Source organism: Pseudomonas sp. RC10 (genome assembly GCF_038397775.1).
In the GTDB taxonomy this organism is placed as follows: domain Bacteria; phylum Pseudomonadota; class Gammaproteobacteria; order Pseudomonadales; family Pseudomonadaceae; genus Aquipseudomonas; species Aquipseudomonas bambusae.
Window position 1 is genome coordinate 970754 of record NZ_CP151650.1, and the last position, 115343, is coordinate 1086096.

Below are 115343 nucleotides of genomic sequence, written 5' to 3' on the forward strand. Positions count from 1 at the left end.
TCGCTTCTCTTCTATTTATATAGGCCGTGAATCGCTGCCTATCGGCCCGCCCCGTTTCGTCAGCCCAGCCGTCGCGTTAGAGGCGATGCGATGGATGGCCTGTGCGCGTCTTTTAGATGCCTGAATGCGCTGACACCGAAAGCACGCTCATGGCGGCTTAGGAGTGTGGCAGTGCAATCAGGCGGGAAGGGTAAGGCTAAATTCCGGGCATTAAAAAACCCGCCTTTTAAGGGGCAGGTTTTTTGATCAGCGTGCGAGGGGCCGAAGCCCATCGCAGTTATCGGTTACGAGGCAATTAAGCGACGTAGCTGATAACACCGTTGTTAACGGCCAAGTGCTCAGCGGTAACACCGGTCAGGGTGATTACGGTGTTGTCAGCAGTTGGTGCGATAACGTGGGTAGTAGCGTCTTCGGTAGCGGAGCCGCTGCCGAAAGCCTTGCTTTCGATAACAACTTGTACGCCGGAGTTGCTGTTTACCAAGAACACTTCCAGTTTGTTGTTGTCGCCAGTGGTCAGCGCGCCTTTGTTGAAGGTGTAACCAGAGCCCAGAACGATGCTGTCGCCAGCGCCGAAGTAGGTAGCAGCGGTGCCGTCGGTGCCGATTTTGAAGTCAGTACCAGCTTTAACGGCTGCGTCAGTAGCGAAGTAGAAAGTTTCTTTCAAGGTCGCGCTTGCATCAACGTTTGCAACAACTTTAGCCTGGGAAACAGTGTTGCCAGTGTTGAAATTGCCGATGGCATCGCTCGCCTTCTGAGTAGCATCTTCAAAGACTTTGTTAGCGTCAGTGATGACTTTGACAGCAGCGACATCAGCATCTGCAGCTTTAGCGTCGGCCAGAGCTTTGTCAGCATTTACTTTAGTTTGCAGCAGAGCAGAGAACTCTTTAGTTGGGTCTACGCCAGCGTCGTTGCCATCTTCTGCGTCGATTTTCGCTTTAGTAGTTGTAACCAGCTTGTCGGCAGTGTTGTTAACAACGTCAACAGTAGCGGTAGTTTTGAAGGTGGTAGCGAAGCCCAGAGCCTTCAGAGCATCGTCTACTTTCGTGCGCAGTGCTGGAGTAGTGTCTGCGTCAGTGTAGAAGCTGTACAGAGTTTCAGCCGATGCTGCTTTAGTGGTGGCGTCAGTGGCGTCCAGCGTGCTCAAAGCGGGGGCAATTGCTTTCAGTGCGGTCACTACGTCAGCTGTGAAGCCAGCGTCAGCTGCAAGACCTGCTTTGGCAGCAGCAACGTCTGCAGGCTTGGCAGCATCAACTTTAGCAGCAGCAGTCAGAGCAGCTTCATATGCAGATGCGTCGGCGCGGATTGCGTCGCTTGCAAGAGCTGCACGAGCGGAAGTAACAGCGTCACCAGCGATTTCTGCTTGAGTTGCCAGCAGTTTGGTGTCAGTAGGCGACAGGTCATCGGCAGCTTTGGCGTCTTTGCCAATAGCGACGATTTTATCAGCATACGAGGCGTCCGAAGCCAATGCTTTGGAATTAACACCATTAGCAGCAACAAACTTAGCTACCAGCGCGTCAACTGCAGTAGTATTGCCCACTTTGGCGGCAGCTTCTGCAGCTTGTGCAGTAGTCAGAGCGTTGATCAGGCCCAGAGCTGGTACTTGACCGGCCAGAGAACCGGAGTTGATGTTGTCGATTGCAGTGCTAACAGAAGCCGAAGTACCGTCAACATCAGCAATGGCAGCAGCAGCGCCAGCTTTGTCGAAGTTGGTGTCGCCAACAGTCGACGTGTAGGTGTTAGCTACGAAAACCTTGTTGTCGATCACTTTCTGGTCGTTGGCCGAAGCGAATTCCAGGAAAGCAGCAACCAGTTGGTCAGCAGGACGGGTGTCAGTCTGTGCCCAGTACTTGACTTCGTCAGCCGATGGAGTGCGTTCGAACAGGTTTTGGTAGATCGAGGTCACCAGGTCAGCGCGGGTAGCAGCTGCGCCGTAGGTAGTGGTGTACTCGGTGCTGGTTACGAACGAAGCGCGGATGTCTTCGATGGTTTTGCCACCGGTGGTGACTTGGTCAACCCACCAGTTCAGACCACCTTGGTCAGCAGCACGACCCAACAGGCCTACATACAGTTGTTGTACTTGAGTTGCGATGGTAGTAGCCATTACTCGTAAATCTCCAGTATTAAGTCGAATCGACATCCAGGCTTCCGTTTGCGGATGCAGAGCCCGTCGGCCCAGCCTGTTGCCACACCCCTAAGGGCCGTGGCCCCCGTTATGGGAAGTCAGCGAACCCGCCAACTGCGTTTAGAAGGTCATCACCGCTTTTTGAGGCGATTGGATAGATAACCTGCATTGCCCGGCGATCATACATGTCAAAATAGCGGCGTAACAATAGCTGGCGTGGGGCTTTTCCACGATTTCTGTAGGAATCTTTTCTTTTTCGTGTAGGCGGAATTATTTCCAATTTGTAGGATAAAGAATTGGAAAAGGCTGCCGACAGATTCCCGCAAACGCCCGACAGATCAGGCTATTAGCGTCAAAGCCCCGGTTTTACTGGGTCGGCATGTGTCGAGAAAAAAATGGAACCATCGGTGGGTTTTTGACTCGCGGCCATTTGCCATTGATAGGCCACCCTATGCCAGTTGCTGGAAATGAAATAATCGAATTTCGATAGACGATTTCAATCTGGTTAAACCGGACGACCGGTCATTTCGGCCTAGTTCCATGTGTTTCACGAACGGACACATTTCGCTTTGCAGACATTCGGCTGAGCGTCGATTTGGCTAAATCATCGCCAACAGTCAGGGGCAACTCGGCTCAGTGAGCGACGTTATAGAAGCCCTATGTAAAGGAAGCTCGGCGCCTGAACGCGAGGGGTTTCACACCAACCGCGTCTCTTCATCATCAATCAAATTGCTCAACCCGCCCAACGCTACCCTGGCGCGGTTTCGGTCGAGGAGTTTGGCTTGTGCGGCGGGGGGCAGGTCGGTAATGCACAGCACGCCCTTGTTGGTCAGCACCTGAATCAAGTCGTCGAGTACCCGAATCATTTCGATATCGCTGAGTTTCAGGGCATTGAGGCTGTTTTCCACGGATTCATTGGCGAACCAGGCCTGTATCTCATGGTCATCAGCGGGCAGTGTCGCTGTGGCTTCGGCAAAGCCTGAAGCTTCGACGCGCACCAACTCTCCCTGGGAATTGCGTTGAACGTAAAACATGGTTCGTCCTCGGTAATCCGAAAGCTGGCGACCGCCGAAGCGGTCGCCAGGGGTGCTATCAGTGGTGGTCGACCTTGATGGTTGCCGCGTCGCCGCCTGCGATCAACGAGTTGATTGTAGTCGACGGTGTGAAGTGAACGCCCTCCAGCTTGATGGTCACGTCCGCATTGGCCAGGCCGCCCGCTGCGTTCAGCTGACCTGTCGAGCTGACAGCCAGTTGAGCGGAACCGTCTGCGGCGGTCGTCAACTTCAGGAAGTTGTCGATGGTCGCGTCGGATTCGTTTTGCAGCAGGTCCTTGAGATCGATACGGTCACCTTCTTCTGGCTTGAAATCCTTGATGACATCAATACCGCCGTTGGTGTTGGTGTCACCGGACTTCCAGACGAAAGTGTCGGCGCCGCTGCCCCCGGTAAGGATGTCATTCCCTTTGCCGCCCATGAGAATGTCATTCCCCGCGCCACCGAGCAGGGTGTCGTTGCCGGTGCCGCCCAGGAGGATGTCATTGCCGTTGCCACCGTCGAGGGGGTCATCGCCCGCCTGGCCGAACAGGATGTCGTTGCCGTCGCCACCGAACAGCTTATCGGCGCCGCCCGTGGTGCCTGTAGTGCCAGCGGCGTCGAATTCCGAGTAATGCTCGGTGATGTACTTGTGCACGTCCTGCAGGCTGAGGCTGGCGGCCGCTGTACCGGTGTGGCTGGACACGTAGGCTTTGATGCCTGCGTAGCCCTCGACACCGCCGAAGCTGATGGTGTCGCCAAACAGGATGTCGTTGCCGCTGTTGCCGTAGAGCGTGTCGTTGCCGGCGGCGACGGTTTCGCTGGACTTGAGGATGGTATCGGCCAGGTTCGACGGCGTGGTTTTCACCGCCGCGCCATTGGTGTCGTAGTTGTTCAGGTTGGCCAGGCTGCTGCTGTCGGTGTTCAGGCCAATGGCTTCGACGTGCGAAACCCCGTTGAGCAGCAGGTAGCCCTGGGTGGCGCCATCAGCGGTGTTGGTTGGCGAGCTGCCGTTGCCTGCGCGAGTGGACACCTCGAACGTACCGTCGCCCTGAGCATGGATTTGGCCGATGACGGTGTCGGTGAAACCGTTGCTGGTCTGGGTGAAAACGTGCACCTGGCCGCTGCTGTCGATGACGTTGCCGGTCAGGCTGCCCACGGTCACGCTCAGCGTCTGTCCCATCTGGTAGTTGTTGGCCGTGAGCAGGGCGTCGAGGGTCACGTCGGTGCCGGACGTGTAGTCGATCACCACCGGGTTGGTTTTTTCGTTGGCCTGATAGAACGTCGGGTCGCCGTCGGTGATGAAGTAGGTCAGGTTGGTTGCGCCAACGTTGCTGGTCGCCAGGCTGCCTTGGAAGAAGTTCGCTGTGGTCTTGAACGCATCTTCGTAGTTGGTGCCGCTGCCGGTAGTGCCATCGCTGTTTTTCACGCCCGCTTCTGAGACGACCGAGTCCAACCAGGTTTTCAGCGTGGCGTCGGTCAGGTCGCTCAGTTTGATGCTCAGGGTCTTGTTGACCTGAGTGTCGAAGTCCAGGGCGAACAGGTTGATGGTGCCGCCGTAGGATTTGAGCGAGTTGAACAGCGAGGTCAACTGCGACTTGACGGTGTCGATGGAGCTGCTCGTCATGCTGCCCGAGCTGTCGACGATGAACGCCAGGTTGTAGTTCTGACCTTTGACGATGGCCACGGTGCCGGTGTCCCCGACGATGATGTCGTTGCCCGCGGTACCGTTCAGCGTTTCACCGCCGCCATGGCCGATAACCGTGCTGTAGGTGCCAGGGTGAACGGTCACGTTTATCGACTGTGTCGTGTCAGCCGACTGAGGTTTGCCGTCAGCCTTGAGCACCGGCGAGCCGTTGGCCATTTCGGTTGAGGTCGCGACCACTTGAATCGTGAAATTGGTGGACACATCCGCAGGCGGTGTGACGCTCAGCTTCGACAGGTTCCAGCCAGTGACGTCGATGTCGCCCGAGGCGCCGACAGTGGCGGTGTGGTTCTGATCGTCGCTGAAGAATGCGCCGGCCGGCGCCTTGATGTGCACGGCGGTCAGGGATTCTGAACCGTCCTTGTCCACCAGTTCCGTTTTGATCGAGACCAGCGCGATTGGGGTGTTTTCCGTGCCTTCGTTCAGCGCGTAACCGGTGTAATAGCCTTCGCCTTTGCTGGCGTTGGTACCTTGCAGCGCGCTCAGGTCGATGCCGGCCTTGAGCAGGTCAGTCGCCGAGGCGTAGGTCGGAATGCCGCTGATGCTCAGGCTCTTGGCGGTGCCACCAGCGACCGAGACGAGCAGGTTGTAGTTACCTGGGCCCGCTTGGTTGTAGTGGTAGATCTCCAGCGTGTAGTAGCCGCTGACAGGGGGCACGAAGTTGTTGTTGCCCACCGAGCCTGCTGCGCCCACTGCACCGCTGCTCTTGCCCCAACTGGCGGAGGTGACGTTGGTGCCGCCGATGTTGACCAGCAGGCTGTCGTCCGCTGTGCCGCTGAATTTGTAGCTCACGCCTGCAGTCAGGTAGATCAGGCCGGTCGTCAAAGAGGCGACGCCATCGGTCACGGAGGACGATTGCGCGTTACCGATCAGCTCAGTGGTGTGGGCCACGGTGCTGGTTGGCAGGTTCAGCTTGTCGATCTCGGTTTTTAGCGTGGTGCTGTCCGCGCCATTGCCACTGGTGCCCAACGTCGCCTTAACAGCACTTTGGTTGGCGAGATTCCAGGTGGTTTTGGTCAAACCGGTGGAGCCGAGGCTCGGCACATCGGTGACGATGCCGCCCGCTGGCGTGGTCGAGCCGAGGGTGATTGTCGGCGCGTCGGCAACGGGGGTGATGTCGACTTTGAGGGTCGCATTGTTGCCCGTGACCGTGCCGAACTGAGGCCGGAAGATCAGTTGCGCGTAGTCCGCGTTGAGGTTGCCAATGCCATTGCTGGACGGGCTCCCGTCGGCGTTCAGGTGCGCGTATCCATCAAAGCCTGCGCCATAGGCGGCTGGCTTGAACACCAAGTGGCCCTTGTCGATTTCCGACTTGCTAAGGATCTGGTCATTGCTGATGGCAACGCCGTTGTACAGGAATTGTCCGCCGCCAGGGACCGACGTCACCTTGATGCCGGTGGCTGCATCGCCCGCCGTGCTGATGCCCAGATCCGCCCAGTGCACCACCAGATCCTTGCCTTCGGGACCTGTGATCGCGCCGCCCGCAGCGCCTTGAACGTTGACGGTGGTGTACGCGTCTGGCGAGTCCGCCAGGCCATCGTTGACCACCACACTGATGGTGCGAGTCGTCGCCACATCCGAAGACGAGGTGCTGAAGGTGATCTTGCGAATGGCGTCCTGATAGTCCTGCAGTGTGTTGCTCGCCGTGCCCGTCAGGGTGATGACGCCTGTGCTGCTGTTCTGGGTCGCGATAATGCCTTTGCCCAGCGACGCGACGTCGCCGAAGTTCAGGGTGTCGCCCGTGACGCTGCTGGTGAACTTGATGGTTGCTGACTTCAGCGTGGTGCTGTCGTCTTTGATGTTGATGGCGTCTGCGGCAATCGACACTCTCTGGCTACCACTGAAATAGTTGGTGGTGTAGCCAGTGGTCGGGGTCGACAGGCCGTCCAGGTCCACGACCGGTGGGGCGTTGGCCGTCACGGTCACGGTGGTGATGGCCGAGCCGAGGTTGTGCTGCGAGCTGCCATCATCGGCAGTGACCGTGATCATGCGGGTGTCGTTAGGCGCCGTGGCCGGTGCCGTGGTACTGAAGGTGATTTGTTTGATCGCGTCGCGGAAGTCGCCCAGGGTGCTGGACGAGGTGCCGGTCAACGTGACAGTGCCGTTGCTGGCAGTGGTCGCCGTGATGCCATTGCCCAACTTGGCCACCCCGGCGGTGTCCAGCAAGTCGCCGGCTTGGGCCTTGTCGATGCTGATCGTGATCGACGACACGTGGTTCTTGTCATCAGTCAGGGTCATGGTGCTGGCAGCAATCGCCACACCCGCATGACCCTGGATCACGGCGGCGCTGTAGTTCAGGCCGTTTGGCGTGCCGGAGGTGTCCGGGCCATTGAGGTCGACCACCGGCGCCGTGTTGGCCGCAGGCACGGTCAGGTTGTGCACGACCGCCGCTGAGCTCTTCACGTCAACGCCGCCAATGCCGGTGTCGGTCACCTGAAGGCTCACGGTACGCGTGGCATCGGTAGTGGCCGTGGCCGATGGGCTGAACTTGATCGAATTGATCAGCGCCTGGTAATCGCCGCGACTGTGGTCACCGCTCAGAGTGATGGTCGTATCGGTCCCGTTCGTCGTCAGTGTGTAGCTGATGCCCAGCGAGGTGGTGCCCGAAGCGCCAACGTTGCCGGTGACATAACTGGAGGTAAACGTGTCGCCCGCCTGGCTGTTACCGACGACGATCGTGGCGCTCTTGAGGTTGCTGTTGTCCGCGTCGTCGAGCACCAGGTCCTTGACGATTGCCACTGGGCTGCCGCCCGTGGTGTAAGCGGCGTCGGAGAACGACACCGTTGGAGCATCGTTGGCCAATACCTTCACGGTCAGCGCCACTGGATCGGAATCCACTGAGGCAGCGGTACCGTCTTTGGCCGTGGCAACCACTTGCAGGTTATAGACCTTGTCAGGCCCGCCGTTGGTGGGCGGCGGCGTGAAGGTGATCGTGTCCCACGCCCAGTCTTTGACGCTGACGGTCGCGGTGCCGCTGGCATCGACGTTGCCGGCGGTTACGGTGAACGAGTGCCCGGTGTGACCGTCGCTGATCGTCGAGCCGACAGGCAGCCCTTTGATCTTCAGGTCAGTGATGGTCTCCGATTTATCAGTGTCGATGGTGCGCGGGGTGATGGTCGACAGCAGGATCGGGCTGTTTTCGATGCCGGTGTTCAACGACTCGGTGACTTTGATGTTGTCCATCACGCCGCCGAACGAGTTGTTGTCAGTGGCCTGGAACTCCAGCTTCGCCGGGCCGGTCGTGGTGACCGGCACCTGGAAGGTGTAGTGCTGCATGCCCAAAATCTGGCTGTCGAGCGTGCCGACCTTGACCCCGCCCCAGTACACGTCGATGACCGAGTCAGTCAGGTGCTTGTCACGTGGCGAGTAATCCAGCTCGATGGTGTACGTCGCCCCTGCACGGGTAGAAACGGTGGTGTACAGGTTGGACTTGTCACCGTCATTGCGCTCCAGCTCGATGACGTTGCTGTCACCCTTGGTGGTCACGCCATAGACCGAGCTGTGGTTGATCTCAACGCCGCCGCCCGGATTGCCCGTCAACCAGCCGTCGGTCAGGCCGTGCTCGAAGTCGATCACAGGCTTGACGATCACGTTATCGCCCAGCGAAACCGTTGGTTTGTCGGTGACCGGTGCAACCACGATGGTAGCTGCCGTATCGGCACTGGACCCGTTCGAGTTATCGATGGCGGTGAAGTTGAAGTCGGTGCTGCCGCTCCAGTCCGGGGTCGGCACGAAGTACAGGGTCGCGGTGCCGTCAGGGCCTGCCGCCACCGAGGTGCTGGCCAAGGTGATCGGGTTGTGTAACGCCTCATCGCTGTACAGCACGCCGTGGGTCGGCAGGCTGGTGACAGTGAACGACTTGATGCTGCCGTCGCTGTCGCTGGCGCTCAGGTGAACGGCGATCTTGGTCGCGTCTTCCAGTGCAGGTGCAGCGGTGGCAACGACGTGATCAGGCAACGCATTCGGCGTGATGCTGATGGTGGTGTTTGCAGGCTCCGAGGACTTGTCGCCGTCGTTGACCACCACAGTGATGGTGCGCGATGGGGCGGAGGTGTCCGTGGTGCTGAAAGTGATCGCTTTAATCGCTGCTTCATAAACAGCTTTAGTCGCGTCGCCCGAGAGGGTGACATTGCCATTGCCATCGTTATTAACGGTCAAACCGATGACTTTGCTGGTGTCCAGCGTATCGCCCGTTGTGAAGCCTTTAACAGTGATGGTGGCTTGCTGCAGGTTGTCGTTGTCGACATCGCCAACGGTCATGGTGCCGGCGGCGATGGAAACACCCGCATGGCCCTGGATCACGCTGGCGGTGTAGTCCACGCCGTTCGGGGTGCTGGTGGTGTCTGGGCCATTCAAGTCAACGGTTGGCTTGTCGTTGAACGGGTTGACGGTGATGTAGCTGTGCGAGGTCGATGCGCTGGTCGGCGCGTTACCGTCGTTCACGGTGACGGTGATGTCACGCACGACAGTGGTGTTCGGCTTGTCGCTGGTGGTGCTGAAGGTGATCGCCTTGATCGCGTCCTGGTAGTTCGCAAGCGTGGCGTCCCCGCTCAAGGTGATCTGACCGGCAACGCTGGTGTCCACCTTGATACCGGAGGTCAGCGTGCCGATGGTCAGGACGTCGCCATCCTGCGGGTTGGTCAGCTTGATGACCGCACCTTGCAGGTGGTCGTTGTCACCGTCAGTGACCGTGGCCGTTGACGCTGCGATAGCGGCGGCAGTGCCTTTTTCGGTGTAGGACGTGGTGAAGTCATTGCCGTTTGGTGTACCACCCGCTGCGTCTGGACCATTGAGGTCAACCACTGGCGCATCGTTGCCGGTGACATGGATGGTGCTGGTCGCAGGCTCCGAGGACTTGTCACCGTCGCTGACCACCACAGTAATAATGCGGTCCGCTTTGCTGGTGGTGTCCGTGGTGCTGAAAGTGATCGCTTTAATCGCTGCTTCATAAACAGCTTTAGTCGCGTCGCCCGAGAGGGTGACGTTGCCATTGCCATCGTTATTAACGGTCAAACCGATGACTTTGCTGGTGTCCAGCGTATCGCCCGTTGTGAAGCCTTTAACAGTGATGGTGGCTTGCTGCAGGTTGTCGTTGTCGACATCGCCCACGGTCATGGTGCCGGCGGCGATGGAAACACCCGCATGGCCCTGGATCACGCTAGCGGTGTAGTCCACGCCATTCGGGGTGCCAGGGGTGGCATCTGGACCATTCAAGTCAACGGTTGGCTTGTCGTTGAACGGGATCACCTTGATGGTGGTGGTCGCCGTCGAGCTAGAGGTGCTGGTGCCTGTCCCGTCGTCAACGGTCACGGTGATGGTGCGTGGGGTTGTATCGGGGGTGTGGCTGGTATTAATGAAGGTGATGGCCTGGATGGCCGTCTGGTAATCAGCCAACGACGCGGCACCAGTCAACTTGACCGCACCGTTTTCATAGGTGATGTCGATGTTGCCGACTTTGGCAGGGCCTTGGAGCTGATCGCCGTCATGGATCGTGGAGAGCTTGATCGTCGCGCCTGTCAGTTGATTGCCGTCGTGGTCGCTGATGCTGACCGGACCTGCAATCGATACGCCTTTGGTGTCGCCTTCATTGAAGGTGGTGCTGTAGTCATGACCCACCGTGGTGGTGTCCAAGTCCAGAACTGGCGCGGTGTTGGCCTGCGCATGCACGGTGACGTCGAAGGTCGAGCTCACTGATTTGCTCTGGTCGCTTGGCTGCGCCGCCGTGGCTTTTTCGGTCGACGTGGCGGTGACGGTGAGCTTGAAGTGGCTGGCAGTGTTCGAGGTGATGGTCAGCGCCGACAGATTCCAGCCGGACACGTCCACTTTGCCTTCAGCGTCTGGGGTGCCGTGATTGCCTTTGTCATCTTTCAGCTCCGCGCCCGCAGGCACGCCGCTGATCTCTACGGTGAGCGTTTCAGAACCGTCGGTATCGGTCAGTGCCGCGTTGATTGCCGCCAGCTTGATCGGCTGGCCAACGTTGCCTTCGTTGAGATCGTAACCGGTGTAATAGCCTTCGATGCTGGAGCCCAAGCCGGTGTGCAGGGCGCTCAGATCAATACCGGCGGCCAGCAGATCGGCAACCGAGCTGTACGTCGGAACGCCACTGCTGCTCAGGGGTTTTGCGGCGCCATTGTCGACCGACAGCAGCACCTCGTAATTGCCTGGACCGTTCTGGTTGTAGTGGTAGATCTCAAGGGTGTAATAGCCCGATGTCGTTGGCTGGAACGCCGAACCGATCGTGCTGATAGTGCCTTGGTTGTCTCCCCATGTGGCTTGGGCCACATCTGTGCCACCCAGATTGATCAGCAGGCTGTCATCGCCGTGACCGCTGAAGGTGTAGAACTTGCCGGCTTCCAGATACACCAGGCCGGTGGTCAACGAGCCGGTGAACTGCGCAACGTCGGAGTTCGCGGCGTCGTTGACGGCCGTGGTGGTGTGCGGCTGATTACTGGCGGCTGCGTTGTCGAGCACCTGTTTCAGGGTCGTGCTGTCCGCGCCCAGCCCGTTGGTGCCCAGGGTGTCTTTCTGTGCGCTCAAGTTCCATGTCGTAAGAGACAGCCCATTGGACGGCACGCTCGGTGTAGGGGTGGCTGCGGCGCCAGTAAGGTGCGGATTGTCCACCACCAGTGTCGGGGCGTTGGCAATTGGAGTTACGTCGATATGCAGGATCGTTTCGCCACCTGGGACGGCATCGGCACCAGTGCCGAAAACCGGTTTGAAGGTCAGCTGCGCGTAATCCGGGCTCACGCCTGAGGCGAATTCCGCGCCTTTGAACGTCAGCGCACCACTCGTGATGTCGCCCTTGCTGATGGTTAGGCCGTTACTGCCCAGATCTGCCGCCGTCAGCGCGTGGGCGTTCAAAAACAGCGTTCCCTCAGTCGGAAGGGCAGTGACAGTTATTGCAGAGCCCGCCGCGCCGGTTGAGCTGATGTGCAAGCTGTCCCACGTCACTGTGAATTCGTGATCTTCAGAACCGGTAATCGTGCCGCCGCCTGCGCCCTGCACATAAATAGTCGTGGTCGCGGGCGAGGAACTGACGATGCCATCGGTCGCCGTCACGGTGACGGTGCGAATGTCAGTGCTGGTCGACGAGCTGCTGAAGGCGATGGCTTGGATCGCCGCGGCATAAATTGCTTGCGGCGCGTCGCCGGTCAGCACGATATGAGTGGCGGTGCTGCTTGGGTCCAGCGTGATACCCGCTGGCAATGTGCCGACGATCGAAAGTAGATCGCCGTCCTGGGCATCGTTCAGCTTGATGCCGGCACCCTTGAGGTTAGGGCTGTCGATATCGGTCACTGTTCCAGCAGACGCGATGAAGACCGCAGCCCCTTTGTCGGTGTAGGTGGTGCTGTTGTTGATGACGCCATCGTCGGCAATGCCGTTGAGATCGACCACCGGCGCCTGGTTGTCCTTGATGCTGATGTGGGTCGTTGCCGAGCCAGTGTTGTGCAACGCCGTTCCGTCATCGGCGGTCACGGTAATGTCCCGTGTCCCCACGCCAGCGGATGTGCTGAACGTGACGGCTTTGATCGCAGCCTGGAAGTCGATCAGGGTGTTTTCTGGCGCACCTTTGAACACGATGTGCGTATCGTCGCTCAGGGCGTTATCGATATAGATGCCGGTAGGCAGCTTGCTTAGGTCGACGTTCAGCTTGTCGCCTGCCTGACTGGCGTTGACCACGATAGAAACGCTGGCGAGGGTGGTGCCATCGTCCTTCAGGGTCATGCTCTGGTCGGCAATGGCCACACCCTCGTGACCTTGAATGATGCTGGTGTTGTAGTCATGGCCCGTTGATAACAAACCGTCGAGATCGACTGTTGGCGCAACATTCGCATCAACCGTGATTGCGTTCGAATGGCTCGCTGGCAGGTTTTGCGAAGCGTCGGTGTTGCTATCGGTGACCTGAATCGTCACGCCACGCGAAGCCGGGGTCGCAGCAGGGCCGTTTTCGGCGAAGGTGATCGAGTTGATCAGCGTCTCGTAATTGCCAATCGTGGTATCACCGGTCAGCACGATGGTCGTGGTGTACGACCCATCCGCCTGCTGCACGCTGGTCAGGGTGTAATTGATGCCCAGGGTGGTGTGGCCATCGGCACTGGCAAACGGGGAGTCGATGATGTCATCGGCGCGCATGTTGGTCAGGGTGATGACCGCGCCACTGAGGCTGTGGTTACCGCCAGCGTCAACGGGGCCATCGGCGTCAGTGATCGACAGGTTGGTGACGATGTGAACCGCGCCGCCGTTTTCGTGGTACGCGCTGCCATCGAAGGTGATGGTTGGGGCAGCGTTACCCAGAGTGACGGTCAGTTCCTGGCTTGCGTGGTTGCTCTGGTTCTGCGCGCTGTTCGGGCTTACGTCGGTCACCGAGATATCGATGCCGCGTGCAGGCGCTGTCGCGTCATTGCCGGTTTCGGAGAAGGTGATCGACTTGATCGCAGTCTCGTAATTGGCAATCGACGCATCACCGGTAATGGTGATGATGATGGTGCCCTTAGTGCTGGTATCGACGGTGTAAGCGATACCCAAAGCTTTGATGGTTGCCTCATCAAGGGTCGAGCCGATGACGTCGCCAGCCTGCATATTGGTGAGCGTGACGGTTGCACCGCTCAGGTGTTTGGCGCCAGTGCCATCGGCGATGCCGTCCGGATCTGCGATGCTCAGGTTTTTGATCAGGCTGGTGGCTGCGCCGCCTTCCTTGAATTCGCCACCGGTGAAGCTGATGGTCGGTGCGGTGTTGCTGTCCGGTGTGCCTGGCGCGGTCGACGGAGTGACGGTCAGTTCCTGGCTTGCGTGGTTGCTCTGGTTCTGAGCGCTGTTCGGGCTTACGTCGGTCACCGAGATATCAATGCCGCGTGCAGGCGCTGTCGTGTCATTACCGGTTTCGGAGAAGGTGATCGACTTGATCGCAGTCTCGTAATTGGCAATCGACGCATCACCGGTAATAGTGATGATGATGGTGCCCTTAGTGCTGGTATCGACGGTGTAAGCGATACCCAGAGCTTTGATGGTTGCCTCGTCAAGGGTCGAGCCGATGACGTCGCCAGCCTGCATATTGGTGAGCGTGACAGTTGCACCGCTCAGGTGTTTGGCGCCAGTGCCATCGGCGATGCCGTCCGGATCTGCGATGCTCAGGTTTTTGATCAGGCTGGTGGCTGCGCCGCCTTCCTTGAATTCGCCACCGTTGAAGCTGATGGTCGGTGCGGTGTTGCTGTCCGGTGTGCCTGGCGCGGTCGACGGAGTGACGGTCAGTTCCTGGCTTGCGTGGTTGCTCTGGTTCTGCGCGCTGTTCGGGCTTACGTCGGTCACCGAGATATCGATGCCGCGTGCAGGCGCTGTCGCGTCATTGCCGGTTTCGGAGAAGGTGATCGACTTGATTGCAGTCTCGTAATTGGCAATCGACGCATCACCGGTAATGGTGATGATGATGGTGCCCTTAGTGCTGGTATCGACGGTGTAAGCGATACCCAGAGCTTTGATGGTTGCCTCGTCAAGGGTCGAGCCGATGACGTCGCCAGCCTGCATATTGGTGAGCGTGACAGTTGCACCGCTCAGGTGTTTGGCGCCAGTGCCATCGGCGATGCCGTCCGGATCTGCAATGCTCAGGTCTTTGATCAGGCTGGTGGCTGCGCCGCCTTCCTTGAATTCGCCACCGTTGAAGCTGATGGTCGGTGCGGTGTTGCTGTCCGGTGTGCCTGGCGCGGTCGACGGAGTGACGGTCAGTTCCTGGCTTGCGTGGTTGCTCTGGTTCTGCGCGCTGTTCGGGCTTACGTCGGTCACCGAGATATCGATGCCGCGTGCAGGCGCTGTCGCGTCATTGCCGGTTTCGGAGAAGGTGATCGACTTGATTGCAGTCTCGTAATTGGCAATCGACGCATCACCGGTAATGGTGATGATGATGGTGCCCTTAGTGCTGGTATCGACGGTGTAAGCGATACCCAAAGCTTTGATGGTTGCCTCGTCAAGAGTCGAGCCGATGACGTCGCCAGCCTGCATATTGGTGAGCGTGACGGTTGCACCGCTCAGGTGTTTGGCGCCAGCGCCGTCGGCGATGCCGTCCGGATCTGCAATGCTCAGGTTTTTGATCAGGCTGGTGGCTGCGCCGCCTTCCTTGAATTCGCCACCGTTGAAGCTGATGGTCGGCGCTTCGTTGGTCGGTGTCGTAGGTGTCCCACCCGAGCCGCCATTGACCGTCACGTGGGTAACGGCCGTATTGGAGGTGATGTCTGTGTCATCGGTGACCACGACGCTGATGTTGCGCGTGCCGCCGGTAGCGTCCGTGGTCTGGAAGGTGATGCTGTCGATGGCAGTCTGGTAATCGGCCTTTGACGCCGAACCCGTCAGGACTATATGCGTATCGTCGGACAGCGCTGTGTCAACGCTGACACCGGGCGGCAGCGAGCCGTACACCAATTTGTCCCCGGCCTGGGCTCCGGCGCTGATCGAAATTTCTACACGGCTAAGGTTCGCGCTGTCGGCATCTGTAACCGCTGCCCCATGGGCGATGGCAATGGCCGGCGCGCCGCCGGAGTAGCTGACACTGTAGTCATTGCCACCGGTTGCCGAATCCAGATCGATGGCCGGTGCGCCGGGTGGTGTCACCACCGGTGGCGGCGCATCATTATCCAGAATCGACGTAGTGACGCTGCCAGCGCTGCCGCTGACTGCCAGGTTTTCAAAGTTGCCACCGGTGGCCGAGACGATCTTCACGATCACGTCGCGAGCGCCGTCCTGGAAACTGTTATCAAGCGCGGTCAGTGTGAAATTGGCGCTGCTGGCGTTCGCCGGAATGGTCACGGTTTTGACAGCGGTGAAATCAGTGCCGTCTTTGGCGGTGCCGGTGTAGCTGAGCGTCACGTTGACGGTCGCGTGCGCCGGGTTGTCCAGCGAGAGGGTGTAAACCGCGGTGCCACCTTCAGTGACCGCCGAAGGGCCGGAAATGCTGATCAGCGTGGTGTCGCGCACGTCGGTGACGGCGGTGCTGACCGGGGTATTGCTGAAGGCGAGGTTTTCGTAGTTACCGCCGCTGACGCCGGTGATCACGGCAGTGACCGCTGGATGGCCGACATACACGTCATTGGTGGCGACGGCGGTGGTGCTGCCGCTGCTCTGGCCGACGCCGATGGTGATGGTTTTGCCGTTGTCCAGCGTGACGCTCACGGGGGAGCCGGTCACTGGGTTGGAGACGCTGGCGGTGTACGTGATGGTGCCGTTTTCAGCCACAGTGCTGGAAGCGGTCAGGGTCACGCGGGTGGTGTCGATGGAGTCGGCGATGGTGGTCGATGCGGCTTTGCCGTCGATTGCCAGCTGTTCGAAATTGCCGCCCGACGCGCCGGTGATGGTCGCGTTGACCGTGGCGGTGGTCTTGTAGACGTCGTTGGCCGGGGCATCGACTTTGATGGTGCCCACGGACTGGCCAGCAGCGATGTTGATGATCGCGCCGTTGGACAGGGTCACGGTGACGGCGGTCTGCGCGGCATTGGTCAGCGTCGCGGTGTAGGTGATCTGACCGCCTTCAGTGGCAGCGGCGTCCGCAGAGAGGCTGACGGTGGTGGTGTCGATCGTGTCCGTGACCTGGGTGTTGGCCGGTTGCGGATCAAGGGTGATTGCAATGCCGTCGCCGCCCGTGGTGCCGGTGACCGTGGTGCTGATCTGGCTCGGGTTGAGGTAGACATCGTTGACGCTGTTCATCGGCACGTTGACGCTGCCGCTCAACTGGCCTGCGTCGATATTGATGATCGCGCCGTTGGACAGGGTGACGGTGATGGCCGACTGCGCCGCGACGGTCAGGGTCGCGGTGTAAACGAGTACGCCACCGGCTTCGGTAATGGTCGGCGTGCCAGTCAGGGAAAGCGTGGACGGCGTCCGGGTGTTGGACGGGTCATCGAGCGCGGTACGTTGTGTGTCGGTGGCGGCACCTGAGCCGATAGGGCCGGTGGGGTAACCGATGGTTGGATCTACGACGCCTGCCGTTTCAGTCAGCATGACGACGCTGTGCCCGCCGCCCGCGTTGCCGCCGTCGGTGCTGCCGGTGGTCTGGCCTGCGGCGGTGGCTTCAAGGTCTTGCGTCGGGTCAGCGCCCGCAGCGATGGCTTGTTGCAATTCGGCGACCGACGGTGCGGCCTGCGCGGTGGCTTCTGCCAGGTCAGTTGTAGAGCTGGACGCCGGAGTGTCTGCACTCCATTGCGTGTCACGGCCCAGGTCGAGGTGGCGGCCGTCGGCCAGTTCGAGCGTGACCGCGCCTCCCGGGCCTGTCAGGACCTGTTCACCGGCCAGCAGCCGGTCACCCTCGATGAGTACACGACGAATCCCTTCAGCGGAGACTGCGACTACTTGGCCAACAATGCTTTTGACGATGGCAACAACACTGCTCATGGGGTGACTCTCCGGATCTACGTCTGTGGACTCCTTCATCGGCCATCTGGCGCTGGAATGAAGGGTCCGAATGTTTGATTTTTTTTACTTAAACACTAACTACTTGATTTTCTTGATGCTGGTTATTTGACGCCAATTTCAAAACTGCTACTTATCCGGTTTTGAATTAACTTTACGCCAAACTATTGACCTATTTCGCGCCATCCTAAACAATCGCACCCGTAATGTCACATTGATATTTTAAGAGATCGACAAATTCTGCTGTGCGGCCTCAAGCGTGCTCAGAACACTCCGATAACCCACACATCAATGGTCATTTTCTACGACGCGGCAATGTCCCTTTTGCCCGTTTGAACCCAGTCCGTTTTCGGGAAGTCACGAGCATGCGCCTGCCTTTTTACACCGCTGTACCTTTCGCTCTTTCAATCGGTTTCGTACAGGCACAAACCTTGCCAGAAGCCATGCAGAAGGCCATGGACGTGCATCCCGAGGTACAGGCAGGCGTCAACGCCCGTATCGCGCAGGACTACAACGTTCGGGCTGCGAAGGGTGGCTACCTGCCACGTGTCGACGTTCTGGCGGGGTATGGCCGCGAAGGCTCCGACAACCCGACCACGCGTGCCTCTGGCCGTAATAACGACTGGCAAACTTCGAACCGCGGCGAGTCCAGTGTTCGTTTGCGCCAAATGCTGTTTGATGGTTTTCAAACAACTAACGAAGTTGGGCGTCAACAAGCCACCGCCAATTCTCGGGCGTATTCGTTGTTGAATACTTCGGAGCGAACTGCGCTGACAGTTGCGCAGGTATATATCGATGTAATGACGCAACGCGAAATGGTCCGTCTGGCCGAGGAAAACCTCAAAAGCCACGAACGTATTTATGACCAGATCAAACTGCGCACCAGCCGGGGTGTGGGTCGCATGGCCGACATGGACCAGGCCGATGCCCGTCTGGCTCAGGCGCGCAACAACCTGATCACTGAACAGACCAACCTGGCCGATGCCCAGACCAACTTCCTCAGCGCCGTCGGCGACATGCCCGATCAGCTGGAAAGACCTGCTCCGTTCGCGCTGATGCCGGCCACGCTGGACGAAGCTCGCCGCCAGATGCTGGACAACAGCCCGGTGCTGCGTTCGGCCGAGTCGGACATCGCCGCTGCCGAGAAGCAGTACGAGACCGCCAAGTCCACGTTCTACCCGCGCTTCGATGCCGAGCTGGGCCGCAACGCCGACAACAACGTCGGTGGCGACCAAGGCCACAACAATGGCTGGGAAGCGATGGTGCGCATGCAGTTCAACCTGTATGCCGGTGGCAGCAACAAGGCTGACCTGAGCTCCAAGTCCTATCAGACCTCGCAGGCACTGGACATCCGCAACAACGCCCTGCGTCAACTGAATGAAGAGCTGGGTCTGGCCTGGAACGCCTACAACAACGCCACCGCTCAGGTGCCTATTGCGCAGCAATACGTTGATCGGGCCACCAGTGTCCGTACGTCGTATCAGCAGCAATTCAGTCTGGGAGAGCGTACCCTGCTCGACCTTCTCGACAGCGAGAACGAGTTGTTCACCGCGCAACAGCGTCTGGTGCAGCTGCAGAGCCTGAAAACCTACACCCAATACCGGATTCAGTCCGACATGGGCACCCTGCTGAAAAGTCAGGGCGTCGTGGCGCCGCTGGCATCAGTTGTGCAAAACGATATAAAGCCGTCGGTCAAACTGCCGGGTATGAACTGATTCTTGACGGAGCAAGCTTCCGTTAGGGCCCAGCTTCTTTTAACTGCTTAACGAAAGAGAGTGTCAGCGTGGATTTGGAATTACCTTCGGCTCAATTAGGTCATGATCCCCGCAGCCAGCATGATGACCCGTTGCTGGACGGCCTGCTGACACTCTGCGCCCTGCATCACAAACCGGCGAGCCGGGCGATGCTGACCACCGGCTTGCCGTTGCCGGACCAGCGCCTGACCCCGGATTTGCTGCCCCGCGCGGCAGCCCGGGCCGGTTTGCAGGGGCGTCTGCTGGTGCGCAGGCTCGACCAGATTCCGACCATCGCGCTGCCTGCGATGGTGCTGCTCAAGGAAGGCCGCAGCGCGGTGTTGCTCGGTTGGGAAGGCGACCTTGCGCGTCTGTTGATCAGCGAAAGCGACGGCGGCGAAGTCCGTGTCAAGCGCGACGTGCTGGCAAAGGATTACGGCGGCAAGGTGTTCTTCGCACAGCCGCAACATAAATTTGACGTAACCAAAGGCTCGCTCATCCCACGGGCGCGCTCCTGGTTCAAAGACACCCTCAAGCTGTCGCGCTGGCTGTATGCCGATGCGATTGCCGCCAGTTTCGTGATCAACCTGATCGCACTGGCCGCTCCACTGTTCGTGATGAACGTCTACGACCGCGTCGTGCCGAACCAGGCCACCGCGACCCTCTGGGTGCTGGCGACCGGTATTTGTGGCGCGTACCTGTTCGACCTGTTGCTCAAGGGCCTGCGCAGTCTGTGTCTGGACCTGGCCGGCAAAAAAACCGACCTGATCATCTCCGCCACGCTGTTCGAACGCATCGTCGGCATGGCGATGAAGTTTCGTCCGGCGCGGGTCGGCAGTTTCGCCCAGAACATTCATGAGTTTCAGGGCATGCGCGACTTTTTGACGTCGCTGACCCTGACCAGCCTGATCGATCTGCCATTCACCCTCATCATTCTGTTGGTGATCGCGCTGTTGGGTGGGCATCTGGTGTGGATTCCCGTCGTGGCGTTCCCGCTGGCACTGGGCATCGGTCACTTCCTGCAAAAGCCGCTGACCGCGACCCTCGAACGCACCATGGCGCTGGGTGCCGAGCGTCAGTCGAGCCTGATCGAAACCCTCTCCGGGCTGGACGCGGTGAAGGTGAACAACGCCGAGAGCGAGCGTCAGTACCACTGGGAACACACCATCGGCACCCTCAGCCGCCTCGAATTGCGGGTCAAGATTCTGTCCGGCCTGGCCATGAACATCACGCTGCTGATCCAGCAACTGGCGGGCGTGGCGATGATCTGCTTTGGCGTGTACATGATCATCGACGGCAACCTCAGCATGGGCGGCCTGGTGGCGTGCTACATGCTCAGTGGCCGAGCGCTGGGTCCATTGGCCGCGCTGTCCGGTTTGCTGACCCGCTATCAACAGGCCAAGGTCACCATGGTCTCCGTGGATCAAATGATGGAGCTGCCGCAGGAGCGCAACTTCGAAGAGCGCCCGCTCAGTCGTCAGGTCCTGCAAGGCGCCATGGAATTCCGCAACCTGGAATTCACGTACCCGAATCAACAGAACCTCGCGCTGAAGAACATCAACCTGGTTGTCCGCCCCGGCGAGAAGATCGGCATCATTGGCCGCAGCGGCTCGGGTAAAAGCTCGCTGGCCAAGTTGCTGGTGGGGTTGTATCAGCCAGATGAAGGCTCGTTGCTGGTGGACGGCGTGGACATTCGCCAGATCGACGTGAGCGAGTTGCGCCACAACATCGGTTACGTCGCGCAAGACATTCAACTGTTGGCGGGCACGCTCCGTGACAACCTGGTGTCCGGCGCGCGGTACGTCGATGACGAAATGGTCCTTCAAGCCGCCGAGCTGGCAGGCGTGCACGAGTTTGCTCGTCTCCATCCTCAGGGCTACGAGCTGCAAGTGGGCGAGCGCGGGCAGAATTTGTCGGGCGGCCAGCGTCAGAACGTGGCACTGGCCCGGGCTTTGTTGCTCGATCCGCCGATTCTGCTGCTCGATGAACCGACCAGCGCCATGGACAACACCGGCGAAGAGCGCTTGAAGCAGCGCCTGCAAGCCGTTATCGAGAAAAAGACCGTGATTCTTGTGACACACCGGGCCTCGCTGCTCTCTCTGGTCGACCGCCTGCTGGTGATCGACCGTGGCCAGATTCTTGCCGACGGCCCGAAAGCCGCCGTGATGGAAGCGTTGAAGAAGGGGCAGATCAGTGTTGCTTAAATCGGGTCCAAATTCCGGCGGTGGGTTGTTTGGCTATTTCAAAGGTTCGCCTTCCCTGGAAGGGCAGCCGATGCCCGAGGTGGAAAAGGCGCTGGTCGATGACGCGCCGCGCATCGTTCGGCTGACCATCTGGGCCGTCATCCTCTTCTTCACCTTTCTCGTGCTGTGGGCCAACTTCGCGGTCATCGACGAAGTAACCAAGGGCGAGGGCAAGGCGATCCCTTCGACCAAAATCCAGAAAATCCAGAACCTGGAAGGCGGCATCGTCGCGCAGATCTACGCCCGCGATGGGCAGATCGTGGACGCCGGTGCGCCGCTGATTCGTCTGGACGACACCCGCTTTGCCTCCAACGTCGGGGAAACCGAGGCGGATCGCGTGGCGATGGAACTGCGCGTTGAGCGTCTGAGCGCAGAGGTCGATGACCGCCCGCTGAACATCAGCCCTGAAGCACGCAAGTCGGCTGCCAATCAGGCCGCCAACGAAGAGTCTCTTTATAAGAGTCGTCGTCAGCAATTGGCAGATGAAATTGGCGGGTTGCAACAGCAGTTGATTCAGCGTCAGCAAGAGCTGCGTGAGTTCGGTTCCAAGCAGGAGCAGTACCGCAACAGCTTGAACCTGCTGCGTCAGGAGATCGGCATGTCCGAGCCGTTGGTGGCGCAGGGCGCCGTTTCGCCAGTGGACATCCTGCGCTTGAAACGCTCCGAAGTTGAAACACGCGGTCAACTGGACGGCACCAGCCTGGCGATTCCTCGCGCTCAGGCCTCCATTGCCGAAGTGCAACGCAAGATTGACGAGACCCGCGGCAAATTCCGCAGCGATGCGCTGACCCAATTGAACGAGGCGCGGACCAATCTCTCAAAGGCGCAGTCCACCGCCAAAGGCCTGGAAGACCGGGTCAACCGCACCATGGTCACCTCGCCGGTGCGCGGCGTCGTCAAGCAGATGCTGGTGAACACCGTGGGTGGCGTGATCCAGCCGGGCAGCGACATCGCTGAAATCGTCCCGCTGGATGACACGCTGTTGGTGGAAGCGCGGATTCGTCCGCAAGACATCGCGTTCTTGCATCCGGGGCAGGAAGCCATGATCAAATTCACGGCCTATGACTACACCATTTACGGTGGCCTCAAGGGCAAGCTGGAACAGATCGGCGCCGACACCATTCAGGACGAAGAGAAGAAGAACACCTTCTACGTGATCAAGCTGCGCACCGACCGCAGCCACCTGGGCACCGATGAGCACCCGCTGCTGATCATCCCCGGCATGGTTGCCTCCGTGGACATCATCACCGGCAAGAAGAGCATTCTCAGCTACCTGCTCAAGCCCGTGCTCAAGGCTCGCGCCGAGGCGTTGCACGAGCGTTGATTGATGCTAAATGCCTCGGTGGGAGCGAATTCATTCGCGAAGCGGTGTTTCGGGCGGTGAGGGTCTGTCGCCTGTAAGGTTTCTCGCGAATGAATTCGCTCCCACTGGGAAGCGCCCTCTAAGACGTTAATCTCACGTTTATCCCTTCGAGATACATCAATCAAATCGATACAGCCGGTCCCGCCATCATCCCCCATCAATCATGATGGCCTTGTAACATATTGCGCCCGTAATTTATCTTACATCTCCCCTAAAGATATGCGCGAAGTCAGCGATACGGTTATCTGAATCCTCCATTTAGATGACCGCTGCTCAGCAATGGCTTGCCGTCTTTCTATCAATGAAAATGATACTTCCGCCTACAAGGACGCCGACGTGACGTTGAACCTACGCCGTAAGGTCATTCTGCTTGCCATCATTCCGAGCCTTTTATTGGCTGCGGTCATTAGCTGCATCACGTGGGTGGTCCTGCAAAAGTTGGCCACGCAGGAAGTCGAACAGACCCGCGCGCTGCTGCTTGAAGAGCGCAAACTGTCGCTGAAGAACTACCAGCAGATCGGCGAAGCGGCAATCAAGCCGATCTACGACGCTTCTGCACCGGGCGACATGGACGCTCGCGACCGCGCCCTCAAAGTGCTGAAGAGCCTGCAATACGACAAGGCCAGTTACTTCTTCGGCTACAACTCGCAATACGTGCGCGTGTTCTGGGCCGACAAGGACCTGGATATCGGCAAGAATTTCTCCGACGCCAAAGACGCCAACGGTGTTTTCGTGATCCGCGGTCTGGTGGATCGGGCCAAAGACGGCACTCATTTCTTCCGCTACGACTGGCCAACGCCGGGCAGCGACAAGCCGATTCCGAAGCTGGGATACACCAACTACCTCGCGAAGTGGGACCTTGCATTCGGCACCCAAGCCAACCTCGACGACATCGACACGCAAGTCGCGGCTATCGAGGCATCGACACAGGGTCGCATCGGTTCTTCAGCGGCGTTGATCGTCGCCGTCGTTGCAGTCCTGTTGATCATCGTCGCGCTGATTGGGGTGTTCTTCGGCAATGGACTGGTCAAGCCGGTGCTGGTGATCAAACAGAACCTGGACGACATCGCAGCCGGCGACGGCGACCTCACCCGTCGTCTCCCGGAAACCAGCAATGACGAACTGGGCGCCCTGGCGAAATCTTTCAACTTGTTCGTCGAGAAGATTCACGGCCTGGTGCGGCAGATCGCCGAAATGACCAGTCAGCTGAACGGCCTGGTCAGTGATATGTCGGCTCAGGCCCAGCGCTCGGAACAGGCCATGGGGCGTCAGCGTCAGGAAACCGATCAGGTCGCGACAGCGATTCATGAAATGTCGTCGGCGGCGCATCAGGTGTCCATCAGCGCTCAAGGCGCTTCCCAAGCCGCTCGCAAGACGAGTGATGTCGGGCTGGACGCAAAAAACGTGGTGAACAGGAGCATCGACAGCATTCATGCGCTGATTGGCGAGATTGGCGACAGCAGCTCGTCCCTCGATCACCTGCGCAAGGACGTGCAATCCATTGCGACCGTGGTGGACGTGATTCGCTCGGTGGCAGAACAGACCAACCTGTTGGCCTTGAACGCCGCGATCGAAGCGGCCCGTGCCGGGGATGCCGGTCGGGGTTTCGCGGTCGTCGCCGACGAGGTTCGCGCCCTGGCCAGCCGCACGCAACAGAGCACCCAGGAAATTCACGACATGATCAACTCGCTGCAACGCGGTGCCGAAGAGGCAGTCGTGGCGATGAGTCGTTCCAGCGACACCGGCAAAACCACCGGTGAACTGGCGAATGAGGCGGGCACGTCACTGGACGCCATCGGACAGTTGATCGAGACCATCAACGACATGAACGCGCAGATCGCCAGCGCCTCGGAAGAACAGACCGCCGTGGCCGAAGAAATCAGCCGCAGCATGACCCAGATCGCCCAGGCCGTGGACACCGTGGCGGATGACGCACAAAGCGGCGCCTACACCGCACGCAGCCTGACGGAGTTGGGGGATCGGTTGGGTGGGTTGGTGAAGCAGTTCAGGATTTGAGGGCAGTGGTTGCACTGGGTTGGCGCTCAGGCAAGGTATTAGATTTAAGGCCGCTGGGCACTCTCACGAAAGATAGATGCAACCCCCGAACGCCAGATAGAGCCCTCGGGTTATCCGGGGGAGGACGTTTGGCTGGGCTCCTGCTCGGCAAGATCCGATACGTATGCGCGCTAGATACAACGCCCGAAAGTAACAATTTCAGTTATGGGACTATGGATTTTCAATGTAAAGTCGGCCTCCGTTTCGCCGCTTGATAACCCCTGTTCCGACTGGGGCGAGGCGAGTGATGTCATGGCTGCCATTGTTCCCATTGGCTGCTCTACCACGGATAGAGCAAAGCCTTGATGCTCTGTCAGACCTTCAAGGTAAAGAAGTTAGTGAAGATTTTAGTTACAGGCGGTGCTGGCTTCATTGGTTCAGCTGTTATACGTCATATCATTTCCAACACCCGCGACGCGGTCGTCAACGTAGACAAACTCAGCTATGCGGGCAACCTGGAGTCTCTCCAGTCGGTGGATCAAAATCCGCGTTACGTCTTCGAACACGCCGATATCTGCAATCGCGAAGATGTTGATCGTGTGTTTCGCGAGCACCAGCCTGATGCAGTGATGCATCTGGCTGCCGAATCCCACGTTGATCGCTCCATTACCGGCCCGTCCGAGTTTATCCAGACCAACATCATTGGCACCTACATTCTGCTGGAAGCGGCGCGCAGCTATTGGGCGGCACTCGACGAAGTGCGCAAATCCGCGTTTCGCTTTCATCACATTTCGACTGACGAAGTGTATGGCGATCTGGAAGGGCCGGACGACCTGTTCACCGAAACCACGGCCTACCAGCCAAGCTCACCTTACTCGGCCAGTAAAGCCAGTTCCGATCATCTGGTACGCGCCTGGGCTCGCACTTACGGGCTGCCCACGCTTGTCACCAACTGCTCGAACAACTACGGCCCGTTTCACTTCCCCGAGAAGCTGATTCCGCTGGTCATCCTCAATGCGATAGAGGGTAAGGCTCTACCGATTTACGGCAAAGGCGATCAGGTACGTGACTGGCTCTATGTAGAAGATCACGCTCGCGCGCTGTACAAGGTCGTGACGGAGGGTACAGTCGGGGAGACTTACAACATCGGCGGTCACAACGAGAAGCAGAACATCGAAGTGGTTCGGACCGTCTGCACGTTGCTCGACGAGCTGCTTCCGGACTCCGCGTTCAAGCCCCACATCCAATTGCTGACCTACGTGCAGGACCGTCCTGGGCATGATCTGCGTTACGCGATCGATGCCGGTAAAATTCAGCGCGAGCTGGGTTGGGTCCCGGCGGACACCTTCGAGTCGGGCCTTCGAAAAACCGTGCAGTGGTATCTGGAAAACCCTGAATGGGTGAGCCATGTGAAAAGTGGTAGCTATCAACAGTGGATCGACAAGCACTATGCCAAGCGTGCCAACAAAGCATGAGAATTCTGCTTTTGGGTAAAAACGGTCAGGTTGGGTGGGAGCTGCAACGGGCGCTGAACGTGCTGGGCGAGGTCATCGCCCTGGACCGGCAGCCGATTTCTACCTCCTATGGCACCCTGGTGGGTGATCTGTCGGATCTCATCGGGCTTCGCGAAACGATTCGCTGCGTTGCGCCCGCTGTCATTGTCAACGCAGCGGGGTACACGGCTGTCGACAAGGCAGAGACCGAGCGTGACCTTGCTCGGGCGGTCAACGCCCTGGCATCTGAGGTGATGGCTGAAGAGGCGAAACGTCTCGATGCGATTCTGGTGCATTACTCGACCGACTATGTATTTGATGGCAGCGGCACGCAGGCCTGGAAAGAAACCGACGCCGTCGCTCCGGTGAATCACTACGGCGCCACCAAGCTGGAGGGGGAGCAACTGATCGTCGCGTCGGGCTGCAAATACCTGATCTTCCGCACCAGTTGGGTCTATGCTGCAAGAGGTAACAATTTCGCCAAAACGATGCTACGGCTCGCCAAGGATCGCACTGCATTCAATGTAGTCGCCGATCAAGTCGGAGTGCCGACTGGCGCAGATCTTTTGGCCGATGTCGCAGTGGCTGCATTGCAACGTGCGATTCACAACCCTGAGTTGTGTGGTCTATACCATTTGGCGCCTTCGGGCGAGACGTCGTGGCATGCTTACGCCAAGTACGTTATTGAATTCGCTCAGGCCAACGGTGAACTGCTGGCGGTGGAAACAATCAATGCTATCTCGACCACGGAATACCCTACACCCGCTGGCCGTCCGTTGAACTCACGCCTTGCTACGGAAAAGCTTCGCGACTCCTTCTCTTTACACTTGCCCGATTGGCAATGTGGTGTAACCCGAATGCTCATGGAAGCTTTGAATAAATGAACACGACCCATCGTAAAGGAATCATTCTGGCTGGCGGTTCTGGCACGCGTCTGCATCCGCTCACTCTGGGCGTTTCGAAGCAGATGTTGCCAATCTATGACAAACCGATGATTTTTTATCCGCTGTCCGTGCTGATGCTGGCGGGCATGCAGGAAATTCTGATCATCTCTACGCCAGAAGACCTTCCGTGCTTCCAGAAACTGCTGGGTGATGGCGGCCAATATGGCATCAAGCTCACTTATGCAGAACAGCCAAGTCCGGATGGACTGGCTCAGGCGTTCATCATCGGTGAAGCATTCATCGGCAACGACCCCTGCTGCCTGATCCTTGGCGACAACATTTTTTACGGGCAACACTTCTCCGATAACCTTCGCGCTGCCAATCAGCAGACCGAAGGGGCGACAGTGTTCGGGTATCACGTCAACGACCCGGAACGCTTCGGCGTGGTCGAGTTTGATGACAGCGGTTGTGCCGTCAGCATTGAAGAAAAGCCAGCGAATCCAAAGTCTAGCTATGCCGTGACCGGGCTTTATTTTTATGACAACCAAGTTGTAGAAATTGCAAAAAGCATCAAGCCATCGGCGCGGGGCGAGCTTGAGATCACGGACGTTAACCGAGCCTACCTGGCGCAAAAGACCCTGACCGTTCAAAAACTGGGTCGCGGCTTTGCCTGGCTCGATACAGGCACTCATGAGTCTTTGTTGGAAGCCAGCCAGTTCGTGCACACCATCGAGCAGCGGCAGGGTTGGAAGGTTGCGTGCCTTGAAGAGATTGGTTACGCCAATGGTTGGATTACTGCGGATCAAGTCTCGTCGCAGGCAGAGAAATTAAAGAAAACGGGCTATGGGCAATATCTTCAGAAGCTATTGGAATTGGAGAGTTTGTAGGCTCGGCGCAGGGTAGCCAATTGATATATCAGTCTATGGATCAGCGAATGCCGCTTAAGCAGCCTAAGATTGCCATCCTGCTAGCTGCGCATGATGGTATGGCTTGGATTGAGGAGCAGCTTAATTCAATCCAGGCTCAGATCGACGTTGATGTGTGCATATACATCAGCGTCGATCCGTCAACAGACGGTACTGAGGCGTGGTGCGCCAATTATGCCGACGAGCACGCCAACGTAGTGCTTATGCCAAATGCGGGCCGGTTTGGAGGGGCTGCACGCAACTTCTTTCGCCTGCTCCGAGACGTTGATGTTTCGGCATTCGACTATGTCGCGTTTTCAGATCAGGACGACATCTGGCACCGCGATAAGTTGACTCGTGCCGTCAGCGTTTTGAGCACCGGCACCTACGCAGGCTACTCCAGCAATGTCACTGCATTCTGGGAGGACGGCCGTCGAATGCTCATCGACAAAGCCCAGCCGCAGGTCAAATGGGATTATCTCTTCGAGGCTGCAGGACCAGGTTGCACATATGTACTTACTCCAGCGTTGGCGGTTGGACTCAGGGCCTACATATCAAAAGAGTGGGACAACGTACAGGCGGTCGCGCTTCACGACTGGTTCTGTTATGCCTTTGCCCGCAGCAAGGGATTTAGTTGGTTTATTGACCCTTTATCCGGTTTGGACTATCGGCAACATAGCAGTAATCAAATTGGTGTCAATAGTGGATTGGCGTCAGCAATGACGAGGTTAAAAAGTGTGAGAAATGGGTGGTGGTTCACTCAGATCCGGCTTATTGCGTCGTTGCTCGATACCACTCGACCATCCATCGTCAGGGACTCCGAAGAGGGCGGTATTCTGAGCGTACTGAAGTTTTTGTTCGTCATCTCAAAGTGCAGGCGTCGTACACGTGACAGACTGGCGTTACTCCTTATTTGCCTCTTTCGGGGCGCACCGGGCCGCTAGCTACTCTCTGAACTACTAGTTGGGAGAATTCGATCAGGTTAAACTGGTCCAAATAGCTAGTGAGCGGGTGTGCGACCGACCTTTTGCCGGCACGCTTTTCTAACGTGATTGAATGAAATTCGTTTTGAGGTAATGTAATGAAGTCCACTCGTTTGGAAATTCCAGAGGTTATCGTCTTTGACCCCGTGGTCTTTGGCGATGAGAGGGGAAGTTTTTTTGAAAGTTTCAATCATCGTAACTTTGAGCGTGAGGTAGGTGCAAGCGTAAATTTTACACAAGATAACCATTCGGTTTCTCTAAAAAATGTGCTCAGAGGCCTGCACTATCAAGTTGAGCAGTGTCAAGGAAAACTGGTTCGTGTAGTAAAAGGGGAGGTGTTCGACGTTGCTGTGGATATTCGTGAAAGTTCACCGACCTTCAAGCAGTGGGTTGGCGTTACTTTAAGCGCAGAAAATAAAAAGCAGTTGTGGATTCCAGAAGGCTTTGCCCATGGTTTTTTGGTTTTGTCTGATACTGCCGAGTTTTTATATAAAACCACTGACTACTATGCGCCTAAGGCCGAGCGTTGCATTATTTGGAATGACGCCGATTTGAATATAGCCTGGCCGCTAGTAGAGGCACCGATTATTTCGGAAAAAGACGCGGCTGGTGTGGCACTAAAAGATGCTGATGTCTTCAGTTGAGTGAAGGGGGGGTAAAGAAGTGCAGAGGCGGAACCGAACCGTGAGATAGCGGTTCGGTTGTTCTATGTCGTGATATGAAATGCTAGATTTTTGTCGCGGGTCCCAGCTTGTTCGTAGTCCCGTGGTAAAGTCCCTTAATCATCATGCGGCCAGATTGGAGTCTGTCACGGTCAATCACGATGTTTGCGACGAAACGAATCAATAAGCCTAGAAACAGCCTTCTTTTCCATGCGGTGGGTGTATAGGATTTTTTTAGAATCGCGACGGTGTTTCGAAAGTAAAAATAGCGACGCAATGGTGTATATCGATAGAATGTTAGCTTGCCCCATTTTATCGGTGGCGAATCTGAAAGCGCGTGGCCCATTTTTATATGCGTGCATCCGTACGTAGTATAGCCCTTATCTCTAGCCCGGAAACACCACTCGGTATCCGTGAAATCCACAAACAACGATTCGTCGTACGTTAGCCCCATTTTCCAGCCTGAGGATTTAATGTACATACCCGAGGTGATCAGAAGGTCTGTTTCTACTAGCCCAGAACTATCGTCTGATTTAAAGGTCGGCGTTATCGTGTTTGCCACAGTCCGATAAAAAGGAGACATATTGATCTCACCTTCTCGTCGGTCATGAAAGGCCGGCCCCACCGCAATGCATTTTGGGTCTTTCGTGCGAGCATGGCACATTGCATTTTCCAGTTCTCTAATCAACGTCGGAGATGCACAGCTGTCCTGATCGAATGTGGCGACATACTCGCAGTTTTTGGAGATGGCCTTCGCAAACCCGGCGTTTAACGCGGCCCCCACACCGGCATTTCCACCCATGTCTATGTAGGCTACTTGATCGCTGATACCCATCGCTGACAACGCGGCGAGTGCGCCTCCATTGTCCACGACTATTAATGTGTCTACCTGTTCGAGTAATGATGCAGTCAGCTTTTGCAACACGTCCACATCAGGCCTGAATCCGACTATTATTGCTGCATTTTTTTTCATTTTCTTCTCGGATCAGATCGAACGCTATGCGGTTGTTGAGACACAGTTTTTTGACTAGCTCTGATAGAGCACTGTCACGTTGCGGCTATAGGGCAACCTCTGTCCCGCGCCAGAGGGGCAGCGCGGGATCAATCGATTCAGTCTTTGACGACCTTAATAAGGTGTTTAGAGTTTTGCCACGCAATTGTTTTTCCTACACCTTCTGCCAATGTGGTGTTGGTTTTAAAATTCAGCAATGTTTGGGCTTTTGTGATGTCAAGCACGTTGTACTTGATGTCAAATTGACGAGCCGGCAGAAATGCAATTTCGCTCACCGGAGATAGGATGAGCGAAATTTCTCCTATGATTTCCGACAACGACGACCCCGTCCCGGAGCCAATATTGAAAATCCTGTCAGGGCCCTGATGGTTCATCACCGCCAGAATGCCCTGTACGGCATCTTCAATGTATATATAGTCTCGCACATTGGAGCCATCTCCCCATATCTGGATGGGAAGCTGGTTTCTGATCCGTTCTATAAAGACTGAGATCGCGCCTTGAGCTTTGTTGACATCCTGGCCAGGGCCGTAAGGGTTAGCAAGCCTGATTATTTTATACGGCAGACCATGAAGGCGCTCGAACAGTGCCAGGTACTTTTCGATTGCCAGCTTCGTCACACCATACGAGCACGTAGGTTCAAGAGGGTGAGTTTCGGGAATTGGAGAGCACTGAGCTTCACCGTAGATCGTCCCTCCCGAGGAAATAAAGATCATATTCTTTATCCCAGCCTGCACAGCCTCTTCCATCACATGCAGGGAGTTACAAACATTCGTACTCACATCCCACGACGGATCTTTGTTTGAGTTGCTCGGAAGGGACGAAGAGATCAGATGAAAACAGACCTCATTACCCCTCAACAGTTTTTTGATGTCCTCCCTGTTTTGATAGTCACCTATCTGCCAGTTTGTATTGCGCAGGGCAAGCTCGGACAGAATGGTGTTCTGAGGAGGGGCGTGGCGGGTCAGCGACGTCACCTCATGCCCAAGGTCATTCAGGGCATTGACAAGGTGGCTTCCGATGAAGCCTGTACCGCCTAGTACGACGCACTTCACGAGCAGACTCCTTACCTGAGATCCATTTGAAGAAGAAGCTTGGAAGCGAATCTGTCTTCAGAAAAGTGACGGTCGAAAATATCTTTGCCTGCTATACCCACTTTAGTCCAGTCAAGCGAAGACTGAATCAATTCGGCCAATGTAGCGCTCATTTTATCGATGTCATGACTCGTAAACACATACCCTGACTGGTGATGATCAATATACGCGGATGTGCCAGTTGTCGAGGTACAGGCAAGGGGTACGCCAGCACTCAGGGCATGAAGTGATACCAGCGGCAGCGTATCGTCTCGTGAAGGTACTGTGACAAGATCACTGGACAGCACGAGTTTCGAATACGTTGCGTAGTCAACGTCCCCAAACAGCGTGATGTGAGGAATGTTATTTGAAATCTCTCTAATCCGTTGATGAAACACAGCGTCTAACGTGCGGCCGTAGAACTCGAATTGGCATCGACCTGCCAGTGCATCGGGTAGCCGAGCGATGGCGTGAATGAGCAGATCCTGGCCTTTTCGAGGCTCATAAGATCCGAATGTCCTGACGACTAGCTTATCCGTCGTTTTTATCGGCAGCGATTCGCCTTCGCACAGCGTTAATGCAGGAAAGCCGTATTCGAATACAAGTGTTTCCGAGTTATAGGACTTGACAGGGCCCGCGGCGAGCTTACTGCCTGCCCAGATTTGCTTGGGCATCTTTAGCGCATTTAAAAAATTGCCATCGGACCTCGCCATGTCAGTGAACAGACTGGTTTCGTGGATATACCAATAAGTATCCACCGTTGATGACATCTGCAGGACGACAGGGTAGGTGACGACGGTATTGCAGATGATGGCATCGAAATTACGGGCGAAGTCGAACACGGAGGGGTGCTGACTGAGCAGCAACTCATCCACGATTACGGTGACGCCGAGTTCGTTCAATGCTTCTCGGATGGGCCCATCTGATGGGGAGGCAACCACTACGAAGTGCCCGGATGCTCTGAGTATTTTTGCCAACTCAAACACCACCCTGGGAGCACCACTTTCGGTCAGGTCATGGGATACCAGCAGTATATCTTTTCCACCTTCGACACTTTTCATGTTCCCCGCATAGATATGGTAATGCTGGGGGGAATCGTGAAATAACTGTTCGCGCATAGGCTTGGTGTAGAACGGGTCCTCCGCGAGAAGACTGGCCCAGCGACGTAGAATGAAGATGTCAGCTTTATCTTTTTTCTTAGGTGCGCTTATTTTTTCTTTGGCATCCACTTTTGCCAGTGACATGTGGCCTATATGGGTGAGTGTCGAGTGCGGCGTATAGACGCATGAGTAGCCTTGCTCCCTGACTTTGAAGCATAAGTCCACGTCAGAATGGTTGATTGGCGTGTTGACGCTGTCGAACCCACCTATTTGCTCGAAGACGTCTTTGCGAATACCGAGGCAGGCGCCACAGATCAAAGACACCTCACGTACCGATTGTGCGAGGTTGTAGTGAGCGTTAGTGTTCTCAGGGAGGCAATGAAAAGCAGTACCTAACAAACGTCGAACGCCTGTCACCATGCCCGCATGTTGAATGGTGTTGTTCTCATAGACAAGCTTTGGTCCCACAATGCCCACCCCTGGCAGTTGCAGATACTCAACGACACTCTCCACCCAATCGCCGGTTTGTACGCGAACGTCATCGTTGAAAAAGATGACATACTCACCATGGGACTCTTTTGCGCCATGATTGCATTTATCAGAAAAGCTATAAGGCAAGTCATAGCGAAAAAATTTTATTTGCCCGTTTGGATAGTCGCGCTCAAGAGAATCCACAATGTTCGAGTTGGTGACTACAACAATTTCGTAGTGCTGCCATGTCGTTTTGTCTCGAACAGACGCAATGCTGTCGATAATATTTTGCGCGTTGTCCGATGGGATGACAATCGACACTAATGACTGTGTTTCACTGAGGTCGAACTTGAAACGATTAGCAGCAGGTAGTGCTACTGCGCTGCCTTTCCAGCCACGTCGGTCGCCGGCAGCCTGCAGCGCTCGGATATTTGATTCGCGCGCGTAGGGTTTGCCTCCAGCCGCGCCAGACGACTCAATCGCACGCCAGCCGTATAGAACTCGGTCGACATGATGAATACGTTGGGTTTTTTCAGCGACGCGCAAAGCAAGGTCATAATCTTGGGAGAAGTCGTATTCTGATCTCAGCCCACCCAACTCATCAATCAATGATTTACGATAAGCAGTCAAGTGGCCGGTATACATGCAGTTAAGGAGCAGGCTTGGGCTCCACTCCGGCTTGCTGAAGATTTCAAGAACTTTACCACTCTCGTCAATCTTGCACTCATCGGTGTACACCCAGTCCAAAGATGGGTCTTGCTCGACCGCCTCGGCAATCCAATAGAGGGCGTCATTGGTCAACACGTCGTCGTTGTCCAACAGGGCAATATATTCCCCTGTTGCCAGCGACAGGGCACGATTGGTGGCCGCAGCGATACCGGCGTTTTCTTCCAACGTATCGAATTTGATTCGGTGGTCTTGCGCAGCGTAACGGTTCAAGAGCGCTGTGATCTCTTCAGATTTAGAGCAATCGTCCGCTATACACAGTTCCCAGTTCGTATAAGATTGCTTTTGCACGGATTCAATTGCCAGCCTGAGTAGCGGCAGAGGCACTTTGTAGACGGGCATTATTAGCGAAATGCAGATACCTGCATCGTGAGTGTTGTCCGATACATCCTTAAGCCGTTGCTCAATCTCTACAAAGTTTGCCGCCTCTCGCGTTTTCAAGATGTCCTGAGGCGCTACGTAGGCAGGGCCTGGGTTGCTTCGCAGTTGGGTCAAGGCGGCCGCTTTCAGCGATTGGATTCCGCCAGTCTTGAGGGTGCTCGCCGCGCGGTTGTACAGCTGCATCCAGCCTCCGGCTCTGTCTTTCGCAATCAGGAGCCTGCGAGCAACAGTCTGTGCTTTTTTAGCCCTTCCAATTTGACGATGGCCCACCGCCGCTACGCGCCAAGTCTTTGAATTCATGATGCTGTGTATTTCATGATTTCGAATGGCCAGATCGTGACTAAGCTGGGCTGTGCGCTCGGCAACCTGATCATCAAACTCCTGTTTCAGTTGAGCGAGTTGCAGTTGCAGATCGATAATGGCTTGGTCTTTTGTAGCGCTAGCCGCTTCAGTCTGAGTTCTGTAGGCTTCGAATTGACTTTGTTCTACTGTCAACAGGTGTTTCGACTGTTCCACAGCAGCATTTTGTACCTCGAGCGCCTCGACTAATCGACGCTCGTGAATGAATACTGCTCCCAGCTTGGAGTAGAACTCCTTGACTCGAAATGACTGCTCGCTGTCCATTTCGAAGAGGAATTTCAGTCCCTCAGGCGTGTTCTTACCGATTGCGGCGATACCCAAGCCATGTGAGTGATCAAAGCGGAAGGTAGGGTACTGTTCAGCAATTTCGTCGAAAAGCTTCCACACGCCAAAATTTCGTTCAAGCACGTTGGTGTCGTGAAATATGACAACCGCTTGATCGCTAAGAAGTGGGAGCCATGTTTCAAAGTCGTGTTTGACTGCCTCGTAGGTATGCAGTCCGTCGATGTGCAGCAGATCTACAGATCTTGGAGAGAAATAGCTCGCAGCCTCATCAAACGTTTGGCGGAGTAGTCGAGAAAATCCTGAGTAATCAGCATCATGCTGGGATCTCACGAGGTTCAGAACGTCCTCGCCATAGAACCCGGCGTGCTCATCCCCCTCCCAGGTATCAACAGCATACGCCCTGCAATTTAATTCCGACTTACGTATGGCTTGGCAAAATGCGAGATACGAATCTCCATAATGAGTGCCCAACTCCACGAAAACTGAAGGTTTCAGCTTTTCTATCAGCATAAATGCCAACGGGATAAGTTCAGCCCACGCGCTTTTTCCTGAAAGGTAAATAGGGCGCTCAAAACACAGGTTGCCGGTATCAATTACTCGCATGCTTCTCTCAATGATGATCAAGTTCAGGGGTGGGTGCCAATGCCATACTGATTTCTTGCATTGGGATGCCAATCAACCCGGTGCTTGCACTGGTCGATTCTGATTTAAAAAATAGTGCGTCATGGATCCAGTGCATCTGGACGTGCTCGTCCTGAGTGCCTTCGGCGAGTGCCACACATATAGAGTAGTCACCTTTCGGGAGGATTGGCATGTAGAAGGTGAAATCGCAGCGCAATGCACATTCCTCCCCCACCTTGATTGGGGCATCCATATAAGAAAGGTAGGAGTTATCACCAAAAAGTGTCTGCCCTAGACGATCTTTTATATAAAAACCGACAATCGGGGATGCAAGCACTTGGTGAGAGATCGCCAAGACAGAAATCGTCACCAATTCACCGCCCACCAGCCATAGAAGTTTCTCCCCGTCCGCTGCGGTGAAAGAGACGTCGACTATCTGCGCTGTACCTAGACCAAACGAGCTGGATTCATGGTTGAACTCGAATATCTGCAAGTCGTTGCGATGCTGAGTGGTGTTGATGAAGTCGAGACGCTGGTCCTTCGTGGCAGCTTTTCGTTCGATCCGTAGCTTGGGCTTCATTTTTGTGGTCGTGCCCTTGCCCTGTTGCGCTTCGTAGAAGGCTTCCAGGTAGAATTCACTCACAACTTTTGGTAGCCCCTCCTGAATCACATTGCCCTTTTCAAGCCAGATTGCGTAAGAGCAGAGGTTTTTGACGGACCCTGTGTCATGGCTGACAAACAGGACAGTACCGGTTTTCATAAAATCTCTCAGAAAACGCATACATTTCTGCGTAAAAAATGCGTCGCCAACGGCCAAGGCTTCATCCACGACCAGCACGTCGGCGTCGACATGTGCAATGACTGCAAATGCAAGGCGTACCATCATCCCGCTGGAGTAGGTTTTAGTGGGTTGCTCGATAAAGTCTCCGATATCGGCAAATCCAACTATTTTTTCGAAGCGTTCATCAATTTGCTTGACGGTTAGACCGTAAAGTTGCCCGTTGAGATAAACATTTTCTCGGCCCGTATAATCAGGATTAAACCCTGAGCCCAACTCTAGGAGCGCCGCTACACGCCCATTAATGTAAGCATCGCCTTGAGTTGGGCTCAATGTGCCGCATATGATTTGCAGCAGAGTACTCTTGCCGGATCCATTGCGCCCTATGATTCCAACGGTTTGTCCTTTTTTGACTTCAAAGGAGATATCGTCGAGTGCTCGAAACTTGTTGGAACAACGATCGGCTTTATCCAAAAAATAGGCCTTAAGCGGTTTTGTAAACGCCGCCTTCGCCAGCACACGGAGCACCAGTTGTGCAAGACGCTTCTGGGGTTTATCGTAAGTTTCGAAAATTTTGCTGACGTTAGACACTTTAATCGCAATATCAGAGGACATCGGCAAACCCTGTTCTTAGCTTCTGGAACCATGCAAAGCCCAAGGCACAAAAAATGCTGGCACAGAGGAAATACAATGACCAGGTAGACCAGTCAATCTCGTTGCCGAACACCAGTAGGGCTCGGGTCTGTTCTATTGGATAAGTGAGCGGGTTATAGTTAGCCAAAAAGCGCCAGCGCTCAGGAAATGAAGTCGCAGGGAAAAAAATAGGCGAGATAAACATCATCCCCGTGGTGGTAATTCCAATCGTCTGACCGATGTCTCTGACAAACACGCCTGTCGCAGAGAGCCAGTACATTAAACCCAGTAAAAATATAATGAATGGCGCCAGCGCGACGGGCAGCCACAGCGTTGTCCAATGTAGACTGCCTGACTCAACTGCGATGAAAATCAAGAGAATGCCAAAGCTGATACCGGCTTGAAAAAGCGCAGAGAGCAGTGACACGATGGGCAGTATCTCCAGCGGAAACACGATTTTTTTAACGAAGTTCTGGTTGCTGATAATGATGGTCGGTGATTTTCCGAAGCACTCACTAAAGAGGTTGAAGACGATCAGTCCCGCAAACAAGATAACAGAGTAAGAGATAGGCCCGGAGTCAACGGCGACCCCCCACCTTGAATTGAAAATGTTGGTAAATACAAAAGTGAAAATAACTAGCATAAGCAATGGATTTAGTATGGACCACAACGATCCGAATAAAGATTCTTTATATTTTCCTACCGTCTCACGCTTAGCCAGATTCAACAGTAAGTAGCGGTGTGTTCTAGCTGTCAGTCCGAGCTTAAACAAAGATATGCTATGAATTTCCATTTATGTTTGTTTGCCCGTTAAGCCCATGTTGAAAAAAGTTCCTGCATCTATATTTTTATGTCAATTTGACATCGGTCAGTATTGGCTTCCACTGCGCTGACTTCCCACCTAAGGCGGGGCAGTGATGGTAGTCCAACGGCCGTCGTTTGTCAGCTTCCGATGTGGAACGAGCGCCTCCTCCTGGCCTCAGGGCGGCGCCCGAGTGCTTTGCTGGATGTGGTTTTTCAAAAATCTGTAAATCGCACTGCCGTAGATAGACAGATCATTTACAAATACACGAGGGGGTATCACAAAGTTACACTTAACGGGCCGGCTTCGCCCCGAATTTTGTATCAATCCATTTTCGACCGACTGCTCGTATCTCATGAGTTCTTCGTGGTCAAGGCTGGAGGGTTCTGCGTGCCGTCATCAGGCGAGCTCAGACAATCTGCGCGTAAGTCGCCTCGACCCATGCCTCGGCTAATGTTGCGCTGACGAAGGAAATATCTAAAAGCGTAGGAAAATTCCCTCAATTCCCCCGCTTGCTATCGATCCTCACCAGCCGCCCACCTTCGAAACGAAGGTACTGATACATCCCGCTGTTCGGGCCGTAGACCCATTCCTGGACCTGCACCTGATCGACCTGGCGGAAATGGTTGACGGTTTCTTTGTAGCCGACGATGTCCTGGCTGACCGGCTGGCCGCATTTCTGCTGCACTTCGAACATCCGGTCACCGACGCTGATCAACTGGCTGCCACAACGCAACGTATCGGCTTGGCTCAGACCACTCAACGCTGCCAGACCGATAATGGCCACGGTCCTGGTGAACACACTCTTCAAAAGTCTTTACTCGCTGTCCAGATGCAAGGGGCTGATGACGCGTCCGTCTTTTTCCGGCTGACCGAGGGAGGCGTCCACGAAATAGACCCGATCATCCGCCAATTGTCCCTTGTCCACCAGATAGTCCTTGATGCTGCCTGCCCGGGCCTGACCCAATTGGCGCAGCAGTAAAGCGCTGGAACTCCAGGATTTGAGCACGGCCTCGCGCAGCTTGTTTTGACGTTCTTCCTTCCCCAAGTCCACCCATTCCGCCGGTGGTTGCTGTTTTAGGCGTGTGCGATAAATGCCTTCGAGCATTGGTGCTTTCTCGTCATCAGGGACCTTCAGATCGCCCGCCTGTGCTGGCACCTTATCGCCGCGTCGCTGGAGAATTTTGTAGTACGTGCTCTGGTATTCACGCTCCAGACGCTGTTGCGCAATGAGCGGCCCATCGCTGGCCTCGGCGCTGGTGCCTTCGATTTCCAGCCGCAGGGCAGGGCGCTCTTTCAGGGCAGCGGCCAGCTTGTCCAGCGACGCCTGCGCCTCGCCACTCAAGTCGTCCGAACCGGGGGCGAACGCCACGGTGCCCAAATCTTCCGAACCGCCACCGCTGATCAAACCGCCGATGAATTTGAACGGCGCGGCGGCAGCCTTGACCACCAGGTTGCGCAGGGTCTGCCAGACAATCGGCATCACGCTGAACTGCGGATTGTTCAGGTCGCCGGTCACGGGCAGTTCGATGGAAATCTTGCCGTCCACATCCTTGAGCAGCGCAATCGCCAGTTTGAGGGGCAGGTTCACGGCATCGGGACTGTCGACCTTTTCACCCAGCTGCAATTGCTCGACCACCACCTTGTTCTCGGCCTTGAGCTGGCCTTTGGTGATCAGATAGTGCAGGTCCAGATTCAGCCGCCCCTTGCGAATGCGGTAGCCCGCGAACTTGCCGGAGTAGGGCGTCAATGTCGTCAGCTCAACGCGCTTGAAGCTGGTGGCGATGTCCAGACTGGCCAGCGGGTTGAACGGGTTAAGCGCGCCTTTGATGGTGACCGGCGCGTAGCGGTCGACCTTGCCCTGAATGTCCACCGGGGCCGGTTTGTCCTGCCGGTTATCAAGGGTGCCGATCTTACCGTTGAGCTGCTGCACGGCGGTCGCAAAGTTCGGGGTGAGGCTAAAGTCGGCAAAGTTGGCCGAGCCATTGTTGATGTTCACCTCGCCGATACGAATGCCCATGGGCTTTTCGGCAGACGCGGTTTTCGGTTTCGGTGCGGGTTTCGCCTCAGCTTTGGTCGTAGCAGGTGCCCCGTCGGCAGGCTGCGGAATCAGCAAGTCGTCGATGTTGGTGGTGCGGTCGTCAGCGATCACGAAACGCGCATAGGGCTGTTCAATGTTGATCTTGGCGATGCTCAGGCTGTCGCCGAGCTGGAAGTTCAGGCCCTCAACGTTCAGTTGCTGCCATTTCACGAAATCCCGGGATTTGAGCGTGTCCAGCGTGTGCAACTGATCGACCTGCGCTTTGCCGGTGATGCCCAGCGCCAACGGCTCGGTGCTTTTAAGGTCAACGGCCAGGTCGGTGTTGAGCATGCCGCTGCGCACTTCCAGGCGAATGAACGGCGTGACGTAGGACTGCGCGAGGCGCAGGTCGATGTCGCGGGTCGTCACGTTGAGCTTGGCGCGCACGGGGTCAAGATTGACTTCGCCTTCCGCCGTCAGCTTGCCTTGTTTGCCCAGCCCGGTGTCGAGTTTGATGTTGAAAGGCGATTTGTTGAGGCTGTCGAAGTTTGTCAGGTCCAGATTGAGCGGGCCGACTTCCAGCGCGACCGGTTCCTTGGGCACTTTGTCGGCCAGGTGCACGCGGTAATCGCGCAGTTGAGTGTCGCGCAACAGCACCTGCCAAGGCTTGCTCGGCACAGCAGGTTTTGCGCTGGCGGGGGTCTCGGCCCCAGAGGCCGTCGCGGGTTGCTGCTTTTCAGCGTCGGCTTTCTTCTGTTCGGTCTTCGAGGGCTGGCTGGCAAACAGCTTCTGCCAGTCGAGTTGGCCATCGGATTCGCGAGCGGCCCAGGTTTCCAGGCCCTGACTACGAATCTTCCCGACGGTGACCAACTGCTTCGCCAGATCAAGGGATGTGTCGCTGACTTCCAGGTTTTTCAGGCGCACCAACGGGCGACCGTCCGGTGCATCGATGGCGAAAGGCGCGACTTTGAGCGACGTGTTGTCCAGCCGCAGCTCGGTTTCCTTGGCCAGATTGAGCGTGTAATGGGTGCTGAGGTTGAGCACGCCATCCTTGAGCACCAGCGGCAAGGCGTCGCGCACATAGGGCCACCAGACTTTCATTTTGCCGTCGGTGACTTTCAGCGTGCCTTCGGAGCTGATCGGCACCAGGCTGATTTTGCCCACCCAGTCAATCTGACCGCCTTCGGGACCCGCCGCAACCAGCGTCATGTCGGCGTTGTCTTCGGGCAGAGTGCTGAGGTTTTTCAGTTCGAAATTCAGGGCGTCGTAGAGGAATTCGATGGGCTCGCTGGGGCGCTGGTCCTGGAAATGCACGAAGCCGTCGGACAGTTTGATCTCGCCAATGCGCAGCGGGAACGGCTTGCTCGGCGGTTCGTCAGGCTTGGCGGGTTCGCTGGGTGGCAGCTTGAACAGACCGGCCAGATTGAGTTTGCCGTCTTTGGAAAACAGCAATTCGGTCTTGGGTTTGTCGAGCTTCACGGCCTGAAGGTGCAGGGCCTTGGTCCACAGGCTGTCGATTTGCAGGTTGGCGTAAAGCCGTTCGAAGCCGACCTGTTCCTTGCCCGGTGCGCCAATGTTCAGGCCCCACAGGGTTACTTCCAGGGTGTAGGGATTGAGTTCGAGGCGGTCCAGCCTGGCGGGCACCGTGGCGTAATTCGCCAATTGCTGGTTGATCACCCGCAACGCAATGCCAGGCAGGATAAGGAACCCCAGCACGCTGTAAATGGCGAAGACGGCCAGCAAGGCGCCAATGGCGCGTTTCAATCCTTTGGGCATGTAGGTCGCCAACTCTCTCGGTCTGAGGTGCCTTTGAGTATGGCACGCCAATCTGGTTCCGAAGTCGCGGCTCTGCATTCCTTGTGGGAAATTTCCCTACTGCGGGTGGGAGATCAAAGCTGCAAGATCAAGGTCTTGAGTGGGGGCTGCTGATCCATCGACGGAAAATCGACGCCGGGCATCATCACCTGCCAGTCGCGAACAGGCCGACCGAGCTTGTTGGCGCAGCGCAGCACCTGTTCGCGCCATTCTTCCATGCTGACCTTTGCCAGATTATTGCAGCAGATCAGCACGCCGTTTTCAGCGGTGGTCAGCAGGGCAGGTTTGAGCAGGCTTTGATAGTCGCGCAGCAAGTCGACGGTACCGAAGGCGCTTTTCGCCCACGCAGGCGGATCGAGCAGTACGAGGTCGAATTGACGCTGTTCCAGGCGCACGTAGCTAGGGAGTTTCTGGCCACGACGGGAGGCAATCGGCAGGCCCGCCAGTTGGCGAATGGCCGGGAAATAGTCGGACTGGATGAACTGCATTTCTGGCAATTGCGGGTTCAAATGGCCGTTCTCGCGACCGACGGCGAGGTTGCCTTCGGCGAAGTCCAGATTGCAGACCTCCCGCGCGCCGCCCGCTGCTGCGCTCAAGCCGACGCCGCAGGTGTAAGCGAACAGGTTCAGTACGCTTTTACCCTTGGCGTGAGCCTGGACCCAGCCGCGGGTGTTGCGCAGGTCGAGAAAAAGCAGAGGGTCCTGACCGGCATGACGGCCACGCACTCGATATTTCAGCCCCCATTCGTGGCCGATCAGATCGTTCAGCGCGGCGTCGTCGGCTTTATAGACAGCGTCTGTGCGATCAATCCGCGAGTTGCCGTGGGAGCGGTCGTTGTAGACCAGCATCAAGTCCAGACCCAAACGGGCATTGATCGTGGCGTGGGCCGCCAGCAAGGTCTCGCGGTCCAAGCTGTTGTGAAAGCTCTGCACCAGCAACTGCGGGCCGTAGCGGTCGATGGTCAGTCCGCTCGCGCCTTCCTGGCTGCCATGGAACAGGCGATAGCAGTCGGTGCCATGAGCATGCAGCTCGGCGAGCAGGGCTTGACGGTTGTCGAGGGCGACGCTGAGCGCCTGATTCAAGGAAGACATGCTCGGCGCCTTGGGGCAGGAATAAGGCGCGCGAGTTTAACAGTTCGGTGTGCGGCAGGCCGAACAATCCAGGCGCCGCCAAACCCTGTGGGAGCGAATTCATTCGCGAACGATGGGTCAGGTGACAGAGATGTGTCGGCCGTACTGGCCCCTCGCGAATGAATTCGCTCCCACAGAGGGATCTCTATCGGCCGTGCTGAAGCGTTTTTCATTCCCATTGGATGGCCGCGTCGCCTGTAGGAAACGGCCTTCCTGAACCTTCCCTGAATCCCCGCGCAATAGTCTCGGCAGGCCCCGTGATGGCGGTTTACTCTCATAAAAGCCGGGCGTATTCTTCGCCCGTTTTCAACAGATGCGGAGACCCACAGTGGGTACTTGTTCGAGTGACAGACGTCAGCCGGTTCCGATGACCGGCCAATCCTCCGCGAGCTAACGCGCAGTCTTTTCACTGCCGTTATCTCGCTGATAAACGCGAGAAACGGCAGGCGATTCTTTTTCCTGTCCTTCCCTGACGCCCAGGCACCGCGCGCCGTTTTTCGGTCGCGCGGGCTTATCGTTGTGCGCCGTTCACACCTGAACGACGCGCAGTGCGCTCGGCTGTGCCTCCTGAATCTCCATGAGTAGTAGCCCTTCAGTCCAGGGGACACGGCCATGAAATTCAACACCCTGAAAGAGTTCTTCGCAGGCTTCCTGCGCACTCGCCACTTCGCCCGGCACTTCCGTCGGCTGGCGATGCTCGACAGCCTGACCGACGCCACCGTCAGCCGCGAAGTCCCGCCCACTCTGGCGCAAACCCTCACCCGGGGTGCCAGCAGCGACGTGCCTGAATTGCTCGCACGCCTGCACACCCACCACGACGGCCTGAGTGAGGACGAGGCCCTGGCCTTGCGCCAGCAACATGGCCTCAACGAAGTCGAGCACGAACAGCCGCTGCCATGGTGGGTACATCTGTGGCACTGCTACAAAAATCCGTTCAACCTGCTGCTGACCCTGCTGGCCTTCATCTCATGGCTGACCGAGGACATGAAAGCCGCCACGGTGATCTTCTCGATGGTGGTGCTCTCGACCCTGCTGCGCTTCTGGCAGGAAACCCGCTCCAACCAGGCCGCCGATGCGCTCAAGGCGATGGTCAGCAACACCGCGACCGTGCTGCGTCGTCAGGAAACCAAGTCGCAGCGCATCGAGCTGCCGATCAAACAACTGGTGCCGGGCGATCTGATCGTGCTCTCGGCTGGCGACATGATCCCCGCCGACTGCCGCGTGCTGACTGCCAAAGACCTGTTCGTCAGCCAGGCGGCGATGACCGGAGAATCAATGCCGGTGGAGAAATTCGCTCGCCGTCAGGAAGTCGATACCGGCAATCCGCTGGACCTGGAAAACATCCTGTTCATGGGCACCAACGTGGTGTCCGGTGCAGCGACCGGGGTGATTCTAGCGACCGGCAACCACACCTATTTCGGCGCCCTGGCTCAGCGGGTCAGCGCCACCGACCGCGCACCCACTTCGTTTCAGGCCGGGGTCAATAAAGTCAGCTGGCTGCTGATCCGCTTCATGTTCGTGATGGCGCCGCTGGTGTTGTTCATCAACGGTTTCACCAAAGGCGACTGGATGGAAGCGCTGCTGTTCGCGCTGTCCATTGCAGTGGGCCTGACCCCGGAAATGCTGCCGATGATCGTCACCTCGACGCTGGCCAAAGGCGCGGTGTTCCTGTCGCGCAAGAAAGTCATCGTCAAACGTCTGGACGCGATTCAGAACTTCGGCGCCATGGACGTGCTGTGCACCGACAAAACCGGGACGCTGACCCAAGACAAAATCTTCCTCGCCCGCCATGTGGACGTGTGGGGGGATGAGTCCGACGACGTGCTGGAAATGGCGTATCTGAACAGCTACTACCAGACCGGCCTGAAAAACCTGCTGGACGTGGCGGTGCTGGAACACGTGGAAATCCACCGCGAGCTGCAAGTCGGGACGGCGTTCAGCAAGGTCGACGAAGTGCCGTTCGACTTCAATCGTCGGCGCATGTCGGTGGTGGTGCAGGAGCAAGGCCAGCCGCATCTGCTGATCTGCAAAGGCGCGCTGGAGGAAGTGTTGGGCGTTTGCAACCGCGTGCGTCATGGCGAGGTGGATGAGGCGCTAACCCCGGAATTGCTGGAGCGCATCCTGCAAGTCACGGCGGAATTCAACGAAGAAGGCCTGCGCGTCGTGGCTGTGGCTGCGCGTGCGATGGACGCGGGGCGCGACACCTATGGGCTGGCCGATGAAAGCGACCTGACCCTGATCGGTTACGTGGCCTTCCTTGATCCACCCAAAGAAAGCACCGCGCCTGCACTGAAGGCGTTGGCTGAACACGGCGTGGCGGTAAAGGTGCTGACCGGCGACAACGAGCGCGTGACCGCGAAGATCTGCCGTGAAGTGGGGCTGGAACGCCAGGGCCTGTTGCTCGGCGGCGACGTTGAGCGCATGAGCGATGCTGAGTTGGCGGTAGCCGTGGAAACCACCAACGTGTTCGCCAAACTGACGCCTTCTCACAAGGAACGCATCGTGCGGCTGCTCAAGGCCAACGGCCACGTGGTCGGTTTCATGGGCGACGGCATCAACGATGCGCCTGCGCTGCGCACCGCTGACATCGGCATTTCCGTGGACAGCGCGGTAGACATCGCCAAGGAAGCGGCCGACATCATCCTGCTGGAAAAAAGCCTGATGGTGCTGGAGGAGGGCGTGCTGGAAGGGCGTCGTACCTTCGCCAACATGCTCAAGTACATCAAGATGACGGCCAGCTCCAACTTCGGCAACGTGTTCTCGGTGCTGGTGGCCAGCGCGTTCATTCCGTTCCTGCCGATGCTGCCGATGCATCTGCTGGTGCAGAACCTGCTGTACGACATTTCGCAGATCGCCATTCCGTTCGATAACGTCGATGAGGAGCTGCTGAAAAAACCGCAACGCTGGCAGCCTGCGGACGTGGGGCGTTTCATGGTGTTCTTCGGGCCGATCAGCTCGATCTTCGACATCACCACCTTTGCGGTGATGTGGTACGTGTTCGGCGCCAACACGCCTGAACATCAAACCCTGTTCCAGTCGGGCTGGTTCGTGGTGGGGCTGCTGACTCAGACACTGATCGTGCACATGATCCGCACCCCGAAAATCCCGTTCCTGCAAAGCCGCGCGGCCATGCCGTTGATGGTGATGACCGGAGTGATCATGGCCGTGGGCGTGTTCCTGCCGATGGGGCCGCTGGCGCACTACTTCAAACTGCAGGCACTGCCACCGCTGTACTTCGTCATCCTGCCGGTGATTCTGCTGGCGTATGTGGGGCTGACTCAGGCGGTGAAGGGGTTCTACGTGCGGAAGTTTGGCTGGCAGTGAGGTGACACCGACGTGACGGCGGGCCGAGATCAAACTGTGGGAGCGAATTCATTCGCGATGCTTTGGTACAGCCGACAGATATGCGTCGGGTGTACTGGCCAATCGCGAATGAATTCGCTCCCACCGGGGGCTGTGTTGTGCCTGAACCTACCGCGCCAGTGCTAAAGCCACGCCCTGACCCCCACCGATGCACAGGGTCGCCAGACCCTTCTTCGCATCGCGCTTGATCATTTCATGCAGCAGGGTCACCAGCACGCGGCAACCCGACGCACCGATCGGGTGGCCGATGGCAATGGCGCCGCCGTTAACGTTGACCTTGCTCGCATCCCAACCCAGCTCTTTGCCCACCGACAGCGATTGCGCGGCAAACGCTTCGTTGGCTTCGATCAGGTCCAGCTCGTCCAGCGACCAGCCCGCTTTGTCCAGGCAACGACGGGTGGCGCTGACCGGGCCGATGCCCATGATCGCCGGGTCGACACCGGCGTTGGCGTAAGCGGCAATGCGTGCCAGCACCGGCAAGCCCAGTTCTTCAGCCTTCTTCGCGCTCATCAGGATGACCGCAGCGGCACCATCATTCAGCGACGAGGCATTACCGGCGGTCACGGTGCCGTCTTTCTTGAAGGCCGGCTTGAGTTTGCCCAGGGATTCGGCGGTGGTGCCTGCACGGGGTTGTTCGTCGGTGGCGAAGGAAATCGGATCGCCCTTGCGCTGAGGGATCAGGATCGGGGTGATTTCATCGACGAAACGCCCGGCTTCGATGGCCGCAGCGGCTTTCTGTTGCGAGGCAGCGGCGAAGGCGTCTTGCGCCTCACGGCTGATGCCGTACTTTTCCGACAGGTTCTCGGCGGTGATGCCCATGTGGTAATCGTTGAACGCATCCCACAGGCCGTCGCTGATCATGGTGTCGACCATAGTCGCGTGGCCCATGCGCAGACCGGTACGCGCACCCGGCATCACATAGTTGGCCAAGCTCATGCTTTCCTGACCGCCCGCAATGATCACGTCAGCGTCGCCGCAACGGATTGCCTGAGTGCCCAAGTGCAGGGCCTTGAGGCCCGAACCGCAGACCTTGTTCAGCGTCATCGCGGGCACCGCGAACGGCAGCCCCGCTTTGATCGACGCTTGACGCGCCGGATTCTGACCGGCACCGGCAGTGAGCACTTGCCCCATGATCACTTCATCGACCTGCGCCGGGTCCAGGCCGGTCTGCGCCAGCAACTGACGGATCACCGCTGCGCCCAGATCAACAGCCGACACATTCGCCAACGAACCCTGAAAACTGCCGACCGCAGTGCGGGTGGCGGCAACGATTACGACGTCTTGCATGGTACGAATCCTCACGGTTGTGGGTGTAACGCCCGGGCCTGGAGACAAAGCTGAAAAGGGAGGCCCGTGGCGGGGAAATCAAAGGGGCACATGGTGGCATGAATGACGGTGGTAATTTAAGCGTTTTCTTGATTGCGCTGACTGTTCAAGATTGTTCCGTCCCGCGAGCCCTGTATCGGTAGTGCCGGCCCCTCGCGAGCAAGCTCACTCCTACAGGGGATGCGATCAACTGTAGGAGTGAGCTTGCTCGCGAATGCTGACGTCAGGACATCGAAATGTTTCGAATCTACCTGCCCTTTCGTGAGCATGCTCACTCCTACAGGGGATGCGATCAACTGTAGGAGTGAGCTTGCTCGCGAATGCTGACGTCAGGACATCGAAATGTTTCAAATCTACCTGCCCTTTCGTGAGCACGCTCACTCCTACAGAAGGATAGGGTGATGCCGGTCTCAGAGAACTCCCATCCTGCGCCGCGCCCGATGCACCGACGCATTGCGCACGGCCCATCTCAAGATCGGTGCCGTCCGGTTAACCCCCGCGCGGATCATTTGGCGTTTGAAATTCCCCATCCGGATATCGAACATCCCGCTCGCCCATTCCGGCATCAATTCAACCCCGGCCTGCATCATCAGACGCCCCATTGGCTTGGCCAGGCGGCTGGGTGCCGGGGCATTCTGCAGGACGCTGAACACCTCACGCGCTCGGTCGTCACACACCAGCTCCGGGCGCATCCGATGCAGGTAAGCGTCGATTTCAGCGGCCGAACGCGGAATGTCGCGTGCACCCAGACGCTCCGCCACGAGCGCGGTTTCGGCGTAATAGCGGTCTTGAGCATCGAGGGACAGATCAGGATTGAGGTATCGCAAATGTGCGGCCATGAAACTGCTGACTTCGGCCACATGTACCCACGTTAGCAGCGCCGGATCATCGGCCTTGTACGGGGTGCCGTCCGGGGCGATCCCGCTGATCTGCGAATGGATGCTCAGCACCTTGTCGATCAGCCAATTGGCGTCGTGGGTCGAACCGAATGTGGTGCCGGAGATGAACTGCCCGGTGCGCCGTAGCCGACCGAGCATGTCCTCACGAAAGTTGGAGTGATCCCACACCCCCGCCAGCACACGAGGGTGGAGCATTTGCAGCATCAGCGCGCAAATGCCGCCGATCATCATGCTCGGGAAATCGCCGTGCACCTGCCAGCACACCGCCTGCGGCCCGAACAGACCCGGATCGCCCTTGGGGTTCTCCATGTCCAGTTGGCCAAGGGCCAGGCCGGTCATGCTCATGACTTGGGTTTCGATGCGGGTGCGGATGAATTCCATGGGTGTCCAGTCGAAAGATGGAATGCCAATACTGTAGGAGCGTGGCTTGTCCCGCGATCTGCCGGAACGGCAGTAAAAGCCTGCGATCAGCAGTGCACCTGACACTACACGTATGGCGGTTTTACGACGGGTTCCCCGCCGATCGCGGGACAAGCTACGCTCCTACCTCTATCGGTTAAGGCGCTTCTCGATCAGCCCCTCCACGACACTCGAATCCGCGAGGGTCGAGATATCCCCCAAACTGTCGATTTCGTTACAGGCGATCTTGCGCAGGATGCGCCGCATGATCTTCCCGGAACGGGTTTTCGGCAAGGCCGGGGCCCACTGAATCAGCTCCGGTTTGGCGAAGCTGCCGATTTCCTTGCTGACCAGCGTCAACAGTTCCTTCTGCAACGCCTCGTCCGGCTCGATCCCGGCCATGGTGGTCACGAATGCATAAATGCCCATGCCTTTCACGTCATGGGGGTAACCCACCACCGCTGCCTCGGCCACGCTGTCATGCAATACCAACGCGCTCTCGACCTCCGCCGTGCCGATGCGATGCCCGGACACGTTGATCACGTCGTCCACCCGCCCGGTGATCCAGTAATGCCCGTCCTGATCGCGACGCGCGCCATCCCCCGTGAAGTAATAACCGGGGTAGGGTTTGAAGTAGGTGTCGATCATGCGTTGCTGATCGCCATACACGCCGCGAATCTGCCCCGGCCAACTGGCCTTGATCGCCAATAAGCCGCTGGTCGCGCCCTCCAGCTCATTGCCTTTTTCGTCGAGCAGCACGGGCTGTACGCCAAACATCGGCTGAGTGGCGCAGCCCGGTTTCAGGGGCGTTGTGCTGATCAGCGGGGTGAGCATCGTGCCGCCGGTTTCGGTCTGCCACCACGTATCGACGATAGGGCACCGGTCTTTTCCGACTTTATGGAAATACCATTCCCACGCTTCCGGGTTAATGGGCTCACCGACCGTGCCGAGAATGCGCAGGCTTTCCCGGCTTGTGTTCTCAAGCGGCTTCGCCCCCTCACGCATCAGTGCTCGCAACGCCGTTGGCGCGGTGTAGAAGATATTGACGTGGTGCTTGTCGATCACCTGCCAGAAACGCGAGGTGTCGGGGTAATTCGGCACTCCTTCGAAAATCAGCGTGGTGGCACCGTTGGCCAGCGGGCCGTAGACGATGTACGTGTGTCCGGTGACCCAGCCGACGTCGGCGGAGCACCAGAAAATCTCGCCCTCGCGATAATCGAAGACATGCTGATGGGTCATCGCCGCTTGCAGCAGGTAACCGCCGGTGGTGTGCAGCACCCCCTTTGGTTTGCCGGTGCTGCCCGAGGTGTAGAGGATGAACAGCGGGTCTTCGGCGTCCATCGGTTCGGGTGGGCAATCGTCGCTGATGCCGTGCAGCGCTTCGTGATACCAGATGTCGCGTCCTTCGACCCACTCGACCTGGCCTTCGGTGCGCTTGACCACCAGCACCGTGCTGACGTTCGGGCAGCTTTGCAGGGCTTTGTCGACATTCTGTTTCAACGGCACGTATTTGCCGCCGCGCACACCTTCATCGGCGGTGATGACAGTGTGGCAATCAGCGTCGAGAATCCGGTCACGCAGGGCGTCAGGGGAAAAGCCGCCGAACACCACCGAATGAATCGCGCCGATGCGGGTGCAGGCCAGCATTGCGTAGGCCGCTTCCGGAATCATCGGCATGTAGATGCACACCCGGTCGCCTTTCTTCACCCCGCGCTGCTTCAGCACATTCGCCAGACGGGCGACGTTGTGGTGCAGCTTCTTGTAGGTGATTTCGGCGGACTCCGAAGGATTGTCGCCTTCCCAAATGATCGCTACCTGATCACCGCGCTTTTCCAGATGACGGTCGATGCAGTTGTAACTCACATTCAACTTGCCACCTTTGAACCACTGCGCGCTGCCGGTCTTGATGTCGCACTGCTGGACCTGATCCCACGGCGAGAACCAGTGGAGAAATTTTTTTGCCTGCTCGGCCCAGAAGGTGTCGGGCTGCTCGATGGATTGCCGGTACAGACGCTGATAGTCATCGGCACTGAGTTGAGCGGCTTTGCGCGTCGCATCGGCGTGTGGGAAATCGCTGATATTGAACATGGCGTCTCCTGTTTTTCTTGTGATGTTGTGTAGCCACAATAGGACATCAGAGTCGATCGTGTCGGCAGGGTTCAGACGGGTCGCGTTGGGTGGCGCGCTTTTGATTCTGCCCTTCGGCTAGATGCGATGAGCCAGATACACAAAACCCGCCACCTCTTGCGAGGGGGCGGGTTTCGGGTGTTGCGCCAAGGCGGGATCAGCCGCGGTGACGACCGCGGAAGTAATTGATCAAGCCTTGAGTGGACGCATCTTCAGCAACGGTTTCTTCCGTGCCGACGAGGCGGCTGTAAACGCCTTTGCCCAGTTCTTTGCCCAGCTCGACGCCCCACTGGTCGAAGGCGTTGGTGCCCCAGACCACGCTTTGGACGAAGACTTTGTGCTCGTACATCGCGACCAGCGCACCCAGACGACGCGGGCTGATGCGCTCGACGACGATGGTGTTGCTCGGACGGTTGCCTGGCACGACCTTGTGCGGCGCGACACGCTGCACTTCGTCTTCCGACAGGCCTTTGGCGCGCAGTTCGGCTTCGGCCTCGGCGCGAGTCTTGCCGAGCATGAGTGCCTGGCTCTGCGACAAGCAGTTGGCGTACAGCCATTGGTGGTGGTCGGACACCGGGTTGAAGCTGACGATCGGCACGATGAAGTCGGCCGGAATCAGTTGGGTGCCTTGGTGCAGCAGCTGGTGATACGCGTGCTGACCGTTGCAGCCCACGCCACCCCAGATCACCGGGCCGGTGTCGGTCTTCACCGGCACGCCGTCCTGACGAACGCTCTTGCCGTTGGATTCCATGTCCAGCTGTTGCAAATGCTTGGTGATGTTACGCAGGTAGTGGTCGTACGGCAGGATCGCGTGGCTTTGCGCGCCCCAGAAGTTGCCGTACCACACGCCGAGCAGGCCCAGCAGCGCGGGCATGTTTTGCTCGAACGGTGCGTTCAGGAAATGCTGGTCCATGGTGTAGGCACCGGACAGCAATTCCTTGAAGTTGGACATGCCCACGGCCAAAGCGATTGGAAGACCAATGGCCGACCACAGCGAGTAACGACCGCCAACCCAGTCCCACATCGGGAAGATGTTTTCTTCACGAATGCCGAACGCCACCGCAGCGGCGTTGTTGCTCGACACCGCGATGAAGTGACGGTACAGCTCAGCCTCGGAGCCGCCCTGAGCCAGATACCAGGCGCGTGCAGCGGTGGCGTTTTTCAGGGTTTCGAGGGTGCTGAAGGTCTTGGAGGAGACGATAAACAGCGTGGTTTCCGCACGCAGCTTGCTGGTCAGTTCGTGCAGCTCTGTGCCGTCGATGTTCGCCAGGTAGTGGCAGCGAACGCCTTTCTGCGCGTAGGACAACAGCGCTTCGGACACCAGCTCAGGGCCGAGGAACGAGCCACCGATGCCGATGTTGACCACGTCAGTGATCGGCTTCTCGGTGTAACCGCGCCATAGACCGTCGTGAATGCGGCCCACCAGATCGGTGATCTGGTTCAGCACCTTGTGCACTTCGGGCATCACGTTGACGCCGTTCACCAACAGCTTGTCGCCCACTGGACGGCGCAGCGCGGTGTGCAGGGCCGGGCGACCTTCCGAGGAATTGACCAGTTCGCCGTCGTATTGCGCTTTGATCGCGTCTTTCAGGCCCACTTCGTTGGCCAGATTGACCAACAGCTGACGGGTTTCGGCGGTGATCAGGTTCTTCGAGTAGTCGAGAAACAGCCCGGCGCTGCTGAGGGTGAATTCGTTGAAACGCTGCGGGTCTTCGTTGAACGCGTCGCGCATGCTGAAATTCTGCATCGCTTTGCGGTGGTCGGAGAGCGCCTGCCAGGCGGGCAGGGTGGTGACGTCATGAGGGTTGCGGTAGTACGCCATCGCTGCGGGTTTCCTTGTACTTGAACTGCCTTTGGACGTTGAAAAGCCAGGGGCGGGTCGAATGCGTGCGTTCTCCGAAGCCTAATCCTCGGACGCGCCGATGTCTGCGCCTCGCTTTACCTTTGCTCGGTACTTTTTCTCACAAGGTAGTGTCGCCCGAGTGGGGCGACCTGTACCGGTATGGCATTGCGGGTGTGGCTAAGTTCATTGCCCGGAGCCAGATAGAGCCTGCGCGGGCTGAAGTTTCATGAAACGTTCCGGGACTGAGCATAGTTGCGAATCCCGAGACCATGGCGTTCCGTTTACGGGGCCGTGGTCAGGTGCAGATTGTCGATCAGGCGTGTCTTGCCCAGGAACGCGGCGCCGAGCACCACCAGATCCTGATCGCCCGGGGTCGCGGGGCGCAGGGTCACGGCCTGGCGGATTTCCAGATAATCCGGACGGAAACCCGCGCTTTCGAGGGCCTTCCTGCCGTCATCCAGCAATTGTTCGTGGTTCTGCTCGCCATTGTGCAGCGCGTCACCGATCTGTTTGATGACACGGTACAGCGCAGGGGCAGTCGCACGTTCCGCTTCGGTCAGGTAACCGTTGCGCGAAGACAGCGCCAGGCCATCGGCCGCGCGGACGGTGGGCTCGCCAATGATCTGGATCGGCATGTTCAAGTCGCGCACCAACGCACTGACCACGGCCAGCTGTTGAAAGTCTTTCTGGCCGAAGATCGCGATGTCGGGCTGAACCATGTTGAACAGCTTGCTCACGACCGTGGACACGCCGTCGAAATGGCCGGGGCGACTGCCGCCACACAAGCCTTCAGACACGACGGGCACACGCACGATGGTCTGGTCGGCCATGCCGTGGGGGTACATTTCTTCGACCGTGGGCGTGAACAGCAGATGGCAACCGGCTTGCAGCAGCTTCTCCTGATCGGCCGCCAGCGTGCGTGGGTAGGTGGCCAAGTCCTCTGTAGGACCGAACTGCAAAGGGTTGACGAAAATGCTCGCCACCACGAAATCGGCACGCTGCGCAGCCTTGGTCACCAGCGCGGTATGACCGCTGTGCAGATTGCCCATGGTCGGGACCAGCGCGATACGTTTGCCTTCGCTGCGGGCGCGGGCCACGGCGGCACGCAGTTCACGCACGGTTTTTACAGTGTTCATGCCGAGAATCCGTGTTCAGGGGCCGGGAAGCTGACGTCTTTTACAGCGCTGACGTAGGCGGCGATGGCCGATTGAATGTCAGGCTGGCCGATCATGAAGTTCTTCACGAACTTGGGCACGCGCCCGGTGATGGACAGACCCAGCATGTCGTGCAGGACCAGCACCTGGCCATCGACGGCGCTGCCCGCGCCGATGCCGATCACCGGAATCTTCACCGCTTGGGTAATCTCCTGCGCCAGCTCGCTCGGCACGCATTCCAGCAGCAGCATCGCGGCACCGGCTTGTTCCAGGGCAATGGCGTCAGCACGAATCTGCCGCGCCTGCGCTTCCTGACGGCCCTGCACTTTATAGCCGCCCAGTACGTTGACGGTCTGCGGCGTCAGGCCCATGTGTGCGCACACCGGAACGCCCCTTTCAGCCAGCAAGCGAATCGACTCGGCCAGCCAGCCCGCGCCCTCGATCTTGAGCATGTGCGCGCCCGCCTGCATCAACGTCGCGCTGCTGGCGAATAGCTGTTCCGGGGTGGCGTAGGACATGAACGGCAGGTCGGCGAGGATCAGTGCACCCTGATTGCCACGTTTGACGCTGGCCACGTGGTACGCCATGTCGGCGTTCGTCACGGGCAGGGTGCTGTCGTGACCCTGCAAAACCATGCCCAGCGAGTCGCCCACCAACAGGATTTCAACGCCTGCCTGTGAAGCTGCGTGGGCGAACGTTGCGTCGTAGGCCGTGAGCATGGTGATCTTTTCACCTTTCTGCTTCAGGCCCAGCAGGGACGTCACGGTGATATCTGGCATGAAAAAAGTCCTCATTACAGGCGCTGTGAATACGACGGCGAGCAACGCGTGATTCATTCTGCAAACGCAGGCACATCGTCGTTTCGCGATGTTTGAAAAAGCCTGTCTGGCACCTGGCAAGCCGGTCGTCCGGCTTTGGGACGCTTATCTTCGTGAGGAGGGGGCGGGAAGTCAATTCCGGGTGTTACCGGATGAGGTGGGGATGTTACCGAGAGATGTAACGGCGCGCAGTGCCTGCAAACGATCTGTAGGCAATGTCGCTTCGCTCGGCGCGACGCATTACCCCTGTAGGCGCGAATTCATTCGCGATTGGACGGGTCAATCCACACACCTTCATCGGATGTACCGAGGTCTCGCGAATGAATTCGCTCCTACCGGATTTGTACCGAGCTATGAATCGAGAGTGTGTCCGACTCGCGCGCGTCGGCATTCAACCCTAGAGTCTTTCCAGCCCTTCAAACGGGCAGTCGGCCAGCAGGTCATCCAGCGCGCGGCCATCAGCGAAGGTAATCCCGGGCGCCAGCTCGGCCAAGGGATACAACACGAACGCCCGCGCCTGCATGTGATAGTGCGGGACCATCAGACGGGGCTCGTCGATCAGCCGGTCACCGAACAACAGAATGTCCAGGTCCAGCGTCCTTGGCCCCCAGCGCTCAAGCCGTTCGCGCCCTTGACCGTTCTCGATACCTTGCAAGGCATCCAGCAGGACCAGTGGCTCCAGTGCGGTATCAAGCGCGGCGACGGCGTTGGTGTAGCGCGGCTGACCGGGCAGCAACGAATCGCTCACGTAAAAAGAAGACACGCCTGACAGGCTGGTGTGAGGCAACTGTCCCAACGACTGGATCGCCTCGCGCAGTTGTTCGGCTGGGTCAGCGAGGTTGCTGCCCATGCCGACATACACCCGTTCCATCACCATTACTCCGATGCGTCGGCGCCAGCGCGTTTGCGCTTGCCGCCACCGCTACGGCGACGCTTGCGCGGGCCCTGGCCGGTGGTGTCGGATTTACTGCCCAGATCACGAATCATGTCGCGGCGACCGGATTCGTTGGCGTCCTGATAATCGGTCCACCATTCGCCCAAGCCGTCGGTTTCCTCGCCCGCGGTTTCACGCAGCAGCAGGAAGTCGTAACCGGCTCGGAAACGCGGGTTGTCCAGCAACAGGTCGGCACGTTTGCCCGAGCGACGTGGCAGACGCTCCTGCATGTCCCAAATCTCGCGGATCGGCATGGTGAAGCGCTTGGGAATGGCAATGCGCTGACACTGCTCGGCGATCAGTTCATGCGCGGCTTCCTGCATGGCCGGGATCGGTGGCATGCCACGCTCTTGCAGGCGCAGGACGCGAGCGGGCAAGGCAGGCCACAACAGCGCAGCGAACAGGAACGCTGGCGTCACCGGCTTGTTCTGCTGCACGCGCAAATCGGTGTTGGCCAGGGCCTCGCTGATGAGCGTGTGCGTGTAGGTCGGGGTGTATTCAAGTGCCTTGGCACTTGCCGGGAACAGCGGGTCGAACAATTCGAGATCCACCAGCATCTCGAACGTTGGTTCGGCGTAACCCGACAAGAAAAGCTTGAGAACTTCCTCGAACAGGCGCGCTGCCGGAATATCGCGGAGCATTGGGGCCAGCGGGCGAATCGGCGTGGCGCTGTGCTTTTCGATGCCGAAATCCAGCTTGGCGGCGAAGCGCACGGCACGCAGCATCCGCACCGGGTCTTCTTTATAACGCTGCTGAGGGTCGCCGATCAGGCGGATCAGTCGATTGCGGATGTCGTGTACGCCGTTGGCGTAATCCAACACGCGTTCACTGACGGGATCGTAATACAGCGCATTGATCGTGAAGTCGCGACGCTGGGCGTCTTCTTCCAGCGTGCCGTAAACGTTGTCCCGCAGAATCCGGCCGCTCTCGTTGCGCGACGACTGATTGCTGTCTTCTTCCTCGTCATCTTGAGGGTGATTGGCGCGGAACGTGGCCACTTCGATGATTTCGCGACCGAAGTGGATATGAACCAGCTTGAAGCGGCGGCCGATGATGCGCGCATTGCGAAATTCTGCCCGGACTTGCTCAGGCGTGGCGCTGGTGGCGACGTCGAAGTCCTTAGGGGTGATGCCCAGCATCAGGTCCCGCACGCAGCCGCCGACCAGATAGGCCTGGTAGCCCGCGTTCTGCAAACGCTCGACGATGTTCACCGCATAACGGCTGAATTGAGCGCGTTGCAACGAGTGTTGGCTGCTGCTGAGCACTTCAGGCGTGGTGCGCGTATGTTGCTGCGGCTTGCGCAGGGGAGTACGGAATGACTGGAACAGCTTCTTCAGCATGGGATGCACTGTTTGAAGGAATATTCGGCCAATGACAAAGAATGACCGCATGATGGGCGGGGATTCTAGCATTTAGTCGAGGGATGGTGTAGGACGCCGCGCGAATGGGCTCTGGAGGCAGGTATGGCGGGGCTGAACGGCTGTTACGAAGGGTTTGGAGCGGTTTTTGGCGAACGCTACCGGAAAAGTGTTTTGTTGCGGAAGCTACTGGGGGAGCCGAAGCTCCCCCAAAGTGCGTGCTCTTATTTTTATTGTCTGTCGGGCTTTTTGTTTTTGTTGAGCGCCCAATTCACGGCTTTCGCCTGTGAAACCTCCCAATCGGGATTCAAGAGCAAACGGATTGCTTTGGTCGCTGTGCTGCAGTGATCAATCGATCCAACCAGTTCAGGCGCTACCTTAGGGTAGTTTTTTGTTGTTCTCAGCCTGGTTGCGGGACAAGTCCCAAATGCAACGCCTCTCCAAAAGAATCAGTTAGCTGCGCCTCCGCCGTGTTGTTTTTATTATGCGTGAGTCGATACGTCTTATTTTTATTATGGTGTTTTGCGGGTGACTGATTTTTGTTGTTCTTGTACTAAGGATATAGCAGAACGCGTGCCAACTTTTGTCGAAACGGCTACGGCCCTTTAAATCCGGGGGTGTGGCAAATCGACGCTATTTTTGTGTAGCCAAAAAAAACCGGGACTACGTTACCGTACGCCCCGGCTTTTGTTACGTGTTGCTGATGAGGTAACAGTTTTTTCACAAGTGCCGGAAGGCGCGTGCCAGAGCCTCGCGCCTGCTCCTGAGATCAGGTTTCGCTGGCTACACCGGTTTTGCGACGCGGGATGCCCAGCCGTTGACGACGCTCCCACAGGCATTTACGGCTGACGCCAAGCTTACGCGCCAGTTCGGTCTCGGTCATGTGGTCCTGATGCTCAAGCACGAAGTGCTGGAAGTAGTCCTCCAGGGACAAGTCTTCCGTAGGTTCATGAGCCGTTGAGCTGGATGAAGGCTGCTGCGGCGCCAGGCCGATGAACTCCTCGACGTCCAGATCGCTCAGCTCGATGTCGATGCCCAAAAGGTCGGCGGAAATTTCCGGGCTCTCGCAGAGGATGACGGCGCGCTCAACAGCGTTTTCCAGTTCGCGGACATTACCCGGCCACGAGTAATGGCGGATCGCCTGTTCGGCGTCCGGTCCAAAGCGCAAGTCGGTACGGCCAGCTTTGGCGCTTTGGCGAGCCAGGAACGCATTGGCGATTTCGTTCACGTCCGAGCCACGCTCGCGCAGGGCCGGCAGCTTCAAGGCAATGACGTGCAGACGGTAGTAAAGGTCTTCACGGAACTGCCCGACTTTGGCCAGGCTTTTCAGGTCTCGGTGGGTCGCGGCAATCAGGCGCACATCAACCTTCTGCGACTGTACTGAGCCAACCCGACGAATCTCGCCTTCCTGAAGCACACGCAGCAGACGGGCTTGAGCTTCGAGAGGCAATTCGCCAATTTCATCGAGAAACAGGGTTCCGCCGTCGGCGGCTTCAACCAGGCCTGCACGCCCGGCGCTGGCGCCGGTGAACGCGCCTTTTTCGTGGCCGAACAGCTCGGACTCGATCAGCGTTTCAGGGATCGCGGCACAGTTCACCGAAATCATCGGTGCCTTGGCGCGGCGGGACAGGTTGTGCAGCGCTCGGGCGACCAACTCTTTACCCGTACCTGATTCACCTTGCACCAGCACGTTGGAGTCAGTCGGGGCGACCTTACGGATCTTGTTGTAAAGGTCTTGCATCGGCGGGCAAGAGCCGATGATCCCGATCTCGCCATTGCTGTTGTCAGGGGCTGATTTGTCGGACCCCGACGCCTTGCCAGCCGAGGCCACGCGTTCAGCCTGGATGCTTTGCACGGTCTGTCGGTCTCGCAGAATGCGAGACACGGCTTGCAGCATTTCGTCGTGGTCGAAGGGCTTGGCGATGTAATCCACAGCGCCCATTTTCATCGAGTCCACGGCCGAGCGGAGGCTGGCGTAGCTGGTCATGATCAGCACCGGTTTGCCCTGGCCGAGCCGGATCAGCTCGGTACCGGGGGCACCGGGCAGGCGCAAATCGCTGACGATCAGGTCGAACGAGGGGATGCTGAAACGTTCCTGAGCTTCCTGCACGGAGCCGGCTTCACTGACCTGGTACTGATTACGTTCCAGCAGGCGACGCAAGGCAGAGCGGATAATAGTTTCGTCTTCGACGATCAGAATGTGCGGCATTGATTCGATACTCTCGACGGTCTCAGTTCACAGCGGACGTCGCTTCGACATGTCGCGGTAGGGTCACCCGAATGCGGGTTCCGCGCTGTTGCTCGGGGTCAGCCGGGCTGTCGATGGTGATTTGTCCATAATGCTCTTCAACGATGGAATAGACCAGTGCGAGCCCCAGTCCTGTCCCTTCCCCCGGGTCCTTGGTGGTGAAGAAAGGTTCGAACAAGCGGTCCATGATTGCTTTCGGAATTCCAGTGCCTTCGTCTTCGACGATCAAATCGACCGTATGTTCGGACGCTTCGCTTTTCACCCGCACCGCGCTGCCTGCAGGCGAGGCGTCACGGGCGTTGGAGAGCAGGTTGATCAATACCTGCGCCAACCGTTGCGGATCGCCATCGACCCAGTGGTTCGGGTTGCACAGGTTATAGAATTGCACTTCGAAGTTGCGGCGATTCAGCGCGAGCAGACCAATGGCATCCTGGGCGACCTCGGCCAGACAGACGGCTTCGTCGGCATGCTGGTGACCACCGGCGTGGGCGAAGCTCATCAGCGACTGAACGATGCGCGACACGCGTTTGGTCTGTTCGATGATCTGGCTGCTGATTTCAGTGAGTTCGCCGTCCTCTTCGCGCTCCTCGCGCAGATTCTGCGCGAGACAAGCGATGCCGGTGATCGGGTTGCCGATTTCGTGGGCCACCCCGGCTGCCAGGCGTCCGATGCTCGCCAGGCGCTCGGAGTGGACCAGCTTGTCCTCCAGCATCTGGGTGTCGGTGAGGTCTTCCACCAGAATCACCAAACCACTGTTGCCAGGTGCCAAGGGCTCGTCGATGGCTGCTTTGTGCAGGTTCAGCCAGCGTGTTTGTCCGTCCAGCGCCAGGCGCTGTTTGTGCAAATGCTCATCCGGCACGTTGATGAAACCGAGCAGTAACTGACGCCATGGATCGGCGATGGTCTCCAGGCGAGAACCCACCACGCGCTGGGCCCCGATGCCAGTGAGTTCTTCCATCGCCTTGTTCCACATCAGGATTTCCTGATCCTTGGCCAGCGAGCAGACGCCCATCGGCAACTCCTGCAACGTCTGGCGGTGGTAGCGACGCAGGGCGTCCAGCTCGGCGGCCAGCCCGGTGAGGCGCGAATGGTAGTCCTCAAGGCGGCTTTCAATGAAGTGAATGTCTTCGGTGACGTAGTTCTCGCTGCCCGATTTGTACGGCAGGAAGGTTTCCACCATGTCCTGAGCAACGCTGGGACCCATCAGGCCGGACAGGTTGGCCTCGATCCGGTCACGCAAACGGCGCAGTGCGTAGGGGCGGCGCTCGTCAAACGGCAGGTACAGATCGCGCAGGGCCTGTTCGACTTCCTTCTGCGCGGCTTTGGCGCCCAGCGGCTTGGCCAGTTGTGTCGCGAACTCCTGCGGAGAAACGGCGTGCAACTCCCGACGCTGCGGTCGACGCACGTTGTCCACCGCGCAGGCTTCGGCGGCGCTGGCCTCTTCAGGGCTGGGGTTGCTGAACAGCGAAATCAGGGTGAACACCAGCACGTTGGCGGCGAGCGAAGCAATGGCTGCCATGTGCCAGCTGGTGTCGTCGAGCACGTAGATCATGTTCAGCAGGGGGATGTAGAAGCCCTGGAAATTGCCGATCAGCGGGAACAGCATGCTGACCATCCAGACCACGATCCCGGCGATCAGGCCCGCCATGAAGCCTCGACGGTTGGCCGCTGGCCAGTACAGCACCGACAGCACGCCTGGCAGGAACTGCAAAGTGGCGACGAACGCGACGATGCCGAGGTTGGCCAAATCCTGCTTGGCGCCCAGCAGCAGGTAGAAACCGTATCCCGCCATGATGATCGCGACGATCAGGGCGCGACGGGTCCACTTCAGCCAGCGATAGATATTGCCCTCGGCGGGCGGCTGGTAGAGCGGCAACACCAGATGGTTGAGCGCCATGCCCGAGAGGGCGAGTGTCGTGACGATGATGAGCCCGCTGGCCGCCGAAAGGCCGCCTACATAGGCCAGCAATGCCAACGCCGGGTTGTGCGCCGCGATGCCGATGCCGAGGGTGAAGTATTCGGGGCTGGTGGTGGCGCCCAGTTTCAGTCCGGCCCACAGCACCAGCGGAACGGCAAGGCTCATCAGCAGCAAAAACAGCGGCAAGCCCCAGCTGGCGCTGACCAGCGAACGAGGGTTGAGGTTTTCGGTGAAGGTCATGTGATACATGTGCGGCATGACGATGGCCGAGGCGAAAAACACCAACAGCAGCGTGCGCCAGGGGCCTTCCTGCAACGGGGTATGCAACGCAGCGAGCGCGCTTTGGTTCTGTAGCAGCCATTGTTCAAGGCTCGCCGGACCGTCGAATACGCCGTACAGCGAATAAATGCCGATACCGCCGATGGCCACCAGTTTGATGACCGACTCGAACGCGATGGCGAACACCAGCCCTTCGTGTTTCTCCCGCGTGGCGATATGGCGGGAGCCGAAGAAGATGGTGAACAGTGTGATCAGGATGCAGAACGCCAGCGCGACGTAATTGCGGACCGGCTCGCGGGTGAGGATGCCGATGGAGTCCGCCACCGCCTGAATTTGCAGGGCCAACAGGGGTAACACCCCGATCAGCATAAAAATGGTCGTCAGCGCTCCGGCCCATGTGCTGCGAAAGCGGAAGGCAAACAGGTCGGCGAGGGACGAAAGCTGATAGGTGCGGGTGATTTTCAGGATCGGGTACAGCAGCACCGGCGCCAACAAAAATGCGCCGGACACCCCCAGATAACTGGAGAGGAAGCCGTAACCGTATTCGTACGCAAGGCCGACAGTCCCGTAAAACGCCCAGGCACTGGCGTATACGCCCAGCGACAGGGTGTACGTCAGTGGGTGGCGAATGATCCAGCGCGGAATGAGCCCGCGCTCGCTGACCCATGCAACGCTGAACAGCGCCAGCAAGTAGGCGGCGCTGACCAGAATCATCTGGGTCAGGCTAAAGCTCATCGGCATCTCGTTGGCTCTGCAGAATGAAAGTCACCACGATCAGGATCAGCCACAGCATGTAAGGCCGATACCAGGCGCCTGTCGCGTCGATCCACCAATCCATGATGGCTGGAGAAAAAAGGTAGATGCCTACCACCAGTAGCAGGACCAATCGATAAATGTACATTTGGCCTCCTGGATTGACTGACGCCGGGTGAAGGAGCGGCATGGTAACGGATGGCTATCAGGCTGCAAGCGACGTTTCGGCCACCTTCATGCCGCTATTGGCCTCAAGTGCTCTGGCTCAGTCTATTCGAGCTTCTTCGATACTGGCGACCCGTGGAATCAAATCGGCACGCCAGTGAGCGATTCCCCAGTCCAGAACCTCTCTCGGCGTACCGAACGAAAGGTCTTCCGGTGCCGGCTGGCCCAACGCGCGCAATGCCCGAAGCAGCAAAGGCGTAGCCTGATCGACGGGCAGGGGCGGGGAGCGGTAGGACTTGCCCAGCTTGTGCCCATTCGGCTGAGTGATCAGCGGCACATGCAGATAGCGTGGTTGTGGCAGGCCCAGCAATTCCTGCAGATAGAGCTGACGAGGCGTGGAGTCGAGCAAGTCAGCGCCCCGCACAATGTCGGTGACGCCTTGCCAGCCATCGTCGAGGACGACCGCCAGTTGATAGGCGTACAGGCCATCACGGCGTCGAATCACGAAATCGCCGACATCACGGCCCAAGTGCTGGCGGAAGGTGCCCTGAACCCGATCTTCGAACCGGTATTCCAGCTCCGGGACGCGAATACGGATCGCGGCGTTTTCAGGCGAGTGGCCCGCATTGCGGCAAAAACCGGGGTAGATGCCCTGGAAATCTTCCAGCTGCTTGCGTGAACAGGTGCAGGCGTACGCAAGCCCATAGCTGAACCAACGGTTGATGATGTCCTGATAGGCGTCGTGACGATCGCTTTGCTTCACACATTCGCCATCCCACTCAAAGCCGTAGGTTTCCAGTGTATTGAGGATGGCGGTCTGTGCGCCCGGTTCTTCCCGTGGCGGGTCCAGGTCTTCCATGCGCATCAGCCACTGGCCACCGGCGGAGCGGGCATCGAGATACGACGCCAGCGCGGCGACTAGCGAGCCGAAGTGCAGATAACCGCTGGGGGTTGGCGCAAAGCGCCCTATATAAGAAGGGGATTTCATGGGCGATGATGGTACTGGAAATGAGAAGTACGAAAAACCGGACGACGCTGGAGACTCTGTAGGACACCGCTTTCTCTGTGGGAGCCGGCTTGTTGGCGAAGGCAGTGTGCCAGACACAGAGTTGTTGGATGACACCGCAAGGTTCGCCAGCAAGCCGGCTCCTACACGGGTGGCGGCAGCCTTACAGGCAACAAAAACAACAAAAGACGCCGAAGCGTCTTTTGTCTTACTCGAAAAGCAGGATCATTTACCGATCTGTTTTTCTTTGATTTCTGCCAGCGTCTTGCAGTCGATGCACAGGTCGGCAGTCGGGCGGGCTTCCAGACGGCGCAAGCCAATCTCGATGCCGCAGGATTCGCACCAACCGTATTCTTCGTCTTCGATCAGTTGCAGCGTTTTGTCGATCTTCTTGATCAACTTGCGCTCACGGTCACGAGCACGAAGTTCCAGCGCGAATTCCTCTTCCTGACTTGCACGGTCAGCAGGGTCAGGAAAGTTAGCCGCTTCGTCCTTCATGTGATCAACAGTACGGTCGACTTCCTGCATCAAGTCCTGTTTCCACTTGTTCAGGATCTTGGTGAAGTGAGCACGCATGGGCTTGCCCATGTACTCCTCGTCCTTCGTCGGGACGTAAGGTTCGAACCCGCTAATCGTTTGTGTGCTTTTTTGCTTTTCTTCGGTGGGCATGAACGGACCGCCTCTCACTCTTCTAAGCCATTGCGCAGGGTAAAGATCCATCGCCGACACCTGCCGGCCCTGCGGCTGCAAGCGGGCGAACTTACCAGATCGTATCGGAGCGCGCTACTCCCGGTTGTCGAGCATGGCCCGGCAACGCGCCCGTGAACTATGACCACGGCCAAAGCGCCCGGTTTTATATTATTTTGCAGTGCCATCAGTCTAGTCCCTCCTGCGACATCATCCGTTTTTGCGGATCACCGGCATCACTCGTGCGCCGAACGATAAATCTGTAGCGGCGAAAGCGGTTGGGTAGAATCGGCCGATCGTTTCCGACACTGCTATTAAAGGAAGACTCATGCCTCAGCCCTACAGTGCGCGCAGTCGCGCCATCGAACCTTTTCATGTCATGGCGCTGTTGGCCCGTGCCAATGAATTGCAGGCGGCGGGGCACGACGTCATCCACCTGGAAATCGGCGAGCCCGATTTCACTACCGCTGAGCCCATCATCAAGGCCGGTCAAGCAGCGTTGGCAGCCGGAAAAACCCGCTACACCGCCGCTCGCGGCTTGCCGGAGTTGCGCGAGGCGATCTCGGGTTTCTACCAACAGCGCTACGGTCTGAGCATTGATCCGGGGCGGATTCTGATCACGCCGGGAGGCTCCGGTGCGTTGCTGTTGGCGACGAGTCTGTTGGTCGATCCCGGCAAGCATTGGCTGCTCGCCGACCCAGGTTATCCGTGCAATCGGCACTTCCTGAGAGTGGTGGAAGGTGCCGCGCAACTGGTGCCGGTTGGGCCCGACGTACGTTACCAGTTGACCCCCGATCTGATTGCTCAACACTGGAATCAGGACAGCGTCGGCGCCTTGGTCGCGTCGCCCGCGAACCCCACCGGCACGCTGTTGCATCGGGACGAACTGGCGGCGCTGTCGGCTTCGCTCAAGGCCCGCGACGGTCATTTGGTGGTGGACGAGATTTATCACGGCCTGACCTACGGCACTGAAGCGGCCAGCGTGCTCGAAGTGGATAACGATGCGTTCGTGCTGAATAGTTTTTCAAAGTATTTCGGTATGACCGGTTGGCGCCTCGGCTGGCTGGTTGCGCCCGAGGCGGCGGTCGGTGATCTGGAGAAGCTGGCGCAGAACCTTTACATCAGTGCGCCGAGCATGGCGCAAACTGCGGCGCTTGCCTGTTTCGAGCCGCAAACCCTGGAAATCCTCGAACAGCGTCGTGCCGAGTTCGGCAAACGCCGGGATTTTTTGCTGCCTGCGCTGCGTGAACTGGACTTCAACATCGCCGTCGAGCCAGAGGGCGCCTTTTATTTGTATGCGGACATCAGCGCTTTTGGTGGTGATGCGTTCGCATTCTGCCGACATTTTCTCGAAACCGAGCACGTTGCCTTCACGCCAGGCCTGGACTTCGGTCGTCATCAGGCGGGGCATCACGTTCGTTTCGCTTACACCCAAAGCCTGCCGCGCTTGCAAGAAGCGGTTGAGCGTATCGGCCGTGGGCTGCGGAGCTGGCAAGGCTGATGCGCTTTTCTCCCGAACTCGAAGAAGGACGCCTGCTGCAGCGCTACAAGCGGTTTCTGGCCGACATCGAAACGGCCAGCGGTGAGCGCCTGACCATCCATTGCCCCAACACCGGCTCGATGTTCAATTGCATGATGCCGGATGGGCGCGTCTGGTTCAGTCGCTCCACCGACCCGAAACGCAAGCTGCCCGGCACGTGGGAAATCAGCGAAACGCCTCAAGGCCGCTTCGCTTGTGTCAATACGGGCCGCGCCAACAAGCTGGTCGAAGAGGCACTGCTGGCGGGCGTGATCACCGAGCTGAACGGCTTCACGGCGCTCAAGCGGGAAGTGCCGTATGGGCAGGAAAACAGCCGCGTCGATTTTCGCCTCGACTACCCGGCAGGCCCGCTGTTTCTGGAAGTGAAGAGCGTCACCCTGGGTTTCGACGACAGTGCTGTCGCCGCCTTTCCCGATGCCGTTACTCAGCGCGGCGCGAAACATTTGCGTGAATTGGCAGCGTTGGCGCGGGAGGGCGTGCGCGCGGTGCTGCTGTATTGCGTCAATTTGACGGGCATCGAGGCCGTTCGACCTGCGGAAGAAATCGACGCTGCCTACGCCGAAGCGCTCAGAGATGCTGTCGCCGCAGGTGTCGAAGTACTGGCGTATGGCGTGCAGCTGACACCCGAAGAGGTGCGCGTCGATAGACGACTTGAGATTCACCTGACCGAAGCGCGTCCCGTCAGTCCTGTGTTGGCAAGCTGACCCAGATTCCCTGAGCGTTTTCGCGGCACGCAACGGTGCTCAGGGATTTGCCCTCGCACGGCCCAGCGATGCATTCGCCGCTCTCGATCAGAAACAGCGCGCCGTGCGTTGCGCATTGGATCAGGCTGGCGCTGGCGTCGAGGAACTGATCGGGGTGCCATTCCAGCGGCACATTCCGGTGGGGGCAGCGGTTCTGGTAGGTGTAGACCTGCCCCGCGCGTCGCACTGCCAGCAACCGAACGCCATCAACGTCGAAACCCCGGCTCATGCCTTCGCGAAGATCGGTTTTTTCACACAGGTATTTCAGCGGAGTCTCCTTGCTGCTTGACGGGTAAATGCAAATAATTATCAAATTGCCCGGTTGTTGTAAGCGGCTCAGTTTGACAGCTCCGCCATTGACGCGTCGATCCAACTGATCGCCTTTCCAGCGGATTCAGCAGACGCGCTTCTTCTATATAAAGGACTCCTCCCCCATGCGTTTTCTCGCCAAGCTGGCTGGCATCCTGATCGGGCTCTCATTCACTCATGTGGTATCGGCAGACACGCAGCGCTGGGTCAGCGCGGGCGGCGCACTGACCGAGTGGGTCGTGGCGCTGGGGGGTGAGGCGAACCTGGTGGGCATCGACAGTACCAGTCAGCATCCGGCGTCCATCAAATCGCTGCCGAGTATTGGCTACCAACGACAGTTGTCGTCTGAAGGCATCCTCAGTCTGCGTCCGAATGTTCTGGTGGGAACGGAAGAAATGGGGCCGCCTCCCGTGCTGGATCAATTGCGTGCAGCAGGAGTGAAGGTCGAGGTGTTTTCCGCCGGTGCTGACGTGAGTGCGCTTCAAAGCAACCTGCGAAAGCTGGGGGGCTTGCTCGACAAACAGGTGCAGGCGAATGAACTGAGCGAGCAGTATGCAAAACGTCTGGACGTCCAGCATGACTGGGTGGCTCGGGCGCAGCAGCATCAACCCGTGCCAGGCGTGTTGCTGTTGGTCAGCCATGCGGGCGCCGCGCCGATGGTGGCGGGAACGGGTACGGTCGGGGACTGGCTGATCAAACAGGCAGGCGGTCGGAATCTGGCGACCCATGCGGGCTACAAGGTTTTTTCTGCAGAAGCGATGGCTGGGCTGAGCCCTGATGTATTGGTGTTCACAGACCGCGCGCAAAACGGCGCGTCGTCTCGGGAGGCGCTGCTTCGGGAAAACCCATTGCTGGGCGCTACCCGTGCCGTTCAGCAGAATCGCCTGATTGAAGTGGACCCGACGTTGCTGGTGGGCGGTCTGGGGCCACGCCTTCCCGAGGCGATGCATACTCTCGGCAAAGCGTTTTACACCACGGATACCGATCTCAAGGCCAAGGTCTCGCCCGCTCAATGAAGGTCATTCTGCAGCCGCGCACGTTGTTCATCGTCCTGAGCGTCGTCTGTGTGGTCGCGATATGGCTATCTCTCTCTCTGGGGCCGATCAGCCTGCCACTCATCGACACCCTGCGTGCCGGGTTACGCCTGTTGGGGTTTCCCGTGGAGGGCGAGAATCTGCAACAGGCCGAACTGATCCTTGGTCAGATTCGCGTGCCCCGGACCTTGCTGGGCCTGGCAGTGGGGGCGGTGCTGGCATTGTCGGGCGTGGCCATGCAGGGCCTGTTTCGCAATCCACTGGCCGACCCCGGTTTGGTCGGCGTGTCCAGCGGTGCCGCGTTGGGAGCTGCGATCGCGATCGTCGCGAGTGCGTCACTGGGCGGTTTACCGGAAGCACTCGCCCCTTATCTGCTGTCGATCTGTGCCTTCGCAGGTGGACTTATCGTGACAGGTATCGTCTATCGCCTCGGTCGTCGGGACGGCCAGACCAGCGTGGGCGTCATGCTGCTGGCAGGTGTGGCGATGACCGCGCTGGCCGGCTCGATTATCGGTCTGTTCACCTATCTGGCAGATGACGCGGCATTGCGTACTCTGACGTTCTGGAACCTGGGCACGCTCAACGGCGCAAGTTACGCGAGGCTATGGCCGTTGCTGCTGGTCTGCGTGCTCGTCATCGCCTGGCTGCCGCGCCGGGCAAAAGCCTTGAATGCGCTGCTGCTCGGGGAATCGGAAGCCCGTCATCTGGGGATCGAGGTCGAACGGCTGAAGCGCGAGCTCATCCTCTGCATCGCGCTGGGGGTGGGCGCTGCCGTCGCTGCAGCTGGCCTCATTGGTTTCGTCGGGTTGATCGTGCCGCATCTGGTGCGGCTGATCGCGGGGCCTGATCACCGGGTCGTTCTGCCCGCGTCAGCGCTCGCAGGGGCGAGTCTATTGCTGCTCGCCGACGTGTTTGCCCGACTGGTGCTGGCACCGGCTGAATTGCCGATTGGTATCGTGACCGTTTTCATCGGGGCACCCTTCTTTCTGTTTCTGCTGGTGAGAGGGCGCGTCTGATGATGAGAGCCGAAAATATCAGCGTGCATCGCGATGGAAAATGCGTGTTGGCCGATGTTGATTTGACGATCAAGCCCGGCGAAATGCTAGGCGTACTGGGGCCCAACGGTGCAGGGAAAAGCACATTGCTCAGCGCACTGTGCGGCGAGCTGAAAACGATGCAGGGGCAACTGTGGCTCGATGATCAGCCATTGTCTTACTGGACGGGTCAGCAGCGCGCTCGGCGTCTGGCGGTATTGCCGCAAAGTTCGACGCTGAGCTTTGCGTTCAGTGTTCGGGATGTGGTGGCCATGGGCCGATTGCCTCATGACACCGGCCGGCAGCGGGATGCCGAGATCGTTCGGGAGTCTCTCGAAGCCGCCGACGCGTTGCACCTGATGGATCGCAGTTACCTTGCCCTGTCCGGCGGTGAGCGTCAGCGGGTGCATTTATCTCGGGTGCTGGCGCAGTTGTGGCCCGGAGAGGGAGGGCAAACGTTATTGCTGGATGAGCCGACCTCAATGCTCGACCCCTTGCATCAGCACACCACGTTGCAGGCCGTGCGCGGATTCGCGGATCGCGGTGGCGCAGTGATGGTGATCCTGCATGACCTCAATCTGGCTGCACGTTATTGCGACAGATTGTTAATGCTCGAATCAGGTCGCCCTTTTGCTCAGGGCACTCCGGACCAGGTGCTAGTGCCGGACGCATTGAGGGCAGTGTTTGGCCTTGAGGTCTTGGTGCAACGGCACCCCGAACGTGGGCACCCACTGATCATCGCTCGATGACGTGCAACCTTCCGCCCCCACTTTTTCGAAGGCAATTTCCTTAAGATATTTCTGATAGTCGCGTAGGCCCGCTCTCTGGTGCGCGCATGGCCGTTCACGCTGCCTTCGACTGGATTATCGTCGCTACCTTGAGTTCGCAGGTTGTCGAGGAGTGCGTGATGGACCGGGTGTATGAGAGTGACGAAGCCGTTGCTCAAAAAGCGATAGGCCTGCTGGAACTGACGTCGTTGAATCTCGATGACACGACGGAGCGCATCATCGCGTTGTGTGAACGGGCGCTGACGCCTGTAGGGAATGTTGCCGCTGTCTGCGTGCTGCCTCGATTTGCCGGGCTGGCCCGACGGACGCTCGATAGCCTGCTGGCGCGGGAAGTCAAGGTCGTGGCAGCGGTCAACTTCCCGAATGGCGGCGCTTCGGTCAGTGCTGCCGAGTCGGAAACACATTCAGCCATGCTCACCGGGGCCGACGAGATCGATCTGGTGTACCCCTTCCACGCCCATTTGAGTGGTGACAAAACGGTCGGCGCCGACATGATTGCTGCGTGCCGGGCCAAGTGTGGGCAACGTGGATTGCTGACGATTACGTTGGAGACTGGCGTTTTGCGTGATCCGCAAATCATCCATCAGGTGTGCCGCACGGCCATTCGAGAGGGGGCGTCATTCCTTAAGACGAGCACCGGCAAGCAGGCAGCGGGCACCACGTCGCAAGCGGCCCGGATACTCATCGAAGCGATTGCCGAGATGGGCGCGCAGGTGGGATTCAAGGCGTCCGGGAATGTTCGTACGTTTGATGAGGCTCGAACATATCTTGATGTCGTTCAACGCAAGTTCGGCCCGTTCTGGGCCGAGCCCACGCGGGTTCGGCTGAGTGGCGCAAGCCTGCTGGATGATCTGTTGGCGTACCTGGGGGTCCGGCCTTGAAAGGCTGGGCAACACGAACCGTCGGCCACGAACGTCCCAAACGGAAGGCAAAAAAAGACCCGGCAAAAAGCCGGGTCAAAAACCGTGATTAGCCTGATGAGGAGATAATCTGAGAGTCCGAACCAAGGAGCCTTTCAGGTTACCAGCCAGTCTCGCGACCGGATGTGATAATCATAGTGATTCTCATTTGTAAGTCAACAGGCAATCCCAAACTATTTTCAGGTTTGGCAATCTGCGTTCTTCGAATTGGGGCAGAGTCTGTTCAGTTCTCCGTCCAGCCGGGCTTTGTCTGCTTGGGTGAGGTCGCGCCAGTCCAGGTCGTTCAGTGCGCCTGCAATGTAGTACAGCAGGGCTTTGGACGTTCGAAAGTCGCGGGCTTTGACAGCTCTGTAGGCGAGGATGGGGCCGAGTCGGCGAAGGTCAGCAGCGTTGTGAATGCCCGCGGCGTGTAGCCACTGGGCGGTGGTTTTGCCCAGATTTTTCATCTGTAGCAGCTCGTCTTCCATGATGCCTCCTGCGGGTGTCGCTCCGTGTGTACAGCTCCCTTTGGGTACCTCCTGGCCTTGTAAAAACTGCAGATGCAAGACATGGAATGAGTGTAGATCCACTCAGCGCGTTGCTCGAATCGGGCGCGCGGAATTCGCGGATCAGCCGCCGAACGGTAGCGTGAGGAGACAGTGCGCCAGCGCGGGCCCGGCATGTCTGTGCATGCAGGGCAGGGGACAGGTGACTCGTTTGAAGCGTGCCGAATGTGTCAGCGAGTGCGATACCGCAGGCGAGTACCAAAGTTGACAGACATCAGTATCTCGTCAGCGCTCAATTCGGCCGGGAAATAAGCACCTGAGATTTGTGCGTGAGCGATGCTGGCGCCTTCCAGCGACGCGGTGCGGAAATCGACACCGCGCAAATCTGCGGAACGGAAGTAGGCGTCGCTGAAGTCGATTTCCTCGGCGTTGAGTTCACGCAAATCCAGCCCACGGAAATCACCGCCCGCGAGGTCAATGGGGCCGCCTTTCGGGCGTTGGAGATTAAAGGCATTGACGTCATCTTTTCGCAGAAGGGCGAAAAGCGGCGAGTCGAGCTGCTTGGGCTGGTTCATGTTGGCGTCACCTTGTTGGAATTCTGACGCCATTATAATGCCACTATCAACGAGCCGTGAAGTGACAGACTTCACGATTCGATGACTGGTGGCTCGGCCGCTTACAAGCCCGGCAGGTATTGGCGGATGTCATCCACCAATTTATCCAGATCACCACTCAGGTTGGTTTCGACGTGGCGACTGCGCAGCGTTTCGTCGGCGGTCAGCGGCTCACGATTCGCCAACTGAGCCTCGATGACTTCCATGGTTGCGTCGGAAGGGTCGCTGTTCTGTGCCTGACGTTGCGCCAGCCAGCCCTGAATGACGGCTTTCGGTGCGGCGCAGTCGAGGATCAGGAACGGCGCGCCGGTGGCTTCGGCTACCTTTGCTGTGGCCTGGCGTTGGTCGAGTTTGAGGAACGTGGCATCGATCACTACCGGGAAGCCTGCATGCAGGACGACCGCAGCCAATTCGTTCAAACGCTGGTAGGTCTTGCTGCTGACATCGGCCGAATACAGTTCCTGGCTGTCGCCGAAGAGCCGTTTGCGCTCCACGTCCGAGCGCAGGCGAACGGCGCCGAGCGCTTCGACCAGGCGCATCGCCACGTGGCTTTTGCCGACAGCCGAAACGCCGTGGGTGATGGCCAGGAAGTTCGACGGGATCGCGCTGTAGCTTTCCGCCAGATTAGCGTAGTTGCGGTACTGGCGCAGGGTAGTGGCGCGCTGCACATGATCGGCATCCCCAGACAGGCTGAACAGCGCCACTTTCGCCCGAACGAGTGCGCGGTATGCCTTGTAGAAATTCAGCAGCTCCAGACCTTCGTAATCGCCGGTGTGTTCGAGGTACTGGCTGATGAGGCGACGTGACAGGCTCTTCAGACCGCGATCTTCCAGGTCCATGGCGAGGAAACCGATGTCGGCATACACGTCGGTCATGCGGAACGGTTCGTTGAATTCGATGCAGTCGAAGATCACGACCTTGCCGTCGATCAACGTGATGTTGCCGAGGTGAATGTCGCCATGGCATTCGCGGATGAAACCGTCAGCCTTGCGGCGGCCCATCAACGGCTTCAGACGCTCGTAGCTGGCATTCGCCCAGGCTTCCAGTGCATTCAATTGAATCAGGTCAGCCTTCTCGGTGAGGAACGGCAGGATCTGTTCGAAGTTCTGAGTGACGGGGGCCATCGCATATTCAGGCGACCCCAGCGGGTTTTCCGACAGCACACGGGGGGTGCTCATGTGGAACTCGGCGATCTGGCGAGCGATGTCGTCAATGTGTGCCGTCGTCAGTTCGCCCTTGGCCTGCAGGGTGCTGAGCAGGCCGTCCTGCGGGAATTGGCGGATCTTCAAGGCGAATTCGATAGCTTCACCTTCACCGCCCAATTGCGGCGCGTCGGCGGTCCCGGTGATGGGTAACACGTCCAGATACAAATCATTGGTCAGGCGTTGATTGAGCTTCAACTCCTGTTGGCAGAAGTGTTCGCGCGCCGACAGGGTGGTGAAGTCGAGGAAACCGAAATTCATCGGTTTCTTGATCTTGTAAACGTAGGGGCCAGTGAGCAGCACCCAGGAAATATGCGTCTCGATGACCTGAAATTGCTCCACAGGGTGGGGGAATAGGGCAGGATTTTGAAGCGCGGCAATCAGTGTCTGGCTCACGGACGATCCTTGAAAGATGATAAGTCGAGAATGATGTGACTAAAGGTGGCCATTATGGCCGCTCGGCGCATTGCTGCAAACCGCCGTGAGGGTGGTCTGCCGGTGGCTTTGAAAGTGCGTATAATCCGCCGCCATGACTCGATCCCGCGCTTCGAAAAAATCCCCCAAACCCACCAACAGCCGCTTGCGCAGCCTGTTGGGCTGGGCTCTGAAACTCAGTCTTGTCGGGCTGGTGGTGCTTGCCTGCTTCGCTGTTTATCTCGATTCCATCGTTCAGGAAAAATTCTCCGGCAAGCGCTGGACGATCCCGGCTAAGGTTTATGCCCGTCCGCTGGAGCTGTTCGTCGGCCAGAAGCTGTCCCGCGACGATTTCCTGATCGAGCTCGATGCCTTGGGTTATCGGCGGGAAAGCGTGGCCAACGGCCCGGGTGCCGCGTCGGTCAACGGCAACAACGTCGATCTGAATACTCGCGGTTTTCAGTTTTATGAAGGTGCGGACCCTGCACAGCAGATTCACGTCAGATTTTCCGGCGATTATGTCGCCGACCTGACCGCTGCCAACGGCTCCAAGCTGGCCGTGGCACGGCTTGAGCCGCTACTGATTGGCGGTCTTTATCCGAAGAACCTCGAAGACCGCATCCTGATCAAGCTCGATCAGGCGCCGCCCTATTTGCTCGATACCTTGGTCACGGTGGAGGACCGGGATTTCTATCACCACTTCGGTGTGTCGCCCAAGTCCATCGCCCGCGCCTTCTGGGTTAACGCCTCGGCGGGGCAGATGCGTCAGGGCGGCTCGACGCTGACGCAACAATTGGTCAAGAACTTCTACCTGACCAACGAACGCAGCATCACCCGCAAACTGACCGAAGCGATGATGGCGATCCTGTTGGAGATCCATTACAGCAAGCAGGAAATTCTCGAGGCGTACCTCAACGAAGTCTTCGTCGGTCAGGATGGCCAGCGCGCGGTGCACGGTTTCGGCCTTGCCAGCCAATATTTTTTCAGCCAGCCGCTGTCGGAGCTGAAACTGCATCAGGTCGCGTTGCTGGTGGGCCTGGTCAAAGGTCCGTCCTATTACAACCCGCGTCGTAACCCGGATCGCGCACTTGAGCGTCGTAATCTGGTACTTGATCTGCTTGAGCAGCAGGGCGTTGCGTCGGCTGAAGCTGTCGCTGCAGCGAAGAAAATGCCACTGGGTGTGACCAAAAACGGCTCGCTGGCCGACAGCTCGTTCCCGGACTTCCTCGATCTGGTCAAGCGCCAGCTGCGTCAGGACTACCGTGACGAAGACTTGACCGAAGAAGGCCTGCGCATTTTCACCAGTTTCGACCCGATTCTGCAGATGAAGTCCGAGGCCGCCGTTCGCGAGAGCTTCGCCAAGATTTCGGGCCGCAAGGGCGCGGACGACATGGAAACGGCGATGGTCGTGACCAACCCGGAAACCGGCGAAGTGCAAGCGCTGATCGGCAGTCGTCAGGCCGGGTTCGCGGGTTTCAACCGCGCACTGGACGCCGTTCGCCCGATTGGCTCGCTGGTCAAACCGGCGATTTACCTGACCGCGCTCGAACGTCCGCAGCAATACACACTGACCAGTTGGGTGCCTGACGAGCCGTTTCAGGTCAAGGGTGCAGACGGCCAGATCTGGAAGCCGCAGAACTTCGATCATAAGGCTCACGGCAACATTTTCCTGTATCAAGGGTTGGCGCATTCCTACAACCTGTCCAGCGCCAAGCTGGGTCTGGACCTGGGCGTGCCGAATGTCTTCAAGACCCTGACCAAATTGGGTGTCACCCGCGACTGGCCGGCGTTCCCGTCGATGTTGCTGGGGGCCGGTGCCTTGAGTCCAATCGAAGTGGCGACGATGTACCAGACCATCGCCAGTGGCGGATTCAATACGCCGTTGCGCGGCATCCGCAGTGTCCTGACAGCCGAGGGCGAGCCGCTCAAGCGTTATCCGTTTCAGATCCAGCAGCGTTTCGATCCCGGCTCCATTTATCTGCTGCAAAATGCCATGCAGCGCGTGATGCGCGAAGGCACGGGCAAGTCGGTGTACAACGTGTTGCCAAGTACGCTGAACCTGGCGGGCAAGTCAGGGACGACCAACGATTCCCGTGACAGTTGGTTCGCCGGTTTTAGCCAAGACCTGCTGGCGATTGTCTGGATGGGCCGCGATGACAACGGCAAGACGCCATTCACCGGTGCTACCGGTGCATTGCAGATATGGACCAGTTTCATGAAAAAGGCCGACCCGCTTCCGCTGGACATGGCCATGCCGGACAACGTGGTGATGGCGTGGGTCAATGCGTCAACCGGGCAAGGCACTGATGCCAGCTGCCCGGGTGCCGTGCAGATGCCGTATATTCGTGGCAGTGAGCCGCAACCAGGCCCAACGTGCGGCGGGCCGACAGCGCCTGCCGAATCGGTGATGGACTGGGTCAAAGGCTGGTTGAACTAAGCGAAGAGGATGTGAAGTGAACAAGTGGTGGATTCCGGCTTTAACGGCGCTGGCTTTGCTTAATGGTTGCGCGACTCAAACGCGCGGCAATATCCCGGTGGTGGACTCGGGTTCCCGTGTGTCCAACAGCGAGCGAGTCTCAGCCAATCGCAATGCGGCGTATCGCGCTCCTGTGCAGGCCCCGACGCAAACGCAGTCGATCCAAGAGGACTCCGGCGTGACGGTGATGGTGCCGGGCGGTGCCAACGCCAGCGCCGCGCCGATTTCGACGTTCGTCCCGCCAACGTCGGCGCCGATCAATTCGGCACCGATCGACACGTCTCCCGTCAATCAGGCGCCCATCAACACCGCGCCGGTTAACAACACCTACACCCCGCCGGCTGCGACCAGCAACACCTACAACATGCCCTCGTCAGCGCCCACCGGCATTCCGTCGGCGTCCAGCGGTGGCTTGTCAGCGGATGAGCAACTGGACGGCCCGGTTCTCGCGCTGCTGACCACCGCTCAGCAACAGCAGAGCAGCGGTGATCTGAACGGCGCGTCGTCGAGCCTGGAGCGTGCTCAGCGCGTTGCCCCTCGCGAACCGCAAGTCCTTTACAAATTGGCACAGGTTCGTCTGGCCCAAGGGGACGCGCCTCAGGCGGAGCAGTTGGCTCGCCGTGGCCTGACCTATGCGAATGGTCGTGCGAGTTTGCAGGCCAGTCTTTGGGGATTGATCGCTCAAGCGCGTGAGAAGCAAGGCGACGCAGCGGGTGCCGCGCTGGCCCGGCAGAAGGCCAATGGATAAACGCTTCCCGAAGATCGCCGATCAGTTGTTGCTGATCGAGCGCGAATTGCGTGTGCTGGGATGGTGGAAAGAAGTGCCGCCCAGCGACGAGGCGTTATCGAGCCGCGAGCCGTTCTGTGTCGATACGCTGGATTTCGATCAGTGGCTGCAATGGATTTTCCTGCCGCGAATGAAGGTCATTCTGGAGCAGGACCACGCACTGCCAAACGCTTCGGGCATTCTGGAGATGGCGCAGATGGTTTACGCCAGCCGTGCTCAGGAAACGCGAAACCTGCAAGCGCTGCTGGCGCAATTCGACCGACTGATCACCGAGTCGGTCTGACGCTCAATTACACGTGTCGTCGATGGATTTCTTGACCTCGGCGATACGTGCCTGGCGCTCTTCTTCAGTGAAGCGCCTGAACTCACCGTTCACTTCCTCACGCACCCGCGGGTTGTTCTGCAACTGAGCAAGGTTGGTGCGCTGTGTCTCGCAGTATTCCTTGCGCTTGGCTTCCTGAGCCGCGATTTGTTTCTTGACCTTCGCGTCGACCGTTTGCTGTTCTTGCGAGGACTCGGTGCGAACGGGGGGAGGGGGTGGCGGCGTCACGGCTTTTTGCGTTTCGAGTTCCTGGGCGGATTGCCCGACCGGAGGCTGCGCATCAAAGTGCGTCACGCCCTGTGCGTCGACCCATTTATAGATCTGGGCGGCCTGACTGGCGGTCGAACCGGCTGCCAGCGTCAGCGTGGCGGCAAGAATCATCCAGCGCATACTGCTTCCTTAGAACTTCGTTTGCTGTACGGGTGAAACCTACCACAAGCCGACCGCAACGACCTCATTCGGTGCTTTTTCATAGGCTGTGAGTGAAGAAAGCGCATCGATGACTTGACTTGAGAGGGACGAATCAGAACAATCCAAAGTTCGCTGTAGAGGGACTGCCAGAAGCAGACCGTCTCGGTAGATCATGAGGCGCACACCCGCGTCGACCTGTTACACCCGCAACGCGTTACCTCGCGCTGGGTGGGATGACCCCGAAACACTTAGGGGAGCTCCCAATACTTGCTCAGTCAGTGCTGACGTAGTCGGCGACCACCGTCGCTCATGCTCTGCTGGCAGTAAACCTATTAAGACCCGTCTTCTCCTGTGTGGACGGTATTCTGGCGTTTTAGAGGTGAACAACGTGGAGCTTTTATCTGGCGCTGAAATGGTCGTCCGCTTTTTGCGTGACGAAGGCGTTGAGCATATCTATGGGTACCCCGGCGGTGCCCTCCTGCATATTTACGACGCGCTGTTCAAAGAACCGGCCGTGAGCCATATCCTCGTTCGTCACGAACAGGCTGCCACTCACATGGCCGACGGTTATGCACGTGCGACCGGCAAAGCTGGCGTTGTATTGGTGACCTCGGGTCCGGGTGCGACCAACGCCATCACCGGTATCGCGACCGCCTACATGGACTCCATCCCGATGGTCGTCCTGTCGGGCCAGGTCCCGAGCACCATGGTCGGCACCGACGCGTTCCAGGAAACCGACATGATCGGTATCTCCCGGCCGATCGTGAAGCACAGCTTCATGATCAAGCACCCGTCCGAAATCCCGGAAGTCCTGAAGAAGGCTTTCTACCTCGCGCAGTCCGGTCGTCCTGGTCCTGTCGTGGTCGATATCCCGAAAGACATGACCAACCCGGCCGAGAAGTTCGAATACGTTTTCCCGAAAAAAGCCAAGCTGCGTTCCTACAGCCCGGCCGTTCGTGGGCATTCGGGCCAGATCCGCAAGGCCGTCGAAATGCTGCTCGCGGGCAAGCGTCCGATCATCTACGCCGGTGGCGGCGTGGTCATGGGCAACGGTTCTGCGCCGCTGACCGAACTGGCACAACTGCTGAACGCGCCTGTCACCAACACGCTGATGGGCCTCGGTTCGTACCCGGGCACGGACCGTCAGTTTGTCGGCATGCTCGGCATGCACGGCAGCTACACCGCCAACCTGGCGATGCACCACTCTGATGTGATCCTGGCCGTCGGCGCACGCTTCGATGACCGTGTCATCAACGGCGCTTCGCGTTTCTGCCCGGGCGCCAAGATCATCCACATCGACATCGATCCGGCGTCGATCTCCAAGACCATCAAGGCCGACGTGCCAATCGTTGGTCCTGTGGAGAGCGTGCTGACCGAAATGGTCGCGACCCTCAAGGAAATCGGCGAAACCCCTAACAAGGAATCGGTGGCGACCTGGTGGAAGCAGATCGACGAGTGGCGTGCCGGCGGCGACCTGTTCCCGTACAACCGCGGTGATGGCAGCCTGATCAAGCCGCAGACCGTGATCGAAACCCTGTGCGAAGTCACCAAAGGCGACGCTTACGTGTCCTCCGACGTGGGTCAGCACCAGATGTTCGCGGCGCAGTATTATCGCTTCAACAAGCCTAACCGTTGGATCAACTCCGGTGGTCTGGGCACGATGGGCTTCGGTCTGCCGGCTGCCATGGGCGTTGCGCTGAGCTTCCCGGATGTGCACGTTGCCTGCGTCACGGGCGAAGGCAGTATCCAGATGAATATCCAGGAACTGTCGACCTGCCTGCAGTACAACCTGCCGGTCAAGATCATCCTGCTCAATAACGGCGTGCTGGGCATGGTCCGTCAATGGCAGGACATGAGCTACAGCGGCCGTCACTCGCACTCCTACATGGAGTCGCTGCCTGACTTCGTGAAGCTGGTCGAGGCCTATGGCCATGTCGGCATGAAGATCACTGATCTGAAAGACTTGAAGCCGAAGATGGAAGAAGCGTTCGCCATGAAAGATCGTCTGGTGTTCCTCGACATCCAGGTCGACGTTACCGAGCACGTCTATCCGATGCAAATCAGAGACGGCTCGATGCGCGACATGTGGCTGAGCAAGACGGAGCGTACCTAATATGCGGCACATCATTTCGCTATTGCTGGAAAACGAACCGGGTGCCTTGTCTCGCGTCGTCGGCCTGTTTTCGCAGCGCAACTACAACATCGAAAGCTTGACCGTGGCCCCAACCGAAGACCCGACCCTGTCGCGTCTGACGCTGACCACTGTCGGCCATGATGAGGTGATCGAGCAGATCACCAAAAACCTCAACAAGCTGGTTGAAGTGGTCAAACTGGTCGATCTGTCGGAAAGTGCTCACATCGAGCGCGAACTGATGCTGATCAAGGTCAAGGCCACTGGCGCCCAGCGCGCCGAGATCAAGCGCACCACGGACATTTTCCGTGGCCAGATCGTTGATGTTTCCAGCAGTGTCTACACCGTGCAGCTGACAGGGACGAGCGACAAACTGGATAGCTTTATTCAGGCCATTGGCACCACCGCCATCCTGGAAACCGTACGCAGCGGCGTCACGGGCATTGCCCGCGGCGACAAAGTGCTGAGCATCTAACCTACATACATTTAGCGAATGGCCTGAACAGCCAAGATAACAGGGGAATTTCATGAAAGTTTATTACGACAAAGACTGCGACCTTTCGATCATCCAGGGCAAAAAAGTGGCCATCATCGGTTACGGTTCTCAAGGCCACGCTCAAGCGTGCAACCTGAAAGATTCCGGCGTTGATGTCACCGTTGGCCTGCGTAAAGGTTCGGCTACTGTCGCCAAGGCTGAGGCCCACGGCCTGAAAGTGACTGACGTTGCTTCCGCCGTCGCTGCTGCCGACCTGGTCATGATCCTGACCCCGGACGAGTTCCAGTCCTCGCTGTACAAGAACGAAATCGAGCCGAACATCAAGAAGGGCGCCACCCTGGCCTTCTCCCACGGCTTCGCGATTCACTACAACCAGGTCGTGCCACGCGCTGACTTGGACGTGATCATGATCGCGCCAAAAGCGCCAGGTCACACCGTTCGTACCGAATTCGTCAAGGGCGGCGGTATCCCTGACCTGATCGCTATCTACCAGGACGCTTCGGGCAACGCCAAAAACGTTGCGCTGTCCTACGCCTCGGGCGTTGGCGGTGGCCGTACCGGTATCATCGAAACCACATTCAAAGACGAAACCGAAACTGACCTGTTCGGCGAACAAGCCGTACTGTGCGGCGGTACCGTTGAGCTGGTCAAAGCCGGTTTCGAAACGCTGGTCGAAGCTGGCTACGCGCCAGAAATGGCTTACTTCGAGTGCTTGCACGAACTGAAACTGATCGTCGACCTCATGTATGAAGGCGGTATCGCCAACATGAACTACTCGATCTCGAACAACGCCGAATACGGCGAGTACGTGACCGGGCCTGAAGTCATCAACGCCGAATCCCGCCAGGCCATGCGCAATGCTCTGAAGCGCATCCAGGACGGCGAATACGCCAAGATGTTCATCGCCGAAGGCGCGAGCAACTACCCATCGATGACCGCCAAGCGCCGCAACAACAAGGCCCACGGCATCGAAATCATCGGCGAGCAACTGCGCTCGATGATGCCTTGGATCGCCAAGAACAAAATCGTTGACCAGACCAAGAACTAAGTTTCTGTAGTCTGATTACGGTTTACGAAAAGCGCGGCCTTCGGGTCGCGCTTTTTCGTTATGGGGGCTCATCTGGTATAAAGCTGCATCGTTTGCTGGCGCAACGGCGCCACGAACACCTGTCGAAAATTCATAGCTGCAAGGTATTGTCCATGAGCGAACGTCCCGAAGAGCCGAACCAGGCCTCTGACGCCGAAAGCCTGCTACCGATCGATGAACACATAGAAGAAGGGCACGATGCCGAAGGGCGCAAAGTCCGCCATCGTGGGATTTATCTGCTGCCCAACCTCTTCACCACCGCCAACCTGTTTGCCGGCTTCTACGCCATCATCAGTGCCATGAGTGCGCAAAGCGCGATGAGCGCAGGTGATGCGGCCGGGGCGAGCAAGTATTTCGCGTTTTCAGCCATCGCCATCTTCGTCGCTATGGTGCTCGACGGCCTTGATGGGCGCGTCGCGCGGATGACCAACACCCAGAGCGCATTTGGCGCTGAGTACGATTCTCTCTCAGACATGGTCGCCTTTGGCGTTGCCCCCGCATTGCTGGCGTTCGGTTGGGCGTTGGGTGATATGGGCAAGGTCGGCTGGATGGTCGCTTTTATCTATGTCGCCGGCGCTGCATTGCGCCTCGCACGTTTCAATACGCAGGTGGGGAAGGCTGACAAGCGCTATTTCATCGGCCTGGCGAGCCCGGCGGCTGCGGGCGTGGTAGCCGGTACGGTGTGGGCGTTCAGCGACTACGGCATTCAGGGTTCCAAACTGTCGTTCCTCGTCGCGTTGTTGGTAGCGGCTGCCGGGATGCTTATGGTTAGCAACATCAAGTACAACAGTTTCAAGGAGCTGGACCTCAAAGGCCGCGTGCCTTTCGTGGCGATCCTGGCGGTCGTGTTGGTGTTTGCGGTCGTGTTCAGTGATCCGCCGCGCATTCTGCTGCTGATTTTCCTCGCCTACGCCGCGTCGGGTCCTGTTCAGTACCTGCTGCGCCTGCGTCGTCATAAATAGCACCACAGATTCATTTCACACCGCACTCCGCAGCCTATAAGGTTGAGCCATTCACCTTGGCTGCGGAGTTACCATGCTTATCAAGACACCTTCCGCGTCCGTCTGCAAAGAGTCGGATGTCACGCCCGAATCGGTTTATCTCTCCCGTCGTGCAATGCTCGGCGCCTCACTGGCCGGGCTCGCGATCAGTACGTTGCCTTCATGGGCACAAGCTGCCGACGCCTCACAATACGCCGGGGTTGAGGCTGGAAATGCGCCCCATTGGTTCAGTGACAAACTGCCTTCGACGAAATGGCAGGCGATAACGGTTCAGAACGAAGCCATTACGCCGTTCAAGGACGCCACGCATTACAACAATTTCTACGAGTTCGGCACTGACAAAGGGGACCCGGCTCAAAATGCAGGCTCGTTGAAGACCGAACCCTGGACTGTTGTGATCGACGGTGAGGTCGGAAAGCCGGGTCGTTATGCGCTCGAAGATTTCATCAAGCCTTATCAGTTGGAAGAGCGTATCTACCGTTTGCGCTGTGTAGAGGCGTGGTCGATGGTGATTCCGTGGATTGGCTTTCCTATTGCTGATTTGCTCAAGCAGGTCGAACCCACGGCAAAAGCAAAGTACATCCGGTTCGAAACGCTGCAGGACCCCAAGGCCATGCCAGGGCAACGGTCCGGTTTCGCGCTGATCGACTGGCCCTATGTAGAAGGGCTGCGACTGGATGAGGCGATGAATCCTTTGGCGATTCTTGCGGTAGGAATGTATGGCCGCGAACTGCCCAATCAGAATGGGGCGCCGCTACGGCTAGTGGTGCCGTGGAAGTATGGGTTCAAGAGCGTGAAGTCGATCGTGCGCATCAGTCTGGTCAGCGAGCAGCCGAAAACAACTTGGCAAAGCATCGCCGCCGATGAATACGGCTTCTACGCTAACGTCAATCCCACGGTCGATCACCCTCGTTGGACTCAGGCTCGTGAGCGACGACTGCCTAGTGGGTTGTTCAGCCCGAACATCCGGCCCACTGAAATGTTCAACGGCTATGGGGAAGACGTCGCCTCTCTTTATACGGGCATGGATCTGCGGAAGAACTATTGATGCGTTATCTGCTTTGGCGCTTCGCCGTCTTCGTTGCTGTCTGTATTCCTCCGATTTACTGGTTGAACCGGGCCTGGGTTCTGGACTTGGGGCCTGATCCCGGAAAGGCGCTGGTGGATCTTTTTGGTCTGGGCACGTTGGTGCTTCTGCTGATCACGCTGGCGATGACGCCGCTTCAGCGTGTGACCGGTTGGGCGGGGTGGGTGCATGTCCGTCGCCAACTCGGGTTGTGGTGTTTCACCTATGCGTTGTTGCATATGCTGGGGTATGGCTTCTTTATCTTGGGATTCGATTGGGCGCAGCTGAGCGTCGAGCTGGTCAAGCGACCCTACATTATCGTTGGCAGCCTGGCATTTCTGTGCCTGCTGACGCTGGCGATCACCTCTAATCGTTATAGCCAGCGTCGGCTGGGGGCGCGATGGAAGAAGCTGCACCGTTTGGCTTATCTGATTCTCGGGCTTGGATTACTGCACATGCTGTGGATTGTGCGGGCCGATCTCAAAGAGTGGTCGATATATGCGGCTGTGGGGGTATTGCTGTTATTGCTAAGAATCCCCGTGGTTGCGAGACGAATCCCGCGTCGCGTCCATAAAAAACCTACTGTTGTAACAAAAGCTTAAATAAGTGCTTGACGCCCCTCCGGATGTGTCTATAATTCGCCCCACTTCCGGCGCAGTCGGAACCGAAAACTCCTTGAGGATCAACGAGTTACAGGTTCAAGATGGCGAGGAAGTGTTTCGGTTCTGGTGTCTGAATCGACAGCGGTGAAAAAGGTGGTTGACAGCAGGTTGTAACGCTGTAGAATTCGCCTCCCGCTGACATGAGACGCCAAGCCGAACGAAGCGCAAGTGGTTGAAGTTGATAAGGAAACTTTGAAAACTTCTGAAAATAACCGCTTGACAGATTGAGACGCTGCTGTAGAATGCGCGCCTCGGTTGAGACGAAAAGCTCTTAACCAACCGCTCTTTAACAATTGAATCAAGCAATTCGTGTGGGTGCTTGTGTTGTAAGACTGAAGTCAACTGATTATCAGCATCGCAAGTTGCTCCACGAGAAATCATGGTTTAACCAACGATTGCTGAGCCAAGTTTATAGGGTTTTCTCAAAACCCGATTGCAGTATTGAACTGAAGAGTTTGATCATGGCTCAGATTGAACGCTGGCGGCAGGCCTAACACATGCAAGTCGAGCGGATGAAGGGAGCTTGCTCCCTGATTCAGCGGCGGACGGGTGAGTAATGCCTAGGAATCTGCCTGGTAGTGGGGGACAACGTTTCGAAAGGAACGCTAATACCGCATACGTCCTACGGGAGAAAGTGGGGGATCTTCGGACCTCACGCTATCAGATGAGCCTAGGTCGGATTAGCTAGTTGGTGAGGTAATGGCTCACCAAGGCGACGATCCGTAACTGGTCTGAGAGGATGATCAGTCACACTGGAACTGAGACACGGTCCAGACTCCTACGGGAGGCAGCAGTGGGGAATATTGGACAATGGGCGAAAGCCTGATCCAGCCATGCCGCGTGTGTGAAGAAGGTCTTCGGATTGTAAAGCACTTTAAGTTGGGAGGAAGGGTTGCTGATTAATACTCTGCAATTTTGACGTTACCGACAGAATAAGCACCGGCTAACTCTGTGCCAGCAGCCGCGGTAATACAGAGGGTGCAAGCGTTAATCGGAATTACTGGGCGTAAAGCGCGCGTAGGTGGTTTGTTAAGTTGAATGTGAAATCCCCGGGCTCAACCTGGGAACTGCATCCAAAACTGGCAAGCTAGAGTAGGGCAGAGGGTGGTGGAATTTCCTGTGTAGCGGTGAAATGCGTAGATATAGGAAGGAACACCAGTGGCGAAGGCGACCACCTGGGCTCATACTGACACTGAGGTGCGAAAGCGTGGGGAGCAAACAGGATTAGATACCCTGGTAGTCCACGCCGTAAACGATGTCAACTAGCCGTTGGAATCCTTGAGATTTTAGTGGCGCAGCTAACGCATTAAGTTGACCGCCTGGGGAGTACGGCCGCAAGGTTAAAACTCAAATGAATTGACGGGGGCCCGCACAAGCGGTGGAGCATGTGGTTTAATTCGAAGCAACGCGAAGAACCTTACCAGGCCTTGACATCCAGTGAACTTACCAGAGATGGTTTGGTGCCTTCGGGAACACTGAGACAGGTGCTGCATGGCTGTCGTCAGCTCGTGTCGTGAGATGTTGGGTTAAGTCCCGTAACGAGCGCAACCCTTGTCCTTAGTTACCAGCACGTTAAGGTGGGCACTCTAAGGAGACTGCCGGTGACAAACCGGAGGAAGGTGGGGATGACGTCAAGTCATCATGGCCCTTACGGCCTGGGCTACACACGTGCTACAATGGTCGGTACAAAGGGTTGCCAAGCCGCGAGGTGGAGCTAATCCCATAAAACCGATCGTAGTCCGGATCGCAGTCTGCAACTCGACTGCGTGAAGTCGGAATCGCTAGTAATCGCGAATCAGAATGTCGCGGTGAATACGTTCCCGGGCCTTGTACACACCGCCCGTCACACCATGGGAGTGGGTTGCACCAGAAGTAGCTAGTCTAACCTTCGGGGGGACGGTTACCACGGTGTGATTCATGACTGGGGTGAAGTCGTAACAAGGTAGCCGTAGGGGAACCTGCGGCTGGATCACCTCCTTAATCGAAGACTCAGCTTCTTCGCAAGTTCCCACACGAATTGCTTGATTCATTGAAGAAGACGATTGGGTCTGTAGCTCAGTTGGTTAGAGCGCACCCCTGATAAGGGTGAGGTCGGCAGTTCGAATCTGCCCAGACCCACCAATTACCGGTGCACCCTGTAGCGATACGGGGCCATAGCTCAGCTGGGAGAGCGCCTGCCTTGCACGCAGGAGGTCAGCGGTTCGATCCCGCTTGGCTCCACCATACCGGTGTTCGGTGGTACAGACAGTTGTCATGCTAAAGCTTAGAAATGAGCATTTCCTTCGGAAGAAGGCTGAATGTTGATTTCTGATCTTTGTCAGAATCGTTCTTTAAAAATTCGGGTATGTGATAGAAAGATAGACTGGGCACCTCTTTCACTGGTGTGTGTCCAGGCTAAGGTAAAGTTTGTGAAATGCAAACTTTCGGCGAATGTCGTCTTCACAGTATAACCAGATTGCTTGGGGTTATATGGTCAAGTGAAGAAGCGCATACGGTGGATGCCTTGGCAGTCAGAGGCGATGAAAGACGTGGTAGCCTGCGAAAAGCTTCGGGGAGTCGGCAAACAGACTGTGATCCGGAGATGTCTGAATGGGGGAACCCAACCATCACAAGATGGTTACCTTGCACTGAATACATAGGTGCATGGAGCGAACCAGGGGAACTGAAACATCTAAGTACCCTGAGGAAAAGAAATCAACCGAGATTCCCTTAGTAGTGGCGAGCGAACGGGGACCAGCCCTTAAGTTGATTTGAGATTAGCGGAACGCTCTGGAAAGTGCGGCCATAGTGGGTGATAGCCCTGTACGCGAAAATCTCTTGTCAATGAAATCGAGTAGGACGGGGCACGAGAAACCTTGTCTGAACATGGGGGGACCATCCTCCAAGGCTAAATACTACTGACTGACCGATAGTGAACCAGTACCGTGAGGGAAAGGCGAAAAGAACCGCGGAGAGCGGAGTGAAATAGATCCTGAAACCGTATGCGTACAAGCAGTGGGAGCCCACTTTGTTGGGTGACTGCGTACCTTTTGTATAATGGGTCAGCGACTTATTTTCAGTGGCGAGCTTAACCGAATAGGGGAGGCGTAGCGAAAGCGAGTCTTAATAGGGCGTCTAGTCGCTGGGAATAGACCCGAAACCGGGCGATCTATCCATGGGCAGGTTGAAGGTTAGGTAACACTGACTGGAGGACCGAACCGACTACCGTTGAAAAGTTAGCGGATGACCTGTGGATCGGAGTGAAAGGCTAATCAAGCTCGGAGATAGCTGGTTCTCCTCGAAAGCTATTTAGGTAGCGCCTCATGTATCACTGTAGGGGGTAGAGCACTGTTTCGGCTAGGGGGTCATCCCGACTTACCAAACCGATGCAAACTCCGAATACCTACAAGTGCCGAGCATGGGAGACACACGGCGGGTGCTAACGTCCGTCGTGAAAAGGGAAACAACCCAGACCGTCAGCTAAGGTCCCAAAGTCATGGTTAAGTGGGAAACGATGTGGGAAGGCTTAGACAGCTAGGAGGTTGGCTTAGAAGCAGCCACCCTTTAAAGAAAGCGTAATAGCTCACTAGTCGAGTCGGCCTGCGCGGAAGATGTAACGGGGCTCAAACCATGCACCGAAGCTACGGGTATCACCTTTGGTGATGCGGTAGAGGAGCGTTCTGTAAGCCTGTGAAGGTGAGTTGAGAAGCTTGCTGGAGGTATCAGAAGTGCGAATGCTGACATGAGTAACGACAATGGGTGTGAAAAACACCCACGCCGAAAGACCAAGGTTTCCTGCGCAACGTTAATCGACGCAGGGTTAGTCGGTCCCTAAGGCGAGGCTGAAAAGCGTAGTCGATGGAAAACAGGTTAATATTCCTGTACTTCTGGTTATTGCGATGGAGGGACGGAGAAGGCTAGGCCAGCCTGGCGTTGGTTGTCCAGGTTTAAGGTGGTAGGCTGGAATCTTAGGTAAATCCGGGATTTCAAGGCCGAGAGCTGATGACGAGTGTTCTTTAGAACACGAAGTGGTTGATGCCATGCTTCCAAGAAAAGCTTCTAAGCTTCAGGTAACCAGGAACCGTACCCCAAACCGACACAGGTGGTTGGGTAGAGAATACCAAGGCGCTTGAGAGAACTCGGGTGAAGGAACTAGGCAAAATGGCACCGTAACTTCGGGAGAAGGTGCGCCGGTGAGGGTGAAGGACTTGCTCCGTAAGCCCATGCCGGTCGAAGATACCAGGCCGCTGCGACTGTTTATTAAAAACACAGCACTCTGCAAACACGAAAGTGGACGTATAGGGTGTGACGCCTGCCCGGTGCCGGAAGGTTAATTGATGGGGTTAGCTAACGCGAAGCTCTTGATCGAAGCCCCGGTAAACGGCGGCCGTAACTATAACGGTCCTAAGGTAGCGAAATTCCTTGTCGGGTAAGTTCCGACCTGCACGAATGGCGTAACGATGGCGGCGCTGTCTCCACCCGAGACTCAGTGAAATTGAAATCGCTGTGAAGATGCAGTGTATCCGCGGCTAGACGGAAAGACCCCGTGAACCTTTACTATAGCTTTGCACTGGACTTTGAATTTGCTTGTGTAGGATAGGTGGGAGGCTTTGAAGCGTGAACGCCAGTTTGCGTGGAGCCATCCTTGAAATACCACCCTGGCAACTTTGAGGTTCTAACTCAGGTCCGTTATCCGGATCGAGGACAGTGTATGGTGGGTAGTTTGACTGGGGCGGTCTCCTCCTAAAGAGTAACGGAGGAGTACGAAGGTGCGCTCAGACCGGTCGGAAATCGGTCGTAGAGTATAAAGGCAAAAGCGCGCTTGACTGCGAGACAGACACGTCGAGCAGGTACGAAAGTAGGTCTTAGTGATCCGGTGGTTCTGTATGGAAGGGCCATCGCTCAACGGATAAAAGGTACTCCGGGGATAACAGGCTGATACCGCCCAAGAGTTCATATCGACGGCGGTGTTTGGCACCTCGATGTCGGCTCATCACATCCTGGGGCTGAAGCCGGTCCCAAGGGTATGGCTGTTCGCCATTTAAAGTGGTACGCGAGCTGGGTTTAGAACGTCGTGAGACAGTTCGGTCCCTATCTGCCGTGGACGTTTGAGATTTGAGAGGGGCTGCTCCTAGTACGAGAGGACCGGAGTGGACGAACCTCTGGTGTTCCGGTTGTCACGCCAGTGGCATTGCCGGGTAGCTATGTTCGGGAAAGATAACCGCTGAAAGCATCTAAGCGGGAAACTTGCCTCAAGATGAGATCTCACTGGAACCTTGAGTTCCCTGAAGGGCCGTCGAAGACTACGACGTTGATAGGTTGGGTGTGTAAGCGCTGTGAGGCGTTGAGCTAACCAATACTAATTGCCCGTGAGGCTTGACCATATAACACCCAAGCAATCTGCGACCCGAGAGGGCATCAGATTGCGGTGACTGTGAAGACGACAGCAACCGAAAGTTTGCAGCACAGACGAACGACCTGATCACATACCCGATTTGCTGAGGCGAGGCCGCTGGCCACGACTTGGTACCCGAATTTCTTGACGACCATAGAACATTGGAACCACCTGATCCCATCCCGAACTCAGAAGTGAAACGATGTATCGCCGATGGTAGTGTGGGGTTTCCCCATGTGAGAGTAGGTCATCGTCAAGATTAAATTCCAGAACCCCATTTGCGAAAGCAGATGGGGTTTTGTTTTTGCGCGCGGAGAAACTCAGAACTCAACCTCAATTTGCGAGAGAACCTGTAGGAGCGAATTCATTCGCGATTGGCCCGTACAGACGATAGAGATGCATGGCCTGAACCTCTGTCTCGCGAATGAATTCGCTCCCACAGGTTGGTCGACTCCTTTACGTCGCAGCACGGCTCGACAATGGCTGCGATCTCAATGGCGCCACCGCCGGCAAGCCGGACTGCTATAGAGATATGTGATTACATCAAGATAGAACTGCGCCCACAAAAAAGCCCTGCATCGCTGCAGGGCTTTTCGTTACCACCTGAATAAGGGCTATTCAGCAGCCGCTTCCGCCGCTTCCGCCGCTACCGCCGCTTCCACTGCCTTCACCGCACTCACCTCATCGCGACGACGAATGTATTTCCAGTCGGCCTCATCGATGTAAATACCAGCAGGGCCACTGCCGCCTTCAAGGTCGATCGCGACATGCGCGGACACTTGCGGCTTAACGCTCGCCAGAATTGGCACGAAGCCCAATTGCAGGCTGGTTTCCAGCAACGCTGCCTGGTTACGTTCGTCGATGTCTGCCGCTTCGTCGAGGTAGTAAGGCAGGCGCACACGACCGGCCAGATCGCGGTCCATCAAGTGCAGCAACAGGTACATGTTGGTCAGCGCTTTGATGGTCATGGTCGTGCCGTTTGACGCGGCGCCATCGATGTCGGTGTGGATAACCGGCTGGCCGTTGACCTTGGTGATTTCGAACGCCAGCTCGAACAGATCTTTAAGACCCAGCTGGTTATGGTTCGCTGCCACCAGGCGCGCCAGGTATTCCTTGGCTTCTTCGTTCTTGTTGTCCTGCTCGGCGCTCTGGCTCAGGTCGAAGACCGACAGCGTTTCGCCTTCTTCGTACTGACCGGCGCTGTGGATGATCTGGTCGATGTGCTTGAGCGCTTCCTTGTTAGGAGCCAGAACGATGCGGAAGCTTTCCAGGTTGGAGACTTGGCGTCGGTTGATCTCGCGGTTGAACAACGCCAGTTGATGCTCAAGGCTGTCGTAGTCGCTGCGAATGTTGCGCAGGGTCCGCGCAATGTCGGTGACGGCTGCACGACGTGCCTTGCCCAAAGTCAGCGCTTCATCAGTACGGTGCGCATAGGCGTTGATCAGCAATTGCAGACGGCGCTCCATATCGTCTTCGCTGTCGAACTTGGCCACCCCCTTCAGGCGTACCTGCGCATACAAGGCTTCAATCTGACCGTCGCAACGCAACAGACCTTGCCAGCTGTCCTGGTAGTCGTTGAGCAGGGGCAGCAGATTGTCCAGCGAATCGTCGACAGGCTCCATGAACGGCGTGCCGAATGGCAAGTCAGCAGGCAGCAGCTGACGGCGACGCAGCGCGTCATCCAGTGTGCGTTGTTTGGATTCCAGATCGCCGATCTGACGCCCTACCAATTGCAGCTTCGCCGACAGTTGCTGAACGCGTTCGGTGAAGGCATCGCTGGAGCGCTTGAGTTCGTCCTGTGCCGCTTCCATCTGAGCCAGTTGTTCCAGCTTCTCGCCTTCTTCGGCGCTCAGGGTCTGGGTGCGACGGAAATCTTCCAGCGCTTTCTGCGCATCCAGCACCTGCTGATACAGGGCCTCAGTCTGGGTTTTGCTCGCGGCGCGGTCAGCCGCAACGGCTTGTTGGGTCTTCAGTTGCTTGAGTTCTTTTTCCAGACGCTCTTTCTGATCACGTAACGCTGCGCGGTCGGCCAACGCCTGCAACGCGGGCGGCTCGATGTGCGACAGGTTGATTGACAGGCCCGGCACTTCAAAACGCTCGCCTTTGAACCCATCCAGAATGGCCTCCAGCGATTTGACCCATGCATCACCGTCATCCAGCGCGATGCCTTGTTCGCCGAGCGGCAGGCTAAAGAGTGAGCTGTTGAACAGGCGCATCAGGCGTTCGACGTCCGGTTGCGAGAACTCTTCTCGCAGTCGGGCGTAGCTGTTGTTGTCCGCATGATCGAGCTGCTGCTTCACCGATTTCAGACGCTTTTCCAGATCGCGCAGGCGTTCGTCCAGATCTTCAGCGCTGAACTGACGGGACTGTGCCAGCGCACCGGCCAGTTCGTCATGGGCATCTTTGGCGGCCAGCAGTTGCTGTTCGAGAACGCGAACGTCGTCCACCAGCGCAAAGCGGTTCTTCAGCACGGCCAATTCGCCGATCCAGCGTTGCAGGTCGCTGATCTCACGCTCAAGGCGCATCAGCTCCTGAGTGCCACCGCGCTGATCGTTTTGCAAGGCGTCCTGCTCGCCGCGGTAGTGCTCGGCCTGAATGACCAGCTCTTCCTTGCGTGCGTTGGAGTAGTCCTGCCATGTGCCAAGCAACGAGTCCAGCAAGGGCGACAGGCGATGCAACTTGCCACGCAGGATGTCGCGCTGTTTGACGCCGTTCGCCAGGGCTTCGACCAAAGGACCGGCAAGCACCAGCGCGTTGTAGTCCTGTTCCATGCGACGTACATCGCGGAAGGCTTCTTCGCACGCGGCGATGTAATCCACGCTACCGGAACGCAGGCTGTGCTCGAACGCGTCGAGGAACAGTTGCTTGAGTTTGGCAGCAGTGATTTCGCGCATGTGCAACAGGTTGATGAACAACGCGCGGAATGTTTTCAGACTCTGTTCGCTGGTGGAGCGCAGTGGGATCAGCGTCAGGTCCAGCGGGATCGAGGTATGACCACCGACCAGCAAGCGACGCAGTTCGTCCGGTTTCAGCTCGTAGGCTTTGAGGCCTTGGCTTTCCAGATTGGTAAACAGCTCTTTCTGCCGCAGGCAGGTGTCGTTCTTCTGGTAGTGCGCCAAATCCAGCTTGCCCGCATAGGCGAAAAACTGGTGACCAAAGCCGCCGCCCGGACCTCGACCGACCACGCCAATGACGTGCGGGCCGTGGGGCAGGGCGACTTCGACGAGGATGTAGCTGGTATCTGACGCAAAGTAGAAGCGGCGGGACTGGTCGAGGCTGTATTTACCGAAGGACATGTCCGACATGCGCGCCAGAATCGGGAATTGCAGTGCGTTGATCGAAGCACTCTTGCCGAGGTTGTTCGCGCCATACACCGACAATGGATGTTCCAGTGGAAACAGCCCGAGGCTATAACCGGCGGTATTCAGCAGGGCGAAGCGGCGGATGCCATAGCGTTCCTGGCTCATGCGTCATGTTCCTGTTCTTCGGCGATAGCGCGAGCCAAGGCCTGCTCTTCGCTTTCTTCGGTGTCGTCAAATTCCGCCAGGTCGAGCGGGTCATCGGTCTGTAGCAGCTTCTCGTCGCTGTCGTCGTCGATCAGCACCGGCGTTGGCAATGGCAGGTCGCTGTGCAGGCTGGCTGCCAGGTCGCGGTCCTGCTGAACCGACAGACATACATCCAGAAAACGGTGCATCGGCGGCAGGAAGCGATAGATACCCACTTCTTCGGAGGCAAACCCGAGCTGGGTCATGCGGCGCATGATTTTCTCTTCCAGCTCTTCTTGGGTCTGCACTTCGGCTTGCAAGAACAGGTCACGGTATTTATCCAGCAGTGAAGGCAATTCGTCACGGCCCAGACTGCCACCATCGAGGACGGCCACCGGGTCGCGGCCCTGGTCGGCCAAGTGCTCGACAAGGATGAATGTGAACAGGGCCAGACGCTGTGCAGTCTTGTTGACTTGCGCAGCGGCCAGGTCCGGTACGAAATAGTAGAAGCCACGGGTGTCGCAGATCAGCTCGAAACCCAGCGCCTTGAACAGCGTGCGGTACTGGTCTTGAAAGTTGGACAGTTGCGCGTACAGCTCAGGGTCGCGACGGCTAACGTGGTAGCCCTTGAACAGCTCGCGAAAGATCGGCGCAAGCTGGGACAGTTCGGATAGATCAAGATGCATGGGCGGTGCCCTCGGAATTCTCTGGGGTAGCGTCTTTGCTTGAGAGCAGGGCGAAGGAGCGCAGGCTGACACGGTGCTCCTGGGTCAAATATTCACGGCGTTCGAGACGCTCGCGTTTGAAGCGTTTTTCCCGCGACAGGCGCGAGAACCAATACAGCAATTCGTCGGTGGCGCCGGTCGGCTCCTGCTCCAGCAGCCAGACCATCAGGTCTGGCATCGGCAGGGCCTCTTCGCAACGTTCGACCATTTCCTTGACCGTGCGCGGCGCCCGAGGGGGCTCGCCTTTGCGGGTGATGTTGGCTTTGGGGAAACGGGCCGGTTTCGGCTCGAAACGGGCCAAAGCATAAACGTAAGCTTCTACCTGGTTTGCGCTGCCGAGGAAGGTGCTTTGCGGACGGGTGAACATCGGCATCGCGGCCTGGGGCACCGCGTCGATGCCCTTGCGGCGAATGGCTGACAGGGCCAGCGCGGCGCCACGGGTCACGGCATTGTGGCGACGCGCCTCTTCACGCAATGGCAGCAGCAGTTCGCGAGCATGACGCAGGGTCAGTTGCGCGCTGGTCTGCATTTCCAGAATCCGCGCGTGAGTGCGCAGCAGCATGTCGTCGTCGACCAGGTGCCCAAGGCGCTGCTGATCAGTGAGCATGCGTAGCAAGACGTTTTCGACCTTGCGCACGCCTTGTTCGAAGGCGCCGTCGGCGTTGACCAGCTGGATCATAGGCTCGACGTACTCATCCCAAGTCGCCAGCACTTCGGCATAGCGCTGACGCAGCGGGATCTGGCGGTCGCTGGTCTTGGCACGTTCGGCCACGGCGACCAGCGCCTGTTCATCGTTGGCGAGCTTTTTCAGCACGTCGCGCACGCGCATGTCGAGCAGGCGCAACTGGCGGGCGAGATCGTTGGCATCGCGGGCGTCGAACGCTTCCTGGATGTAACCGGCCAGTCGCTCCAGATGGCGCAGATAGGCTTCGATCTCCAGGCACAGGCCAAGGCGGTGCTCGCGGCGCAGGTACGACAGGAAGTCGTGGATCTGCGCGTTCAGCTCGAAACGGTTCGGGCTTTTGGCCACGGGAACCAGAATATCGAGACGAATCCACACGTCCAGCAGGTGGGTGATGTCCTGGGGTGTGCTTTCCAGTTGCTGGGCCGCCAGTTGCAGGCGCAATTCGCTCAGGCTCAGGGTGCCTTGGTCGAAGTGCTCGCACAGAGGCTCAAGAAGCGCCCAGTGTTCGGCAAGGGCGCGCAGGACGCGCTTAGGTTCGATCATCGGAGGGCCGCAGGTTGGCAAATAAAAGCGGCGATTGTACTGCATCGCGGCGGTTGGTTTTCACCCTCAGTCGATCAACTGCGGCGGGAAGCGTCGAACGTCTGTAGAATCCCCGTCCTGACTTTATCCACAGGTGGCTGTCCCTTGCTCAATGAGCCTCGCCGCCGCGCTTATTTGACCGCCATGCAGGTGGTCAGTTGGCTGCCGCGCACCGATCTGCCTTTTGCTGCGCCTTCGCGTCCGGAGTTGCTCGCGCCGTTGCTGGTGTTCGAGGACGAGGTTGCGCAGGCGCTGCCATCGGTGGCCCCTGCGGTCTCCCGCAACGAGGGCCCGAACGGCGCAGCCCCTGCGGCACGCACGGTGGAGCGACCGAAGATCGAAATGCCTCGTCCTTCCTCCGCTGCCAAACCAGCCGTCAAGCCGGTGGAGGATGAGCCAGCCCCGGAAGTCGTGAAAGCGCCGGTTGTGCCGCCGCCGCGCTTCTCGTTGCAATTGCTTCGTGCGGGCAGTTGTTTGCTGTTGGTTGAGCTGGCAACGGGCGAGCCTTTCCAGAGTCGCGATCCTTCTTATCTCTTGCTCAAGGACATGCTGCGCGCCGCCGGTTTGCCTGATAGTCCGCAGATCATCGGCGAACCTGTGCGATGGCCGCTGCTGGTACGCGGCCAGATGGATCAAGGCCCAGAGGCGGCTCGTGATTTCGTTCAGGGTTTTCTGTATGCCCGGACAGAGGAGGAGCCTTGCACCTGTTTGTGGCTGATCGGACTGCCGGCGATACGTTTTGCCGGGGAAGTTGACGCCGAATCCTACAATCTTGAATTCCAGGTCGAAGGTCTGGGATCGGCCTGGGCGCTGCCGGGTCTGGAACTCCTGATGGACGAGCCTCAGCGCAAGGCCGATGTGTGGCGTGCCATGCGTCAATTGATGGGACGTTGGAAGAGCGTAAATGACTGATGCCGTAACGTTTCGCCGCATGACCGAAGCCGATCTCGATGCGGTGTTGAAGATTGAATACGCGGCATTCAGCCACCCGTGGACGAGGGGCATCTTTCTGGATGGCCTCAAATCCTACGAAATCTGGTTGATGTTCGAAGGCAATCAGCAGGTCGGGCATGGCGTGATCAACGTGATCATTGATGAGGCGCATCTGCTGAACATCACGGTCAAGCCGGAAAGCCAAGGCCGTGGATTGGGGCTGTTGTTGCTGGATCAGTTGATGAAGCGCGCTTATGAGATGAATGGCCGCGAGTGCTTCCTTGAGCTGCGGGCGAGCAACCAGTCGGCCTATCGGTTGTACGAGCGGTACGGATTCAACGAGGTGGGTCGGCGTCGTGATTACTACCCGGCGGTGGGTGGCCGCGAAGATGCGCTGGTCATGGCCTGCACCCTGACGGATTGATCACCCGCGGCTGAGCTTCAGACTGTAGGAGCGAATTTATTCGCGAGACATGTGTACATCCGGCACCGTTGAATCGTTTGAAATGCCGTCTCGCGAATGAATTCGCTCCTACAGGGTTTCACCTGCCTGAACAGACGCGTCAAATCTCAGGTTTACCATCCAGCGGATCGAAAATCGCCATTTCCTCTTCATCCAGGCCGCCGCCCGCGCCGATTTCGTCTTCGTCGACGATGCTCAAATCAAAGTCTGCCGGGCCGCCTTCACCTTGCTCGCGGGCCGAGCGTGAGCCGTCTTCGTCGATCAGCGTTTCAGGACTCATGTCATCGTCTGTCGGATTGTGATCGTCCGTCGATGCGCCGGTCATGCCCGCTTCCCGCACGCGCTCGTCAGGAATGTACGTTTCCAGCTCATCTGCAGGGATGGTGTCACCGATCCGTCCGCTGGGTTCGTTATTGTCATTGAAGTTAAGCTCTTCCATCGAGCCCATGCGATCTTCGTTATCGTCGATGGGCTCGGGCTGGGTAGCGCCGAAAGGGCGGCGTGGATCGTTCATGGCAAATCCTCATTGTGAGCGGTCTTAATGAGGTGGACCGGGGGGCGTTATGAAGATTCACTCAGATTCTCCATCGGTCGTGGCGAAATGGCGTGACCCCGACCGTCGAGCGCCTGTCATAGCTGGGCATCATTTCCGAGGCATCAACGTATGAACGAATTACAAGATCTGATCGATAACAACGAACGTTGGGCAGCCGCCATCAAGGAAGAAGACCCTGAGTTCTTCGCCAAGCTGGCCCGTCAGCAAACGCCGGAATACCTCTGGATCGGTTGTTCGGACGCGCGCGTCCCCGCGAATGAAATCGTCGGCATGCTGCCTGGCGATCTGTTCGTTCATCGCAACGTGGCCAACGTCGTGCTGCACACTGACCTGAATTGTCTGTCGGTGATTCAGTACGCCGTCGATGTCCTCAAGGTCAAACATATCCTCGTCACCGGCCACTACGGCTGCGGCGGCGTGCGCGCCTCGATGCAGGACCGTCAGTTCGGCCTGATCGACGGCTGGCTGCGGACCATTCGCGATCTGTATTACGAGAACCGTGAGTTGCTGAGCAAGCTGCCGACCGAGGAAGAGCAGGTCGACCGCCTGTGCGAGCTGAACGTGATTCAGCAAGTGGCCAACGTCGGTCACACCAGCATTGTGCAGAACGCTTGGCATCGCGGGCAGAAGCTGTCGATCCACGGCTGCATCTACGGGATCAAGGACGGACGCTGGAAGAGCCTAAACACGACGATCAGCGGTTTTGAGCAGTTGCCGCCGCAGTATCGGTTGCGTCCGTTAGGGGAGTGACTCTTCTGATACAGCGGACCCTGGAATGCGACGAAATGCGTAAGACAGGACCGCTAAATTTGTAGGAGTGAGCTTGCTCTGGGCGGCATCCCGACGATGGCGGTGTGTCAGGCATGAATAGGTGTCGGACAGGTTGCAATCGTCGGGATGCCGCCCAGAGCAAGTTCACTCCTACAGGAGTCAGGCCTGCTTTTTCAGCATCTCGGGCAACGGCTTGCGCAACTGATCCAGCTGTCGACCCACCGATCCGGTCCGGCATTTTGATGCTGCCTGGTCAGGCGTCAGGTTGCGAATCGAGGTGTAGAACAGCTTGCAAGTCTCGACTTTGTTGGTCACCTGCCAGTTGGTCGTGCACTGGCTCAACAGGGCCGCTGCGTCCGAACCCGGTTTCTGCCCCATCCCCGCCTGCCAGCACGCAGCGCTCAAGTCCTGCCCCATGACTTTCAAACCCGCCGCGTCAGCCTTGGCTTCATCGCCGCCATAGTTGCTCTTGTCCGCCGCGTACCAGATGTAGCTCGGGTGGTTGGAGCCGATCACCGATACAGTCTGCCCCGTCGTCGGACTGATCGTCGCCAGGCCCAGCACCGGCACGTTGACGTTGTACTGCGCTTTCAGCCAGTTGCGTACTGGCGCACCGAACGCGACCATCGGCAGCGAGGTGCCCGCCGAACTCTGGCTGACGTCCTTGACCATGGTGGTCTGATAGTCATTGAAATAGCTGTAGACGCCTTCCAGATCGCTGCCTGCATTGGACGGCGCAGCAATTGGGGCGATGTCGATGATGGTCTGATACGCCGGGGTCTGATCCGCTGGAATACCGTTATCGGTCAGCAGTTCGGCCCAGCGGTCAGTGGTCGCCGAGCGCAGGTAATCCTGGGCTTGAGTCAGCGAATAATCGGGCGGGAAATGCAGCAGCTCGACACTTTTGCGATTTTCCAGCGCCATGCCCAGCGGCAGGAACAGGTACCAGTTGTAGGCAAATTTGCCATCCGCGTTGAGTTTGCTCGCGCCGGTGTAAGCCAGATCGCCCGCGTTCAACAGACTTGTTAGTGGCTTGTCATAGCCATCCGGTACGCCGGTGATCTTGGCGTGCAGCTGATCGTTGTCGTTGGTCACGCTGACGTTGGCGGTCGGGTAGCCGTCGCGCTGAACGCTTTGCGTCAGGTAATGCTCGACCGTCTGCTCCAGCGTCCAGTTACGGAAGCAAATGACATTGCAGTTATTGGGGTAGGCGAAGAGGCGGGTGACGCGGTCCTTGCTGCCCAGGCTGACGTCGACGTCTGCGTGGGCGGTCAAGCTGAGAGCGAAAGCGGTGAGTGCAACGCTCAATGCTGCGGTTTTCTTCATGCTCATGTCCTTGTTGGCGTGGGCACCCGTCTGCGCGGGTGTGTTTCAATAATGAAACATCTGGACATGACAAGAAATACATTAAATCTGAAATCGCTCATTAGCATTGAGGCCTGCTGGCATTGACGATTTGAAAGTCGCCACCGCCAACAGTCCATGCTCCTACGAAGCCCGGAAGGTTAGAGCACGAAGCGTTGCACCATCGAGTTGAGATCGGTGGCCAGCATCGCCAAGGCATTGCTGGCCACAGTGGTCTGCTGGGCACCCGAGGCCGATTGCGTCGACAGGTCGCGAATGCTGCTCAGGTTGCGGTCCACCTCGTGGGCGACCTGGGCCTGCTGTTCAGCGGCGCTGGCGATCAGCATGTTGCGGTCGCTGATGGTCGAGGTAGAGCTGATGATCACGGTCAGCGCCTGACTGGTGGCTGCGGCTTGCTCCAGTGTCTGACTGGCCTGGGCGGCAGTGACGCGCAGGGTTTCGGCGGTGTCCTGAGTGCTCTTCTGAACATCATTGATCAGGCCTTCGATTTCGGTGGTCGAAGCGCTGGTGCGTTGCGCGAGTGACCTGACCTCGTCGGCCACTACCGCGAATCCACGGCCCGCTTCGCCTGCACGCGCTGCTTCAATCGCAGCATTCAGCGCCAGTAGGTTGGTCTGGTTGGCGATGGCGCGGATCACTTCGAGAATCTTGCTGATGCTCAGCGTGCGCTCGGCCAGACCGTCGGCCTGATGAGACGAATCGAGCACGTTGTCGGTCAGTTCTCTGATTGAATCGATGGTTCCGGTCAGGCGCATGCGGCCTTCGGCGGCCGCTTCGTTCGACGCTTTCGACTCGGTCGACGTGTTGCTGGCGTTGTCAGCGACTTCCACCGCCGCCTGGCTCATCTGATTGACCGCCACCGCTGCCTGTTCGATTTCGTCGTTCTGCGCCTGCAGGTTTTTGGCGCTGGCCTCGGCAATCGCGCCCATCTCCTGCACCGACTGGCTCAACTGGCTGGCTGCCGCGTAAATCTGATCGATGGTGCCGTGCAAATTTCCGCGCATCTGGCCCAGCATTTTCAGTAGCTGCGCCGTTTCGTCCTTGCCTTCCGGGATCGGTTGCGGGCTCAGATCACCCTCGGCAATGGTGCTGGCGATCTGCAGCGATTGGCGCAGCGGCCGGATGATGCTCACGCTCAAGCGCCACGCCAACAACAGGGTCAATACCAAGGCAATCACGATGGCGCTGACCGCGATGATGCGCGTCTGCTGGAAGCGACTGCCCGCGCCGTCTACAGCGGCGGCGGCACTTTGCTTATTCAGTTCACGCAGCAATTGCACCTGCATGTCCATCAAGTCGCCTTGCAAGCTCAATGTCGTGTTGAGCAGCATCCGTGCATCGTCGAGTTTGCGTTGTTCGATCAAGCCGATTTCGTCATGCAGGCCCGGCATGAACGCCTTGTAAGCGTCTTGCAGGGCCTTGATGGAGTCGCGTTCCGTGCTGTCAGTCGCATGGGCGAGGTAATCGCTAAAGCTCTTCTCCACCTCGTTTTTCAGCTGCTCGACGTTGATCTTGCTGTTGACCACCGCGCCCGGATCGTCCGCGTTGGCAATCAGACGTGCGCTCTCGCCGCGCAATTTGATCAGGTCGATCGCGATGGCATCCGCCATGGCCATGCTCGGCATCGCGCCACTTTCCACCGCCGCGCCCTGATCGCGAATGCTCTGCATCTGCAACAGACAGAACACGCCCAACGCCACCAGCAACAGCGCGGTGATGCCGAAACACAGCACCAGACGCTGAGCAATCCGAAAGCGTCGCAGGAACGCTGGCTTGGACGAAGGACGGAACAACCCACGCAATGACCTTTTCACAACACGAATCTCATCGACGAATACACCGGAGACCCCGTTATAGAGATGTTCCGTGATGTCTTTATGACATCCGGTCGAAATATTTCAGATTTGTTGTGATTTGACGGCAGACAAACTAAGGGCAAATTCCGGCATTTCAGATTCGGCTTAGGCGGCTTCTGCTATCTCCGTAAGATTTTTCTGTACGGCTTACGGTCGGCTTGTTGGCGTCGATTCGGTCACTAAAATGTATTCCGATGGGTTTTGGAGTAGATGCAGTGGTTGAACAGGACGATTCAAATGAGCCCGTGTGGGTAGATACGGACGACGCTCCAGAACTTTCAGACGAGTTCTTCGACAATGCTGACGAGTACATTGGTGAGACACGGGTTGAACGTGCCCCACCTATTTCTGACGCAGTAGAAAGCGTTACTCACCCACCTCTTCCATAAACTCCCGCAAAAACCGCTCGGCGCGCTCGTGTCGGGTCTGTGCCATCTGTTTTCCCGTGCCCGTCTGGAAGCCTTGGGCGAGGGTAAAGAGTTTGGTTGTGAAGTGATCGGTAGCGTACCGTTTGTCGTCCAGTTCTCGGCTTTTCGCTTGAGGGTCGGTCGGGTCGTAGAGGTGGCTGCCCATGCGGCCCGAAACGTAGAAGAGGCGGGCAACGCCGATCATGCCGATGGCGTCGAGGCGGTCGGCGTCTTGCAGGATGCGGGCTTCGAGGGTGGTGGGCGCAATGTTCGCCGAATAGCTGTGGGCTTCGATGGCGTGTGCCACTGCATCGATTCGTTCCTCGTCCCAGCCCATTTCCGACAGCAGCTCCCCCGCTTTCGCAGCGGCCAGGCGGGACGCGCTGGAGCGAAAGGGCGAGTTTTTCTCCACTGACACGCAATCGTGCAATAAGGTGGCCGCGATCAGGATCTCGGGATCGCCCCCTTCTTTGTTGCGAATGGCGCAGACGTTGGTCCAGACACGATGCAGATGCGAGACGTCGTGAGAGCCGTCGGCCCGTTCGGCAATGGTGTGCGGCAGCAGCTTGTCAGCCAGGTCCTGGAACGGCGCGAAGGAGAGTGCGGTCATCAGTTGTCCTTGCAGGTGCAGTGCTGGCGAATAGGAGCAGCATAGAAGATGGACCTGAACCCGCGTGTGAAGGTCCTCGCGTTCGCTGCACGCAGGCGGCGGGTCATGGCCGCAACGGCAGTGCAGTCTTGTAGCGCACCTGCTTGAGCGACAGGCTGGAACGGATTTTCTCTACTTCCGGCATCGGCGACAGGCGTTCGATGATGAAATGTTCGAGCGCTTGCATGTCGGCCATGATCACGCGCAGCAGGTAGTCGGCATCCCCGGTCATCAAGTAGCACTCCATCACTTCTTCGCACTCGCACACGCGGCGCTCGAAATTCTGCAGGGCCTCGCGGCTTTGTTCTTTCAGGCTGATGGAGATGAACACGTTCAGGCGCAGTCCCAAATGTTCAGGGGCGAGCAGGGCGACGTACTCGCGGATGCAGCCCGACGCTTCCAGCGCCTTGACCCGCGCCAGGCACGGCGAAGGGGACAAATGAACCCGTTTGGCGAGTTCGACGTTGGACAGGCTGCTGTCCCGTTGCAGTTCCCGAAGGATTTTCAGATCAATGCTGTCGAAGTTCATCGTGCTTTCGTCTGCCGTTTTTGGAGTTTTTTATGCTGCCGATCAGCGATCGTGTCGGCCAAATCGGTCATTAAATCTGCGTGCGCAAGCATAGACTTTTCCTCATTGAACCGGAGGTGTCCATGAGCCATTTCGAATCTCGCATTCCTGCAGCCGCTGTCGAACGAAACCATGACGATCAGTTGGAGATGACCGAGTGGCACGACGCGCTGCTGTCGCTGGTCGAGCATGCCGGGCCCGAGCGCGCTCGTGAGATTCTCGACATGCTCACTCATTTGGCGCGTGATCCGAAGATCGGCTGGCAGCCGGCGCCGGGCACGCCGTATATCAACACCATTCCTGTCGAGCAGCAGCCTGCGTTTCCGGGCGATCTGGCCGTCGAAGAGCGCTTGGCCTCGCTGATGCGCTGGAATGCGCTGGCGATGGTGGTCCGTGCCAACCAGGCCTATGGCGAGTTGGGCGGGCATATCGCCAGCTATGCCAGTGCAGCGGACTTGTTCGAGGTCGGCTTCAATCACTTCTTCCGCGCCAACACCGGGCATGACGGCGGCGATCTGGTGTTCTACCAGCCGCATTCGGCGCCGGGCATTTATGCGCGGGCGTTTCTCGAAGGGCGATTGAGCGAAAACGATCTGGCTCACTACCGTCAGGAAATCGGAGGACCCAAGGCCAATGCGCGTGGGCTTTCAAGTTATCCACACCCTTGGTTGATGTCGGACTTCTGGCAATTTCCCACAGGCTCCATGGGCATTGGCCCCATCAGCTCGATTTACCAGGCGCGGTTCATGCGCTATCTGGAGCATCGCGGCTTGCAGGACACCTCGACGCGCCACGTCTGGGGCGTGTTCGGCGACGGCGAAATGGACGAGCCGGAGAGCATGTCAGCCCTGACGCTGGCCGCCCGCGAACGGCTCGACAATTTGACGTGGGTGGTCAACTGCAACTTGCAGCGGCTTGACGGGCCGGTGCGCGGCAACGGCCGGATCATCGACGAATTGGAGGCCTTGTTCAGCGGAGCGGGTTGGAATGTCATCAAGCTGGTCTGGGGCTCGGATTGGGACGCGTTGTTTGCGCGGGATCACGACGGGTCTCTGGTGCGTGCGCTGTCGCAGACCGTCGATGGCCAGTTCCAGACCTTCGCGGCAAAAGATGGTCATTACAACCGCGAACACTTTTTCGGTCAGAGCGACGCACTCAGCAAACTGGCGGAAGGTTTGAGTGACGAACAGATCGACCGGCTCAAACGCGGTGGTCATGACTTGGTGAAAATCTTCGCTGCCTATCAGGCCGCGACGCTGCACAAAGGCCGACCCACGGTAATCCTCGCGCAGACCAAGAAGGGCTTCGGCATGGGCGAGGCGGGCCAGGGCAAGATGACCACGCACCAGCAGAAGAAACTGGATCGTGAGGCGTTGATCAATTTCCGCGACCGTTTTCATCTGCCACTTACCGACGATGAAGCCGCCGATTTGAGCTTCCTCAAGCCCGACGCAAACAGCGCTGAAATGCGCTACCTGCACCAGCGGCGGCAGGCGTTGGGCGGGTCGATGCCAAGTCGCAGCAACGTCGCGCAAAATGTTGCAGTGCCTGATCGCGAACAGTACGCCAGCTTCGCGACTCAAGCCGATGGCAAGGAGATGTCGACGACCATGGCATTCGTGCGCATGCTCGGCAATCTGCTTAAAGACAAACAGCTCGGCCCACGCGTCGTGCCCATCGTGGCCGACGAAGCGCGCACGTTCGGCATGGCCAATCTGTTCAAGCAAATCGGGATTTACTCCAGCGTGGGCCAGCGCTACGAGCCGGAAGACATCGGCTCGATCCTCAGTTATCGCGAGGCCACCAACGGGCAGATTCTGGAGGAGGGCATCAGCGAGGCGGGGGCGATCAGTTCGTGGGTCGCGGCGGCAACCAGCTATTCCGCCCACGGCCTTCGCATGCTGCCGTTTTACATTTATTACTCCATGTTTGGTTTTCAGCGGGTCGGCGACCTGATCTGGGCCGCCGCCGATCAGCGTGCTCGCGGTTTCTTGCTGGGGGCCACGGCAGGCCGCACGACGCTGGGCGGCGAAGGGCTGCAGCACCAGGACGGCTCCAGTCATTTGATGGCGTCGACCGTGCCGAATTGCCGCGCCTACGATCCGGCGTTCGCGGGGGAGTTTGCGGTGATTCTGGACCATGGCATGCGCCAGATGCTGGAGCACGATGTGGACGAGTTTTATTACGTCACGCTGATGAACGAAAACTACGCACAGCCGACGTTGCCGGAGGGTGTCGAGGCGTCGATTATTCGCGGCCTGTATCGGTTTGACGAGCGCTCGGCGGAGGGCGCTGTCGGCAAGGTGCGGCTGTTGGGTTCAGGCACGTTGTTGCGTGAGGCGATTGCAGCGGCCGATCTGTTGGCGCAGGACTGGCAGATCGAAAGTGAGGTCTGGAGCGTCACCAGCTACACCGAGCTGGCGCGGGAATCGCGTGAGGTGGAGCGCTGGAATCGGCTGCATCCCCGGGATATTCCACGTCTCAGCCATCTTGACGAATGCCTGCCAACCGGCGCGCCGGTGGTGGCGGTTTCCGACTACGTACGAGCGGTGCCGCAGTTGATCGGGTCCTACGTGATGAGCGATTACACAGTGTTGGGCACGGACGGCTTTGGCCGCAGTGACACCCGTGCGAGGCTGCGCAACTTCTTTGAAGTGGATCGTTACCACATCGTGCTGGCGGCGGTGACGGCGTTGGTGGGAGAGGGGAAATTGGTGGCGGAAGTCGCGGCGCAGGTGATCGACCGGTATGGGATTGAGGTTGAAAACGACGCGTCGTGGAGCTGCTGAATGGCGGCGTTTCGACGATCACTTCGCGAGCAAGCTCACTCCTACAGGGTGAACGTGCTCCGCTGTAGGAGTGAGCTTGCTCGCGATGGCGGTCCCAAGGGCTTAAATCACTTCCCTTTCATCGCCGCTGTCAGCTTGTCGACGTTGTAGCGAAACATCTTCACGTACGTCGTGGCAGGCCCGTTCGCCGGGGACAGTGATTCCACGTACAACTCGCCCCCAGGGTGCGCGCCGCTGGCTTTGGCAATTTGCTGAACCAGGCGTGGGTCCCCAGAGTTTTCGAAGAAGTAGGCACTGACATGCTCCTGTTTGATCTGGTTGATCAGCTTGCCCACGTCCGCGGCCGAGGCTTCGGTCTCGGTGGAAAAGCCCAGGGGCGACAGGAAGGTCACGCCATACGCATCACCGAAATAACCGAAGGCGTCGTGGGATGTCAGCACTTTGCGCTGTGCGACGGGAATGGCATTGATCTGCGCGCGGGCGTAGGCGTCCATGTCCTGCAACTGAGCGATGTATTTCTCACCGTTGGCTTTGTAATCGGCTGCATTGTCTGGGTCGGCTTTCTGCAGTGCCTTGATGATATTTCTGACGTAGACGACGCCGTTCACCGCGCTGTTCCAGGCATGGGGATCGGTGATTTTCTCGCCGTCCTCTTCCATGCTGCGGGTCATGATGCCGTTGGACAGCACCACCGGTTCGCCCTTGTAGCCCGATGCCGTGATCAACCGATCCAGCCAGCCTTCCAGGTGCAGGCCGCTGACGAAGACCACGTCGGCCTTTTTCAGCGACTGGGCGTCGTTGGGGGTGGGTTCGTAGACGTGTGGGTCGCCATTGGGGCCGATCAGCGAGGTCACGTGCACGTGATCGCCACCGACGTTATGCACCATGTCGGCGATAACGGTGAACGATGCAACGGTTTCCAGGGTTTTTGCCTGGGCGAAGTTGGCCAGGCCCGACAACGCCAGAGCGGCGGTCAGAAGCGTCAAACGTTTCATGGTGTTTTCCTTGAGATGAGCGAACGATCAGCCGGACAGGTGAACCCTCGGGAACAGTCGGCGTAGGAAACCGCTGCGTCCAAAGAACAGTGAGAACAGGTAGAAGGCGCTGGCCGTCAGGACGATGGCCGGGCCCGATGCAACGCTGGCGTGGTAGGAAACGATCAGGCCGATGAAACCCGAAAGCGTGGCAACCACGGTGGAAATCACGATCATCCCGGTCAGAGAATTCGACCAGAAGCGTGCGACGGTGGCGGGCAGCATCATCATGCCCACCGCCATCAGGGTGCCGAGGGCCTGGAACCCGGCCACCAGATTGAGCACCACCATCAGCAGAAACAACACGTGATACAGCGAGCCACGCCCGCCGATGGCGCGCAGAAAACCGGGGTCGAAGCACTCCAGAATCAAGGGCCGATAGATCAGCGCCAACAGGATCAAGGTAAACGACGCGATGGCGCCGACCATGAAGATCGCCTGATCGTCGATGGCCAGAATCGTCCCGAACAGCACGTGCAGCAGGTCGACGTTAGAACCGTGCAGCGAGACGATCAGCACGCCCGCCGCCAGCGACGTCAGGTAGAAGCTTGCGAAGCTGGCGTCCTCTTTCAAGGTGGTGAAGCGGCTCACGAGACCCGACAGCAACGCTACGGCCAGCCCGGCGATCAACCCACCGAATCCCATGGCGGGCAGCGACAGGCCTGCGAACAGAAAGCCCACCGCGGCGCCCGGCAACACGGCGTGGCTCATCGCGTCCCCCACCAGGCTCATGCGGCGCAGCATCAGCAGCACGCCTACCGGGCCGGAGTCGATGCCCAGCGCGAGGCAGGCGACGAGCGCACGACGCATAAAGCCGAAATCGACAAAGGGCTGAATCAGCAAGCTATAGAGCGTCACAGCGTCTCCTCCTCGTCGACTTCGCAGGGCTGCGCGTCGGGATTCCAGTGCTCGGCCATGTTTTTGGCGCGGCGCAGGTTGTCGGCGTGAAGAATGTCGGCGGTGTTGCCCCAGGCGATGGTTTCCCGCGCCAGCAGCAACGTGTTGGGGAAATGCTGGCGCACCTGCTCGATGTCATGCAGCACGGCGATCACGGTGCGGCCCTGACCGTGCCAGCCGCTGATCAGCTTGAGCAGGTCACGGGTGGTACGGGCGTCGATGGCGGTGAAAGGTTCGTCCAACAGAATGACCGAAGCGTCCTGCAACAACAGGCGGGCGAACAGCACGCGCTGGAATTGTCCGGACGACAACGAGCTGATGCTGCGTTGCTCGAAACCTTCCAGGCCCACGGCCAGCAAGGCCTGGCGCGCCTGTTCGGCATGCTGGCGGGTGGCGCCACGAAACGCCCCGATGCTGCGCCAGGCGCCCATCATTACGGTGTCGGCAACGCTCAGTGGAAAGCTGCGATCGATCTCCGCCGCCTGAGGCAGATAGCCGATGTGCCGGGTTGCCAGGCTGCCGCGATCCACACGTCCGACGGCAGGCTTCAACGTGCCCGCGATGGCCTTGATCAGCGTGGACTTGCCCGCGCCGTTAGGCCCGACAATCGCCGTCAGGCTGCCCGCTGCAAAGCGTCCGCTGACGTGATGCACCGCTGGGCGGCGCTCGTACGTCACGGTCAGGTCATGCAGATCAATCGCTGCGCTCATGGAATCGCCACCGCCCACGCGATGCCAATCCACAGCAGCGCGAGCAGCGTCAATGAAACCAGCACCCGCTTGCCTGCGGACTGAGCGAGGGCGGACGACGCGATATTCGGAGAAAGTCGAGGTGCGGATTTCACGGGGGAAAATGCCTGAAATGTTTTGTTATAGTATTACATCATTATTTTCAGGCTCCAGGAAAGGCCTTTTTGGGGACGGTTCAGGATTGCGACAGTTTGGCGACAGGAGGGGAATGCCTGCGTTTTGCGGCGAGAACAAAACCCTGTAGCTTCAGGACATCGTTTGTATTTCAGGATCAGATTCATGTCCGCGACCCATCGCCGCTCCGTTCCCCTCGCCAAATGCTATCGCTTGCTCAACCACGGCCCTACCGTGCTCGTCAGCGCTGCCTACAACGGACAACGCAATATCATGGCCGCCGCGTGGGCCATGCCGCTGGATTTCCAGCCACCGAAGGTCACTGTCGTGCTGGATAAATCGGTATGGACGCGGCAACTGCTGGAAGGCTCCGGGACGTTCGTGATCAACGTGCCCACGGTCAGCCAGCTCGATATCGTCGAAACGGTTGGCTCGACCTCGGGACTGGAAATTTCCCGGGAAAATGAGCAGGACAAGTTCAAAGCGTACGGTCTCGAAACCTTCAACGGCGACATCGTTCAGGCGCCGTTGCTGGAAGGCTGTGCCGCATGGCTCGAATGTCGCCTGATGCCCGAACCGCACAACCAGAATCAATACGATTTGTTCATCGGCGAAGTCGTCGCCGCGTGGGCGGACGAGCGCGTGTTCTCCGACGGCCACTGGCACTTTGAGGGTCATGACGCTCTGCGCACTCTGCACCACGTAGCGGGCGGGCATTTTCTGGTGATTGGGGATGAGGTGGTGGGGAAGGTCCTGGAGCGTTGAGCTTGAGAGGCGTCTGTCAATCGCGGCCCATAGTTTTGCAGGAAGCCGCTGAAATCACATGAAGCAACGTTGAATGGCATCGGATAAATTCCCTGTCGCCGCGATGCCATCCCCTCCGCAGGAGCCCCCATGAACTCAGACGATCTCGCCCTCTTCGCTCAAGTCGCCAAAAACGGCAGCATCTCGCGGGCTGCGATGGAGCTGGGGGCGGACCAGTCAACGGTCAGTCGGCGGGTGGGGTTGCTGGAGGCTGAGCTGGGGGTGCGGCTGTTTCATCGCAGCGGGCGTGGGGTGACGTTGACCGCGCGGGGTCAGCAGTTGCTAGGTTACGCCACCACGTTGAACGAAACTCTGGCCGAGGCCGAGCGGGCCATGCGCGACAGTGCCGAGCAAGGCCCGGCCAAGTTGTGTATTGCCGCGCAGCCGACCATTGCACGGATTCTGTTTGGCAGCCTGGGGCATGCCCTGAAGGCGCGCTATCCGCTGACGCAGGTGCATTTTGTCGAGGGGCTGGCGGCGGACATTCTCAATCGGTTGAGCGATGGTGCGGTGGACATCGCAATCCTGTACCTGCCGGAGCATCCCGGCGCGTTGCAGTTTGATCCGTTGCTCAGCGAAGGCGTGCAACTCATCACTCCTGCCAATTATCCGCTCAAAGGCGACACGATTTCCGTGCGTGATCTGGGCGATATTCCGCTGATTTTGCCCAGCACCCATCACGGCTTGCGAATGATGGTCGAGTCGCTGGCGAACCGTTACGGCTTTTCGGCGAATATCGCGCTGGAATGCGATGGCTCGATCTCCATCACCAAGCGCCTGGTGCTGGAGAATTGCGGGTGCACCGTATTGCCGGAGGCGGCGGTGGTTGAGGAAGTGAAGGCAGGGCGGCTGAAAAGCTATCGTCTGGAGGACCCGGAAATCCATCGCACCGTGGCGATTGTCTGGCCGAAGAATCGCGTCACCGCCGACGGTCTGTGGGCGGTGACGCAGATTATCCGGCAACGAGCCGCTGACATGGTCGAGCAGGGCGCGTGGCCGGGAGCGACGCTGATCAATCCGTGATCAGTTGGCCGTTGACCAGACGCCAGGTGTGCAGCGGATTGCCTTGCTGCAACGCCGGTGGCAGCAGGGCGTCCGGCACGTTTTGATAACAGACGGGGCGCAGGAAGCGGTCGATGGCTGTCGCACCGACAGACGTGCTGCGGCTGTCCGATGTCGCGGGAAACGGCCCGCCGTGCACCATCGAGTAGCTCACCTCGACGCCGGTCGGCCAGTCATTGAACAGGATGCGCCCAGCCTTGCGCTCCAGCGTCGGCAGCAGTGCCTGAGCGATCGCGGTGTCGCCGTCGTCGAAGTGCAGCGTGACGGTCAGTTGGCCGTCGAACTTCGCGGCGACTTTTTGCAGGTCAGCGGCGTCCTTGCAAACAATCAATAGTGCGCTGGGGCCGAAGTTTTCGTCTTCCAGCCCCGGATTGGCGAGGAAGGTCGCCGAGTCGGTGCGAAAAAACGCCGGCTTCGCCTGGAACGCGCCTTCGGCTTTTCTGCCCTCGGCGACCAAGGTCACGCCAGCGGCCTTGTGCAGATTGTTCAGGCCGTTGCAGTAGGCGCCGTGAATGTTGGGCGTCAGCATGGTGCTGGGCGTTTTGTCAGACAGCGCCGTGGCAGCCGCAGATACAAAGCGTTCCAGCGCATCGCTTTCCAGGGCGAGCAGAATGCCGGGGTTGGTGCAGAACTGGCCTGCGCCTAGCACCAGCGAGTCGACGAATCCCCTGGCAATGTTTTCGGTCCGCGCAGACAACGCCGCTGGCAGCAAAAACACAGGGTTGATGCTGCTCATCTCGGCGTAGACCGGGATCGGCACAGGCCTCGCTTGCGCAGCGGCGACCAGGGCCAGGCCGCCGCGACGCGATCCGGTAAAGCCCACCGCCTGGATGAGCGGGTGGCTGACGAGCCCCTGACCCACGGCGATGTCCTTGTCGATCAGCATCGAGAACACGCCTTCCGGCATGCTGGTGTCCTTGGCGGCTTTCTGAATGACTCGGGCGACCAGTTCACTGGTGCCCAGATGCGCCGCGTGCGCCTTGACGATCACCGGACAACCCGCGGCCAAGGCCGATGCGGTGTCGCCCCCGGCCACCGAAAACGCCAGCGGAAAGTTGCTGGCGCCGAACACAGCCACCGGGCCTACGGCAATACGCCGCTGGCGCAAGTCAGCACGGGGCAGCGGTTGGCGATCTGGCAGGGCTGTATCGATCACGGAACCGTGCCAACGCCCGTCGCGAAGCAGGCTGGCGAAGAGCTTGAGCTGATTGACAGTGCGCATCCGCTCGCCTTCTAGGCGGGGCTTTGGCAGGCCGCTTTCCAGATGAACGCGCTCGATCAGCGTGTCGCCCAACTCCAGCAGACCCTGAGCGATCGCGTCGAGAAAGACGGCGCGTTGCTCATCGCCCAATTGCCGGTAGCGGTCGAACGAGGCCTCGGCCAGCTCGCATGCGGCATCGACATCTTGCGCTGTGCTGGCGCCGAAGGACGGGGTCAGTTGCTCGCCCGTCGTCGCGGCGAGGGCGAACACCTCGCCTGCCTGACCGCGTACGGCCCGTTGACCGATGATCGTTTCACCAAGAATCTGCATGTGCGCAACACCTCTTAATCAAGACGAGCCTGGGGGGTGATCTGCCGAGGGTCGACGCGCAACTCGATCAGCGCCGCGACGCCTGCTTTCTGCGCGCGCTGGAAGGCAGCAGGAAAATCTTCGCTGCGTTCGACCCGCTCGGCATGTGCCCCGAAGGATTGGGCCAGGGCGATAAAGTCCGGATTGGCCAGCTCGGTGGCTGATACGCGCCCCGGGTATTCGCGCTCCTGGTGCATGCGAATGGTCGCAAGCATGCCGTTGTTTACCACAATGACCACTATCGGCGCGTTGTATTGCAGCGCTGTGGCCAGCTCTTGAGGGTACATCATGAAACAGCCGTCGCCAGCGAAGCAGACCACTGTGCGCTGAGGGGCGTGCAGTTTCGCAGCGATGGCGGCGGGTAAACCGTAGCCCATGGCGCCGTTAGTGGGGGCCAGTTCGGTGGCGGGCCGGCGATAGCGGTAGAAGCGATGCACCCAGACCGTGTAGTTCCCGGCGCCGTTGGTCATGACAGCGTCGTCCGGCAGCACCTCGTTCAGGTGTGCGACCACCGAGCCCATGTCCACGCCCGCCAATTGAGGGTGCGGCAGCGGCGGGGTGGAGTGCTCCAGATAATCGGCGCGGGCGGCGTCGGTCCAGCTTTTCCAGGCGCCGCTGGCGACAGGTTCGAGGGCCGCAGCCGCGTGGGCGAAGGTGCCCAGTGAGGACAGAATCGGCAGCTGTGCACGGTAAACCCGGTTCAACTCCTGCGGGTCGGGATGTACATGCACCATCGGCTGTTTCGGCGTCGGGCTTTCGATCAGCGTGTAGCCTTGGGACACCGTTTCGCTCAGCCGCGAGCCGATCACCAGCAACAGGTCGCTGGTCTTGACCCGCTCCAGCAGCTTTGGCGAGGTGCCCAGACCGAGTTGGCCGACGTAGTGTGGATCGCGGTTGTCGAACAGGTCCTGCCGACGAAACGATGCGGCCACCGGCAAGTGATTGGCGTGAACGAAGCGCTGCAGGGCTTGCGTCGACTCGGCGTCCCATCCGGTGCCGCCGACGATCACCAACGGCTGTTTCGCCGCTGCGAGCAGATCGCGCAATTCAGCGAGCGCAGCGGCGTCGGGCGCAGCATGGGTGACGCGCACTGGCTGCGCGTCAGCGACATCGGCCGAGCCGAACAACACTTCTTCAGGCAGGGCGATGACCACCGGCCCCGGTCGGCCGGACAGGGCGATGCTGAAGGCTTTGCTGACGATCTCCGGGATGCGCTCGATGCTGTCGATTTCCGTGACCCACTTCGCCAGCCCGCCGAACATCTGCACGTAATCCACTTCCTGAAACGCCTCGCGCCCCTTGAAGCGGCTCTCGATCTGGCCGACGAACAGGATCATCGGCGTCGAATCCTGCCTGGCGGTGTGCACGCCGTTGCTGGCGTGGGTGGCGCCGGGGCCGCGCGTCACGAAGCAGATGCCGGGGCGCCCGGTGAGTTTGCCGTAGGCGTCGGCCATGTTCGACGCCGCGCCTTCGTGGCGGGTGACGATGGTGCGGATCGACGGGGTGTCGTGCAGCGCATCGAGCACCGGCAGGTAGCTTTCGCCGGGCACGCAATAGAGGGTGTCGACGGCATTGTGGATCAGCGCCTGGACGAGAATCTGGCCGCCGTTACGCGGTGCTTTGGAATCAGACATGGATTTCGAGTTCCTTGTTACGGGTTTCCGGCAGAACGAGAGCGACGAGGAAGACCAGCACATACGAGCACGCAGCCCATACGCCAATCGACGCCGCAAGCCCGAATGAGGCGCTGGTCAGGCCGACACCGGCCGGCACCAACGCTCCGATTCCGCGACCAAAATTGTAGGAAAAGCCACCGGCAGTACCGCGAATCTGCGCAGGGAACAGCTCGGTGAAACAGGCGCCCATTCCCGACACGATGCCGGACTGAAACAACCCCAGCGGGAAGCCCAGCAACAGCAGGCTCCACATCGGCAGGTGCAATTGGGTGTAGACCAGAACGGTGACGGTTGCACCGGCGGCGGACAGGGCGAAGGTCTTGCGCCGCCCCAGGTAATCGCTCAGGTACGCCATGCCGACGTAACCGCAGAACGAGCCAAAGATGTTCACGGCCAGGTACAACGTGGTCATGCTCACGGTCAGGCCCTGGGTCTCTCGCAGGTAAGTGACCAGCCAAGTGAGAATCGTGTAGTTGCCACCCAGTGCGCCTGCGGCCATCAGCGAGGCCATCGCCGTCAGCGGGAAGACCCCGGGCGAAAAGATCAGCGCGAAGTTGGTCCACAGAGACGTCGTCGCCCGGTATTGCGCAGCGGCTTCGAAAGCCTCGGATTCGGCGATGTTGCGGCGCATCCACAGCACCAGAAAGCCCGGCAGCAGCCCGATCAGAAACAGCACGCGCCAGGCGTCGTGTTCAGGCAACAGATTGAACGTCACCCAGTACGCCAAGGCGGCCAGCGCATAACCCACAGGCCAGCCCGCCTGGACCGATCCCACCGCGCGACCGCGAATGCGTTTATCGACCACCTCACCAATCAACACCGCGCCCGCCGCCCATTCGCCGCCAAAGCCCAGGCCTTGCAGGCTGCGGGTCAGCAACAGTTGATGGAAGGAGTCGGTGAAGGCCGAGAGGCCGGTGAACAAGGAAAACCAAAGGATTGCCAGCTTCAGGACTTTGACCCGACCGATGCGATCAGCCAACAGGCCAGCAATCACACCGCCGATGGCCGAAGCGATCAGCGCCGAAGTGCCAATAACACCCGCTTCCGCCTTGGTCATGCCCCAGAACGCGAGCAAGGTGGGGATCACGAAGGCAAACAGCTGGACATCCATCGCATCCAGCGCCCACCCCATGAAACACGCCCAAAACGTTCGCTTCTGGCTGGGCGCCATACTGCCGTACCACGACATAGATACTCCATTGCGCTGCTGCGCTGTTGTTATTGGAATCTGGATAGATGCCCACAGGCGGCGACATCATGGGGCGAGTATGTGAGAACGGTGGGGCGGGGCGAATAGCGTGGGGTGCATAGCTGGTATGCGGGGGATGGGGAGACAGATGCAGATCGCAACGACTCGGGTAGAGGGCTCAAGCCAGAACTCTCTACCCAGCTAATCTTAGCTATTGGTATTGCGCGATGGTGCCCGAGGAGGCGTCAACGCCGCTGACGGGTTTGGGTTAGCTGCTTTGAGCGCCTCTTGTTTCCACAGGGGCCACTGTTCTACTAGGCGTCGGGATTCGGCTAAATGATCGAGAAATGCTTGCTTTGACGTGGTCATGCTATTTGTCCTCTATGTACCTTGACAGCAGATTGGCTGCTATGGTTTCACGCTCCATGTACGAGCAAGGCAACATCTGGGTGCGTAATTTAGCATCAGATTCATCCCAGTCAACGGTCAGGCCGTCTGCTGATTTTCGGGTGACGGGATATCCACTCCCCAGATTCGTGGAGAATAGGTTGAAAAAGCTCCGTGGTCCAACTCCGATGAACGGTTCGAATATCACTGTTGAGCTGCCCTTTTCTAGCGATATCGAGTCGGAATGGAACTGTAACGCCTTGCTCTTAGGGTATGGCTCAACATAAACCACCCTCTTTATTCCCGCCGCTACGATATGTTTAGCACAGTTGTGACACGGGAAGGTCGTACAGTAGAGCTCTGCATTTGTGGTGCTGATTCCTGAGCGTGCACTTGACAGAAGAGCCTCCATTTCCGCGTGAACGACTCGACCATACTCGGTGATATCTTTAATCTTGCTTGAGCGCAAAGCAGGCTCAAGCTCTTTTTTTAATGGGGCTGGAATGCTCGCAAGAATACTATCTATGATGGCTTTTTTTTGAATTGCATTTGAGTCCTCACCTCTCATGTAGTCTCGGCCATCTTTGGCGTCGACAATCGAGTGTGTTGCTACATCAAGCTCTGGCCAGTATAATCCTCCGTGTGCTTTGGGTACGTCGTTGGCTCCAGTTGAAACTATGCTCAAGTTTTTCGTTAGGACTGCCCCTACCTGTCTTGATAAATCGGCAGACCTAAGTGATGCAGAGAACGCCATGAACATTGCGTACTCATCAAACGTAGGTGTTATGTATGGTTTCCCAAACAAAAGATCAAGAACCCGCCATACTTGGCTTTTTAGAGAGTCAGTATTTCCATCGCTGTTTATGAAAAAATCAGAAAGGTGATAGGTGTCCCTAGTGTGTTGCCCATAAGGCTCACTCTCGTCAGCATCCTTCTCTATGAGTCTGGAAGCCTCATCGTCGGACATGAATTTTTCTTTTATTAGAAAGCTTGAGCGTCGGCCATGGTCAGCGTGGACGCCAAGTAGGAAAAATCCTTCCGAATAGATTTTTCTGAGCCTTTGCACTTCCTCTGGATGTTTCAAAGACTTGATGATGAATGCTTTACGTCTAAGAGCTTCATTGCCGCTTCTTAGTTGGTT

General features: G+C 58.1%; 77 protein-coding genes, 2 tRNA genes and 3 rRNA genes (1 of these 82 cut by a window edge). 37 read left to right on the forward strand and 45 right to left on the reverse strand.

Features of this window, described 5'->3' with window-relative positions:
• Positions 1–295 precede the first annotated feature (295 nt).
• The 3 genes from AAEO81_RS04475 to AAEO81_RS04485 all read right to left on the reverse strand — a co-directional run bounded on the left by AAEO81_RS04475 (position 296) and on the right by AAEO81_RS04485 (position 17230).
• Positions 296–2101, reverse strand: a complete 1806-nt coding sequence (locus AAEO81_RS04475; RefSeq protein WP_341961909.1) for a DUF4214 domain-containing protein — start codon at positions 2099–2101, stop codon at positions 296–298.
• Between the two features lie 716 nt (positions 2102–2817).
• Positions 2818–3156, reverse strand: a complete 339-nt coding sequence (locus tag AAEO81_RS04480) for a tryptophan synthase subunit beta (protein ID WP_341961911.1) — start codon at positions 3154–3156, stop codon at positions 2818–2820.
• 58 nt (positions 3157–3214) lie between these two features.
• Positions 3215–17230 (reverse strand): retention module-containing protein, encoded by a 14016-nt coding sequence (locus AAEO81_RS04485; RefSeq protein ID WP_341961913.1) that lies wholly within the window; start codon positions 17228–17230, stop codon positions 3215–3217.
• 383 nt (positions 17231–17613) lie between these two features.
• On the opposite strand from AAEO81_RS04485, the gene AAEO81_RS04490 reads away from it, so the two are divergent.
• From AAEO81_RS04490 to rfbC, 9 genes are all read left to right on the forward strand, one after another.
• Positions 17614–18963: a TolC family outer membrane protein gene (locus tag AAEO81_RS04490; RefSeq protein ID WP_341961915.1), complete on the forward strand. Its 1350-nt coding sequence runs from the start codon at positions 17614–17616 to the stop codon at positions 18961–18963.
• A 68-nt stretch (positions 18964–19031) separates the two neighbouring features.
• Positions 19032–21185, forward strand: coding sequence for a type I secretion system permease/ATPase (locus tag AAEO81_RS04495; protein ID WP_341961917.1), 2154 nt, complete (start codon positions 19032–19034; stop codon positions 21183–21185).
• The gene (locus tag AAEO81_RS04500; protein WP_341961919.1) at positions 21175–22548 is read left to right on the forward strand and encodes an HlyD family type I secretion periplasmic adaptor subunit; all 1374 of its coding nucleotides are present in this window, start codon (positions 21175–21177) and stop codon (positions 22546–22548) included. The genes AAEO81_RS04495 and AAEO81_RS04500 overlap by 11 nt, the downstream gene beginning before the upstream one ends.
• Before the next feature lie 375 nt (positions 22549–22923).
• Positions 22924–24603, forward strand: coding sequence for a methyl-accepting chemotaxis protein (locus tag AAEO81_RS04505; RefSeq protein ID WP_341961923.1), 1680 nt, complete (start codon positions 22924–22926; stop codon positions 24601–24603).
• A 377-nt stretch (positions 24604–24980) separates the two neighbouring features.
• A complete protein-coding gene (gene rfbB, locus AAEO81_RS04510) occupies positions 24981–26057 on the forward strand; it encodes a dTDP-glucose 4,6-dehydratase (protein WP_341961925.1) in 1077 nt (358 codons plus the stop codon).
• A complete protein-coding gene (gene rfbD / locus AAEO81_RS04515) occupies positions 26054–26959 on the forward strand; it encodes a dTDP-4-dehydrorhamnose reductase (RefSeq protein WP_341961927.1) in 906 nt (301 codons plus the stop codon). The genes rfbB and rfbD overlap by 4 nt, the downstream gene beginning before the upstream one ends.
• Positions 26956–27846, forward strand: a complete 891-nt coding sequence (gene rfbA / locus AAEO81_RS04520) for a glucose-1-phosphate thymidylyltransferase RfbA (protein ID WP_341961929.1) — start codon at positions 26956–26958, stop codon at positions 27844–27846. Before rfbD ends, rfbA begins: the two co-directional genes overlap by 4 nt.
• A 47-nt stretch (positions 27847–27893) precedes the next feature.
• A complete protein-coding gene (locus tag AAEO81_RS04525) occupies positions 27894–28808 on the forward strand; it encodes a glycosyltransferase (protein ID WP_341961931.1) in 915 nt (304 codons plus the stop codon).
• 137 nt (positions 28809–28945) lie between these two features.
• Positions 28946–29491, forward strand: a complete 546-nt coding sequence (rfbC, locus tag AAEO81_RS04530; RefSeq protein WP_341961933.1) for a dTDP-4-dehydrorhamnose 3,5-epimerase — start codon at positions 28946–28948, stop codon at positions 29489–29491.
• A gap of 82 nt (positions 29492–29573) precedes the next feature.
• Here rfbC and AAEO81_RS04535 read toward each other — a convergent pair whose 3' ends face one another.
• The 8 genes from AAEO81_RS04535 to AAEO81_RS04570 form a co-directional block, all read right to left on the reverse strand.
• Complete coding sequence (locus AAEO81_RS04535; RefSeq protein ID WP_341961935.1) at positions 29574–30482, reverse strand: glycosyltransferase family 2 protein; 909 nt, start codon at positions 30480–30482, stop codon at positions 29574–29576.
• A gap of 137 nt (positions 30483–30619) precedes the next feature.
• A complete protein-coding gene (locus AAEO81_RS04540; protein ID WP_341961936.1) occupies positions 30620–31573 on the reverse strand; it encodes an NAD-dependent epimerase/dehydratase family protein in 954 nt (317 codons plus the stop codon).
• 11 nt (positions 31574–31584) lie between these two features.
• Positions 31585–35517 carry a glycosyltransferase gene (locus AAEO81_RS04545; protein WP_341961938.1) on the reverse strand — a complete coding sequence of 1311 codons (3933 nt, stop codon included), beginning with the start codon at positions 35515–35517 and terminating at the stop codon, positions 31585–31587.
• Between the two features lie 7 nt (positions 35518–35524).
• Positions 35525–36928 (reverse strand): ABC transporter ATP-binding protein, encoded by a 1404-nt coding sequence (locus AAEO81_RS04550; protein ID WP_341961940.1) that lies wholly within the window; start codon positions 36926–36928, stop codon positions 35525–35527.
• Complete coding sequence (locus AAEO81_RS04555) at positions 36918–37739, reverse strand: ABC transporter permease (RefSeq protein WP_341961942.1); 822 nt, start codon at positions 37737–37739, stop codon at positions 36918–36920. Before AAEO81_RS04555 ends, AAEO81_RS04550 begins: the two co-directional genes overlap by 11 nt.
• Before the next feature lie 508 nt (positions 37740–38247).
• A complete protein-coding gene (locus AAEO81_RS04560) occupies positions 38248–38535 on the reverse strand; it encodes a DUF2845 domain-containing protein (RefSeq protein WP_341964461.1) in 288 nt (95 codons plus the stop codon).
• Positions 38536–38565: 30 nt separating this feature from the next.
• Positions 38566–41544 carry a DUF748 domain-containing protein gene (locus tag AAEO81_RS04565; protein WP_341961943.1) on the reverse strand — a complete coding sequence of 993 codons (2979 nt, stop codon included), beginning with the start codon at positions 41542–41544 and terminating at the stop codon, positions 38566–38568.
• A gap of 113 nt (positions 41545–41657) precedes the next feature.
• Complete coding sequence (locus tag AAEO81_RS04570; protein ID WP_341961945.1) at positions 41658–42674, reverse strand: class I SAM-dependent methyltransferase; 1017 nt, start codon at positions 42672–42674, stop codon at positions 41658–41660.
• Positions 42675–43325: 651 nt separating this feature from the next.
• On the opposite strand from AAEO81_RS04570, the gene mgtA reads away from it, so the two are divergent.
• Positions 43326–46037: a magnesium-translocating P-type ATPase gene (mgtA, locus tag AAEO81_RS04575; protein WP_341961947.1), complete on the forward strand. Its 2712-nt coding sequence runs from the start codon at positions 43326–43328 to the stop codon at positions 46035–46037.
• 147 nt (positions 46038–46184) lie between these two features.
• Here the strand turns inward: mgtA and AAEO81_RS04580 are convergent, their stop codons facing one another.
• The 8 genes from AAEO81_RS04580 to AAEO81_RS04615 all read right to left on the reverse strand — a co-directional run bounded on the left by AAEO81_RS04580 (position 46185) and on the right by AAEO81_RS04615 (position 56916).
• Positions 46185–47363, reverse strand: a complete 1179-nt coding sequence (locus AAEO81_RS04580; protein ID WP_341961948.1) for an acetyl-CoA C-acetyltransferase — start codon at positions 47361–47363, stop codon at positions 46185–46187.
• 449 nt (positions 47364–47812) lie between these two features.
• Complete coding sequence (locus AAEO81_RS04585; RefSeq protein WP_341961950.1) at positions 47813–48682, reverse strand: oxygenase MpaB family protein; 870 nt, start codon at positions 48680–48682, stop codon at positions 47813–47815.
• A 168-nt stretch (positions 48683–48850) separates the two neighbouring features.
• On the reverse strand, positions 48851–50788 hold the full coding sequence (gene acs / locus AAEO81_RS04590; RefSeq protein WP_341961952.1) for an acetate--CoA ligase: 1938 nt from the start codon (positions 50786–50788) through the stop codon (positions 48851–48853).
• A 196-nt stretch (positions 50789–50984) separates the two neighbouring features.
• Positions 50985–52649 (reverse strand): glucose-6-phosphate isomerase, encoded by a 1665-nt coding sequence (gene pgi, locus AAEO81_RS04595; protein WP_341961954.1) that lies wholly within the window; start codon positions 52647–52649, stop codon positions 50985–50987.
• A 302-nt stretch (positions 52650–52951) separates the two neighbouring features.
• A complete protein-coding gene (gene panC / locus AAEO81_RS04600; RefSeq protein ID WP_341961956.1) occupies positions 52952–53806 on the reverse strand; it encodes a pantoate--beta-alanine ligase in 855 nt (284 codons plus the stop codon).
• Complete coding sequence (gene panB / locus AAEO81_RS04605; protein ID WP_166598285.1) at positions 53803–54603, reverse strand: 3-methyl-2-oxobutanoate hydroxymethyltransferase; 801 nt, start codon at positions 54601–54603, stop codon at positions 53803–53805. The genes panC and panB overlap by 4 nt, the downstream gene beginning before the upstream one ends.
• 436 nt (positions 54604–55039) lie before the next feature.
• Positions 55040–55513 carry a 2-amino-4-hydroxy-6-hydroxymethyldihydropteridine diphosphokinase gene (gene folK, locus AAEO81_RS04610; protein ID WP_341961959.1) on the reverse strand — a complete coding sequence of 158 codons (474 nt, stop codon included), beginning with the start codon at positions 55511–55513 and terminating at the stop codon, positions 55040–55042.
• A gap of 5 nt (positions 55514–55518) precedes the next feature.
• A complete protein-coding gene (locus tag AAEO81_RS04615) occupies positions 55519–56916 on the reverse strand; it encodes a polynucleotide adenylyltransferase PcnB (protein ID WP_166598283.1) in 1398 nt (465 codons plus the stop codon).
• A gap of 123 nt (positions 56917–57039) precedes the next feature.
• On the opposite strand from AAEO81_RS04615, the gene AAEO81_RS04620 reads away from it, so the two are divergent.
• Positions 57040–57282 (forward strand): hypothetical protein, encoded by a 243-nt coding sequence (locus tag AAEO81_RS04620; protein ID WP_341961961.1) that lies wholly within the window; start codon positions 57040–57042, stop codon positions 57280–57282.
• Positions 57283–57703: 421 nt separating this feature from the next.
• Here the strand turns inward: AAEO81_RS04620 and AAEO81_RS04625 are convergent, their stop codons facing one another.
• The 5 genes from AAEO81_RS04625 to dksA all read right to left on the reverse strand — a co-directional run bounded on the left by AAEO81_RS04625 (position 57704) and on the right by dksA (position 63972).
• Positions 57704–59143 carry a sigma-54 dependent transcriptional regulator gene (locus AAEO81_RS04625; RefSeq protein WP_166598282.1) on the reverse strand — a complete coding sequence of 480 codons (1440 nt, stop codon included), beginning with the start codon at positions 59141–59143 and terminating at the stop codon, positions 57704–57706.
• A 22-nt stretch (positions 59144–59165) separates the two neighbouring features.
• Positions 59166–62120 (reverse strand): sensor histidine kinase, encoded by a 2955-nt coding sequence (locus tag AAEO81_RS04630; protein WP_166598281.1) that lies wholly within the window; start codon positions 62118–62120, stop codon positions 59166–59168.
• On the reverse strand, positions 62104–62280 hold the full coding sequence (locus tag AAEO81_RS04635) for a hypothetical protein (protein WP_002552060.1): 177 nt from the start codon (positions 62278–62280) through the stop codon (positions 62104–62106). Before AAEO81_RS04635 ends, AAEO81_RS04630 begins: the two co-directional genes overlap by 17 nt.
• A gap of 117 nt (positions 62281–62397) precedes the next feature.
• On the reverse strand, positions 62398–63285 hold the full coding sequence (gluQRS, locus tag AAEO81_RS04640; RefSeq protein WP_341961968.1) for a tRNA glutamyl-Q(34) synthetase GluQRS: 888 nt from the start codon (positions 63283–63285) through the stop codon (positions 62398–62400).
• A gap of 243 nt (positions 63286–63528) precedes the next feature.
• Entirely contained in the window at positions 63529–63972 is a 444-nt protein-coding gene (gene dksA, locus AAEO81_RS04645) for an RNA polymerase-binding protein DksA (RefSeq protein WP_166598279.1), read from the reverse strand.
• 346 nt (positions 63973–64318) lie between these two features.
• Here dksA and AAEO81_RS04650 point away from each other — a divergent pair, with 346 nt between their 5' ends.
• A complete protein-coding gene (locus tag AAEO81_RS04650) occupies positions 64319–65491 on the forward strand; it encodes a pyridoxal phosphate-dependent aminotransferase (protein WP_341961970.1) in 1173 nt (390 codons plus the stop codon).
• Positions 65491–66234, forward strand: a complete 744-nt coding sequence (gene sfsA / locus AAEO81_RS04655; RefSeq protein ID WP_341961972.1) for a DNA/RNA nuclease SfsA — start codon at positions 65491–65493, stop codon at positions 66232–66234. Before AAEO81_RS04650 ends, sfsA begins: the two co-directional genes overlap by 1 nt.
• Here sfsA and AAEO81_RS04660 read toward each other — a convergent pair.
• A complete protein-coding gene (locus AAEO81_RS04660) occupies positions 66212–66541 on the reverse strand; it encodes a Rieske (2Fe-2S) protein (protein WP_341964462.1) in 330 nt (109 codons plus the stop codon). The two genes, sfsA and AAEO81_RS04660, sit on opposite strands and share 23 nt — an antisense overlap.
• Before the next feature lie 166 nt (positions 66542–66707).
• Here AAEO81_RS04660 and AAEO81_RS04665 point away from each other — a divergent pair, with 166 nt between their 5' ends.
• The 4 genes from AAEO81_RS04665 to deoC all read left to right on the forward strand — a co-directional run bounded on the left by AAEO81_RS04665 (position 66708) and on the right by deoC (position 70319).
• Entirely contained in the window at positions 66708–67598 is an 891-nt protein-coding gene (locus AAEO81_RS04665; protein WP_341961974.1) for an ABC transporter substrate-binding protein, read from the forward strand.
• Positions 67599–67648: 50 nt separating this feature from the next.
• A complete protein-coding gene (locus AAEO81_RS04670; protein ID WP_341964463.1) occupies positions 67649–68632 on the forward strand; it encodes an iron ABC transporter permease in 984 nt (327 codons plus the stop codon).
• Positions 68632–69399: a heme ABC transporter ATP-binding protein gene (locus AAEO81_RS04675; protein WP_341961976.1), complete on the forward strand. Its 768-nt coding sequence runs from the start codon at positions 68632–68634 to the stop codon at positions 69397–69399. Before AAEO81_RS04670 ends, AAEO81_RS04675 begins: the two co-directional genes overlap by 1 nt.
• 158 nt (positions 69400–69557) lie before the next feature.
• Positions 69558–70319, forward strand: a complete 762-nt coding sequence (gene deoC / locus AAEO81_RS04680) for a deoxyribose-phosphate aldolase (RefSeq protein ID WP_341964464.1) — start codon at positions 69558–69560, stop codon at positions 70317–70319.
• Between the two features lie 218 nt (positions 70320–70537).
• Here the strand turns inward: deoC and AAEO81_RS04685 are convergent, their stop codons facing one another.
• From AAEO81_RS04685 to AAEO81_RS04695, 3 genes are all read right to left on the reverse strand, one after another.
• Positions 70538–70825 (reverse strand): TfoX/Sxy family protein, encoded by a 288-nt coding sequence (locus tag AAEO81_RS04685; RefSeq protein ID WP_341961978.1) that lies wholly within the window; start codon positions 70823–70825, stop codon positions 70538–70540.
• Between the two features lie 248 nt (positions 70826–71073).
• Positions 71074–71418 (reverse strand): pentapeptide repeat-containing protein, encoded by a 345-nt coding sequence (locus AAEO81_RS04690; protein WP_166598273.1) that lies wholly within the window; start codon positions 71416–71418, stop codon positions 71074–71076.
• 101 nt (positions 71419–71519) lie between these two features.
• The gene (locus AAEO81_RS04695; RefSeq protein ID WP_341961981.1) at positions 71520–73055 is read right to left on the reverse strand and encodes an AAA family ATPase; all 1536 of its coding nucleotides are present in this window, start codon (positions 73053–73055) and stop codon (positions 71520–71522) included.
• Positions 73056–73188: 133 nt separating this feature from the next.
• On the opposite strand from AAEO81_RS04695, the gene mrcB reads away from it, so the two are divergent.
• From mrcB to AAEO81_RS04710, 3 genes are read left to right on the forward strand one after another with little or no spacing between them, the layout of a single operon-like run.
• A complete protein-coding gene (mrcB, locus tag AAEO81_RS04700; RefSeq protein ID WP_341961983.1) occupies positions 73189–75510 on the forward strand; it encodes a penicillin-binding protein 1B in 2322 nt (773 codons plus the stop codon).
• Between the two features lie 16 nt (positions 75511–75526).
• The gene (locus AAEO81_RS04705; protein ID WP_166598270.1) at positions 75527–76297 is read left to right on the forward strand and encodes a hypothetical protein; all 771 of its coding nucleotides are present in this window, start codon (positions 75527–75529) and stop codon (positions 76295–76297) included.
• On the forward strand, positions 76290–76619 hold the full coding sequence (locus tag AAEO81_RS04710; RefSeq protein WP_341961986.1) for a YqcC family protein: 330 nt from the start codon (positions 76290–76292) through the stop codon (positions 76617–76619). Before AAEO81_RS04705 ends, AAEO81_RS04710 begins: the two co-directional genes overlap by 8 nt.
• 3 nt (positions 76620–76622) lie before the next feature.
• Here AAEO81_RS04710 and AAEO81_RS04715 read toward each other — a convergent pair whose 3' ends face one another.
• On the reverse strand, positions 76623–77048 hold the full coding sequence (locus AAEO81_RS04715; RefSeq protein WP_341961988.1) for a DUF4124 domain-containing protein: 426 nt from the start codon (positions 77046–77048) through the stop codon (positions 76623–76625).
• Positions 77049–77457: 409 nt separating this feature from the next.
• On the opposite strand from AAEO81_RS04715, the gene AAEO81_RS04720 reads away from it, so the two are divergent.
• The 11 genes from AAEO81_RS04720 to rrf all read left to right on the forward strand — a co-directional run bounded on the left by AAEO81_RS04720 (position 77458) and on the right by rrf (position 89145).
• The gene (locus tag AAEO81_RS04720) at positions 77458–79182 is read left to right on the forward strand and encodes an acetolactate synthase 3 large subunit (RefSeq protein ID WP_341961990.1); all 1725 of its coding nucleotides are present in this window, start codon (positions 77458–77460) and stop codon (positions 79180–79182) included.
• A gap of 1 nt (position 79183) precedes the next feature.
• The gene (ilvN, locus tag AAEO81_RS04725) at positions 79184–79675 is read left to right on the forward strand and encodes an acetolactate synthase small subunit (protein ID WP_093469284.1); all 492 of its coding nucleotides are present in this window, start codon (positions 79184–79186) and stop codon (positions 79673–79675) included.
• A 52-nt stretch (positions 79676–79727) separates the two neighbouring features.
• Positions 79728–80744, forward strand: coding sequence for a ketol-acid reductoisomerase (ilvC, locus tag AAEO81_RS04730; RefSeq protein ID WP_166598266.1), 1017 nt, complete (start codon positions 79728–79730; stop codon positions 80742–80744).
• 152 nt (positions 80745–80896) lie between these two features.
• On the forward strand, positions 80897–81745 hold the full coding sequence (gene pssA / locus AAEO81_RS04735) for a CDP-diacylglycerol--serine O-phosphatidyltransferase (protein ID WP_166598265.1): 849 nt from the start codon (positions 80897–80899) through the stop codon (positions 81743–81745).
• Between the two features lie 73 nt (positions 81746–81818).
• Positions 81819–82832 carry a protein-methionine-sulfoxide reductase catalytic subunit MsrP gene (msrP, locus tag AAEO81_RS04740; protein ID WP_341961993.1) on the forward strand — a complete coding sequence of 338 codons (1014 nt, stop codon included), beginning with the start codon at positions 81819–81821 and terminating at the stop codon, positions 82830–82832.
• Positions 82832–83452: a protein-methionine-sulfoxide reductase heme-binding subunit MsrQ gene (gene msrQ, locus AAEO81_RS04745; RefSeq protein WP_341961995.1), complete on the forward strand. Its 621-nt coding sequence runs from the start codon at positions 82832–82834 to the stop codon at positions 83450–83452. Before msrP ends, msrQ begins: the two co-directional genes overlap by 1 nt.
• A gap of 503 nt (positions 83453–83955) precedes the next feature.
• Positions 83956–85492, forward strand: a 16S ribosomal RNA gene (locus AAEO81_RS04750).
• A 64-nt stretch (positions 85493–85556) separates the two neighbouring features.
• A tRNA-Ile gene (locus AAEO81_RS04755) sits at positions 85557–85633 on the forward strand.
• A gap of 26 nt (positions 85634–85659) precedes the next feature.
• Positions 85660–85735 (forward strand) — tRNA-Ala (locus tag AAEO81_RS04760).
• 248 nt (positions 85736–85983) lie between these two features.
• A 23S ribosomal RNA gene (locus AAEO81_RS04765) occupies positions 85984–88875 on the forward strand.
• A 154-nt stretch (positions 88876–89029) separates the two neighbouring features.
• Positions 89030–89145 (forward strand): 5S ribosomal RNA (gene rrf, locus AAEO81_RS04770).
• Together the 16S, 23S and 5S rRNA genes with 2 tRNA genes alongside form the textbook arrangement of a ribosomal RNA operon.
• A 355-nt stretch (positions 89146–89500) precedes the next feature.
• Here the strand turns inward: rrf and mksF are convergent.
• Genes mksF through mksB form a run of 3 tightly spaced genes read right to left on the reverse strand, consistent with a single transcriptional unit; the run spans position 89501 to position 94324 of the window.
• Positions 89501–92353: an Mks condensin complex protein MksF gene (gene mksF / locus AAEO81_RS04775; RefSeq protein WP_341961996.1), complete on the reverse strand. Its 2853-nt coding sequence runs from the start codon at positions 92351–92353 to the stop codon at positions 89501–89503.
• A complete protein-coding gene (mksE, locus tag AAEO81_RS04780) occupies positions 92350–93057 on the reverse strand; it encodes an Mks condensin complex protein MksE (RefSeq protein ID WP_166598744.1) in 708 nt (235 codons plus the stop codon). The genes mksF and mksE overlap by 4 nt, the downstream gene beginning before the upstream one ends.
• Positions 93047–94324, reverse strand: a complete 1278-nt coding sequence (mksB, locus tag AAEO81_RS04785; RefSeq protein WP_341961999.1) for an Mks condensin complex protein MksB — start codon at positions 94322–94324, stop codon at positions 93047–93049. The genes mksE and mksB overlap by 11 nt, the downstream gene beginning before the upstream one ends.
• Before the next feature lie 144 nt (positions 94325–94468).
• Between mksB and AAEO81_RS04790 the strand changes: the two genes are divergently transcribed.
• Both AAEO81_RS04790 and rimI read left to right on the forward strand, forming a co-directional pair.
• On the forward strand, positions 94469–95275 hold the full coding sequence (locus tag AAEO81_RS04790) for an energy transducer TonB (RefSeq protein WP_341964465.1): 807 nt from the start codon (positions 94469–94471) through the stop codon (positions 95273–95275).
• Entirely contained in the window at positions 95268–95720 is a 453-nt protein-coding gene (gene rimI / locus AAEO81_RS04795) for a ribosomal protein S18-alanine N-acetyltransferase (protein WP_341962000.1), read from the forward strand. Before AAEO81_RS04790 ends, rimI begins: the two co-directional genes overlap by 8 nt.
• A gap of 139 nt (positions 95721–95859) precedes the next feature.
• Here the strand turns inward: rimI and AAEO81_RS04800 are convergent, their stop codons facing one another.
• Entirely contained in the window at positions 95860–96273 is a 414-nt protein-coding gene (locus AAEO81_RS04800) for a serine kinase/phosphatase (protein ID WP_166598747.1), read from the reverse strand.
• A 150-nt stretch (positions 96274–96423) separates the two neighbouring features.
• Between AAEO81_RS04800 and can the strand changes: the two genes are divergently transcribed.
• Complete coding sequence (gene can / locus AAEO81_RS04805) at positions 96424–97065, forward strand: carbonate dehydratase (protein WP_110949859.1); 642 nt, start codon at positions 96424–96426, stop codon at positions 97063–97065.
• Positions 97066–97245: 180 nt separating this feature from the next.
• Here the strand turns inward: can and AAEO81_RS04810 are convergent, their stop codons facing one another.
• The 4 genes from AAEO81_RS04810 to AAEO81_RS04825 form a co-directional block, all read right to left on the reverse strand.
• On the reverse strand, positions 97246–98412 hold the full coding sequence (locus tag AAEO81_RS04810; RefSeq protein WP_341962002.1) for a hypothetical protein: 1167 nt from the start codon (positions 98410–98412) through the stop codon (positions 97246–97248).
• Positions 98413–98591: 179 nt separating this feature from the next.
• The gene (locus AAEO81_RS04815) at positions 98592–100214 is read right to left on the reverse strand and encodes a methyl-accepting chemotaxis protein (protein WP_341964466.1); all 1623 of its coding nucleotides are present in this window, start codon (positions 100212–100214) and stop codon (positions 98592–98594) included.
• A gap of 459 nt (positions 100215–100673) precedes the next feature.
• Entirely contained in the window at positions 100674–101324 is a 651-nt protein-coding gene (locus tag AAEO81_RS04820) for an HD domain-containing protein (protein ID WP_341962003.1), read from the reverse strand.
• 103 nt (positions 101325–101427) lie between these two features.
• Positions 101428–101892, reverse strand: coding sequence for an Lrp/AsnC family transcriptional regulator (locus AAEO81_RS04825; protein ID WP_341962004.1), 465 nt, complete (start codon positions 101890–101892; stop codon positions 101428–101430).
• A 122-nt stretch (positions 101893–102014) separates the two neighbouring features.
• Here AAEO81_RS04825 and mdeB point away from each other — a divergent pair, with 122 nt between their 5' ends.
• Positions 102015–104720, forward strand: a complete 2706-nt coding sequence (mdeB, locus tag AAEO81_RS04830; protein WP_341962005.1) for an alpha-ketoglutarate dehydrogenase — start codon at positions 102015–102017, stop codon at positions 104718–104720.
• A 107-nt stretch (positions 104721–104827) separates the two neighbouring features.
• Here the strand turns inward: mdeB and AAEO81_RS04835 are convergent, their stop codons facing one another.
• The 4 genes from AAEO81_RS04835 to AAEO81_RS04850 are packed head-to-tail and all read right to left on the reverse strand — an operon-like array spanning position 104828 to position 107495.
• Positions 104828–105715 (reverse strand): metal ABC transporter substrate-binding protein, encoded by an 888-nt coding sequence (locus tag AAEO81_RS04835; protein WP_166597283.1) that lies wholly within the window; start codon positions 105713–105715, stop codon positions 104828–104830.
• Between the two features lie 27 nt (positions 105716–105742).
• Positions 105743–106612 (reverse strand): metal ABC transporter permease, encoded by an 870-nt coding sequence (locus AAEO81_RS04840; protein WP_341962007.1) that lies wholly within the window; start codon positions 106610–106612, stop codon positions 105743–105745.
• Entirely contained in the window at positions 106609–107361 is a 753-nt protein-coding gene (gene aztA, locus AAEO81_RS04845) for a zinc ABC transporter ATP-binding protein AztA (protein ID WP_341962009.1), read from the reverse strand. Before aztA ends, AAEO81_RS04840 begins: the two co-directional genes overlap by 4 nt.
• Positions 107358–107495 (reverse strand): hypothetical protein, encoded by a 138-nt coding sequence (locus tag AAEO81_RS04850; RefSeq protein ID WP_166597280.1) that lies wholly within the window; start codon positions 107493–107495, stop codon positions 107358–107360. Before AAEO81_RS04850 ends, aztA begins: the two co-directional genes overlap by 4 nt.
• A 184-nt stretch (positions 107496–107679) precedes the next feature.
• Between AAEO81_RS04850 and AAEO81_RS04855 the strand changes: the two genes are divergently transcribed.
• Complete coding sequence (locus tag AAEO81_RS04855) at positions 107680–108279, forward strand: flavin reductase family protein (RefSeq protein WP_341962011.1); 600 nt, start codon at positions 107680–107682, stop codon at positions 108277–108279.
• 129 nt (positions 108280–108408) lie between these two features.
• The gene (locus AAEO81_RS04860; RefSeq protein WP_341962013.1) at positions 108409–109341 is read left to right on the forward strand and encodes a LysR family transcriptional regulator; all 933 of its coding nucleotides are present in this window, start codon (positions 108409–108411) and stop codon (positions 109339–109341) included.
• Here AAEO81_RS04860 and AAEO81_RS04865 read toward each other — a convergent pair.
• From AAEO81_RS04865 to AAEO81_RS04880, 4 genes are all read right to left on the reverse strand, one after another.
• A complete protein-coding gene (locus AAEO81_RS04865; RefSeq protein WP_341962015.1) occupies positions 109331–110911 on the reverse strand; it encodes an aldehyde dehydrogenase (NADP(+)) in 1581 nt (526 codons plus the stop codon). The genes AAEO81_RS04860 and AAEO81_RS04865 overlap by 11 nt on opposite strands.
• A 14-nt stretch (positions 110912–110925) precedes the next feature.
• Entirely contained in the window at positions 110926–112584 is a 1659-nt protein-coding gene (locus AAEO81_RS04870; protein WP_341962017.1) for a thiamine pyrophosphate-binding protein, read from the reverse strand.
• Entirely contained in the window at positions 112577–113815 is a 1239-nt protein-coding gene (locus AAEO81_RS04875; protein ID WP_341962018.1) for an MFS transporter, read from the reverse strand. Before AAEO81_RS04875 ends, AAEO81_RS04870 begins: the two co-directional genes overlap by 8 nt.
• Before the next feature lie 370 nt (positions 113816–114185).
• A protein-coding gene (locus AAEO81_RS04880) for an anti-phage dCTP deaminase (protein ID WP_341962019.1) crosses the window boundary here: on the reverse strand, positions 114186–115343 show its 3' portion. Its footprint extends 600 nt past the window's final position; only the last 1158 of its 1758 coding nucleotides appear in the window; its start codon lies beyond the right edge, outside the window; it ends in the stop codon at positions 114186–114188.

Coding starts and splice junctions, on each gene's coding strand:
- AAEO81_RS04475 (WP_341961909.1), bottom strand. CDS start 2,101: ATGGCTACTACCATCGCAACTCAAGTACAACAACTGTATGTAGGCCTG.
- AAEO81_RS04480 (WP_341961911.1), bottom strand. CDS start 3,156: ATGTTTTACGTTCAACGCAATTCCCAGGGAGAGTTGGTGCGCGTCGAA.
- AAEO81_RS04485 (WP_341961913.1), bottom strand. CDS start 17,230: ATGAGCAGTGTTGTTGCCATCGTCAAAAGCATTGTTGGCCAAGTAGTC.
- AAEO81_RS04490 (WP_341961915.1), top strand. CDS start 17,614: ATGCGCCTGCCTTTTTACACCGCTGTACCTTTCGCTCTTTCAATCGGT.
- rfbD (WP_341961927.1), top strand. CDS start 26,054: ATGAGAATTCTGCTTTTGGGTAAAAACGGTCAGGTTGGGTGGGAGCTG.
- rfbA (WP_341961929.1), top strand. CDS start 26,956: ATGAACACGACCCATCGTAAAGGAATCATTCTGGCTGGCGGTTCTGGC.
- AAEO81_RS04525 (WP_341961931.1), top strand. CDS start 27,894: ATGCCGCTTAAGCAGCCTAAGATTGCCATCCTGCTAGCTGCGCATGAT.
- rfbC (WP_341961933.1), top strand. CDS start 28,946: ATGAAGTCCACTCGTTTGGAAATTCCAGAGGTTATCGTCTTTGACCCC.
- AAEO81_RS04535 (WP_341961935.1), bottom strand. CDS start 30,482: ATGAAAAAAAATGCAGCAATAATAGTCGGATTCAGGCCTGATGTGGAC.
- AAEO81_RS04545 (WP_341961938.1), bottom strand. CDS start 35,517: ATGCGAGTAATTGATACCGGCAACCTGTGTTTTGAGCGCCCTATTTAC.
- AAEO81_RS04550 (WP_341961940.1), bottom strand. CDS start 36,928: ATGTCCTCTGATATTGCGATTAAAGTGTCTAACGTCAGCAAAATTTTC.
- AAEO81_RS04555 (WP_341961942.1), bottom strand. CDS start 37,739: ATGGAAATTCATAGCATATCTTTGTTTAAGCTCGGACTGACAGCTAGA.
- AAEO81_RS04565 (WP_341961943.1), bottom strand. CDS start 41,544: ATGCCCAAAGGATTGAAACGCGCCATTGGCGCCTTGCTGGCCGTCTTC.
- AAEO81_RS04570 (WP_341961945.1), bottom strand. CDS start 42,674: ATGTCTTCCTTGAATCAGGCGCTCAGCGTCGCCCTCGACAACCGTCAA.
- mgtA (WP_341961947.1), top strand. CDS start 43,326: ATGAAATTCAACACCCTGAAAGAGTTCTTCGCAGGCTTCCTGCGCACT.
- AAEO81_RS04580 (WP_341961948.1), bottom strand. CDS start 47,363: ATGCAAGACGTCGTAATCGTTGCCGCCACCCGCACTGCGGTCGGCAGT.
- AAEO81_RS04585 (WP_341961950.1), bottom strand. CDS start 48,682: ATGGAATTCATCCGCACCCGCATCGAAACCCAAGTCATGAGCATGACC.
- acs (WP_341961952.1), bottom strand. CDS start 50,788: ATGTTCAATATCAGCGATTTCCCACACGCCGATGCGACGCGCAAAGCC.
- pgi (WP_341961954.1), bottom strand. CDS start 52,649: ATGGCGTACTACCGCAACCCTCATGACGTCACCACCCTGCCCGCCTGG.
- panC (WP_341961956.1), bottom strand. CDS start 53,806: ATGAACACTGTAAAAACCGTGCGTGAACTGCGTGCCGCCGTGGCCCGC.
- panB (WP_166598285.1), bottom strand. CDS start 54,603: ATGCCAGATATCACCGTGACGTCCCTGCTGGGCCTGAAGCAGAAAGGT.
- folK (WP_341961959.1), bottom strand. CDS start 55,513: ATGGAACGGGTGTATGTCGGCATGGGCAGCAACCTCGCTGACCCAGCC.
- AAEO81_RS04615 (WP_166598283.1), bottom strand. CDS start 56,916: ATGCTGAAGAAGCTGTTCCAGTCATTCCGTACTCCCCTGCGCAAGCCG.
- AAEO81_RS04620 (WP_341961961.1), top strand. CDS start 57,040: ATGGCGGGGCTGAACGGCTGTTACGAAGGGTTTGGAGCGGTTTTTGGC.
- AAEO81_RS04625 (WP_166598282.1), bottom strand. CDS start 59,143: ATGCCGCACATTCTGATCGTCGAAGACGAAACTATTATCCGCTCTGCC.
- AAEO81_RS04630 (WP_166598281.1), bottom strand. CDS start 62,120: ATGCCGATGAGCTTTAGCCTGACCCAGATGATTCTGGTCAGCGCCGCC.
- AAEO81_RS04635 (WP_002552060.1), bottom strand. CDS start 62,280: ATGTACATTTATCGATTGGTCCTGCTACTGGTGGTAGGCATCTACCTT.
- gluQRS (WP_341961968.1), bottom strand. CDS start 63,285: ATGAAATCCCCTTCTTATATAGGGCGCTTTGCGCCAACCCCCAGCGGT.
- dksA (WP_166598279.1), bottom strand. CDS start 63,972: ATGCCCACCGAAGAAAAGCAAAAAAGCACACAAACGATTAGCGGGTTC.
- AAEO81_RS04650 (WP_341961970.1), top strand. CDS start 64,319: ATGCCTCAGCCCTACAGTGCGCGCAGTCGCGCCATCGAACCTTTTCAT.
- sfsA (WP_341961972.1), top strand. CDS start 65,491: ATGCGCTTTTCTCCCGAACTCGAAGAAGGACGCCTGCTGCAGCGCTAC.
- AAEO81_RS04665 (WP_341961974.1), top strand. CDS start 66,708: ATGCGTTTTCTCGCCAAGCTGGCTGGCATCCTGATCGGGCTCTCATTC.
- AAEO81_RS04675 (WP_341961976.1), top strand. CDS start 68,632: ATGATGAGAGCCGAAAATATCAGCGTGCATCGCGATGGAAAATGCGTG.
- deoC (WP_341964464.1), top strand. CDS start 69,558: ATGGACCGGGTGTATGAGAGTGACGAAGCCGTTGCTCAAAAAGCGATA.
- AAEO81_RS04685 (WP_341961978.1), bottom strand. CDS start 70,825: ATGGAAGACGAGCTGCTACAGATGAAAAATCTGGGCAAAACCACCGCC.
- AAEO81_RS04690 (WP_166598273.1), bottom strand. CDS start 71,418: ATGAACCAGCCCAAGCAGCTCGACTCGCCGCTTTTCGCCCTTCTGCGA.
- mrcB (WP_341961983.1), top strand. CDS start 73,189: ATGACTCGATCCCGCGCTTCGAAAAAATCCCCCAAACCCACCAACAGC.
- AAEO81_RS04710 (WP_341961986.1), top strand. CDS start 76,290: ATGGATAAACGCTTCCCGAAGATCGCCGATCAGTTGTTGCTGATCGAG.
- AAEO81_RS04715 (WP_341961988.1), bottom strand. CDS start 77,048: ATGCGCTGGATGATTCTTGCCGCCACGCTGACGCTGGCAGCCGGTTCG.
- ilvN (WP_093469284.1), top strand. CDS start 79,184: ATGCGGCACATCATTTCGCTATTGCTGGAAAACGAACCGGGTGCCTTG.
- ilvC (WP_166598266.1), top strand. CDS start 79,728: ATGAAAGTTTATTACGACAAAGACTGCGACCTTTCGATCATCCAGGGC.
- pssA (WP_166598265.1), top strand. CDS start 80,897: ATGAGCGAACGTCCCGAAGAGCCGAACCAGGCCTCTGACGCCGAAAGC.
- msrP (WP_341961993.1), top strand. CDS start 81,819: ATGCTTATCAAGACACCTTCCGCGTCCGTCTGCAAAGAGTCGGATGTC.
- msrQ (WP_341961995.1), top strand. CDS start 82,832: ATGCGTTATCTGCTTTGGCGCTTCGCCGTCTTCGTTGCTGTCTGTATT.
- mksF (WP_341961996.1), bottom strand. CDS start 92,353: ATGAGCCAGGAACGCTATGGCATCCGCCGCTTCGCCCTGCTGAATACC.
- mksE (WP_166598744.1), bottom strand. CDS start 93,057: ATGCATCTTGATCTATCCGAACTGTCCCAGCTTGCGCCGATCTTTCGC.
- mksB (WP_341961999.1), bottom strand. CDS start 94,324: ATGATCGAACCTAAGCGCGTCCTGCGCGCCCTTGCCGAACACTGGGCG.
- rimI (WP_341962000.1), top strand. CDS start 95,268: ATGACTGATGCCGTAACGTTTCGCCGCATGACCGAAGCCGATCTCGAT.
- AAEO81_RS04800 (WP_166598747.1), bottom strand. CDS start 96,273: ATGAACGATCCACGCCGCCCTTTCGGCGCTACCCAGCCCGAGCCCATC.
- can (WP_110949859.1), top strand. CDS start 96,424: ATGAACGAATTACAAGATCTGATCGATAACAACGAACGTTGGGCAGCC.
- AAEO81_RS04810 (WP_341962002.1), bottom strand. CDS start 98,412: ATGAAGAAAACCGCAGCATTGAGCGTTGCACTCACCGCTTTCGCTCTC.
- AAEO81_RS04820 (WP_341962003.1), bottom strand. CDS start 101,324: ATGACCGCACTCTCCTTCGCGCCGTTCCAGGACCTGGCTGACAAGCTG.
- AAEO81_RS04825 (WP_341962004.1), bottom strand. CDS start 101,892: ATGAACTTCGACAGCATTGATCTGAAAATCCTTCGGGAACTGCAACGG.
- mdeB (WP_341962005.1), top strand. CDS start 102,015: ATGAGCCATTTCGAATCTCGCATTCCTGCAGCCGCTGTCGAACGAAAC.
- AAEO81_RS04835 (WP_166597283.1), bottom strand. CDS start 105,715: ATGAAACGTTTGACGCTTCTGACCGCCGCTCTGGCGTTGTCGGGCCTG.
- aztA (WP_341962009.1), bottom strand. CDS start 107,361: ATGAGCGCAGCGATTGATCTGCATGACCTGACCGTGACGTACGAGCGC.
- AAEO81_RS04855 (WP_341962011.1), top strand. CDS start 107,680: ATGTCCGCGACCCATCGCCGCTCCGTTCCCCTCGCCAAATGCTATCGC.
- AAEO81_RS04860 (WP_341962013.1), top strand. CDS start 108,409: ATGAACTCAGACGATCTCGCCCTCTTCGCTCAAGTCGCCAAAAACGGC.
- AAEO81_RS04865 (WP_341962015.1), bottom strand. CDS start 110,911: ATGCAGATTCTTGGTGAAACGATCATCGGTCAACGGGCCGTACGCGGT.
- AAEO81_RS04870 (WP_341962017.1), bottom strand. CDS start 112,584: ATGTCTGATTCCAAAGCACCGCGTAACGGCGGCCAGATTCTCGTCCAG.
- AAEO81_RS04875 (WP_341962018.1), bottom strand. CDS start 113,815: ATGTCGTGGTACGGCAGTATGGCGCCCAGCCAGAAGCGAACGTTTTGG.